The organism is Epibacterium sp. ABZ3_068 (genome assembly GCF_056159265.1).
The window spans coordinates 1605402-1717071 of record NZ_JBSWUV010000001.1 but is presented as its reverse complement, the minus strand read 5'-3'; the positions used below and the strand labels follow the sequence as shown (position 1 = coordinate 1717071).

The following is a 111670-nucleotide window of genomic DNA, read 5'->3' as shown; positions in this document are numbered from 1 at the left end:
CTGGCCTTTATTCCGCTCCGTTCGAACCTGCGCACGCTGCCCCCGCTTTGGACCGATACTGCGCTGCTGTTAAAGGACGAAACCCTCGACATTGCGCTTGTGGCCGACAATCCGGGGGACTGGGCGTTTCACTGCCATGTCATCGAACACCAGAAAACAGGGCTTGCCGGTTATATCCGTGTAACGTGATCTTTTGGGGGCAGACTAATCTGCCACCGCTTCGACTTCGGTCAACAAAAGGCCGGCAGCAGCCTGTTCGGCCTGACGTTTGGATCCCGCCTTTGCCTGAGCCGTCCGGCCATCATCCAGATGCACCGCAATCACAAAGACCGGGGCATGATCAGGGCCGCTGCGCGACACCTCGGTATAGCTGGGCGGTTTCTGGCCTCGGGCCTGCGCCCATTCCTGCAAGGCCGTTTTGGGATCGCGTGCATCTTCTTCGACGGTGAAGACGCGTTTGCCCCACAGGCGCAGGATCAAGTCTTGGGCCGCCTCAAAACCAGCGTCTTTGTAAACGGCCGCGATGACGGCCTCCATCGCGTCCCCCAAAAGCGCCTGCTTCCGGCGTCCACCCGACATCATTTCCGACCGCCCCAGTTTAAGCACTGCACCGAGGTCAATCTCGCGTGCGACTTCGGCACAGGTCTCCTTGCGCACCAAAGCGTTGAACCGCGGAGCAAGCTGGCCTTCGGTGGCTTGCTTGTCGGCTTCCAGTAGCGCTGTGGACATGACCAACCCCAGCACCCGGTCTCCCAGGAATTCAAGCCGCTGGTTGTCCTGCCGGGTTGGCGACGACATGGAGGCATGCGTCACCGCCCGCATCAGCAGGTCCGGGCGGTTGAATTTATGCCCGATGCGTTCTTCAAACGCACGCAGTTCCTTGGACAGCCTCACTTGACCGCCTTGAAGAAACGGTCACTGCGCCAAGTCCAGAAGAACAGCATCGACTTACCCGCAGATGAGAACATGATGCGGTCTGCACGCCCAATCAGGTTCTCATAAGGGACAAATCCTGCACCGCCAGCGGATTGTGTCAAACGGCTGTCCGTAGAGTTATCGCGGTTGTCTCCCATAAAGAAGAAATGACCCTCGGGGACTTGATAAACTCCGGTGTGGTCGGTCGGCTGGTTGCCGATGTTCAGGATCGCATGAGGTTCACCGCCCGGAAAGGTTTCCAGCTGGCGGGATTTGGTGCAGGTCCCGCCACGGCCCACCGGCGCGTTCTCGCAGCGCGGAGCAGAGCGTTGAGGACCTTGTGCATCATAAATCTCGGAGAAAACGCCGTCGTCTTCCAGCTTCACCGCTTCGCCATTGATATGCAGCACACCGTCTTTAACCTGAATGGTGTCACCCGGCAGACCGACAAGGCGCTTAATAAAATCAGCGCCGTGCACAGGGTGACGGAAAACAACCACATCCCCACGCTGCGGCTCTCCACCCATGATTCGGGTGTTGTCCCCGTCGATAAACCCACAGATGTCCTTGGCGTCGATATTGACACCAAACCGCGCCAGACGGATCGACGGGCAAGAGGCATAGGAATACCCATAGGCCATCTTGTTCACGAACAGAAAATCGCCGATCAGAAGCGTCTGCTTCATCGACCCAGACGGAATCCAGAACGGTTGGAAAAAGAGCGTGCGGAACACACCCGCGATCAAAAGAGCATAAACAATGGTCTTGATCGTCTCGATGATTGGATTCTGGGTCTTTGCTTTGGCGGCCATAAGGCTCTCCAAGTTCTAAATAGAAAGTCCGTGGCTTCATGCGCAGCCCGCCGCCCCGAGTCAAGCGCTGCGAGCAAAATCAGTCAGGGTTTAATGGTCGCGCCTCAATCACAACAAAGGCCTGCGCCCAGGGATGGTCATCGGTCAAGGTCACATGAATGGTCGCTTGGTGGCCCTGTGGTGTCATCTTGTCCAACCTGTCTTTGGCCCATCCCGTTACATGCATGACGGGTTGGCCGGTGTCGAGGTTGGAAACCGCCATGTCTTTCCAGGAGATCCCCATTCGCAAACCTGTTCCCAAGGCCTTGGAACAGGCTTCCTTGGCTGCCCAGCGTTTGGCATAGGTTCCCGCAACATCATATCGACGCTCGGCTTTTCTCTGCTCAACCTCGGAAAAGACCCGGTTTTTGAACCTGTCCCCAAACCGGTCCAAAGTGCCCTGGATCCGCTCGATATTGGCCAGATCTGTTCCGATGCCAAGGATCATGTCACCTCTTCTTTGCTGCCGAAGAGGCGTTTTTGTATCCTATACCCAAACAGATCCGATTGGTCACCAACCACAAGACCCCATAAAGCGCCAGAAAGCCCAGGAACCACAGGATCGGCTGCGTCTGCAATTGTCCGCGCATCACACTGGTAAAGACAACAAGACCCAGAATAATATTAAACCCCAGCGCAATGCCGGTCATCCGTGCGCATTCAATCCAGGCCGCTTTGCCTTTGGGAGCGGGCGCGCCTTCGATGGCCTGTTTATTGCCTTCATACATGGCTGCGCACATGGCAGGCAGCAAAGGAATGAACGATGTCGCCAGATCCAGGCCGGCATATCGGCGCAGCGCCGCAATCAGAACTGCGAATACAATCAGCGTCACAACATAGACCGCAGCATAGCGGCGCAGATTGACGGTCATGCGCGGGCCTCATCCATCAGACGGCGCATCTCCTGGATCGCCGGTGCAAGACCGGCAAAAATGGCCTCTCCAATCAGGAAATGCCCGATGTTCAATTCGCGTACCTCGGGAAAGGCCGCGATCGGCTTTACGGTGTCATAGGTCAGACCGTGGCCCGCGTGGACCTCCAGTCCCAGCGAATGGGCAAAAGCAGACATTTCGCGCAGAGCATCCAGCTCTCGGTCACGGGTCACAAAGTCCCCTTCGGCGTGCGCTTCGCAATAGGCACCTGTGTGCAATTCAATGACCTCAGCCCCGATCCGATGCGCCGCTTCGATTTGCTTCTGATCCGCCGCAATAAAGATGGAGACCCGGCACCCTGCATCCCGCAAAGGCGCTATATAATGGGCCAGCTTATTCTCTTCACGCGCAACCTCCAAACCGCCTTCAGTTGTGCGCTCTTCCCGCTTTTCGGGGACGATGCACACCGCATGCGGTTTATGTCGGAGCGCAATTGCCTGCATTTCTTCCGTTGCAGCCATCTCAAAATTCAATGGGATATGCAGCTGCCCCATCAAGGCTTCAATATCGCCATCCATAATGTGACGGCGATCTTCACGTAGGTGCGCGGTAATACCATCTGCGCCTGCCTCTTGCGCCAGAAGAGCCGCACGCACGGGATCTGGCACTGAGCCGCCGCGCGCGTTGCGCACAGTTGCCACGTGGTCGATATTTACACCCAGACGCAGGAGATTTTCCGCCATGACATCAGTCCTTTGGTGACACATTTTGCGCGGAGATTAGCGTTCGTGTGTGCAAGAGCAAGTAGGCGCACGCAAATCGGTACAATATGCCTTGGCCAAACCCGCCGCTCTCGGATCAGTTTGCCTTACGCAAGGGTTTGGCTTTTGCCACGTCCCGTTTCGGTTCAACGCGCGCTTTTACAACATCGTCCAGGTCTGCATCGCGGACATCGGCTGCGCGTTTGATGGCATCAAACTTGGCTTTGATCTTGGAGCGGCGACGCTGCTGATAGGCTTTAATCACCGGAAAGCTGAGCATATAGGCAATCGTACCGGCTATGATACCGGGCAGCAGCCCCCCGATCAGATAGGGATAGAACACCTCATCATAAAACCGGATCAGCCCCGTCCAATCTGCGTGGTTGTCAGTGAACAGCGCAATCAAGTTGTTCTTGAGATCCCCTCCGGCGCCGATGAATTTGGAGACAAGAGACTCGTCCACATCCTCGACAAAGTCATTCCCCAAAATCCAATGGCCCGTTTGCAACGCAATCACGCCGATCGGGACATAGGATAACGGGTTTCCAAAGAACGTACCGCTGAGCGCTGCCAGAAGATTGCCGTTGATGGTCCGCGCAACAATAGCCGCCACGACAAAATGCATCCCGTAAAAAGGGGTAAAGGTGGTAAACACGCCAGCCCCCACACCACGCGCAATGCGCTCGGGCGAGTCAGGCAGCCTGCGAATGCGATGTTTTACATATTGGAAGGCGCGCCCCCAACCGGTACGCGGCCAGAGAAAGTCGGCGATGATCCGAAAAAGCGGCCGCCTGTCCCGGCGCTTGAATACCAACGCGTGTTCCTTCCCAATTCCCGCGTAGAGCGTTATCCCTTCCAGCCCGGTTTCTCGGGTTTCGCCCTATAACGGGCAACGGCAGCGACATCGCTTTCAGCTTCCAAAGTCAACATTACGGAATGCAGTTGCTCTACATCCCGGAACTCCACATTGACCATAAGCTTGTAAAAGTCTGGTTTCCGATCAATGAACTCAAGATCAGAAATATTTGCCTTCTTTTCACCAATCAATGTGCAGATGCGGCCTAAAACGCCCGCATCATTACCAATTGTGAGTTCCAAAGTGGTTGCATAGGCCGCCGGATGTGTTCCGCTGTGCCAGTTCACATCCACCCAACGTTCGGGCTGTTCCTCGAACTCACCTAATGTATCGCAATCTGCAGCGTGAATCACCACACCGCGCCCGCGGTAGGTAATCCCAATAATCCGCTCTCCCGGCAACGGCTGACAGCACGGCGCGCGCTCAAAGCTTTGCCCCGGCTCCAGACCGATAACAGCGCGACGCGGAGAAATCTCATCTCCTTCGCTTGCCGTGAGTTCCGGATAGACCGCCTGCACAACATCATGGGTTGTAATCTCGGCTGCACCAAGCTGCGCCAGAAGCTCTTCTGCGGTACTCACGCGCAAAGCACGGGCTGCAGTTTCCAGAACTTTGTCGGTGGCCTTCTTGTACACATGTTCAAAGGCCGAACGCGCAAGCTCATGACCAAGTTTGACAAAACGCTCCCGATCCGCTTCACGGAGAGACCGGCGAATGGCCGTGCGTGCTTTGCCCGTAGTGGCGATTTCCAGCCAGCTGACCTGCGGCGTCTGCCCTTCGGCCGTGATAACCTCAACCGATTGACCATTGCGCAGCCGCGTCCACAAAGGAACGCGGATTGTGTCAACCTTGGCCCCTACACAGGCATGCCCAATTCGCGTGTGAATCGCATAGGCAAAGTCAATAGGCGTCGCCCCTTTGGGCAGTTTGATCACATCCCCTTTCGGGGTGAAGCAGAAGACCTGATCCGAATACATCTCGAGCTTGACCGCTTCGAGGAATTCATCGTGATCTTCTTCGGCATCAAACTGTTCGGTCAGGGACGCGATCCATTTGGCCGGGTCAACGGCAAACGGGTTCTCGGCTCGGACACCATCGCGATAGGACCAATGCGCGGCCACACCAGATTCGGCCACATCATGCATCTGACGGGTGCGGATCTGGACTTCAACCCGCTTGCCATCGCGCCCCGAAACAGTTGTGTGGATCGAGCGATAGCCATTGGATTTTGGCTGACTGATATAATCCTTGAACCGGCCAGGCACAGCGCGCCAGCGCTGATGGATGGCTCCCAGCGCGCGATAGGCGTCTTCCTCGGATTGGGTAATGACACGAAAGCCGTAGATATCCGACAGGCGGGAGAAGCCCTGATCCTTGGCCTGCATCTTGCGCCAGATAGAATATGGTTTCTTGGCGCGGCCAAAGACTTCGGCCTGAATGTCAGCCTTGTCGAGTTCACCGCGCATGTCACCGGTGATCCGATGAATCACATCTCCGGTTTCCCGCTGCAGCGTAATGAAACGGCGAATGATCGACTGACGCCCTTCGGGGTTCAACACCCGAAACGCCAGATCTTCCAGCTCTTCGCGCATCCATTGCATCCCCATACGACCGGCAAGCGGCGCATAGATATCCATGGTTTCGCGGGCTTTCTGCGCTTGTTTTTCAGGGCGCATCGCCTTGATTGTGCGCATATTGTGCAGACGGTCGGCCAGCTTGACCAGGATCACCCGCAAATCCTTGGACATGGCCATAAACAGCTTACGAAAGTTTTCGGCCTGTTTGGTTTCGCGACTGGACAGCTGCAGATTGGTCAGCTTGGTCACACCATCGACCAGCTTTGCGACCTCATCCCCGAACCGTTCGGCCACTTCTTCGTAAGAGGCTTTGGTATCTTCGATGGTGTCGTGCAGAAGCGCTGTAATAATTGTCGCATCATCCAGACGCTGCTCGGTCAGGATGGCGGCAACAGCCACGGGGTGGGTAAAATAGGGCTCGCCCGAGTGGCGAAATTGCCCCTCGTGCATTTGCTTGCCGAATTCGAAGGCCGCGGCGATCTTCTCGGCGTTCGTCTTGGGGTTATAAGTGCGGACCAGCTCGATCAGACGTTCGGCAGAAATCATATGTGGTCCGCAATCTTCATTAGCTGTGGCGCCCGGATCAGCCCTGACCCTGGGCCTCCATCAATGCACGCAACAATTTCTCTTCGGACATGTCGTCCACCTCAGGCTTGTCGCTGTCAGAGCCCATGAGCAGTGCCATGGAATCTTCTTCCGGCTCGTCCACCTCGATCTGAGTTTGGTTGCTCTCGATCATGCGCTCACGCAGGCTGTCCGCGCTTTGGGTCTCTTCAGCGATCTCACGCAGGGACACAACCGGGTTTTTGTCGTTGTCACGATCCACGGTGAGTTGCGCACCCGCCGAGATTTCGCGCGCACGATGTGCGGCGAGCATCACCAATTCAAAGCGGTTGGGAACTTTATCGACGCAGTCTTCAACCGTCACGCGGGCCATAGGCGACTCTCCAATGCAAATGGATCCAGAGATGATGGATGTAATACCTATGGTTTCTCTTGACAAGCGCAGAAGCAGCCTGTCTGCCGCTAAATCGGAACAATCTCGTTTATTTCCTCTTGCGGTAGCTGCTCCGCCATCTCTGCCACGGTTAATTTCAGCACAGGGTGTACCCAATCTGCCGCGACCTCACGCAGGGGAATCAGCACAAATCCGCGGTCCTGTATTCTGGGATGGGGCAAAATCAGCTGTTCCGGAGCCACAGCTACCTGTTCTTTGACCGGTAGGTTCAACCAGCGCGAAAACGTCTCAAGATTTGGCGTGACCATGTCATCAACTGCGAGCAGGTCAAGATCCAGCGTGCGCATTCCCCAACGCTGTTCCCGTTTGCGTGAAAAATTGGCTTCGATCTGATGCAGCAAATCGAGGATCTCATCGGCGGGTGTATGCGTTTCCACGGCAATCGCCGCATTCACATAATCCGGCCCTGCGCCCTTGGGAAAACACGGAGTCGTGAAGAATCGTGAGATTCTTGCAGGTTTCAAACCAGCCGCGTTCAATGCAGAAATAGCATGAATCAGTATATCCTTTGGGAGAATACCCCCCTTAGGAAGATTACTTCCGAGGGCAATAAGAGCTCTGGGTAGTCTTTTTGTCATTTTTGACCCTACTTCACAAAGATGATACACTTGCGGCAGCTCGCAAAAAATCTAATTTATATGCACCCACCCCGCTAAGTCGAATACCACTCACACTCAAAAATAATGACGACGTGGGCTATACCGGAAGGACAAGTTTAATGTTTTACAAGGACGAACGGCTTGCGCTGTTCATTGACGGGTCGAATTTGTACGCCGCAGCCAAAGCGCTCGGTTTCGATATCGACTACAAACTCCTGCGGCAAGAATTTATGCGCCGCGGAAAACTCTTGCGCGCATTTTATTACACCGCGCTTTTGGAAAACGATGAGTACTCGCCCATACGACCCTTGGTAGACTGGCTGCATTACAACGGTTTTACCATGGTGACAAAACCGGCAAAAGAGTACACCGACAGCATGGGGCGTCGGAAAGTCAAAGGCAACATGGACATCGAACTGACGGTTGATGCAATGGAGCTTGCACCGCGTGTGGATCATATTGTGCTGTTTTCGGGCGATGGGGATTTCCGCCCGCTGATTGCCAGCCTCCAACGCCAAGGTGTGCGGGTATCCGTGGTATCAACGATTCGCAGCCAACCTCCGATGATTTCCGACGAGCTTCGCCGCCAGGCAGATAATTTCATCGAACTGGAAGAGCTCAAAGACGTGATTGGCCGACCGCCGCGCGATGTTCCTGGGGAGGAACGTCCGCTTTCAGTTGCGACAGGTCCGTAACCGGGCATTCTTCATCAACGACAGATCAGGGGGCCAAGCGCTCCCTTTTCTTTTGCCCGTTTCCCACTCTGGACGCAGCCACGTTAAACCCTTACCTCTGCGCCAGTAAGGAGACGCCGCAAATGACCAAGCCAGCCCTCACACTTTATCTTGCTGCTCCACGCGGTTTCTGCGCCGGAGTGGATCGCGCAATCAAGATCGTCGAAATGGCGCTCGAGAAATGGGGGGCTCCGGTCTATGTGCGCCACGAAATCGTGCACAATAAATTTGTTGTCGACGGCCTCAGAGACAAAGGCGCGGTGTTTGTCGAGGAGCTTGACGAATGCCCCGATGATCGACCGGTGATTTTTTCCGCACATGGTGTTCCCAAATCCGTCCCGGCTGCTGCGGAAACCCGCCAGATGGTCTATGTTGATGCCACCTGTCCGCTGGTCTCCAAGGTCCACATAGAGGCAGAGCGCCATGCCGAAAAAGGGCTGCAAATCATCATGATCGGCCACAAAGGCCACCCGGAAACCATCGGCACAATGGGACAGCTTCCAGATGGAGAAGTCTTGCTGGTGGAAACCGTTGACGACGTAGCCGCCGTTGATGTGCGCGACCCTCAAAGTCTGGCCTTTGTGACCCAAACCACCCTGTCTGTCGACGACACCAAGGACATCGTTGCCGCGCTCCAATCTCGTTTTCCTGCCATCATCGGCCCGCACAAGGAAGACATCTGCTATGCCACCACGAACCGCCAGGAAGCGGTGAAGGCAGTCGCGCCCAAGGCTGACGCGCTTCTGGTGGTCGGCGCTCCGAATTCTTCCAACTCCCGCCGCCTTGTAGAAGTTGGAGCCAAGAATGGCTGCAACTATGCTCAACTGGTTCAAAGAGCCGAGAATATCGACTGGCGTGCGCTGGCTGGTATCAAAACCATCGCAATCACCGCCGGGGCGTCCGCGCCTGAATTGCTGGTGAATGAGGTAATCGACGCCTTTCGCGCACGGTATGACGTGACTGTGGAACAAGTCGAGACCGCCGTTGAACGGGTCGAATTCAAAGTGCCCCGTGTCCTGCGCGCACCTGCGTGACGCTCTGACTGGGTGACATCCGCCGTTTGCTTGCCTATCGTCGGCCATACGCAGGCAAACACGGACGGGTCGGTATGATTTCAACTCAGTTTCTGATTACGGTTCTGGTTGTGGTTGTCGCGCCCGGCACAGGCGTGATCTATACGCTGGCTATTGGGCTTGGTCAGGGTGCCCGCGCCGCGCTTTGGGCGGCCTTGGGTTGCACGCTTGGCATTGTACCCCATCTGATGGCTGCGATTTTTGGTCTGGCCGCGATCCTGCACAGTTCGGCGCTGGCCTTTGCAATTGTGAAATGGTTGGGCGTCGCCTATCTTCTCTGGCTCGCCTATCAGGCTGTGAAAGAGGGCGGAACATTATCCCTGCGCGCCGAACGCACCGACAGCAGCGGGTGGCACATTGGACGGCGCGCCGCGTTGATCAATATCCTCAATCCGAAACTTTCGCTGTTCTTTCTGGCCCTCCTGCCCCCTTTCCTCACCGGAGTTCCGGACAAAGCCCCGTATGAGATGCTGACACTGGGAGCCGTCTTTATGCTCGCAACCTTTGTGATCTTCACCCTCTTCGGGGTCTTTGCCGCACAAGCCCGCCGCATGCTGCTCACCAATCAACGCGCCATGGCCTGGCTCAATCGCAGCTTTGCCGGTGTCTTTGCACTCTTGGCAGGCAGGCTAGCTCTGGAACGGGCTTGACCTCTCGCCCGACCGCTGGCACTTCGCCTACATGGCAGACCTTTATGCATACACCGATGGCGCATGTTCCGGAAACCCTGGCCCCGGCGGCTGGGGCGTTCTGCTGCGTGCAATGGACGGCGACACCGTGGTCAAAGAGCGTGAGCTCAAAGGCGGCGACGCCACCACCACCAACAATCAGATGGAGCTGATGGCTGCTATTTCCGCGCTGGAAAGCCTCAGCCGCCCCTCGACCATCACCGTGGTCACCGACTCGGCCTATGTCAAAAACGGCGTCACCGGCTGGATCTTTGGCTGGAAGAAAAACGGCTGGAAAACCTCTGCAAAAAAGCCTGTGAAAAACGTCGAACTCTGGCAGCGCCTTGACGCAGCCCAAGCGCGCCATAAAGTGACTTGGGAATGGGTCAAAGGCCATGCGGGCCACCCTGAGAATGAGCGAGCCGATGAACTGGCCCGCGCGGGTATGGCCCCGTTCAAGAAATCTGCCAAAGGATAACAATGACCCCGCTCACCTTTCTGGACCCCGCGTCGGTTGTGGTTTTTGCACTTACCGGCGCGCTGGTGGCCAGTCGGGCACAGCTGGACATCGTGGGATTTGCCTTTGTTGCTTGCCTCACGGCTGTGGGGGGCGGCACGATACGCGACCTGCTGCTGGATCGCCACCCGGTATTCTGGATCGACAATCCAGCCTATATCCTTTGGGCTGCGGGGGCTGCAGTTGTGATTTTCTTCACCGCCCACCTGCTTGAAAGCCGAATGAGATGGGTGGTCTGGCTTGACAGTTTTGCCCTGGCGGTCGCTGTTCCGGCCGGCGTCGCCGCTGCCGTGGAAACCGGCCAGCATCCGGTCATTGTGGTGCTGATGGGCATGGCCACCGGATCCCTTGGCGGATTGATGCGCGACGTGGTCTGCAACGAGGTACCGCTGGTCCTGAAACAGGGAGAGCTTTATATCTCCTGCGCCATGTTTGGTGCAATCTCTACCCTGACCGCTCTGGAAGGAGGGGCAGAGCTGACAACCGCCTTGTTGTTCTGTGCCGGCGTGACTTGGGTTTTGCGCGCAGGATCCATCGCTTTTGGCTGGCACCTGCCTGTCTACAAAAGCCGCCCGCCACGCCAGTAAACGCTACTTCTTCTGACCATAAGTCTGCCACAGCCAGATCAACGCCATTGCGCCCAGCACCGCGCCAACAAGCCCGGACAACAGGCCCAGCACGCTGAGAAGACCGCGTAAGAGGAACCCGCCAACCAGAGCACCTGCCATACCGATCGCGACAGTGGTGATCAGATCGGTTTCAACTTTCATAAAGCGTGTAGCCAAAAAACCGGCAGCGGCACCAATGATGATCAGAAATACTACAGACATCGCAGATGTCTCCCCTTGAGCATGTTATCGCCTCCGCCAATGAGTCGGCACGACAATTAAGGCACCAATTGAAGAGGCAATTGCGTTCCACCCTGGCGCTGAAAAGCCGATGCCAAACATGATCCGCACGAAATAGAACAGGAACGCACCGCCTACGCAGATGATGATTGACGGGATTACACCATTGTTGGTCCAGCCGGTGCGCTCAGAGGCATAGCCAATGATCCCGGCAATCACGACGGTCCCGAAAAGAGCCAGAAACATATGTGCACCTTCCGCAGATTAAAGCTGCGTGCCCTTTGTGATGGGAAAGCCCCGCAAGAACACATCCCGATCCTGCGCGCCTTTGCCTGCACGTTGCAAGCGCAGAAGTTCCACCGCCCCATCACCACAGGCCACGGTGAGCGTTTCATCCAACACATGACCCGCAGCGCCGCTCCCCTTGGCCAGACGGGACGCCAGGAGTTTCACCCGCTGTCCATCGACCTCACACCAGGCTCCGGGAAAGGGGGACAAGCCACGGATTTTGCGATCCACCTCAATGGCAGGCAAGGACCAGTCAATCTGCGCTTCGCTTTTGTCGATCTTTTGCGCATAGGTCACGCCTGCCTCTGGCTGCGCCTCCGGCGTGAGGGTCGGCAATGTGGCCAGCGCTTCTACAATCAAATCCGCGCCCATTTCGGACAGGCGGTCATGCAATTGGGCGGTGGTTACCGTGTCGCCAATGGGGGTTGCTGCGCGCAGCAACACAGGACCGGTGTCCAGCCCGGCTTCCATCTGCATGATACAGACGCCGGTTTCGGCATCGCCCGCCATAATCGCCCGATGGATCGGCGCAGCCCCGCGCCAACGGGGCAGAAGGCTTGCGTGAATGTTCAAACACCCATGTTTAGGGGCATCCAAAACCACCTGCGGCAGGATCAGCCCATAAGCAACAACAACTGCCACATCCGCATTCAACGCCGCAAATTCTGCCTGCTCCGCCTCACCTTTCAACGACGCGGGATGGCGCACTTCAAATCCCAAGGCCGCGGCGCGGGCGTGGACGGGTGTTGGACGGTCTTTCTTGCCGCGGCCCGCAGGCCGTGGAGGCTGACAGTAAACCGCGGCAATATCGTGCCCCGCCTCCACCAGCGCGTCCAGCACCGGGACCGAGAAATCAGGAGTTCCCATAAAGACGACGCGCATTTCGGAATACCTCAGCCAGTGGTTTTCTTGGATTTCTTGATCAGCATGTCGCGTTTCACCTTGGACAGATGATCAAAATACAGCTTTCCGTCCAGATGATCGATCTGATGCTGAACACTTGTGGCCTCTATTCCAACAAAGTCCCGCTCTACCCAGGTACCCGTCTCATCCATATATCGTACGGTGACAGCCCGGGGGCGTTTGATCTTGGCCGAAACACCCGGCAAGTTCGGGCTGGCCTCTTCGTGTTCGCGCAGCTCGATCGACTTATGCAGGATCTCAGGGTTCGCCATACGCACGGCCTTGCCCCGCTCGGTTGAGCCATCCACCACCGCAAGACGCAACAGCACGCCGATCTGATTGGCTCCCATCCCCACGCCGGGCATGGCTTCCATCGTGTCGATCATATCATCCCAAACGGCACGTATCTCGTCGGTGATTTCGGATACCTCAGCAGCACAGGTGCGCAGACGTTTATCGGGCCACGGCAAGCAAGCACGGATCGCCATGGTTATACGTCCTTCTGACGGGCGCGCTCTTTCTTGAGCTTTTGCATTTTGCGCGTAATCATCTGCCGTTTCATCGGCTTCAGGTAGTCGATAAACAATTTACCTTCGAGGTGATCAATTTCATGCTGTACGCAGGTCGCCCAAAGGTCATCAAAGGTCTCAGTCCGCAGATTGCCGTCCCGGTCGATCCATTCCACGTCCACCACTTTGGGACGGGTTACCTCGGCGTATTGCTCGGGGATCGACAGGCAGCCTTCCTCATAGACGTTTGTCTCGTCAGATGATGCGATCACGCGAGGGTTAAACATCTGCAGGGGGCGCGGCGCTTCGCCCTCTTCCTTGACGCAGTCCAGAACGATCACCCGATCCAGCACACCGATTTGCGGCGCGGCCAGACCAACGCCCGGTGCGTCATACATGGTTTCTAACATATCATCAGCCAGCCTGCGCAGCTCATCCGAGATATCGGCAACCGGTTCGCAGACCTTTTTCAGGCGGGGATCAGGATGGATCAAAATTGGGCGCTTCATACCAAAGCCATTTATTCGATTGTACCAAGGCTCGCAACGCCCCTTGCGCCTGCTGACGCAGACGATAGCTTCGCGAAATAGTTTTTTTAGGGAGCACCTCATGAATTTTGATGAGTTGGTGGATCGTCGCGGCACCTATTGCAACAAATGGGACGCGATGGAGCGGATCTATGGGGTCCCGAATGACGAAGGTCTGGCCATGTGGGTGGCCGACAGTGACTTCAAAATCGCCGACGTCATTTCCAACCGGCTGCGCACCGTCCTGGACGAGGGCATTCTGGGGTACGTCGATGCCGAAGGACCGTATCGCGATGCAATCCAGTGGTGGATGAAGACGCGGCACAATTGGGATCTGGATCGAGATGCGATCTTTACCACGACCGGACTGGTCAACGGTGTTGGCATGTGTCTGGACACATTCACGCAGCCCGGCGACGGCGTGGTTCTGTTCACACCGGTCTATCATGCCTTTGCCAAGGTGATTCGCAATGCCGGGCGCGAGGTGGTGGAATGCCAGATGGTCAACACCGACGGTTTCTATTCGCTGGATTTCGATGCTTATGACGCACAAATGACCGGCAAGGAAAAGATGGTCATCCTTTGCTCTCCGCACAATCCCGGCGGTCGGGTCTGGACCCAGGACGAATTGCGCTCCGTTGCCGATTTTGCGAAACGTCACGACCTGATGCTGATTTCGGATGAGATCCACCAAGATCTGGTCTTTGACGGGCACACCCATATTCCGATGCCGAATGCGGCGCCGGATATCGTGGACCGCCTGTTGATGCTGACCGCGCCCTCCAAGACGTTCAACATCGCCGGCCTCCATACCGGACAGGTCATCATCCCTGACCCTGATCTACGGGCCAAGTTCCAGGCACGGATGTTTGCGCTGTCACTCGCTCCGAACTCGCTGGGTCAATTTGCAACCGCTGCCGCATACTCACCTGAAGGCGCCTCATGGGCGGATGCTCAGCTGGCGTATCTGGATGGCAACCGCCAGATCTTTGACGCCGCAATTGCCGAGATCCCCGGCCTGTCATCGATGAAACTGCAATCCACCTATCTTGCGTGGGTAGATTTTACCGGAACTGGAATGGAGCGCGCGGAATTCACCACACGCGTGGAACAGGGCGCCAAAATCGCAGCCAACCACGGAACCACCTTTGGTACGGGTGGCGAAAACTTCCTGCGGTTCAACCTCGCGACTCAACGCAGTCGGATTGAAGACGCCTGCCAGCGTCTCAAACAGGCCTTTGGCGACCTGCAGTAACAAAAGACCTGGCCCTGCCCATAGGCGGGGCCAAAACGCGATTTAGTCCTTATGCGATTCGATCAGCCCCGTGGGCGCATCTGGTGCCTGATAAAAATCAAGCGGTGCCTTCTCTGACGCAGCTGTGGAGCGCTTGAATTCATAGCGCATTTCGCCTGCGTCCTCTTCAGAGGCAACGATCAGGCACTGCGACAGCTGGCGTGCGCCGTCGAACAGGTCCACCAACCCCCGCAGTTGCGGCACGGTTTCGGTGTCCACTGAAAACCCATCATCCCACAGACGCAGGACCGGGAAATATTCCCCGTCGACCTCGACTCGCAATCGGCTTTTCTTCCGCAAATTGTCGATCCGCGCCGCATCCAGCGCGTCTTGCACTGCTTTAGGAACATAAGTCGTCATTCCGGTGAACCTTCTGGTCTGCGTAAGGGTGTTCTACAATCTTAGTGTTATTCGATAAAAATTGATGAATAAACCGAATCTTAGGTCGCTGCACCTCACCAGTGCTTTCCTGTGCAGGAATACAGAGGATCTGCGCGCCTGGTCGCGTTTTCGCAAGTATCTTCCTCGCCTAAGTATGAGGGAGATAAAAGCGGAGCGACACATGGGACTTTTGGTTGACGGCGTCTGGCACGACACGTGGTATGACACGAAATCCACTGGCGGAGCATTCAAACGCTCGGCAGCGCAATTTCGCAATTGGGTCACGGCTGACGGCAGCGCAGGTCCTTCCGGGCGCGCAGGCTTCGCGGCGGAAAGCGGACGGTATCACCTTTATGTCTCCCTCGCCTGCCCTTGGGCGCACCGCACACTGATTTTTCGTGAACTGAAAGACCTGAGCAGCCACATCACAACATCCGTGGTGCATCCTGACATGCTCGACAAGGGTTGGACATTCGAACCGGACGACAAAGGGGCAACCGGTGACACGTTGATGAGCAAGGAATTCGCCCATCAGATCTATACCGCAGCCGATCCGAACTACAGCGGTCGTGTGACGGTTCCGATCCTTTGGGACAAAGAACAGAACACCATTGTCTCTAACGAAAGTTCCGAGATCATCCGCATGTTCAACTCTGCCTTCGACGGGATAACCGGCAATACGCTGGATTTCTGGCCGGAAGAACTGCGCGAGCCGATCGAAACCGTAAATGCCCGCATCTACAGCACGGTCAACAACGGTGTCTACAAAAGCGGTTTTGCCACCTCGCAAGAGGCTTATGACGCCGCCGTACATCCGCTGTTTGAAAGCCTGGATTGGCTAGAAGATCTGCTGGCCCAGCATCGCTATCTGATGGGCAATCGCGTAACCGAAGCCGACTGGCGCCTGTTCACAACCTTGGTGCGCTTTGATCCCGTCTATCACTTGCATTTCAAATGCAACAAGAAGCGTCTGATTGACTACCCGAACCTCTGGGCCTATACGCGCGAACTGTATCAATGGCCCGGCGTTGCACAGACCGTGAACTTTGACCATATCGTGCGCCACTACCACTTCAGCCATGCCACAATTAACCCGAGCCGTATCCTGCCCATCAATCCAACACTGGATTGGGATCTTCCGCACGGGCGTGATGAGATGGCGTGAATTGCCACAGTCGGCCAAAGTTTCTTGTTTAACCTGACAGCCTCCGGCATACCGCCTGCGCAAAAGGCATTGGTAAAGGACAAGGCTGACCATGGCAGGGCAAGATCCGAATACACCGCGTGATCACGGTGGCAATCTGTCTGCCGCGGTGGCGCGTTTTGGGGGTGAGCGTCGCAACTGGATCGACCTGTCAACAGGCATCAACCCCGATCCTTACCCCATTGGCGACCTGGGCCCTCACGCCTGGAGCGCGCTGCCGGATCAGGCGGAACTAGACGCGTTGCTATCAGCCGCACGGACATTTTGGGCCGTGCCGGATGAGGTGGACATCCTTTCGGCCCCCGGCGCTTCGGCACTGATCGCCATGTTGCCGGCTTTGGCGGTCAAAGGGCGTGTACAAATCACCACCCCCACCTACAACGAACACGCAGCAGCCTTTGCCAATCACGGTTGGGAGGTGACCGATACCGCTGATGCGGAGGCCCGTGTGATTGTGAATCCGAACAATCCCGATGGCCGCTTGTGGACGTCACAGGACATTTCAGCCCCGCTGACAATCATCGACGAGAGCTTTTGCGACGTCTGCCCGGATAGGTCACTGATGGACAAGGCTGCAAAACCGGGCACCATAATTCTGAAGAGCTTCGGAAAATTCTGGGGACTTGCGGGGCTGCGCCTCGGGTTTGCAATCGGGGACCCTGCCCTGATCAGACGTTTATCTGACTGGCAGGGTCCCTGGGCCGTGTCGGGACCGGCCCTGCGGATCGGGGCACGCGCACTGTCAGATATTGACTGGGCAGATAAAACACGCGCCCGCCTAAGGGGCGACTGTATGCGTTTGGACGACCTTGTGCAGAACCGTGGCGCGCGCCTTCTAGGCGGAACAGATCTGTTCAGGCTCTATGAGGTCGACAAAGCGGAGGACTGGCAAACCCACATGGCCCGGCACCATGTATGGAGCCGTATCTTCCCATACTCTGACACATACTTACGATTGGGCCTGCCGCCTGCTGACAAATGGGACATGCTTGAGGCGGCGTTGTGATCACGGCCATTCTGCTGATCCCGGCACTTTTGCTGGATGCGCTGTTGGGAGAGCCCAAATGGCTTTGGTCACGCCTCCCCCACCCGGCGGTATTGATGGGACGGCTAGTCGGGAAGCTGGACAGGGCGTTCAATCATGGGTCTGCAAAACGTTTGAAAGGTGTTTGCGCGGTTGTGGTGCTTTTGATCACGGCCTGCACCCTGGGCTATGGCCTCAATCTTCTGGGACCAATCCCCTCCATCCTGATTGCAGCCATTCTACTGGCGCAGCGATCGCTGGTGGAACATGTCGAGGCCGTTGCCCAAGGACTTGGGATTGACCTGCAAGCCGGCCGCGATGCGGTTGCCATGATTGTCAGCCGCGATACCCGACAGATGACCCAAAGCCAGGTTGCACGGTCGGCCATCGAAAGCGGGGCAGAGAATTTCTCGGACGGGGTGATTGCGCCAGCCTTTTGGTTTCTGATTGCGGGCCTCCCTGGCATCTTGATCTACAAATTCATCAATACGGCCGACAGTATGATCGGCTACCGAAATGACCAGTATCGCGATTTTGGCTGGGCGGCGGCGCGTCTGGATGATGTGCTGAACCTGATCCCTGCGCGGCTCACGGCGCTCTTGATTGCCCTACTTGGACGGCAACTGCGCACCTTCCCCGAAATCGCACAGGACGCAGGCCGTCACCGCTCTCCCAATGCCGGCTGGCCCGAAGCAGCCATGGCGCGGGTTCTCAACATCTCTTTGGCGGGGCCGCGCTCCTACGACGGGGTCATGCAGCAATTTGCATGGGTGCATCCAACGGGCCGCAAAGAGCTGACAGCCGCTGACATAGGCCGTACAACGGCCGTCCTGTGGAAAGTTTGGGCGCTCTTCCTGTTGGTTACGGTTGCTTTGGCTCTGCTCTTCTAGCACAAAGTGGCCCGAGATCTAATCAGGACGACTCGATGCGTTTTTTGCCTCTGACCCTTGCCCTCACCCTGGCTCCGCTGACGGCGGCGGCCCAATGTGGCGGCAGTTTTTCGAACTTTGTGATGAACCTCAAGAACGAGGCGGTCAATGCGGGCTTTGAGCAAAAGACCGTTCACAATTTTTTCCGTGGCGTACAACAAGACCCCAAAGTGCTGAAAGCCGACCGCGCGCAGGGTGTTTTTCAAAAACCCTTTATCGAGTTCTCGCGCCGTCTGATTTCTCAGAACCGGATTGATCGTGGCAAGGCCATGTCATCCAAATTTGACAGCATTTTCCGCCGGATCGAAACGACCTATGGCATTGATCGCGGTGTACTTTTGGCGTTTTGGGCATTTGAAACAGACTACGGTGCGTTTCAGGGGGATTTTAATACCCGTAACGCACTGGTGACGCTGGCCCATGACTGTCGTCGCCCCGAATTGTTTCGCCCGCAGATCTTTGCCGCGCTGGAACTGTACTCACATGGGGATTTTGACCCGGCCAAAACTACCGGTGCCTGGGCTGGTGAAATCGGCATGGTTCAGATGCTGCCGCGTGACATTATCGAAAACGGTGTCGACGCAGATGGTGATGGGCACGTAACGCTGAAAACCTCCGCTCCCGATGCGTTGATGTCAGCGGCAAAGATGCTGTCTGGGCTGGGCTGGACGCCCGATCAACCCTGGCTCCAGGAAGTGCGCATCCCCAAGAACCTGGATCTGACAGAAACAGGCGTCGCGCGCAGCCATTCACTGTCTTATTGGCGCGAGGTCGGCGTGCAGGCGCGCTCTGGAGACTTACCGTTTGAAGATATGCAGGCATCTCTGATCCTGCCCCAAGGCCACAAAGGTCCGGCCTTCCTCGCCTATCCAAATTTCAACGTATATTTCGATTGGAATCAAAGCTTTACTTACGTCCTTACCGCAGCCTATTTTGCCACGCGGCTTGAAGGCGCTCCGGTCTATGACGCAAGGAACCCGGACGTCGGCCTGTCTGGCTCCCAGATGAAAGCGCTACAAAAACGTCTGCAAGCGCGTGGGTATGACGTGGGTGACATTGATGGCATCCTCGGAGCCAAAACCCGCAACGCCGTCCGCGCCGAACAGATGCGGTTGGGCCTTCCTGCTGATGCCTGGCCGACAGCCAGCCTTCTCAACCAGCTCTGAATTTGTCAGCGGACTGGGAAACGTTCACCCTTTTCGGTGATCAGGACAATGCGCGACCCGCTGTGCACATAGATGTCACAACGCGAGGCACCGCCGACAAATTCCACGCAGACGCTACCGTCTGCTGCAATACGGTAGCTGCCCCAAGCCGTGCCGCCTCCGTTTTCGGGTGAATAGGTATAAGAATAGGCCCCATCTAAGCCATAGATCGCCTCACCATCATCAAAAAACACGAAGATTCGCCCCGAAAGCGTGGCCAGCTCATCCGGTGAAAACCGGCGATCAGTAGCGCGTAATGCCCAGTCCCCGGCAACAGCCGGGACGGGCAAGCAGAGCATAAACGGGAGCAGAAGATGTTTCATGGCTGAACCTTACGCGGGAAACCATGAAACAGGGGTCACGTTGATGTGACGCGCTTACCAGTCGATATACTCTTCGAATTCTTTCAGAACACCGGCCCAGGCTCCCATAGCGCCCGCAAAATCATCCGGGTGCATCCCGTGGCGGCCCAAAAACAGGTCGTGTTCCACCCAGACAGCCCCCTCGTCCGAAAGATAGGCCCGGGAATAACGGTTTTCGGTGTTCCAAGTGTTGATCTTGGACAGGCGAATGCCGCCGTTCACATTATAGCCAGAGAAGAACTGAATCGCGTCGCAGTCCACATTGTCGCGGCAGCCGTAGTAGAAGACCGAGAATTCGATCCCATAATAATCAATGGTGAACTTGGGATCCCCGACATCATCTGTTTCCAGCTCATAGCTGATGTCTTCGGCCTGCAGAAACGCAGCAAGGCTGTCGGACGTCAACGCGGTTACATTCGCTTGCTCCGCCTGGGCCGCACCAACAACGCATGTGGCCCCCAATACAACGCCACTGATTACACCAAAAATCTTGTTCATAAAACTATCCTTCCAAATCGACACGACGCCCGCAAAAGAGACGTTATGCTGAATACACTTACGCGACCAGTGCCTCTGCCTTTTTCAAATCGACCGACACAAGCTGGCTCACACCTCGTTCCTGCATGGTCACACCAAACAAACGATCCATCCGCGCCATTGTCACCGCATGGTGCGTAATGATCAAGAAACGCGTATCTGTCTGGCGGCACATCTCGTCCAGCAGGTCACAGAATCGCGTGACGTTTGCATCATCTAAGGGGGCATCGACCTCGTCCAGAACACAGATGGGCGCCGGATTCGACAGGAACACCGCAAAGATCAGTGCAAGCGCGGTCAGTGTCTGCTCCCCACCCGAGAGCAACGACAGGGTCGACAGTTTCTTACCCGGCGGCTGGCACATGATCTCCAGGCCGGCATCCAGCGGATCGTCACTTTCGACCATCACCAGATTGGCCTCACCACCTCCGAACAGATGCTGAAACAACATGGAAAAACTGCTGTTCACTTGCTCAAAAGCGGTCAGCAGACGTTCGCGGCCTTCCCGGTTCAGACTGGAAATCCCCGCGCGCAGAGTTTTGACCGCCTCTTCCAGATCGCTTTTCTCAGCGACCAGCTGATCATGTTCGGCCTGAATCTCACGGGAGTCCTCTTCGGCCCGCAGGTTCACAGCACCAAGCGAATCCCGCTGTCGTTTCAGCTGCGCAACCTGCGCCTCCAGAACATCAATTTCTTCAATATCAGCAGGATCAACTGCCAGACGCTCCAACAAAGCCTGAGGCGTCACCTGCTGATCTTCGATAATCCGACCCGCAGCGGCCTGAACCGCTTCGCGCGCGCTGTCGGTCAAGGCCTCTGCCCGCGCCCGCTCTTCCCGCGCCTCAGAGGCGAGACGTTCCGCCTCCTTCTCGTGCTGGGTCGCTTCACGCAGCGCAGCTTCGGCAGCGATCAACGTTTCGGTTGCCGCGGATTTACGCGCCTCTGCTTCTTCGATCGAGGCATTCAGCTCATCACGTTTCTCTTCGATCTCGGCTGGTCTGGCCATGGCCTCTTCCAGCTCATCCTGGCTCGCATCGCGGCGCTCTGCCAGTTCGGAAATCCGGCGCCCTGCCGTTTCAAGGCGATGGTTCCACCCCGACAGCTCCTTGATCACTTCCTGCTTGCGGCGAATGCGCGCTTCCCCTTCCCGGCGCAGCTCATCATGGGCAGAGCGATGGCTGATCATGGTGATCCGGGCCGCTTCAACGCTGTGCTTGACCTCTTCCACGGCAGAGCGGGCGGCTTCCAGATCGCCCAGCTCCTCCACAGCTTCCTGTGCCTCGGCCAGACGTTCCCCCGCGGCTTCGGCATCTTCCTCGTGGCGCGCCATGGCCACCGCAAGGGTCTCAAGCTTGGCCTCTGCCAGATTGCAATCCGCTTCAGCCTTGCTGAGGGCTCGTGCCGCATCCGCAACCCGCTGATCCGCAGCCTTGCGCGCCTGGCGCGCGGCGTGGTCTGCTTGCGTGACCTCAGCCAGCTTGCGCACCAATGCCTCATGCGCAGACGCCAGACCTTCAGCACGCGCCTCAACGCGGGCGACGTCCTGTTTCAACGCCTCCAGACGGTTCATCTGTTCCAATCGCAGGGCGGCAGCACTTGGTGCGTCTTCGGCCCAGGTGCGATACCCGTCCCAGCGCCACAGATCCCCTTCAAGCGTGACAAGACGTTGCCCCGGGCGCAGACGCGGCTGCATCTGACGTGCAAGATCACCTTCCACCACACCGACCTGTGTCATCCGCCGGGACAAGGCTTCGGGTCCTGATACAAACACAGCCAACGGCTTTACACCCTCTGGAAGGCTGGCTTCGCGGTCATAGGCTGGAAGGGTCACCCAGCCCGACGGCCCATCCACATCCGCCAGCGGCGCACGCAGATCATCGGCCAAAGCCGCCCCCAGTGCTTTTTCATATCCAGGTGCCACGCGCAGATCATCAAGGATCTGACCACCTTCGGCCGTATCGCGTTCCACAAGTTTTGCCAAAGCTGTTGCCTCGGCCCGCAATGCACCCAATTCGCCATCAATCTCGGACCGTTGGGACCGAGCCTCAGCTTCACGCGCCTGCGTATCGGTCCGGGCTTCATCGGCAGCGGCCAGTGCATCCTCGGCTTCTTCGGAGGCTGCGCGTGCTTCTTCTTCGGTTTCGATTGCACAGTCGCGGCGATCCTTGGCCTGCGCCAATGCCTCACGCGCCGCATCCATTGCACCACGTGCTGCTGCGCCATCTGCCAAGGCCCGTTCTGCTGCGCGCCTGCAATCTTCGACCAGACGACGGGCTGACTGGTGGCGGGCCGCAAGACGCGCCACATCTTCGGTGACCTGAGACAGGTGATCTTCGCGCCGCTGCAGAACGGTTGTCGCATTACGCATCAACTCGCCCGCCTCAGACAGCCGGTCATCCTGACCGTCACCCGCTTTTTCCAGCTCCCGCTGTTCCCATTCCAGACGTTCGATCGTCTCACCCGCGTCCCGGTTCAGACCGCTCTCACGGTCGATATCCGCGCCCAACTGGCGAATACGATTGTTCAGCGTCTCAATCGTCTGACGGGCTTGTGCTTCCTGATCCGATAGCGCATCGCGCTGCACGACCAGACGTTGCAGGATCGCTGTTGCAATTGCCTCTTCTTCACGCAAGGGAGGCAGCTTCAGGTCTGCTTGGCCGCGTTTTTCAGCTGCGGCCCGCGCCAGAGCTTCCCCCTTTGCCGCCTGAGTGACCCGAAGGCGCAGCGCGTCTTCGGCCCCCAGCCGCGCCTCATCGGCCTCGCGCCAGCGACGATACAACAGCGCTCCTTCGGCATGGCGCAGGGTTTCTCCAATACTGCGATACCGCTGGGCCTGACGCGCCTGACGCGCAAGCTGACCCAATTGGCCAGCCAATTGTTCAATCACATCGTCGACCCGCAACAGGTTCTGTTCGGTGTTCTTCAGCTTCAGCTCAGCCTCGTGACGGCGCTGATAAAGGCCGGAAATCCCTGCAGCTTCCTCCAGAATTCGGCGACGGGCCTTTGGCTTTGCATTGATCAGTTCAGAGATCTGTCCCTGCCGCACCAAGGATGGCGAATGCGCCCCCGTAGAGGCATCCGCAAACAGCATCTGAACATCCCGCGCGCGGGTGTCCTTGCCATTGGCCTTATAGGCGCTCCCCACATCGCGCGTGATCCGGCGCACGATGTCCAGTTGATCCGCGTCATTAAATCCCGAAGGGGCCAGGCGCTCGCTGTTGTCGATAAGCAAGCTCACTTCCGCAAAGTTGCGCGCAGGGCGGGCGCTTGCACCGGCAAAGATAACATCTTCCATGCCTGCACCACGCATGGCCTTGGCGCGATTTTCGCCCATAACCCAGCGTAGGGCCTCCAGCAAATTGGACTTGCCGCACCCGTTCGGGCCCACAACCCCTGTCAGACCATCAGCAATAATCAGTTCCGTCGGATCGACAAAGCTTTTGAATCCGTTCAACCGAAGCTTGGAAAAGCGCAAATTGACCTCTTTCGACAACACTCAACAGTGATCTCAGCCAATTGATAGGGAGCTGTCAACGTGGCCGCGCCCCATATAAAGCCTGAAATCGGGGTCTACACCCTATATCTTGTGGATAACTCGCATTGAATTGGTGCAATCCAATCAAAAAAAGCCCCACAGGGTGGTTCAGCACAGGCGTCTAGCGTGGATTGAACGGCTCTGCAACGGCAGGCGGCAGCTTCGGTCAGAAAACTGCCAGTTGAAATGCCTAGACCATGAAATGTCTGATCGCCTGCCCCAACCGTCGGATCCCTGTCTTTGTCTGATCCGCCGACGCGCAGGAAAAGCTGAGCCGCAGAGTATTTGCACCGCTGCCATCGGCAAAGAACGCCTGCCCCGGCACAAAGGCCACATTATGTGTATCCAACGTCCACCGCAGCAGCTCGGCGCCGTCGATGTGCTCTGGCAGCGTCAACCAGATAAACATGCCTCCTTCCGGCCTGCTCCATTGCACAGCTTCGGGCATCTCTCGCGCAAGCGCGTCAAGCATCTCATTACGGCGTGCACCATAGCTTTCGACAAGTTTGCCAATATGGGCATCAAAGCCCTGCTGAACCACGTCCGCCACCATCATCTGGTTCAATGTTGAGGAATGCAGGTCCGACGCCTGTTTGATCAGTACCATCTGATCAATCAATGCCCGCGCGCCGACAACCCAGCCAACCCGCAGACCGGGGGACAAGGTCTTGGAGAAGGTCCCGCAGTACAGCGTCCGGCAGCTGTCCATCGCAGCGCCCTTCTCCTGTTCCAATGCCAGGATTGGCGGCACCGGTTCGCCATCATACCGCAAGCCCTGATAGGCCGCGTCCTCGATCACCATCGCGTCCAGCTCTTCGGCGCGTGACAGAATATTCAATCGCTCCTCACGGGTCAGTGTGATCCCGGTTGGGTTGGCAAATTCCGGCGTGACATAGGCAAATTTTACCGTGCTGCCCCGTTCTGCCGCCTCTGCCGAAATATCCCTAGACGTCCTGTTATCCCGCGGGTGAAGGCGGTCAAATCGCGGCTCATACGCGTTGAAGGCCCCCAACGCGCCCAAATAGGTCGGCCATTGAACAAGGGCCGTGTCGCCCTGCGACAGAAACAATTTACCCAGATAATCCAACGCCTGCTGAGAGCCCGACGCGATCAGGACATTGTCGATCTCACAGGCGACACCCAGTCGCGCCATATGTTCGACAATCCATTGACGCAACGGCAGAAAACCTTCGCTGACCGAATACTGGAGCGCAGTTGCAGAGGACGGTCCAGACAATGCCGCTTCGCTCGCCTTTTCAAGCGCTCCGACAGGGAACAGCATGGGATCGGGGATCCCACCCGCAAAGGAAATTACTCCCGGACGGTCCAGCAGCTTCAACAGCTCCCGAATTTCCGATGCTTTCATCTTTTCACTACGGGACGAAAATTTATGTCCGAAATCCATGACTAACCTTTGCGTTGATGTCTCCTTTCTATGAGATTCGCGCCATTAAGTCAATATTTCTGACCTAAAAGCATCCTATGGGCCGATTGCCAGGAACTTGAGCCTTCGGCTCTAATGTGGTCCTATGATTTGACCAATTTTTCAATTTCGGGACCCACATGCCCTTCCAGAAAGTCACAGCCGCAAAACTCTCTGCGTCTGTTGTTCGCCAAATTGAGCTTTTAATCCTGCGCGGGGTTTTGACACCCGGTGACCGCCTTCCCGCGGAACGTGATCTGGCAGAACGCCTGGGAGTTTCCCGCCCCTCTTTGCGTGACGCACTGGCAGAGCTCCAGGATCGCGGGCTTTTGTCGGCCAAAGCCGGATCGGGTGTCTATGTCGCGGATGTTCTCGGCTCTGCATTTTCGCCAGCCCTGGTGGATCTTTTTGCGCGCCATGACGAAGCAGTGTTTGATTACCTGTCATTTCGGCGCGATATCGAAGGACTCGCCGCCGAGCGCGCGGCCAGGATGGGCTCTGACGAAGACCTAAAAGTCATCCAGTCTATCTTTGATCGCATGGCTGCCGCTGGTGACCCCGCGATGTCTGAAGAGGCGGCGAAACTCGATGCACAGTTTCACTCGGCCATCATGGACGCCGGGCATAATGTGGTGATGCTGCATATGATGCGCTCTATGCTGGAGTTGTTGCATCAAGGGGTTTTCTATAACCGCCGCATTATGTTCCAGCGTGATACCAGTCGTGAATCTCTGCTGGATCAGCACAAGGCGATCAATGATGCCCTGCAAGCGCGCAACGCACGCGCCGCACGAGAGGCCGTGGAGGCCCATCTGGACTTTGTTAAACTGTGCCTGATGGAAGACCAGAAAACACAGCGCAATGCCGAAATTGCCCGTCAGAAGCTGCAAAAGGAAGCCGGGCTAAACTAAGGATCAGCATTGGGATTCGACAAAAGCCTTCGTGATCGCATTCTGGGGATTGGTCAAAACCAGCTCAGCCGTATCCAGCTCGAGAAGATGTCCCGCATCAAGATGCGCAATCCGGTCGGCCACCGAGGCCGCAACCTGCAAGGACGGAGTGACCATCAGGACAGGTGCCCGCCGTTTAACCCGGGCCAATAGCCTGTGGAGTCGGTTCAAGTCGAGTCCCCCAAGCCCGGTTGACGGTTCATCCAGCAGCAAAACACGAGGGTTCAGAACAAGCGCACGTGCGATACAGACCAATCGCTGGAGTTCGGGGACCATGCGATGAACAGGGTCCCGTTTCAAACCGTCCTTGACCTGATCCCAGATCCCAACCTCACACAACGCCGCCTCAATCCGGTTCGTCAAATCCGCATTTGACTCCACCAGCCTGTGAAGACGAAGCGCGTACTGCATATTCTCCCAAACCGAAGAGGGAAACGGGTTGGCCTGCTGCGGCACCAAGGCGACCATACGTCGTAGCTGTGGCAAGTCCCAGGTCGGATCCATCACGTCCCGGGCGTCTACCAGGATTTGCCCGCTTTGACTGACGGCCCGCCTCTCTTCTGCGGTACGGTTGATACAGCGCAGCAGCTCCGACTTCCCGGCGTTATGGGTCCCGACACAGGTCAGCACTTCGCCAGCGTGAAGATCAAAGGAGATATTGTGAAGTACCGCCCGGTTGCCAATGTTCAAGCCAAGCTGCCTGATCGAAACCACAAGGTTCGCATGTTTCGACAACGGCCGTAAAGCCGGAGTAGCCGCAAGAGGGTGCGCGTCTAGCATATTCAAGTGATTCATTCGCAGTTTAATCCTCCGGGGGTTTAACATTCCCGAAGGTGCGGCATCGTTAACAAAGCACGTTGTTACAAAAAATTCACAAATCTGCAAAAAAGAAACCCGGCACAAAGGCCGGGTTATCTTAAATCATACTTCAGGACCAAGGGTCAGTGCAGCTTGGCTTCGACGTCCGCGATAGCCGCATCAATCAGCTTGTTTGCTTCACCAGCAGACAGCTGTTTGGAGATAACGTCATCCGCAACGCTTACGGCAACGTCAATTGCCCGGTCACGCACTTCCTTGATCGCAGATGCTTCGGCAGATGCAATCTGATCTTCAGCCGCAGCAAGGCGACGTTCGATCGAGACTTTCAGGTCCGCTTTGGCCTGTTCAGCAGCAGCAGTGGCTTCTTCACGTGCAGTTGCAACGATCCGATCTGCCTGCTCGCTGACTTCCTTCTGCTTGCGCTCGTAAGAGGCCAGAATGGTCTGAGCTTCCTCACGCAGCGCGCGCGCCTCGTCCAGTTCCTTGCGGATACCTTCAGCGCGATCGTCCAGTTGCTTGCCCAAAAGGCTCGGAACTTTGACGTACAAAAGAATGCCGACAAACAGCAGAAACGCCAGCAGAACAACAAAATCGGTGTTGTCCAGCGCCAGGAATTTGCCGCCAGAAGCAGCCAGAGCAGGGCTTGCTGCACCCAGAGTCAGGGCAAGAGCGATAACAGTGCGCATGTCCTTATCCTTTCATCCGGTCAGCAACCGAAGCTGCAATTGCTTTTGCATCCGCCTTGCCACCCAGGACAGAAACCAGCTCAGCTGCGGTGTCAGCTGCAACAGTTTGCACAGCCTCCAAAGCGCCCGCTTTGATTTCGGCGATGGCTTTTTCCGATTCCGCAGCTTTTGCTGCAATTTCGGCGTCTGCCTTTGCAATGGCCGCGTCCAGGTCCTTTTGGATCGCAGCACGGGTTTCGGCAGCAATGCGCTGCGCCTCACCACGGGCCTCTGCCAGAGCTTTGTTATAGGCGTCTTCCGCCTCAACAGCTTTAGCTTTCAGATCCTCGGCCGCAGCCAGGTCATTTGTAATGGTTCCCTGACGCTCAGCAAGAATTGCCGCAATACGGGGCAACGCGATGCGCGACAGGATGAAGTAGATCACGACAAGAGCGACCAGGAGCCAGAAGATCTGGTTACCATAAGTCGAGAAGTCCAGCTGCGGCATACCGCCCGAACCATGCGCAGCATCTGCTGCGTGGTGCGCGGCGTCAGCGGCACCGTGGGCTGCGTCTGCAGCACCGTGACCTGCGTCATGCGAGTTTGATGCCATGTCGTCCTCCTAAGGAACTTGCCGTTACACCGGGCGGTATGGCAAACCATCCCGCCCGGCCGTAAGGAAAAAGGTTCCGAAGGTTCTTAGACGGCGAACATCAGCAGCAGAGCAACCAGGAACGAGAAGATGCCCAGAGCTTCTGCAAATGCGATACCGATGAACAGGGTTGCAGTCTGCGATGCAGCTGCAGAAGGGTTGCGCAGTGCGCCTGCCAGGAAGTTAGCTGCTACGTTGCCAACACCCAGTGCAGCAATACCAGTACCCATGCCAGCCAGACCAGCGCCGATGTGTGCGAGTTCGCCTTCCATTGTGAAATCTCCTTACGATTGGAAGTTGCGGATTTAGAGTTCGGACCTTTGCAAACCGTGGCTTAGTGCGACGGATGCAGCGCGTCTTTCAGGTACACGCAGGTCAGAATGGTGAAAACGTAAGCCTGAATGAAGGCCACGAGAACTTCGAGCGCATAGAAGGCGCTGATGGCGAAGATCGGCAGGAAGGAGAACAGTCCCAGACCTGCGGCAAACCCCGCAAAAACTTTCAGAACAGCGTGGCCCGCCATGATGTTACCAGCCAAACGAATGCAAAGGCTGACGGGGCGCACGAAGTAAGAGATCACCTCGATCAGGGCCAGAACCGGACGCAGCGGCAAGGGCGCGGAGGAGACCCAGAACAGCGACAGGAACTTGGCGCCGTGCAGGACAAAACCGGTGATGGTGACGATCACAAATACCAGGATCGCAAGCACGCCAGTTACCGCGAAATGCGAGGTTGTAGTGAAGGACATCGGGATCAGGCCAAGGAAGTTGGCGGTCACGATGAACATGAACAGGGTCATGATATAGGGGAAGAACTTGACGGCATCTTTACCGGCAACATCTTCGACCATCTTGTAGATAAAGCCATAAGCAAGTTCGGCAATCGACTGAGCACGCGACGGGACAATCGCGCGGCCCGAGGAGCCAAGAACCAGCAGAGCAAAGATCGCAACAACCGCGACAACCATCCACAAGGTCACGTTTGTCGGGGTCATCATACCAACATGATCACCGCCAAACAGCGGAGTCACCAGGAACTGGTCGGTGGGGTGAATTGCCAGACCAGCCTTTTCAGGAGCAAAGAGCAGCCCCGAAAGTACGACCGCGGCGAGCGCCACATAAAAGAAAATCTTGCCCATCGTCCCGTGTCTCCTGTCGCCGGGGGATCAATCCCGGCCTTGCGTCTCTTTTTCGTTGGCCTCTTCGGCCAGTTTCGTGTCCTGGATCTCGTTGGCACTGCGGATCATCACTTTGACACCCGCCACCAGACCCAGCAATGTAAAGGTCACCAGAAAGATCGGGATTGTCCCGAACAGGACGTCCAACCCGTATCCGATGCCAAGGCCGATCACCAAACCGGCCACCAATTCCGTCACCATACGCCAAGCCTGATTGGCCATCGTATAATGTTCCTCCGTGCGCGGCTTGGGCTCCTGGGCCTTACGCGCCTCGCTCAACCGCGCCTCCAGCCGCGCCAAGCGCTGCTTTTGGTCGTCGTCAATCACGGGCACCATCCTCACGCGAATTCTGTCATGGTTGCTAAGGGGTGGCGGTTCAAGAGTCAACGACCCAGATTCACCAAAAAGACGCACGTAAATCTGTTTAAATACAACAACTTAATGCAGGTCTCAAAATCCCAGGAATGACCACCGCAGGTCCACCATCCCCTGTTTGCGCTCAAAACCTATATTCAACCGTTTGGTTGATTTTACCATTCAAAGCCGGACCCCGCCTCGTTTGAACAGCCGCCCGTCAATCAGCAAGAGGCCAAACAGGATTGCCGCCAGTCCGGCACCATGGGCAATGCCCAATGGCTCGCTCAGCGCCCAGCTCCCAAAGAACAGCGCGGAGGCAGGTGCGATCATTGTCGGGAGGGTCATATTGGTTGGCCCCACTTTTGGCAGCACCCAGTAAAACAGGATAAAGGCCGCCGAGGTCAGGATAAACCCAATCACTGCAAAGGCGCCCAATGCCGCAACGCTCAACGTGCCGGGAACGGCATCAAACAGTACCACAAGCGGCAACTGCCACAGGGTCGCTCCGGTCAGGGCCCAGGACACCAGAACCACAGGCGCGATGTCACGGAAACTGCGCGCGACGTTGACGGAAAACGCATAGCAGAGCGGCGCGCCAAGGGTCACCAGAATGGCCCAGACGGCTGAGCTCTGCCCGCCCCACAACAAAGGCCAGGACAGAACCACAATCCCGACAATCCCGGATAAGACGCCAAGCGATTTGAGCCAGGTCGCGCGCTCTTCATTCGGCCAGAAATGCGCCACCAATACTGCAAAGGCCGGGGTTGTCGCGTTCACGATCCCAGCCACACCGCTGGCGATATGCTGCTGCCCCAACGCGTAAAAGGTAAAAGGGGCCGCATAGCTCAGCCCGCCAAATGCCAAAAGCGCCACAAGCCTGCGGATCGGCAGCTGCCAGCGCGCACCGCTTAGCAGCACATAAGCCCAGCAGCCCAAGGCCCCAAGACCAACGCGCCCGGCCGAGACGACAAAAGGCCCAACCTCCCGCAGCAGGATTGCGTTGAACATAAACGACATGCCCCAGCCAATGCCAAGCAGGACAATGATCAGCCAATACCGCAATGCCATGGCAACTCTCCTATTGTACCCCGGTCTTATCCACCTCGTAATCAGGATTGTCGATCCGAAGCTTGCGGTTTAGATGTGAACCTCATGAGCGACACCCTCGATACAGTCTTTGCGGCCTTGGCCGACCCCACCCGCCGGGCGATCCTGACAATGCTGTTAGAGGACGACATGGCCGTCACAGACGTGGCCGAGCCGTTTGAAATGTCGCTGGCTGCGATTTCCAAACATCTGTCGATCCTGACCCGTGCGGGCCTTATCGCGCAGGAGAAGCGCGGGCGGGTCAAATGGTGCAAGCTGCAGCCGGATGCCCTGCGCGCTGCATCAGTCTGGATGCAGGGATTTGGTCAGTTTGAACCGGTAAACCTCGATGACTTCGAACGGTTTCTGGAAAGAGAACTGAACGACGCGCAGCCCGAAGCCGCGTCAGAGGCCTAAGCCCGCGCTGCCAGTTCCTCATACCCGCTGAGCGAAATGCGCATATCCGGGAAATCTCGCACGCCATCTTCTGCCAAATGCAGCGGTAGCCCCATCAATTTGAAGTCCTCAATCCCAAGTTCCGGCACCGTCCAGCCCATCGAATGCGCCATCGGCAGACGCACACCAGGTTTTGGGTTCAGACCGGGTTCGATATCGCGCCGCCCCATCTTCAGGAAATGCGCAATATCCCACTCTTGATACTCTCCGGCATGGCGGGTCACCACCCAGCAATGCCCGTCAACCGCCCAGGTCTTTTTCTCTTCGGGCACAAAAACCCCATAGATATACCCCGCCTCATACCCTGCCGTGCGCAGGGCTGCGATCAGATAGGCGTTGATATCCACACAAGACCCCTCGGCCAGACCGCACAGATGCGGCAGCTGATCCTGACCGTCATAGAAGCGCTGTTCCGGATGGCCATATTCAAACAAGCCCGCCACGTGGTTCACAATCGCCAGAATTCCGGCCTTTCCACCTCCGGCCGCCTCCGCAATCGCCTGAGTTTCCCCCGCCAAAGCCGCCGCACTTCGGGTGTAACGGCTGTTTGTGGGGGCAAACATCTGCTCTGGATAGGCTGGGCCCGTGGCGGCAAACCGAACCTTAACGGCAACCTCGGATGCCACTGATTGCCCCAACGCAAGCATTTGCCCACAGCAGGGAACGCCAACGGCACTGACCGAAGCTCCTTCGATCGCAAACCGAACGGGCGCGGCATGCGGCGTCATCATCCCCATCGGAGCTGTAAACCGTGTGCCTATGGGCGCCGAAAAACGATGGGTCAGCTCTATCATGTTCGTCATCCGATCTTGATCCAACCGAAGTCTTAGGCGCGTTTTGTATCGGCGACATGAACCGGCTCACCACGCAGCAGTAACAAAAGCGCAAAGATCGACAAAGCTGGACCCAAATAGACCAGACCGGTCGGAGGCGCGATCCCGAAGCACAGGTCCCACAGGATTACCCAGCTGGGAACCAGGTAGTTATAGGCCATCACCTTGGCCGAGGGCAGCCGCAGAGTGGCAAATTGCAACAGAACAAAGGTCGCCGCACTGGCAAAAATCGCAAGATAGACAATGGTGACCCAGACCATTGGCCGCAATGCGCTCCAGTCTGTCCTTTGAATATCCCCCCAGCCAAACAGCGTCAGCACCACGGTCCCCGCGACCAACATGCCAAAGGTGAAACTGGTCGCAGGCTCCCCCCTGTTCAGCTTGCGGACAAGCGGTGTGTAAACAGCATGTGCCACGCAACCAAAGAAGAAGATTGTCTCCCCCTTGCCGATCTCAAGGCGCAGAAACGCCTGCCAATCTGCCCGGAAAATCACAATACTCGCGCCCAGCGCTCCAATCACCAAAGCCAAAGCCATTCGTGCGGTGGTGACCTGGCGCAGCAAAAGCCAGCCAAATCCTGCCGTCAGAATGGGGGTCAGCGTATAGACTGCAGAGGTGTTCACAGCGCTTGCATATTTGAGCCCATGAAACATCAACAGAAAATACGAACCAAAGATTGTGCCCATCAGCAGAAACCGCCAGGGCGCGCGAAAATTGTCGGCGCGAAAGCCCGATGTTACCGCCACCAACGCACCCACAATGGCCGCAGCCACCGCAAAGCGCAGCGCATTCAGCGCCGACGGGGCAATCTCATCTGCAACTTGACCACCAAGCGAGAAGGAACCGCTCACCAGAATGGAAAACGCCAGCATTGCCGCATGGCCTTGCCATTCCGCGCGGCTCAAGCCCACGTTTTGGCCTCAGCCTTCAAAAAGGTCAGGAAGCTCTGGACCTTGGAGGTTCGATGCAGATCGACATGGGTCACGATCCACAAGGGGGCCTGCCATTCATCCAAGGGGGCCATGACCTGCACCAGCTCCGGATATTGCTGAGCTTCCCAGCAGGCAATAAAGCCAATGCCAGCCCCCGAACGCACAGCATGCACCATAGAGTTCATATGGCTGACCCGGAAATTCGCAGTCCCCTCTGGCGCATGATTGCGCATCCAGCGGGAAAAAGGCGCTTTGGGAACCGCTTCATCATCCGTGACAAACCGATGGTTTTCCATATCTGCGGGGCTTTCAAACGGGCCGTTCTGCGCAAGATAGTCGCGATGCGCATAAAGCGCGAAGTTCTGATTGCGGAATGGCTGCACCACATTGTCTGGCTGATCCGGGACGGCTCCTGCGCGGATCGCCACATGTGCCTCACCATATTCTAGCCGGAACAGGCGCGCGCCGGTCAAAAAGCGGATGGTCAAGCCGGGATGCTGCTCCTGAAAGCGCGTCAAAACAGGCACCAATTGCGTTGACATGCTTTCAACCGAGGTCACGACCAGCTCACCCGAGACATCATCGCCCTGCCCCTTCAGCCGTCCGACAAGTTGATTGAACTGGTCGTCGGTCGCCTGCGCCACCCGCAAAAGATCCTGCCCGGACTCGGTGGGCGTGTAGCCACGCGCATGGCGTTGAAACAGTTTCACACCCAACCGGGCTTCGATTGCATCAATATGGCGTATGACAGTGGCATGATGCACGCCCAGAACTTCGGCGGCGCCGCTTACGGTTCCCATACGTGCAACCTGATAGGCGGTGCGAACCTCGTCCCAATTATCCATCATACTCTCCGCCACTCGCGCCTAAATATGTATTATACGTGCGCGAATATAAGTGCTTATCCCATATGCGCAACGTCTGGCTGCGTGCTTGTCACCGGTCGCTGCGGATCAGATCCAGTGAACCGTGCATCCAATCCGGTCAAACCATTCCATGAGATCCTGCCGAGCCATGGCAACCGTCCGGTCGTTCACCAGCGGATGCATATAGATCACATCCGCCTCTTGCGCTGCGCGATCCATATAGAAGGTCACCCCATTTGGGACCCCGTTGACCATGGCAAGCGGGCTGACAGCGCCCGGCCGAATGCCCAAATTTTCCAACAGCCTGTCTGCTGAACCAAACGACAGGTTACCCAAACCCAGCTCTGCCGCCAGCGCCTTCAGGTCAATCTCGCGATCCTGTTCCAGCGTCACCAGATGATTGCGCTTCTTCCGGTCCCGCAGATAAAGGTTCTTGATCCGAAAGGCCTTCTCCCCAGGAGTGGTCAGCTCAGCTTCTACTGACTTGGCATCCTCCACCGTGCGCAATGGCACATGCCTGTGCAAAACATAAGCAATCCCAAGCGCATCCAGTTGCGACAAAAGAACATCTGATGTTGTCGGCAAGCTGTCCTGATAAAGAGAAGATGCATCCATACTGTGGGCTCCCGAAATATGCTGTGTCTCGCACTAATCGGCAGCCCCAGTTTTGACAAGCCCAGCACCTGTTGACCCGCGAAATCCACACGCCCAACTGCACCGTTAGAGGCACAAGCGCCCGAACAGAGGCCAACCGGAGGCATGCTCTCCCCCCACCAGCGGCTACATCGTCACAATGCCTCGACCCGTGACTTGACCAGTTCCAGCACCACCTCGTGGAAGTCTTCGATAAAGAAATGGTGCCAATATGTTGCGTAGAACCCCAGACCAGAATGATCCCATGTGCGGGTTGTCAGGGTCAGACGGGTCCGCCCATCCAGGTCCTGCAAGACATAGCCCCCCGACAAGACGTCAAAGTATTCACCGCCAACACGCACATGCGGGTCTTCGATCCGCTCCGATATCCAGCCCTCTGGAAACTCGAACTCCCAGGCAATCTTGCGGTTTTCCACGACCTCAACAATGCGTTCCTGGAAATGAACCTCTGGCCCCCAATGGGAATGCCGCACGACACCCTCCGGACCGCTCACCCAGCGCGCCTCGGTCGGTTTGGGCACACCCAACAGATGCGAGAACCGAGTCTGCACTTCCTCGGGCTTGATATCAGGGATCGACTTCAGCATACCAAACACAACCTCGGGCGGTGCGGCGATTTCGATCTCGTTCGAGATCGAGTGGACCGTGGGCCCCATGCTCTTCAAACCGCCATCCAATGCCACCAGCGCAAGCAGGGGCATTATGACGACAAGATTTGCGCCTTTGCGTTTTGCTTCCTTCTGGCGCAGGTACAGGACATAGATCGCCCCACCCAACAGGGTTCCAAACAGAAGCGGCCCGATTGCCATGGCGACACAGAGCAAGCCTTCGAGGCCGGAAATATTTGTGCCCAAAATGGACAACATCATGGTCCCAAGTAAAAAGGCGATTGCTTTCACCAGCGTGTGTGCCTGCCCCTTTGGGCGTAACTTCAAGATCACAAAGCTCGCCAAAATCGGGAACCCGAGCAGAAAGGCAGAACCGATGGTCGGAATTCCAAGCAGGAGTACAACGTAATAAACGCCAATAAGACCACCCGCCAAGGCAAACGCGGGCCACAGGACTTTGAAGGCAACCCAAATAAATTCCCGAAGTTTTTCCATAGCTAAAGTTATCCAGATCAAAAAATAAATTCAGTGCCGTAAAATGTCAGGTCTCAAAAGAATTCCTGGATTATGACTTCATAGCGTTCCAAAGGCCAATCACAGGATTGTGGATCGGCAAAACGCAGCGGCAAAAGCTTGACTCACGGCCGCAAAACCCGTACGCGACCCCCTACATCCGGAAGAATCTAAATCTTCCGGTCCCCGACCATTGTCAGGGATCGCCCTCCACCAGCGTGTTACGCCCGTGGGGGCGCTTGCGGTTGGCTCGCCCTTACGTTGAGGCGATACACTTCTGGCGATTGCGTATGGATCATCCGCTCCTTACATCTAGGGGCACAACCGATAACCGGCAAAGGAGGCCGCGGGCATGTTTGAAAATCTATCCGAACGCCTATCCGGCGTCTTCGACCGGCTGACCAAACAGGGTGCCCTGTCCGAGGAAGACGTCAAAACCGCCCTGCGCGAGGTGCGCGTCGCCCTTCTGGAAGCTGACGTCTCGCTGCCGGTCGCCCGCGAATTCATTAAAAAGGTGCAGGATCAGGCCACCGGCCAGGCTGTCACCAAATCCGTCACCCCCGGCCAACAGGTCGTCAAGATCGTGCATGATGCGCTGGTCGACACCCTGCGCGGTGACGTTGATCCCGGCGTTCTGAAAATCGACAACCCGCCTGCCCCGATCCTGATGGTCGGTCTGCAGGGCTCTGGTAAGACCACCACCACCGGTAAGCTGGCCAAACGCCTGAAAGAGAAAGAGGGCAAAAAGGTCCTGATGGCCTCCCTCGACATCTATCGCCCGGCGGCGATGGACCAGCTGGCGGTTCTGGGCACCCAGATCGGTGTCGACACGCTGCCGATTGTTCAGGGCCAGAAACCGGTCGATATCGCCAAACGCGCCAAACAACAGGCGATGCTGGGCGGTTATGATGTCTATATGCTCGACACCGCAGGCCGTCTGCACATTGACGAAGTCCTGATGGGCGAGGTCGAAGAGGTCCGCAACGCGGTTCAACCGCGCGAGACCCTGCTGGTGGTCGACGGTCTGACCGGTCAGGTCGCCGTTGAGGTTGCCGAAGAGTTCGACGCCAAGGTTGGCATCTCTGGCGTAGTCCTGACCCGGATGGACGGTGACGGTCGCGGCGGTGCGGCGCTTTCGATGCGCGCGGTCACCGGCAAGCCGATCCGCTTTGTCGGCCTCGGCGAGAAGATGGACGCCATCGAGACCTTTGAACCCGACCGGATCGCTGGTCGGATCTTGGGCATGGGCGACATTGTTGCGCTGGTTGAAAAGGCCCAGGAAACCATCGAGGCTGAAAAAGCCGAAAAGATGATGAAGCGCATGATGAAGGGTCAGTTCAATATGAACGACCTGAAGATGCAGCTTGAACAGATGCAGCAGATGGGCGGCATGCAGGGCATGATGCAAATGATGCCGGGCATGGGTAAAATGGCCAAACAGGTCGAAGAAAGCGGCATGGATGACAAGGTCCTGAACCGCCAGATCGCTCTGATCCAATCCATGACCAAAAAAGAGCGCGCCAACCCCGCGCTGCTGCAGGCCAGCCGCAAAAAGCGCATCGCGGCCGGTGCAGGTCTGGAAGTGTCCGAGCTGAACAAATTGCTGAAGATGCACCGCCAGATGTCGGACGTCATGAAGAAGATGTCCAAAATGGGCAAAGGCAAAATGCTGAAGCAGGCCATGAAAGGCATGCTGGGCGGCAAAGGTGGCATGCCCGATATGGGCGGCATGGACCCCAGCCAGCTGGATCCCAAAGCACTGGAAGCCGCAGCCAAAGCCATGGGTGGCAAAGGCGGCATGCCCGGTGGTCTGCCGGGTCTCGGCGGCGGCATGGGCCTGCCCGGCGGCCTGTCTGGATTTGGGAAAAAGAAATAAGTGACCCAAGCGCCCACCATAGCAACCCAGCGCCTGATAATGCGCCCGCATCGGATCGAGGATTTCGAGGCTTATGCCGAAATCTTTGCCTCTGACCGCGCGCAATACATGAACGGCCCGCTCTCGCGGCGCGCGGCCTGGGATTATTTTGCGTCTGATGTGGCGCAATGGGCACTGTTTGGATTTGGCTCTTGGGCCGTCACTACCCCGTCGGATGACCGCATGCTGGGTCAGGTGGTGCTGCAAAAACCCGATCATTACCCCGAGGTTGAATTGGGCTGGATGGTCCTGCCCGCGGGCGAGGGCAAAGGCTACATGTACGAAGCCGCCTGCGCCGCGCGCGACTTTGCCTTTGAAACCTGTGGCCTGGAAACTCTGGTCTCTTACATCGACCACGCCAATACGCGATCGGTTGCGCTGGCAACGCGGATGGGAGCGACCCGTGACGAAACCGCCCCCCTCGCTTTAGGGGATTTGCCAGAGGTCACAGGTGTCTATCGCCACCCGGCCCCGGATGTCGACGGATCGGTGGAGGCCTACGCGTGAGCCTCTCCCAGCTTTCATATCCGGTGATCGAAACCGACACGCTGCTGCTGCGCGCACCCGAGGCCAGTGATTTCGACGCCTACGCCGATTTTATGAACAGTGACCGCAGCCATATGACCGGTGGCCCGCTGGATCGCGCAGCCGCTTGGCGCAGCTTTGCATGTGAGACCGGGCATTGGGTGCTGCACGGCTATGGCCTGTTCACTGTGGTCGACAAGGCAAGCGGGCTCATCGCAGGTCAATCGGGGTTCTGGAACCCGGAAGGCTGGCTGCAGGTCGAGCTGGGCTGGCGTGCCTTTGCAGGATTTGAGGGCAAGGGCATTGCATTCAAAGCCGCAAGTGCCGCACGCGGCTATGCCTATGACACCCTTGGTTGGGATCCGCTTATCAGCGTGATCGCACCGCAAAACACACGGTCTATCCGGTTGGCCGAACGCCTTGGTGCGACGCTTGAGCAGGACGACTGGTCCACACCTTCTGGCAAACCCGCCTTGATCTATCGCCACCCGAGCCGGGACAGTTTGATCGCAGGAGGTGCCGCATGAGCGCGTTTTTCACCCTGCCGATCCCGGAACTGGAAACTCAACGTCTGGTTCTGCGCGCCCCGCGTAAAAAGGATTTTGACGCGCATGCGGAGTTCATGGCGTCCGACCGTGCGAAATATGTCGGTGGCCCTCAAGACCGCCCAAACGCATGGCGCGGCTATTGTTCCGGGATCGGCCATTGGGTCCTGCGTGGCTATGGCATGTGGATGATCGCCGACAAAAAGGACGATACACCACTCGGACGTGTTGGCTTTATCTATCACGAAGGCTGGGACGAACCCGAACTGGGCTGGCAGCTTTATGCCGGGGCCGAAGGCAAAGGATATGCTTTTGAGGCCGCCCGCGCCGCACGTGCCTTTGGTGCACAAGAGTACAAGCTGGACGGGGTGATTTCATACATCGACCCAGACAATGCCAGATCTGCGGCCTTGGTCTCTCGTCTTGGCGCGACCCATGAACGCGATCGCGAATTTTTTGGCAAACCCTGCCAGATCTGGCGTCACCCATTGGAAAACACCAATGAGGGGAACGCGGCATGACCACCATGATCCCGATACTCGAAACCCAGCGCTTGATCCTGCGTGGCCCCACCGCCGAGGCCTATCCGAATTTTGAGGCGACATTCGCCTCCTACCGGTCGCGTTTTATGGGCGGGCCGCTCAACGCTTACGAAAGCTGGATGTTGTTCGCGGCTGAGATCGGTCATTGGCAGGTGCGCGGCTTTGGCATGTGGATGATCCACGACAAGATCAGCGACGAGACCTTCGGCATGGCCGGCGGCTGGCGGCCCGCAGGCTGGCCCGAGGCCGAGATCGCCTGGATCATCTGGCCGGGTGCTGCCGGCAAAGGATACGCGCTGGAAGCAACCCATGCGGCACGGAATTATTTTTACAAAACCCTAGGTTGGGAAACAGCGGTCAGCTACATTGACCCCAAAAACCTGGATTCGATCCGCCTTGCGGAACGTCTGGGTGCAACCAAGGACAAAGAGGCCGCAACCGTTGACGGCAACGATGCCGTATATCGACACCCAGCACCTGCTGATCTGCTCGACAGCCAGCTTGCGCATGGTATCGAAATGGAAATCAGCCACTATGCTGACCCCCTGTTCAAACCAAAAGGATGGGCCATTGACTGACACTGCACCCGATGACGCAATGCGCGCCGCAGACATCCTCAAGGGTCACCGCGAAAGCATCGACCGTTTGGATGCAATCCTAGTCTACACGCTGGGAGAACGGTTCAAACACACACAGGCTGTGGGTCGGCTCAAAGCTGAACACGACCTGCCGCCCTCTGACCCCTCTCGCGAGGAGCAACAGATCGCGCGTCTTGAAGATCTGGCGAAACGGGCCGACCTGGACCCCGAGTTCGCCAAGAAGTTTCTGAACTTCATTATCGCTGAAGTCATTCAGCACCATAAAAAACACCAGGAATAACAGGGACCACTTCCCTGACACCGCCATCAAAGGAGACTTGAACAATGGCAATGAAAATCCGTCTGGCCCGTGGTGGCTCGAAAAAACGCCCCTTCTACCGCGTTGTTGCAGCTGACAGCCGCATGCCGCGTGACGGCCGCTTCATCGAGAAACTGGGCACCTACAACCCGCTCCTGCCGAAAGACAGCGAAGAGCGCGTAAAGCTGGACATGGAGCGCGTCCAGTACTGGCTGGGTCAAGGCGCACAGCCGACCGACCGCGTATCCCGCTTCCTGGAAGCCGCGGGCGTTGTTGCCAAGAAAGAGCGCAACAACCCTGAAAAAGCCGTTCCGGGCAAGAAAGCACAGGAACGTGCCGAAGAAAAAGCAGCCAAAGCCGCAGAAGCAGCTGAAGCGACTGAAGAAGCAACAGCGGAGTAAGCACATGGATCTGCGGAAGGGAACTGGATTTACGGACGACTTCCGCAGCCAGCTGGAGTTGCTTATGCAGCTCCGGCGTGATGTGCGGCGCTTCAAGCGAGATGCAATTGACGAGGCAGCGTTTATGCGCTGCCTCGATCTGTTTCAGCTGGCCCCCTCTGTTGGCCTCAGCGAACCCTGGCGCATCATCCGGGTCCAAAGCGACGCCGCCCGCGCCGCCGCCCTGAAGAATTTCGAAGCCGCCAACGCAGACGCGCTGGCCGGCTATAGCGGCGACAAGGCCGCAACCTATGCCGGTCTCAAACTCTCGGGCATGCGCGACGCCCCCGAGCAGATCGCGGTCTACTGTGATGACGGCACCGAACAGGGCAGCGGCCTTGGTGCGGCAACCATGCCGGAAATGCGCCGCTATTCGGTTGTTACAGCCATCATGCTGTTCTGGCTGGGCCTGCGGGCGGAAGGGCTCGGCCTGGGCTGGGTCTCGATCCTGGACCCCGAACAGATGAACCGTGATCTTGATGTGCCTGCAGAATGGACATTGATCGGCTATTTCTGTGTCGGCCACCCGGAAAAGCACTCAGACACGCCGGAACTGCAACAAGTCGGCTGGGAAAACCGTAAAGGCACCGTGCCTGTCGAAACACGATGATCATCTTCCGCCTGATCCGGTTGGTGATCCTGCTTGGTGCAACCTTTGTTGCAGGGATCCTGTTTGAACGTTATCACCAACGCGAGTTATGCGCCCAGAACGGCGGCCAATGGGGCCAGTCGGGCTATTGCGTTGGAAAGTGAACCGATGAGTGATCTGATCTGTGTGGGAGCCGTGGCAGGCTCTTATGGCATCCGGGGCGAAATTCGCCTCAAGAGCTTCTGTGCCGTTCCCGAAGAGATCGAAGACTACTCGCCGCTGACCAATGAAGACGGCAGCAAAAGCTATTCGCTGACGCTGACCCGCGCGATCAAGGGCGGCTATGCGGCGCACCTCAGCGGGGTGGAGACCAAGGAGCAAGCCGACGCCGTGAAAGGCCTGCGCCTGTTTATCCCCCGCGACCGCATGCCAAGCCTGCCCGACGATGAATTCTACCACGCCGATCTTATGGGGCTTGAGGTCTATGATACCGGCGGCGCGCTGCTGGGGACTGTCAAAACCGTACTGAACCACGGTGCAAGCGATCTGTTGGAAATTCAGGGTGCAGGTCTAAAGACCACGGTGCTGCTGCCCTTCACCCTTGCGGCGGTGCCCACGGTCGACCTGGAAAAAGGCCGCATCATCGCCGACCCGCCTGAAGGTCTGTTCTGATCACCCAGGCTCATGCGCCAACAACCAGTTGAAAATACGCAAATAGCCCGCCTCTCGCGCCATCTCCTGCGCATCCGCCTCAACCTCTGGCGACGGCAGCCTTTGCCACAATTGCACCAACCTGCAGGCAAACAAGAACTGAAAGATGGGGTCTGATTGGAAATCAAACCCATACCCCCGCTCAAAAGCCGTCCAATCGTCTTGTGAGATCCCTCCAAATCCTTCGACCTCCCCCGCCTCCGCAAGGAACGCAGGACAATTTGCCAGCCACAAGTTGACCACGTCATTATGGCCTATGCTTGAATGGAAATTGGAAAAGTCGATGAACGACACCTCTGTCTCTGAGACCAGAATATTGCGGCGATGCAAATCGCCGTGGGCTAGATAACCCTCAAACTCCAGCCCCCGCGCGCGGCGAGCAGCACGATGCGCATAGGCACACAGCCCCAGAAATTTTGACTTTCTACGCATAGAAACCTCGCCTGAACGAAGCTTTTCCGCCCGGTCTGAGATGCCCTTGAGATGCGCTTTGGGCCACAGTTTGCGCGGACTCGTGGCAGAGCAGGCATGAAGCGCACGAACCGCAGCACCAACCCGCTCCAGCACCCGAGCGCGATCACCAAACCCCAGATCACAATACTCCAGCTCATGTATCAGCGGGGTCCCGGAACACAGTTCCATTAAAACATGCGGGGCCTCCGGGTGACGCCACAACACATTTGGCACCGCAACTCCGGGCACCTCTGCCAGAGCTGTTGCTGCCTGTTGCTGACGATCCACGACCCCCTGAAAACGCTCCAGTCGGGTGTCTTGATACTCAGCTCGCAACACGAATTGCCCACGCCCAGGCACATCCACCTTTAGGACGCAGCGCCGACCCTCGAACCGGGAGCTAACACTCATCCGGGTGAAACTGACACCTTCAACGGGAAACCTCAGGGCTTCCGCCACCTGCGGCCACAGCGCTTCGGTGCGCTGTTTGACGTCTTCCCACGGCCACAACGGCGCAACCGCATTATCGCTGGTCTCATCTGTCAATCTCAAATCACAGCTTTCTATTGCGCGCGCGGGCGATTGAATTAAACACCTCCTCATGACAGCACCAAATAAATCCCACGGTCGCAAGGCCATTCGCCCCACTTTGAAACCGCGTGAGCTGATGACGCCGACGCCGGATCTTGTTGGCGTGTGGAAGGCCAAGGTGATGACCCTGTTCCCCACAGCTTTCCCCGGTGTTTTGGGCGAAAGTTTGACGGGCAAAGCCCTACAACAAGGTTTATGGCAGTTGGAAACCACCGACCTGCGGGAATTTGGCGTTGGAAAGCACCGCAACGTGGATGACACGCCCGCAGGCGGCGGTGCTGGTATGGTGCTGCGCCCGGACGTGCTGGGCAATGCGATTGAACATACAATGGCAGGCACAACAGGCAGCTGGCCACTGATTTACCTCTCTCCGCGCGGCCGTCGTATGGACCAGCAGATGATGCAGACTCTGGCGCGCTGTGATGGCGTTACCCTTCTGTGTGGCCGTTTCGAAGGTGTCGATGAACGGGTCCTTGAACACTATGGCATTATGGAAGTCTCACTGGGCGATTTTGTCATGACCGGCGGCGAGCTGGCGGCGCAGGCACTGATCGACGCCACCGTGCGCCTGTTGCCCGGTGTCCTGGGCAATCAGGCCTCTACAGAGGAAGAGAGCTTTTCCTCGGGCCTTCTGGAACATCCCCAATACACCCGCCCTGCCGAATGGAACGGGCGGACGATCCCCGATGTACTGATGTCCGGCCATCACGGCAACGTCGAAAAATGGCGCCGCGAGATGAGCGAGAAAATCACCCAGGACCGCCGCCCCGACCTTTGGGACGCGTATAAAGCGCGCGACTGAACGATTGGCTCTGGCTGTGTTTCCCGTTTCGAAACCGTCGTGAGGCAGACAAATTGGGCGGAAGGAAAGGGGCTGGATTAACAGCTCAGATCCACGCGCCAGCGTTGGAAGCTCTCCATCTGTTCCTGGGTGGGACGCAGGTTTGTCTCCCGTGTGAACCCGTCCAAACGGTCCAGAAACCCGCCTTGGAACACTGCGGAACAGCCCGTTTCAGACGCAACCGCGGCCTCCAGATCAGCCGCTGAATAGGCAAAACCTTCTCCACCCGGCGCTATCTGAGCAAAGTCGCGATCTGCGGAAACCGCCAAAACATAGGGTTTCCCGCCCGAGGTGATCGGCCCGCGCGTTGCCCATGTTGCGTCGTTGACAGCTTGTGACGCCACGACATCATCCGGATAAGGGCCACCGAACTCACAACCGCTCAGTGAGAGAGCAACAGCCGCAACAACAACGGCTGCCCGTTTTTCACTGACTTTCTTGCGGATTTTCACAATAGAAACCATGTATTTACTCCTAAAGACGCAGGCCAGACACTGACACCCCCGAACGGGTGCGTCAACGTTGACCTGTCAGGAGCTGCACCAAGTCGCGCACTGGTGGTGCGCCATGGGCTTACGTTAACCTGTCTTGCCAAAGTCCAACCCTACCGCGCGGGGTGCAGGCAACCGTTTCGCTGCGAAACCGGGGGAACTACACTCCGGTCCCACGCGGGTCTCCGGTTAACCCGGCTTCTGAGAGTAGATTGTAAACAGCTCAACCGGTTCTGACACGCCACGCAACAGATAGCGTCCAAGCGACACCAGATCATGATGGGTGGCGGCCGCAACGCGCTGAACGTCTTCAGACACGATAATGTTGCGCCCGACAGAGACATGCATGTCCGAAATCCGAGCCGCCAGATTCACCGCCGGGCCAATGACCGTAAAATCAAGCCGGTTTTCCGCCCCTATATTGCCATACAGCAGCGGTCCCGCATGCAGCGCGAGGGTGAAGTCGGTGATTGGCAACCCCTGGGACGCGCGCTCCAGATTGCGGGCGCTGACCGCAGTTTCCAATGCCTTGGCCGCATCAAGTGCCGCAAGCGCGCCCTCTTGCAGATTGGCCAGATCAAAGATCGCCAGGATCCCATCGCCCATAAATTTGAGGATATTGCCGCCCTGTGCCTGGATCGCGCCAACGGCAACGCCAAAATAGTCGTTCAGCATCTCAATCAGCTCGGCACCGGGGATCTGCTCAGCAAGGCTGGTGAAGCCGCGCAGGTCGAACAGACAGATCACCGCGTTGATCTCACGTGACGATCCGCGCTGAATCTCACCCGACAAGACCCGGCGCCCGGCGTCCCGCCCCAAATAGACCTTCAGCAAATCGCTTGCCATACGCCGGTTGGCAGAGGATTTGAGAGCAAGCCCAAGATGCGGCAGGGTCGCCCGGATGACCCGCAGATCACTTTCGCAGAACCCGTCCTCGTGGTTGGTTGCCCAGCTGAGCAGTACTCCTTCAGAGCCTGTGTTGGTTTCAAAAGTGACCGCATCTTCGGTAAAGATCAGCCCCGCACTGACATAAGCCGTAGCGCCACGTTCCTTCAGACCAACAAGAAGCGGAAACGCCTGATACTCGGTGCTGTTCACCAGATCAAAACACAACTCGTTTAACCCTTGCTGCATCATGGCAAAGAGCGGGCTTTGCAACCAATCCTCGGACGGGGTCTCACGGTATTCAAAAACCTGCGAGGTGACACCCTCATCGGCCATCCAGTTGAAACCGATGTTGCCGAATTTCGGATGAAACGCCCGCTGCGCAAGAAAGAAGCGCCAAAGCGGCACCCCAAGGGCGACCATCTGGTCGCAATATCCCTGCAGGATCTCTTTCTGACTGGCCCCTTTCAGGCCGCGATCAACCACCCAGGCAATCAGGGACTGCACCCGTTCAAATGGTTCTGAGCCTTGTCCCTCGATCGCTGCCATCGCTAACCTCATCTCGCTCATCCAAGCGTCCGCTCGCTTACCTTACTCACGCAAAGTGGATCTCTTGTCACATTCTCGGTTAGGTCACAATGTATGGTCGGAAATGTTCACGCGCTCGTTAACAGGAGGATTTGAGCCCCTTTTTGCAAGCAACAGGTCGGCTAGGGGGGCGGAAAATGTTCACTTGAACATATCTTCCATCACAAGTGAGCAGCGCAGGGAAGAACGGTCTTTACAGTGGATTTACGACGACCATCGGACCCGCCACCATAGGCGAGACTGTGGCTTACATCATAAAGCTCAAACCTAACACTTCTGTTCACTAAAGATCATCTTTTCACGACACGCCATTTCACAGCTGTGCGCACCCCAAAAAGACCGAATCATGGGCCAACTTCGCTATTTTGATCGTCACTTATGATGCAGGCGCAGCGAATCTTTCAGGACGAAAAAAACAGAATTTTCTTGCCTCCTGGCGGGTTCAGGGCTGCTTTCTGTTCAATTCAGCATTTTTGTCCGCTCCTAAATTCAAGGAAGGACGCAACGTCGGAACCCGCATAACAAGACAATAAGTATATGTTTTAATTTAAATAAAAAGTCAAAACAGACGATCCGTTCGATCATCCCGGCCAAAAATGTCCAAGTGAACCCCAAATAGCTTCACATGAGCGTTACATTGACCACATACTGCCCGAGCCAGGGGTGGTTCCGCCCACCTGAACAACTGTCACAGGGGACCGCTGCGGCATGGCGCCCAGCTTGGTCGAAGGAGATAGAAATGAATCTGAAGTCCGTATTGACGGCCTCCGTCTTTGCTTTCGCTGGTACCGCAGCGTTTGCTGACAAAACCGAAATCGAATTCTGGCACGCCATGGGTGGTCGCCTGGGTGAGGTTGTGAACGAAATCGCAACCGATTTTAACGCCTCTCAGGACGACTACACCTTGGTGCCTGTTTACAAAGGCAACTATGAAGAAACCCTGACCGCAGGTATCGCAGCCTTCCGCGCAGGCGAGCAGCCCGACATCATTCAGGTGTTTGACGCAGGCGCAGCAACCATCATCGGCGCAAAAGGCGCAGTTGTTCCGGCGCAAGATCTGCTGACCGACAATGGCATCGCGTTTGATGCAAACGATTATATCTCGGGCGTGCGCTACTTCTATGCAGACGCTGCGGGCAAAATGGTCGGCATGCCGTTCAACTCGTCCACCCCGATCCTGTACTTCAACGAAGACGCCATGAAGAAAGCCGGCGTTTCCGCTCCGAAGACATGGGAAGAATTCCAGACTGTGACCGCGCCCGCTCTGAAAGAGGCCGGTTACGTGCCAATGGCGCAGTCGCACCTGCCCTGGATCTTCACCGAAAACTTCATGTCCCGCCACAACCTGCCGTTCGCATCCAACGACAATGGCTATGGCGACGGTGAGACCAAGATCCTGGTCAACAACGACGCAATCAAAGCCCATTTCACCGCGCTGAAGGGCTGGGTTGATGATGGTATGTTCGGTTACTATGGCGCCGGCTGGGCCGACAACCAGAAGCCCTTCGAGCAAGGCGAAGTTGCCATGTGGCTGGGCTCTTCCGGTTCGTTTGGCGGTCTGTCCAAAACTGTTGAGTTCCCGTTCTCTGCAACCTACCTGCCCTATTGGGAAGGCGTAAACGCAGAGCCGACCAACACCTTTATCGGTGGCGCCGCTCTGTTTGCGATGTCCGGCAAATCTGCTGAAGAAAACAAGGCAACTGCCGAATTCTTCCGCTTCCTGACCTCGCCTGAGACCCAGTACTACTGGCACAAAGAAACCGGTTATGTTCCGATCACCAACGCCGCTTACGAGCTGGCCAAGAAAGACGGCCACTATGACCGCGCGCCTGCCGCCGAAGTTGGCATCAAGCAGCTGACCCTGCCTGCTGGTGAGAACACCAAAGGTTACCGCATGGGCTTTTACGTTCAGATCCGCGACGTAATGAACCGTGAATACGGCAAGATCCTGTCTGGCGAAGCCTCTGTAGAAGACGCGTTCCAGACCATCGAAGACGAATCCAACAAACTGCTGGCTCGTTTCGCAAAAACCCAGGGCTAATCCAAGCCCCACCCCCACGCGGCGGGCCAGCAATGGTCCGCCGTCTTTTTTCGAAATGCTTTGCTGGGAGCCGAGAATGAAAAGAGTCCAATTCTCCCGACCGCTGTTTCCCTACCTTTTGTTGGTGCCACAGCTGTCAATCATCCTGTTGTTCTTTTACTGGCCGGCGGGCGAGGCGATCCGGTCCTCGTTCTATCTGGAAGACCCGTTTGGATTTGGCTCCACTTTTGTGGGGTTCGACAATTACAGCGATGCGGTGACAGGTTCTGAATATGCCTCCATCGCGCAGTTTACGTTGGTTTTCACCTTATTGGTGGCCTTCTTCTCGCTTTCTCTGGCGCTGCTGTTGGCCGTGAAGGCCGATGCGATTATTCGCGGGGCCAAATCCTATCGGATCTTTTTGATGTGGGTCTATGCCATCGCGCCACCCGTAGCGGGGCTTATGGGTATTTTACTGTTTGATCAAAGCCTTGGACCGTTGACTCATCTGGCCGGTTTCTTCGGCTGGGAGTTGCGCCTTGGTGTGAACTATTGGGATACTGCCACAGCGATCATCGTGATTTCGGTGTGGAAGCAGATCCCGATCAATTTCATCTTTTTCCTCGCCGGTCTGCAATCCATCCCGCGCAGCATTCGCGAAGCTGCGGTCATTGATGACCCCTCTGCAACCAGCCGGTTCTTTTCGATCACCTTCCCGCTGTTGGCACCAACCGGGTTTTTCCTGCTGATCATCAATATCACTTATGCGCTGTTTGATACCTTTGGGGTGATCGACATCGTGTTGAAAGGTGAGCCGGGCAACAACCCAATCACCCTTGTTTACAAGGTCTTCCTGGACGGGTTCCGCGGCAATGATCTGGGCGGGTCTTCGGCACAATCAGTGATCTTGATGGTGCTTGTACTGGTCCTGACCGTCTTCCAGTTCCGCTTCATGGAACGCCGCGTTCATTATAATTGAGGAGAGCTGAGATGACTGATGTACAGACCGCCGCGGCCCCTCGGACTGGGCAACGCAAGAAGACGATAAAATGGCGTTTGGTGGGCGACCACGCCATCCTGATTGCAGGGTCGCTGTTGATGCTACTGCCGGTGTTGATGGTGCTGACCACCTCAACCTTTGACAATGTCACCATCCACAAAGAGGGCATCCAATTCTATTTTGGCGACAAATTCGTCGAGAACTACCAGAAAGCGCTGTTTGAAAAGGGCGGGTTCACCAAAACCGTCGATGGCGCGCGGATGCTGATGAACTCGATGATCCTGGGCATTGGCTTTGCCGTGGGCAAGATCGTCATTTCCATGATGGCCGCCTATGCGATTGTCTATTTCCGCTTCCGTTTTGGCACGATTGCATTCTGGGTGATCTTCACCACGCTTCTGTTGCCGCTTGAGGTGCGTATCCTGCCCTCCTATGAGGTGGTGCAATCTCTGGGGATGTTGAACAGCTACCCCGGTCTGATCATCCCCTTGATCGCCTCGGCCACGGGCACTTTCTATTTCCGCCAGTTTTTCAAATCCGTTCCCGAGGAACTGCTGGAAGCGGCGCGGATCGATGGGGCCGGGCCATTCAAGTTCTTTGTCGATATCCTGGTGCCGCTGAGCCAGACAATGATCGCGGCGATGTTCATCATCATGTTTGTCTTTGGCTGGAACCAATATCTGTGGCCGACGCTGATGACGACAGATGAAGGCATGTTCACCCTGGTGCGCGGCATCAAACAGATCATGCAGGTCTGGATCGGCGCCAATATCCCGGATTATGGCCTGGCTATGGCGCTGGCGATCATCGCCATGACGCCGCCGGTGGCCATCGTAGTTTTCTTCCAGAGCTGGTTCGTCAAGGGCCTGACGGAATCTGATAAATAAGGACCCCAAGCAAATGGCAAATGTCACACTCGACACCGTTCGCAAAACCTACCCCAATGGCTATAAGGCTGTGCACGGGGCCGATTTTCAGATCCGCGATGGGGAGTTCATCGTGCTGGTGGGCCCCTCGGGATGCGGAAAATCGACCCTGTTGCGGATGATTGCAGGGTTGGAAGATGTCACCGAAGGCGACATTCTGATTGACGATGCGGTTGTGAACGACGTCGACCCGGCCCGTCGCGATATTGCGATGGTGTTCCAGAACTATGCGCTCTATCCGCATATGACCGTGCGCCAGAACATGGCCTATGGGTTGAAGAACCAGCGCATGAACAAGGCTGAAATCGCCTCCCGCATCGAAGAAGCCGCGCGCACCCTACGTCTGGAAGAGTTCCTGGAGCGCAAACCGGGCCAGCTGTCCGGTGGCCAGCGCCAGCGTGTGGCCATGGGGCGCGCAATTGTGCGCCACCCCAAGGTTTTCCTGTTTGACGAACCCCTGTCCAACCTGGACGCGAAACTGCGCACCCAGCTCCGGGCCGAGCTGAAGGCGCTGCACAAACGTCTGGGCGCAACCTTTGTCTATGTGACTCACGATCAGGTCGAGGCCATGAGCCTGGCAGACCGGATTATCATCATGAGCGCCGGACAGGTTGAACAGATCGGCACGCCGATGGATCTGTATCTGCGTCCCGCGTCGCGGTTTGTGGCGGATTTCATCGGCAGCCCCGCCATGAACATCGTCCACGGCACACTGGCGGCGGATCAGGCCTCTGTGACGCTGGCGGATGGCTCTGCGCTGCCTCTACCGGTGAGACTGGAAACCCCGGCCGGGACCAAGGTGGATGTGGGCGTGCGCCCGGAACACCTGGAAGCGGTTTCCGCAGATGTGGCACAATTTCAACTCACCGTTGATTTCGTGGAACAACTGGGTGCGGATACCGTGATTCATGGCTACCAGAAAGGCGTTGAAAACCCGTTGGCCCTGCGTCTGACAGGCATTCACGCTCCGGAGGCCGGCGAGGTCCTGTCACTGGGGGCAAGTGCCGATCATTTACATGTTTTTGAAAGCGCGACAGGGCGGCGCATAAATTGATAGTCACATGTCAAAACCTTTGATCTTTGGGCACCGCGGCGCTCCTGCGGTTCTTCCTGAAAACACACTGAACGGGTTTCAGCACGCGATTGACGCGGGCGCGGACGGTATTGAACTGGACGTGCTTTTGACCCGTGACGGCGTGCCCGTGGTGACCCATAATCCGAACCTGCTTTCGGATACGACAAAGGGCCCTGATGGTGCGTGGCTTACCGAAGTTGGTCCGGCTGTTGCCGAGCTGACATTGGCAGAGCTGCAGGCGTTTGATGTGGGAAGCTGCCACCCTAATGGACCCCACGCACAAAAGCATCCGAACCAGACTGCGCTAGGTTTTACTTCTATACCCACATTGGATGCGGTGCTTGCATTGGTGGCCGATGCAGACCGCCAGCTGCAGGTCATGGTAGAGTTGAAACACGCACCGGACACCGATTGGTCTCCGGCACCGGAACGCTTTGTCGAGATCGTGGCAGATGTTGTGACACGGCATGGGGTCATGGAGCACAGCTATGTCCATGCCTTCAACTGGCAGATCCTCAGCGCGGCGTCACGAATTACCCCGGATTGGGCACGATCCTATCTGAGCTGTAGCCGGGCGTTTTACCCGGACGGCTCGCTTTTTGAAGGATCGCCCTGGCTGGACGGTCTGTCCCATGATCCGGCACAGATGCTGCCGCAACTGGCAGAGATTGGCGCGCGCAATTGGAGCCCGTTTTTCAAGGATCTTACCCCGGAGGCTCTGGAACAGGCGCAATCGCTGGGGCTGACTGTGATGACATGGACGGTAAACGGTGAGACTGCCACAAAGGCAGAACTGGCGCGCGGCGTTGACGGGGTTATTACCGACGATCCAAGGGCGGCACTCGCCCTGCGGGACAAGGAACGTTAGGTGATGACTGCGTTGATGACACCGGCACAAGCCTTTGCCCGATATGAGACAATCCGCCCCCGCCTGCCCGCCGTCGGGCTGCGCGGGAGAGCGCAAAAAATTGCCAACCTCGGTGAGGTCACGGATCACTTTGATGCCTTTGTCTTTGACGCGTATGGAGTTCTGAATGTGGGTGACAGCCCTGTGGCCGGAGCTCGCCACCGCATTGATGCCTTGCGTGCTGCAGGGAAACAGGTGCTGGTCCTGACCAATGCCGCCAGCTTCACCCGCGCGCAGACGGTGGAAAAATTCGACCGGTTAGGATTCGACTTTTCCGCCAATGAGATCGTATCAAGTCGCGAAGTCTGTGAAAAACAGCTTGCGACACAGGGCTTGTGGGGTGTCATGGCCCCCGCAGAATTTCAACCAGAGGAACTGCCGGTCCGGGCGATTGCATTGGGGGACGATGCCTCCGACTACGAACGGGTTGCCGGGTTTCTGTTGCTGTCGAGTGCGGACTGGACAGCACATCGCCATGCCATGCTGACCGCCAGCCTTGTTCAGGAGCCACGGCCCGTTGTTGTGGCCAACCCGGATCTGGTGGCTCCACGCGAAACAGGTCTTTCGCTGGAACCCGGTTTTTATGCGCAAGACCTGCAGGACAAATTGAACCTTACTGTGGAATTTCACGGCAAACCCTTCCCCTCGGTTTATCATGAGGTTGAACAACGCCTGGGCAAAATAGATCCGAAACGGATCGCGATGGTGGGGGACACTTTGCATACGGATGTTCTGGGCGCACAATCACGTGGCTGGACAAGTGTTCTGATCACGGACCACGGGCTGTTTGCCGGTCTGGATGTTGCTCCCTTTATCGCCGAAAGCGGCATCATTCCGGATTGGATCGCACCAACGATCTAGCGGCACGCACCCCTTTGGCATAGAAGGCACCGCATGACCGAATTGAATGACAGGCAACGGGACATCGTCGAACGGTTGCGCGAAGCCGGCCAGCAATCCATCAATGCTTTGGCCGAATTCTATGGCGTTGCCACACAGACCATTCGCCGCGACATCAACGAGATGTGTGATCAGGGCCTGGCCCGACGTGTCCATGGTGGGGTCGCGCCACCTGCCAATCCGGTCAATCTCAACTTTCGCGCCCGATCCATTCTGAACGAAGCGCCAAAACGTGCCATCGCCGCCGCTGCGGCCGCGATGATTCCACCGGGGTCAACAGTCTTGCTGGGGATTGGCACCACCGTGCAATACACCGCAGAGGCGTTGATGCGGACCCCCGACATCACATTGGTGACCAACAATCTGGAAGTTGCCAGCCTCATGTGTGGTGTCGACCATTGCGAGGTTCATGTGGTGGGCGGACAGCTGCGCACCGAAGATCGCGATCTGGTAGGGCCCGGAACGCTGGAAGGCTATCGCCGATTTGTCGCGGATTTTGGCATTGTCAGCTGTGGTGCGTTGGATCCTGCCCATGGTGTTCTGGATTACAAGCAGTTTGATGCAGATGTCAGCAATACCATCCACCGCTCGGCACGCCAAAGCCTGTTGCTGGCCGATGCCAGCAAATGGCAAAGCAGAGCCAGCCACCGGGTGTGTGACTTCCATACACCCGACCATTTCCTGACAGATCACCTGCCGGATGACCTCGATTGGGACGGCTGTCCGGTTACCTGCATCTGAGAACCCTTCCTGTTTTTGTCCGACGCGGATGAAACACCCTGACAGATCATGGCCGCCTGCTTTCAGGCCGACGCGTGCGTAGTTTGCGAGGAACGCGCCCCCGTTCAGATGCGGCATTCAACCTTGCGACACAGACTAAAGAGAAGCCCCTGCAGACGATCCAATCAGATTTTTCCCTGCTTTTCTGCCTGACACAGAGAACGTTGCGACATAGAATACCGTGACACGACAATATGGTTTCTTTTCCATGGCAACCGGCCCCGCCAGTGCAGGCGACATCCGGCTGGGAGGTATGGAGACACAGAAGCACAGCCGACAGGGACGCAGATGAAAGATCTACAGGAACGCGCATTGCAGCTTTTTCAGACCGGCGTTGATCGTGCCGATCCAGCACGCGCTCTGCGCAAGCAGCTGTTGATGGAACCTCTGCCCGAACTGGCAGATGGGGGACGCTATTACCTGGTTGCCCTGGGCAAGGCCGCAATCCCAATGATGCGTGAGGCACTGGCGCATGTTACCCAGGACTTCACGGCCTTGGTGGTGACAAACAGCGAGAATGCCGAAAACGTCGACGGGGCCACTGTCATGTTTGGCAGCCACCCTGTCCCCGATGAGAAGAGCGCAGCCGCAGGGCAAGCAATCCTGGAGTTTGTCGCAGAGGCTGGCGCCCGTGACCGCGTGATTGCCCTGATCTCGGGCGGGGGGTCGGCGCTGGCGATTGCCCCCAGTGCCGGTATCAGCATGGCGGACAAAGCCAAGGTCAATGCGCTGCTGCTTGGGGCTGGTCTGGACATCAACCAAATGAATCTGGTGCGCCAGCAATTGTCCAACCTCAAAGGGGGGGGCCTGCTGCGTCAAGCAGCGCCTGCGCCGGTTTCATCGTTTATTCTGTCTGATGTGATTGGCGATGACTTACGTGCCATCGCTTCGGGCCCGACGGTTGCCGCCATCGCAGATCGCGCGGCGGCGCGTGAGTTGCTGGAAAAGAATGCCCTTTGGACCGAAGTGCCCCAGTCAGTGCGAGATCACCTGTCACAAGAAAACGGCAGTTCGCGGCGCCCGAGTGCAAAGAATACGCTGATCGGATCAAACCGGTTCAGTCTGGACGCGGTTGCCGCAGCTGCGCAGCAGGACTGGGACACCACCGTCGTCTCTGACGCGCTGGTCGGGGATGTTCGCGATGCTGCACGACAGGTTATCCAGGCTGCGCAAGCCGCGCCGAAACGGCGTCCTGTTGCGCTGTTGTGGGGCGGTGAGACCACGGTACAGCTTCATGGTGACGGACGTGGCGGGCGCAATCAGGAACTGGCCCTGCGGGTGGCACAGATGGGGGCTGATATGCTGACCGGCAATTGGCTGTTTCTTTCTGCAGGCACCGATGGACGCGATGGCCCGACGGATGCAGCCGGCGGTATTGTAAACGGGCAGACGTGGCAGGCGATCAGTGACTTTGGCTATGATCCGCAGGCCTTGCTGGACAACAACGATAGCTATGCCGCGCTGTCCGTCGCCAAATCACTGGTGATTACCGGTGGCACCGGAACCAATGTCGCAGATCTTCAGATTTTCCTGAGATTGCCCGACTGATGCCAGCCGCCTAATCCTGTTTCACGGGATCTTCAGCCCGGTGAAGATCCTGCAGTAAATCCAGCAACAGATCATAGCGATCAGGCCCGAGCTTGCTGCGGGCCTCTTCGGATAGCGCAAGCGCCGCGTCGATATTGGCAGCGATCAGTGATCGCCCCTCGTCGGTGATCGAAATCAGCTGGCGCCTGCGATCTTCGGTGTCGCGCGCCCGCGCAATCAGTGCCTTTTCTTCCAGCTTCTGCAGGATACGTGTCAGGCTTGGAAGAAGCAGGCAGGTCTCTTCCGCGATCTGGGTGGGATCAATGGCACCGCTCTCCTCGACCACACGCAGGACGCGCCACTGTTGCTCTGTCACACCACTTTCATTGAGAAGTGCACGGACAGGCCCCATGACGTGTTCACGGGCACGCAAAAGCGCGATGGGCAACGAGCGGGAGGTACTGGGCAAACGGCGCGGCATGTCGAAGTATCACAATCTTGCGTGGCAAACGCAAACAATTAGCAATCAAAAGTCGGAATCACTGTTATAAAGCGGCTGTTTGGCACGCGATCAAGCCATGTACAACATTCAGAACAAAAAAGATCCTGTGTCATTTGACCCGCAGACATTTGTGATTGTGCAAAGGCTGAATCAGGTCGTGGTGGCCTCCGGGAACAGCCCCTCCCTTTTCCGATACGTATTTACGCGGAATTGACCGGGAAATAACGAGACAATTAGCCTTGATTGTGCAGGGGTATGAATATTCAACTGATAGTTTTGAATATTCTAGGGAGGGAGCCATGAAGAACGCAGTTCTCGCTGGCGGATTAGCACTGTTTGCGCTGACCACTACCGCGACAGCGGACATTACGATTGCCCATATCTATGGCAAGACAGGGCCTTTTGAAGCCTATGCCAAACAGTCTCATGATGGGTTGATGCTGGGCCTGGAATACGCAACCGGCGGTACCATGCAGGTATTGGGCGAGCCCATTGTGGTAATCGAGAAAGACACCCAGCTGAAACCCGAAAACGGCCGTGCGCTGCTGGAGGAAGCCTATGGGGATGATGAGGTGGATCTGGCCATTGGCCCGGTCAGTTCAGGTGTTGCATTGGCCATGCTTCCCGTTGCCGAAGAATATGAGAAAATCCTGATTGTTGAACCGGCTGTTGCAGACTCCATAACCGGTTCCAACTGGAATCGCTATGTGTTCCGAACCTCCCGCAATTCGTCTCAGGACGCAATTGCAAGCGCAATCGCCCTGGCCGGAGACAACGTGCATATCGCGACGCTGGCGCAGGATTATGCCTTTGGCCGCGATGGGATTTCAGCCTTTCGGGAAGCTTTGGAAAGCCAGGGGCACGGGATCGTACACGAGGAATACGTACCAACGGATACTGCTGATTTCACCCCGGCTGCAGAACGCATTTTCAACGCGATGAAAGATCTGGATGGAGAGAAGAAGCTGTTCATCCTGTGGGCGGGCAGCGGCAATCCCTGGTCCAAGATCAACGCCATGAACCCGCAGCGGTTCGGTATCGAATTTGCCGGCGTCGGCAATATCCTTGCGGCCCTCAAAGGGTTTCGCGACTTCGAAGGTATGGAGGGCGGCACTTATTACTACTACGAACTTCCCGATAATCCAGTGAATGATTGGTTGGTCAAAACGCATTTCGAACGTTTTGACAGCCCACCGGATTTCTTTACGGCAGGAGGGATGGCAGCGGGCATTGCCGCAGTTGAAGCGATCAGGAAAGCTGGGTCCACCGACAGCGAAGACCTGATTGATGCAATGGAAGGTATGGAATGGCAAAGCCCAAAGGGCACAATGAAGTTCCGCGCCCAGGACCACCAAGCCATGCAATCGATGTATCACTTCAAACTTGATGTCAAAGATGATGTCGAATGGGCCATTCCCACATTGGTTCGTGAAATTACCATCGACGAGCTTCCTGTCCCTGTGCGCAACGAGTAACGACGCGGCGCACAAAATCCGGGCCCGGCAACCAACTGTTTCCGGGCCCGTGGTTTTTATGGTTGATTTTTAACGCGCACCCCTTCGCTGGTCTATGCTCGGGAGATATGGATGCCATGTCATCAGCATTGTTACGTACAGAAGATCTGACCGCGCGCTTTGGCGGACATGTTGCAGTCAATGCGGTCAGCTGCGCCTTTGAAGCAGGATCTCTGACCGCCATCATCGGCCCCAATGGAGCCGGAAAGACCACTTATTTTGATCTGATATCGGGTCAGGTGAATGCCAACTCGGGTCGCGTTTTCCTAGATGGACGCGACATCACCCGATTGACCGTTGCGTCACGGACGCGCGCTGGGATCGGGCGCGCGTTCCAGCTGACCAATCTCTTTCCAGACCTGACGGTGATGGAGAACCTACGGCTTGTGGCGCAGTCAAAATCCAAACGGCAAGCCTGCGTCTGGTCCATGGCCAGCCGCCATCGCGACTTGATCGAAGCCGCAGAAAAGGCCCTGGTGCAGGTACAGTTGACAGAACAGCGTTTCCAGAAAGTGTCAGAGCTGTCCCATGGCGATCAGCGCAAGCTTGAGGTGGCGATGCTGATCACGCTTGATCCGCTGGTCTACATGTTTGACGAGCCGACCGCCGGGATGAGCATGGATGAGGCGCCGGTTGTTCTGGATCTGATCGAACATCTTAAAAAGAGACAAGACCGCGCCATTTTGCTGGTTGAGCACAAGATGGAGGTTATTCGGGCTCTGGCTGACCGAATTATTGTCCTGCACAATGGTACCTTGGCGGCCGATGGCGCCCCGACGGATGTAATGCACTCCGACATTGTCCAAGAGGCCTATATCGGGCGTGGATTGGAAGGCGCATTGCATGACCTCTAATGCGCTTCTGGAACTTGACGATGTTTATACGGATATTGGTCGTTACCACATCCTGCGCGGCGTCAGCCTGAATGTCCCACCAAGCACGGTAACCATGCTGCTGGGGCGAAACGGCGCAGGAAAAACAACGACCCTTCGTTCAATCATCGGTCATTGGCGTGCCCGTGAGGGTAAAATCTTCTTTGACGGCATGGATATAACCAAAATGCCAACCCCTGATATCGCGCGCGCAGGCATTGGGTATGTCCCTGAACAAATGGAAGTATTCTCTGACCTCACCATCGAAGAAAACATGCGCCTTGCCGCTTTCTCCGGTCCCATGGACGCGGCGCGGCTGGACTGGATTTTTTCCGTCTTTCCGGCACTCAAAACCTTTTGGCGCGCGCAGGCCGGAACCCTATCGGGGGGGCAGAAACAAATGTTGTCGATCGCACGGGCGATGATCGAGGAACGCAAGCTCTACCTGATTGATGAACCGACCAAAGGGCTTGCTCCGGCGATCGTCACCACAATGGCCCGCGCTCTGGCAGATCTGAAGCGACAGGGCGCTGCCATCTTGTTGGTGGAACAGAATTTTGCCGTGGCAAAGGCGCTCGGCGATTATGCGGATGTGATGGATGATGGGCGCGTGATCTGGTCCGGTTCCATGGAGCGGCTCTCCAAAGACGCAGAGCTTCAGCAACGCTTGATGGGACTGAGCCTTGCAAACACCTGAACGTCCTTCCGCATTCCAATCAAAGGCCGCAATCTATGGCAGCAGCTCCAGAGCATACACCCGTTTTTGAACAACAGTCCTGGTCCGAGCGGATTGGCTCTTACGCGCCTTTGGCCCTTGTCGCGCTGCTGATTTGCGCCGGATACTTGGCAATTGGTGCAACCTCAAGCTGGTTGACACTTACGCTGTCGGGACTGGCCATTGGCATGATGTATTTCATTATGGCAACCGGACTGACGCTGGTGTTTGGGCTGATGGACGTCATCAACTTTGGCCATGGAGCCTTTGTTTCGCTTGGGGCATTTGTTGGTGTTTCGGTGCTGTTGCATTTTGGTGCCCTCTCCCAGAGCACTGTTTTGTGGATGAATATTGCTGCGGTTCTGCTTGCTGTTGGCGCGGCAATGGCTGCCTGCGCTGTGGCAGGTTGGGCATTCGAACGCGTTGTCGTGCGGCCGGTCTACGGTAATCACTTGAACCAGATTCTTGTCACGATGGGAGGGCTTATCGTGGCCGAGCAGCTGATTATCGTTCTCTGGGGCCCGGAAGAGATCTATTTCACCCGTCCGGAAATGCTGAAAGGCTCCATCATTGTTGCAGGGGCCACAATAGAGAAGTTCCGACTGTTGGTTGTCTCCTTGGGGCTCGCAATCTTTGTGATGATGCGCTGGATCCTGCGACGGACCAAAATTGGACTGATCGTCCGCGCCGGTGTCGAGAACCGCGAAATGGTAATGGCGCTTGGATACCGGTTGCGGCTGGTGTTTATAGGCGTCTTTGTGGCCGGCAGTGCATTGGCCGGATTTGGCGGCGCGATCTGGGGCATGTACCAAGAGGTGATCACCGCCCATATGGGCAATCAGGCTCTGATCCTGGTCTTTATCGTCGTGATCATCGGTGGCCTCGGCTCTGTCGAAGGCTGTTTCTTAGGCGCCCTCCTTGTGGGGTTGATGCAGAACTACGTCGCCTTTCTGGCACCTAAATTCGCCCTTTTGTCCAACATCGGATTGATGGTTGCGATCCTGATGTGGCGCCCGATGGGCATGATCCCGGTGGTAAAGGCAAAATGATCCGAACGCTGCTTTCTGACGATCTGCCCCGCTCCCGATCCCTGTCGGCGCTATTGATCGTGATCGTCTTATGCCTCGCGCTGGCACCCTTTCTGTTTCCCGGGGTGCGTACCGTTGATACCGCCGCCCGCATCTGCATCTTTGTGGTTCTGGTCGCCAGTTATGACCTCCTGATCGGCTATACGGGCATAGTGAGCTTTGCGCATACAATGTTCTTTGGTCTTGGCGCCTATGGCGTCGCCTTTGGCCTGATTCACATAGACCGAAGTTACCTTGCCCTGGGTCTGGGCACCTTGGGCGGCGTTTGCTCTGCCGCGGTTGTGGCTTTGGCGGTCGGTCTGTTCTCCTTGCGCGTGCGGGCAATTTTCTTTGCGATGATCACTCTGGCGGTGGCCTCTGCCGTGGCAGTGCTGTTCAGCCAGTTATCGTCACTCACCGGAGGAGAAGACGGGCTTACATTCAAACTGCCCCGCTCTCTTGGACCTGCATTCAAGTTCGGAACCGAGACTTTGGACGGGCGCCTGTTTGGCGTGAAGCTGAATGGCAAACTTCTGGCCTATTATCTGGTCTTTTTCTGCGCAGCTTTTCTGTTCCTGGCTCTGCTGCGCCTCGTCAACTCCCCCTTTGGACGGGTCCTGAAGGCCATTCGCGAGAATGAGTTCCGCGCCGAGGCAATTGGCTTTCCGGTGATTTACTACCGTGTTTCGGCATCCTGCATTTCCGCGGCCGCTGCGGCCTGTGCAGGGGCCCTTTATGCAATCTGGCTGCGGTATGTCGGCCCGGAAACCACGCTCTCGATGGAGATCATGGTCAATGTGCTCTTGATGGTGGTTATCGGCGGAATGGGGACGCTTTATGGGGCGATTGTCGGCGCAACCGTTTTTGTTCTGGCGCAGAATTACCTTCAAAACATTATGGGTTCGGCAGCTGGCCTGGTGCCGGACATGCCGCTGTTGCCCAATCTCCTCAACGCGGATCGCTGGCTGTTGTGGCTGGGCCTGCTTTTCATCCTCAGCGTTTATTTCTTCCCACAAGGGGTTGTGGGACGTCTGCGGCGCAGAGGAAGCGATCCACGATAGCGAACCCGCAGCGTGCCGGAACGGCACGCTGCCACGCCCAACGGGTTTGATGGCGGCTTTGCCGCAAACAAACCGGGCGGGAGCCGCGCGAAACAGGGAACAAGCTGCCCTGTCGTGTGCATGTGACCTGCCTCGTGCCCGCGAACAACTACCTTAGCAAATCAACCAGGCACTCCTGTCCACGCGCTCCAGGGGCGCTCCAAATGCCTGTTCTAACCGGGTCAATGGAAAGCCCAGAAACCCGCTGGAACAGATGTCGACGCGACTGATACTGTCCAGCAAACGCAGCCGTCCCTGATCCAGCCGGAGACTGAACCCCTTGTTGCGGAGGGCGCGCCGGAGGTCCCCCCAGCTCTCCGCCTGCTCGAATTCTGGTCTCAGAAGAATGCGTAACTGAATGGCCAATTCCGAGTCCAGACGCTTACAGACACGTGCGCTGGCCCAGGCCGATTGACCCAGATCCGCATGATCTTTGGCGTTCACTCTAAAATTTTCATGTCTGATGAACATCACCATTCTCCCCAAAACCCAAAAACATCTCTGCCTTCGATTTTAAGAAAAACAAACGCTTCACACAGAGCCGCAAAAGAAGAAAAGGCGCCTCTTTCGAAGCGCCCCCTATTCTTTTGATGGTATTTCGCTTACTTTCAAAGCAGCTATCAGCCCTTTTTCAGGACCTCACGGCCCAGAAGCTCAGCAATCTGCACAGCGTTCAGCGCTGCGCCCTTGCGCAGGTTGTCACTGACACACCACAGATTCAGACCGTTTTCAACGGTCGGGTCCTGACGCAGACGGCTGATAAAGGTTGCAAAGTCGCCAACACATTCTTTGGGTGTGACGTAGCCGCCGTCCTCACGCTTGTCGATCACCATCAGACCGGGCGATTCACGCAGGATGTCACGGGCTTCATCTTCGTCGAGGAAATCCTCAGTCTCGATGTTCACCGCCTCAGAGTGGCCAACGAACACGGGCACACGCACACAGGTCGCGGTGACCTTGATCGAGGTGTCGATGATCTTCTTGGTCTCGGCGACCATCTTCCACTCTTCCTTGGTGGAGCCATCATCCAGGAACACGTCGATATGCGGGATCACGTTGAACGCGATCTCCTTGGTGAACTTGTTCGGCGGAACGTCTTTGGTTGGGTTGTAAACTGCTTTGGTCTGTTCCCACAGCTCTTCCATCGCCTCCTTGCCGCCACCGGACACCGATTGGTAGGTGGAGACGACAACCCGTTTGATCTTGGCACGATCATGGATCGGCTTCAGCGCCACAACCATTTGCGCGGTTGAGCAGTTCGGGTTGGCAATGATATTCTTGTTCTTATAGTCGTGGATCGCCTCAGGGTTCACTTCCGGAACGATCAGCGGGATTGCGGGATCATAGCGGTACAGCGAAGAGTTATCGATGACCACACAACCCGCCGCGGCCGCCTTGGGCGCGTAATCCTTGGTTGCAGCAGAACCGACGGCAAACAGCGCCATGTCCCAGCCCGCGAAATCAAAAGTCGCCAGATCCTGGGTCTTCAGTGTCGTCTCGCCAAAGCTCACTTCAGTGCCCAAAGACTTGCGGCTCGCCAGAACTGCAATCTCCTCCACCGGAAACTGGCGTTCTGCCAGAATGTTCAGCATTTCGCGGCCCACGTTCCCCGTGGCGCCAACGACTACGACGCGATAACCCATTTTGTTTCTCCAGATATATGTGGCCCCATGGCCAGCGTCGCCGTGATAAAGGTAAAACAAGAACAATTAAAGAGCGGCAACCTCTCTGCTCCGGCAAAGACGACACAATATTGTATCGTTTTTTGAAAATCGTACCAAGCAATATGGCAAAAGCAGCCCCCTTACCGCTCTGCACAATCGTGATGCGATTCTGGTCTCTCTGAGTTTCGGCCCAAGGTTACAAAAGCAGCCATTGGCGCAGCCCCCAGGCAGCGCTAAATTCAGGCAAGTCATTTTGATAGGTTCCCCAGTACCATGGCGCAGACAGAAACCGAATTTTATGAAAACCTACCGACCGTGGACGAGTTTTCCAGCCTCGCGCGATCAGAGAGTTTCACGCCCCTGCCCGAAAACTGGCTGATTTGTTGTACCGATATTGTCGACAGCCGCGGATTGATTGCCAAAGGACAATATCGCACCGTCAATATGATCAGCGCTGCGGTGATTACCGCGATGCTCAATGCATTGTCGCATCGCCCTTTCCCTTATGTGTTTGCAGGAGATGGCGCATCCTTTGCAGTGCCGCGGGAGTGGGAACATCTGGCGCGTAAAACGCTGGCGCGCCTACGCGCCTGGGTCGACCGGGAGTTCGCCATCACCCTCAGAGCGGCCATGACACCGGTGAATTGGATTCGCGACGAAGGATATGATGTTGCCGTTGCCCGCTATGCCGTAGGGCCCGAGGCCGACTATGCCATGTTTAGCGGCGGCGGACTGGCCTGGGTCGAACAGCAAATGAAGCTGGGCGCCTTTGAAATCCCGGCATCCAGTGACGCCATCCCCCCGGATCTGAGCGGGCTGACCTGCCGATGGAGCAACATAAAATCAAAGAACGGCACCATCCTGTCACTTTTGGTTCTGCCGAGCGATCACACCAGGCATCAGGAATTTGCCCAGGTTGCAGACGACGTTCTTTCTCTGGCAGGGGAACTTTCGAGACATGGGCATCCTGTGCCGGAAATGGGCCCGGGTGCTGGCCCTTCGACACAGAGTTTGCAAAGCGAAGCGCGGTTGATGCGGCAACGGGCCCCGACACTGCTGGCCTCTTTGGCATTGCTCGTGCGAACGATGCTGGCGCGGCTGATCTTTACCTTCAAGATAAAAGTCCAAGGATTTGACCCGGTGCACTACCGGCGCATCCTGGCACGCAACGCCGATTTTCGAAAGTTTGACGATGGGCTCAAGATGACAATCGACTGTAGTCCGGATGTGCGTGACCGGCTGCTGGAGCGATTAAACGCCGCAAAAACGGCAGGCCTGATCAGGTTCGGCTGGCACGAACAGGATGAAGCCATCCTGACATGTATTGTGCCCTCTGCGTTTAATGACAATCATATTCACTTTGTTGACGGCGCCGCAGGTGGCTATACCCAAGCGGCGCAATCCTTGGCGTGAAGCCCCTATTTAGACCGGACTAAAGCCGCCGGCCTTCGGATCATAGCTTTCCAGGCCACCTTCGCCGATGTCGGTCCACAACCCGTGAATGCTCAGCTCGCCCGCTTTGACCGCATTTTCCACAAAGGGGAACGTCATCAGGTTTTCCAGCGACGCAACCACGGCCTGACGCTCAAATTGGCGCGCCTGCTCTGCTTCGTCCGAAATATCTGCAACACCTTCAAACTTGGGCTTGAGAATGTCCATCCAACGCCCGACAAAGCTGGTTTTTTCTTCCAGCTGCGGGGCGTTGCCCTTGCACATATCGATACAGCCTTGCACCCCACCACATTGAGAATGACCAAGCACGATCAAATGGGAAACCTTCAGCGCGGTGACCGCATATTCAACCGCAGCCGAGGTCCCGTGGTGATCCCCATCCGGCGCAAAAGGCGGAACCAAGTTTGCAATGTTACGGTGAATGAAAAATTCACCCTGATCTGCACCAAAAATAGACGTCACATGCACACGGCTGTCACAGCAGGAAATCACCATGGCCCGCGGACGCTGCCCTTCAGTGGCGAGACGGCGGTACCAACCTTGGTTTTCACTATATGTTGTGGCTTTCCAGCCATGGTAACGAGTGACCAGATAGCTCGGGAGAGGCTTGGCAAATTGCATGTTCACGGTCCCTGAGTTGACTTCTGACGAGCGTGATAGCCTGATTTGTTAGTAAATTCGAGATATTTCGGACGGCCGTGGAAACCTTTTGAAAACTGTTCAGGCGCAGATTGTGCTGTGTGCCGTGGGGGCACATAAATATTGGGGTGAAAGTGGTGGCTAATATTCTCACTGTTGTGCACACAGAAACCGTGCGCCTGGATCCCGACAAATTGTCGGACCTCTATGAAGAACTTGGTGAACGCGGAGCGGAGGACGTTGTTTGTCGAGCAATCGAAGAACTGGCGGTACGCCTGACACATTGTGAACGCCTGTGGCGTCACAAAGACATGGTGAACTTAAGGAAAAGTGCGCGCTCTCTCATAGCGATCGCGGAACAGATCGGCATGGCCGCAATGTCCAACATTGCGCGTGATGTCACATTGGCGATCGACGCCGAAGACCACCCAGCGGTGGCCTCTACTTTGTTTCGCCTTATCCGGGTGGGCGAGCGTTCTTTGACTGCAATTTGGGATCAACACGACATGAGCATTTGACTATTTGAATTCCGGCAGCGTCTTAGACTTTGCCGATAAATGCATTTTGTCACGACTGAGGCTTGCAGCGCGCAATGGTAAAGGTACTCTGACGCGAGGAAATTCGCCCAGACCGGAGCCTTCATATGAAACTCGCCTTTGCCGAGGATACCCCTTCTGCAATCCCAACCTACATTATCACACAGGAAAATTGTGACAGTTGGCTGGAGACACAGTCCGCCCCGGTACAGAACTGGGCGCGGGCAAATGGGTTTTCCGGAGGGCTGGGACAGTCCCTTGTTGTGGCAGATACCACAGGCGCGCCCATGGGCGCGCTGCTAGGGTATGGAACGGCAGCCGCGCGCAGTCGCGCGCGGTTTCCTTTGGCCAGTGGCGCAGCCAAGCTGCCCAAAGGCGTTTACCGCATCGTCGACGGCCTTCCAAAAGAGGCCGCAGCAACCGAAGCCCTGGGCTGGCTGCTGACCGGCTATGTGTTTGACAGGTATAAATCCACATCTGGTAACATGGCGCGACTGGTTGCTCCGGAAGGGCTCGATGCGGCAAAAATAGAAAACCTGGCCGCGGCAGAAACACTCACACGTGATCTGATCAACACACCGGCAGCGGATATGGGGCCGGATGCGCTGGAAGACACCGCACGTACATTGGCTGATGAGCACGGGGCAGAGATTGCAGTCATTGCCGGTGAGGATCTGCTGGCCCAGAATTTCCCTATGATCCATGCAGTCGGACGCGCAGCCACAAACACGCCGCGCCTGATCGAATTGCGCAAGGGATCCTGCGGACCCAAGTTAACTCTGGTCGGCAAAGGTGTATGTTTTGATACCGGCGGCCTGAATCTAAAACCCGGCAACAGCATGGGGCTGATGAAAAAGGACATGGGCGGCGCGGCAAATGTGCTTGGCCTGACACAGCTCATTCTGGCTTCGGGCCTTGACGTTCAGCTGCGCGTTCTGATCCCTGCTGTGGAAAATGCCGTCGCCGGATCCTCTTTCCGCCCGGGCGACGTTCTCACTGCGCGCAACGGCCAAACGGTCGAGGTCAATAATACCGATGCCGAAGGTCGGCTGGTGCTGGCTGATGCCCTCGCTTGGGCATTGGAAGACGCGCCGGATCTCCTGATTTCCATGGCGACACTTACGGGCGCGGCGCGGGTAGCCGTTGGCCCGGATCTCGCTCCGTTTTACACAGACCACGATGCGGATGCCGCGGCACTGGCCGAGGTTGCACCGGCTCAGGCAGATCCGGTCTGGCGCATGCCATTTCATAGCCCTTATGAGGCAATGATCGAACCCCAGATCGCCGATCTGGACAACGCGCCTTCGGGTGGTTTTGCAGGCTCTATTACAGCTGCTCTGTTCCTGCGCCGGTTCGCCGGCGACGCTCGGTATATGCATTTTGACATCTACGGCTGGTCGCCGAGTGCCGAACCGGGCCTGGGCAAGGGCGGGATCACCCAAGGTGTACGCGCCCTGTTTGCCAGCCTTCCCAAAATGCTGTCCCTGTGACGATGCCGCTCTTGGATCCCAGACGTAGCCCGATCAACACCCGTGTTGCGGCGACGGATCTAGCTGATCGTGCAGAAGGCCAGAAACTGGTCACCGGGACCTCTGCACATGTGTCTGTTCCCGTTGCTGATTTGTTGCGCAGTCCAGAAGGTCCACGCGATCGGCAGCTGCTTTTGGGAGAGGCCGTGACAGTTTTTGAAGACCACAAAGGCTGGTGTTTTGTGCAGGCCGAAAAAGACGGTTATGTCGGCTATGTGCCAACATCACAGGTGTCAAAGGGCATGGGCCAACCAACGCACTGGATCTGCGCACCCGCCACTCATGCTTATGAGACGGCTGATTTCAAATCGCAGGATCGCCTGTCGCTCAGCTTTGGCAGCAAAGTCCAGGTTCTTTCACAAGGCCCGCGGTTCGCAGAAACACCTTTTGGCTTTTTGCCTATCCAGCATCTGCGGCCGGTTGGTACGGCAGCACCGAATTTGATCAAAACGGCTGAGCTGTTTCTTGGCACGCCCTATCTTTGGGGGGGGAACAGCCGCTGGGGTATTGATTGCTCGGGAGTGATCCAGGCATCCTGTCTTGCCTGCAATATTCCCTGCCCCGGTGACAGCGATCAACAGGAAGCGGAACTGGGAAAGGTTCTGGATCGCGATGCGACCTATGAGGCGGGCGATTTGCTATTCTGGAAAGGCCATGTCGCTCTTGTCGTTTCCCAGGACCGTCTGCTCCACGCAAATGTCCACCATATGGCGGTTGCCTTTGAAGGCATTGCCCAGGCTATTGAACGTATCGCGTATCAAGGGGATGGCCCCGTGACCGCGCATAAACGCCTTTCTCTGTAATATCCGACAGATCAAGAGAGCGGTCGGATCGCAAGGCGATCCGATCCGGGCGCCGGGCGCGGGTCCAAAGGACCCGCGCCACCGGCGCCATCCCCCTTTACATAGCGTTGAACACACTCTTGACCTTGTAGAGGCGCCTCATTCCACCGACCGGATCAGTTTGCGTTCCAGAACGCGCAAAACCGTGCGCAGATCGTGTCCGCGTTTCAACACCTGCCCGTCGACGCCAACAACAGAGTACTGACCCTGCCGGTTTCGTAGTTTGGGGCGTTTTTCGATCCGATAAAGCGGGTTTTCAGCTGTTCGACGAAACACTGAAAAAACAGCAAGATCTCTCAGGTTGGATATGCCGTAGTCCCGCCATTCTCCAGCGGCTACCATCCGGCCATACAGCGACAGGATAGTCTGCAATTCACGCTTGTCAAAAGCCACCTGCGTGTCGTGGGGGCGCATCATCGGCCCAAGTTGCTGAAAGCTCATACCAACAGCCTGCGTGTATTTTGAAGTCTAATCAAGCCTGTTTCCTCTGCGAGAAACAGGCTGCACAGGTCTTTTACCCAAATTGTTTATTTCTCTGACGCAGTTTCATGCGCAAAATTGCAAACGCTTATCCAAAGACTCCCTGGCAGAACCAGCCATGCGACTTGGCTGCCCCATGCGCAAAATAGAGCCACAAACGTTGGCCGCAGGCCGTGACAACAACCCAGTAGTCGCGCACCCCGCTGCGCCAGTTCGGATCATCCAGCCACCACTCCGGTGCGAGACGCTCTGGCCCCTCGCACATCACCCAACGCCATTCACGGCCACGCCAACGGAAACAGGGCGACAGCTCGGGCACCTCCGGCGCCATAACGACCTCGGGCTGCGACAGCAGAAGCGGACGGGGACGCCCTGGCGTGGGCCAGCCCGGCGCAGGGTCAGACCAAACAGCGGCCTGCGCTTGTGCGGTTTTTTCAGGCACATGGGTGTCGACAGGATGGTAGCGGGTCAATGCCTCCATTCCAATGCGTGCGCCCAGCCGCCCCATCAGATCCTCCAAACGGTGATCTTCTTCTTGCGTTCTCGTGCTTGCTTCCAAATGCCCAACCTGACGTCGGGGATGCAACGGTTCAGCCAGCATCACCTCAAGCCGCAACATATCAATCCCAAAGCCCGCATCGATACTGTCCAGCTTCATCTCCAACAAGGGCCGCAACCGGTCGGGCAAGCGACTTGGGCGGGCCAATGTCACCTCGACCACTTCGGCCGCCTGATCGGTACGATGCGCCTCCAGCCGCAAAACCCGCGCGCCTTTCCCCCCTGTTTCCAGGCGGGCACACAGCCGGGGCAGCATGCGGTCCAGCGCGGCCATTAAATCCCCCTTCAGACCAATGGGATCCGGCAGGGTCATGCGCACTGCGAATTGCTCTACGGCGCCCGCCGGAGAGACCGGCTCTGGCGCGCTGCCTATGGCCTGATCCACGCGCAGCACCAACCCCTGCCCGAAGCGGCGCGCCAAAGCGGCGCGGGGCTGCCCCAACAGATCACCAATCCGGCGCAGTCCCAACCGGTTCAACTGCGCGACCATGGCAGGTTCGAGCCGAAGGGCCGCAATGGGCAAAGGCGCAAGCGCACCATAAGTCTGTCCAGGCTGGGCCACCTGTATTGCCGCCCCAACCGAACCCAGATCCTGAGGAACCGCACCGCCGCGGATCCAGTGGCGCCGCTTGGCAGACGCCTTAGGATGCGCCTTCCCCGAACCGATTGGCTGGGCTCGGGCGCGGGTTGCGCGCGCTTCCTGCTGGATGGCATCGCCTGACCGATCACTGCTCACATCCACATTGGCAAAACGTGCAAGCGCCCAGGCCGCGCCACGGCTGTCAGCCAGGCCAAGCGCGACACTCACCCCCATCTGCGCGCACTCATCCTCAATCCGGGGCAGCAGCGCTTCTTCACCTCCAAAAAGATGGGCACATCCGCTCAGATCCATGACCAGTGCATCCTGCCCCTCCTGTGCGATCCAGGGGCTGAATTGCCCAGCCCATCGTTGGAGAGCATTTAAAAAGCTTCGCTCCGCCACCGGGTTTCGGCTGCGGGTCACCAGATGGGCACACAGCGCATGCGCATCCCTGAGGCTTTGCCCCGCCGAAAGCCCTGCATTTTCTGCCGCCCGGTTTAACGACGAAATAACCTGTGTGTTAGACACTTCCTCTGTGACCGCGAACGGACCGGTAATGCTGCCGCGTTCTTGGCGCAGGATACGTTCGACGCCGAGTCTGGGAAACCAAAGCGACAGAATACGGCGGTTGGACGTGGACACTAACATGGGCACGGTCGGTCTTTTTGATCGGGTTTTGATAGTCAATTATTGGCAACAGCAGGGGCAAATCCGCACATGTTCTACTTTTGTTCACACTTTGCGATTCGGTCAATACGGCGTTTCTGGCCCAGTGTCTTTGCCGCTGCGGCTGTGCTGGCAATGGCGCTCGCCGGGAGCCTTGGCGCCAGCCACGGGGTTTCAAACCCCAAGGTTCAAGCCAGGGTGGATCTCATGACCACCCAAAAGGCGGCTCTTGCGGTTCTGATTGAAATGGCTTCAACGCGCCGCCCCTTTGATCGAGCGCAAGCAAAGGCAGCACGCAAGACGCTCAAGGCCACAACCGACGCAATCCCGAAACGTTTCAAACGCCCGCATCGCGACCCCCATAGTCTGGCAAAGGCAAGCATCTGGTCTAACTGGGATGACTTCAAGACCCATGCCGCAAACGCAAATCAAGCCGCAAACGGGATAAACCCCCGCACGCTAAACACGCTCCGCGGCAGCCTGCCCGCGCTGATCCAAGCCTGCCACGCCTGCCACCAAGTCTACAAGGAACCCGGCCACGAGTTCACAACACATTAGATCTGATCAATGTCCAGCCAACCGCCAAATCGCCACGCGTCAGCACGGACAGCCCCAAAAGGGTTCTGAGCCGCAGGCCTTCGAAAAAAACGCTCTCGGCAGACGACGTCCCGAGAGCGCTATAAAGCTCCTTAACCGCTGTCTCCATTGGTTGCCCGGATTTGCCGAAATGGTCTCAGTTTTAGCGGAGAAAAACTTCACATCGGAGCTGATCGACTCTCGTCAGGACCGTGGGCGCGTTTTCTGCGGGTCGTAATGCGGGAATTCAACGATCCGGGCGGCATATCGTTTGATATGGCCGTCAAGCTGTCCAACTTCGACCTCGGTGCCGATTTCAGCATGGGCGACGTCGACCCGTGCCAAGGCAATCCATTGGCCCGTGCGCGGGCTGCGCATAGCCGAGCAGATCTCGCCGATCTGCGCCCGCCCCAACCGGATGCAATCTCCGTGGGCAACGCCATTCTGTCCCTCGACCTCAATCCCCACAAATTTACGGCACGGGTGCGCCTTGCGCCGCAACAGCGCCTCGCGCCCGACAAAATCAGCGGTTTTCGATTTCAAAGGCACCGTAAAGCCGATACCGGCCTCAAACGGATCGGTCTGATCCGAAAAATCATATCCGGCGAAGATCAGGCCTGCTTCGATCCGGACCAGATCGAGACCGCTCAGTCCCATGGGTTTCATACCCCGCGGCTGTCCTGTCTGCCAAAGGGCATCGAACACCTCAGACCCGTCTTTCGGGGCACAAAACACCTCATAGCCCAATTCGCCGGTGTAACCGGTGCGCGAAATCACAACCGGAGGCCCCTCGGCCCCGCCAAGGCGCGCGGGGGCAAAGCGGAACCAGTCCAACTCCGCAAGGGGTGTCACATGCGGCGCGGTCCAGAACAGATCGCAGATCAGATCCCGCGACTTTGGCCCCTGAACCGCAAGATTGTGCATCTGGTCCGTCGATGACCGGATCATGACGTTCAGGCCCAGTCGCGCCGCCTCTTCGCGCATCCAGACGCCGCCTTCGTCCGAGCCGCCGATCCAGCGGAAATTATGCTCACCCAGCCGGAACAGGGTACCGTCATCCATCATCCCGCCGTGAGGATAGCACATAGCCGAATAGACCACCTGACCGATGGCCAGTTTTTCGACATTGCGGGTCAGGACCCAATTCAACAGCGCCTCGGCGTCGGGACCGGTGACTTCGAACTTGCGTAGCGCGGACAAGTCAACCAGCACCATGTCAGTGCGGCAGGCCCAATAGCTCTCAACCGGATCGCATTGCGGGAAACTGTTTGGCAACCAAAAGCCGTTGTAATCGGCAAAGTCACTGGTCAGAGCCGCGAATTTGTCATGAAAGGCGGTTTCGCGTGTCATTACGGGGTCCTCGTCTGGCATCGGGCGCCATGCGGTGGCGCGCGAAAAACGCTCGGTGGCGTCATAGGTGCGAATGTTGATGTCAGTCAGATGCCAGCCGTTGGCCGCCGAAGTGTCATCCGGACAGGAGGACGACACGCAGATCAGATCGGTCAGCGCGCGCAGCAAAACGTAATCGCCCGGGCGCGACCATGGCTCATCGGCATAGATCACACCGTGATCGTCGATACCTGTGTTGAAAAAGAAATTTGCAGCCATCCAGCCGGGGCGCGCCTCAATGCCATAAGGGGCAATTGCGGCGTTGAAGTTGTCGGAACAGTTCGCATGACCCGGATACCCGATATCATCGTAGTATTTCGCATTACACGCCAGTCCGAAAGTGTCGTGACGCCCACAGGTATCCTGGATGACCTCAACCAGCGGGGTCAGGTCATGGTCGAAGTATTTCCCGTGCAGGCCCGGCAACGGATAGGCATGTCCCTGGATCGTGCGGGTGGTGGTAACGTCCAGCGGGTGGAAAATGCCACGATCAACCTTGCGCGCATCAAAGCACTGGAAATCGGTACATTGGCGACCGTCCACATCCATGATCTGGATGAACTCGCCCTTGCGCACAAGGTAAGCCCGTGCTGTAGCGGCGGAAATGCGCAGGTCCTGCATCGGGTCGGCCAAAGGATCAGGAAGGGCAAAACGGCCAACCTGTCTTGGCTGCGCACGCAAGACCGAAACCCGCAGAGGCGTCGCGGTTGTCTGTTGTTCGAAATCCGGGGGCGGAGACGGGGCCGCAATAATGGTCCACCCATCGGATTGGGCGGTGAACTCTGCCGTCTCGCCCGCCGGACTGCTGTCAGAAAACAAGCCGATCGTCCGGCTGTCGGTCACGTCGATACCACGCTTGGCAAGGCCAAGACGCAAGCGCGCAAGACTGGAATGGTCCTGTGCCAGAACCGACCGAAGTCCGGCACCGTCTGTGTTTGCACATTGGCCCAGAAGGCCCGCATCCACGCAGCCGCCACCATGAGCGGCCAGTATTTCGCAATGCTGACCACCTTCGACATTTGTGACTGTAATCCGGTCACCTGAACGCAGCTCAATCAGGGCGGCGCCACCGCCGGACACGGTGTATCGTTCCTCATTCCGTGCAAAGGAAAAGGCTGCCGCCCGCCGGGGCCACGAGCCCGTTGGAGGACCAGCGCGAAAGGGTTGGCCAAGACGATCAAGCAAAACAGATCTCCGTTCGTGAAAAAACCGGGGGCGCACAAAGTCCCCCGGATCAGTTGGGGAAGCAGGAGGATGTCGTCAGTTCTGAAGGTAGGCTTCCATGCTGTCGTCGAGCGCATCTTTCCACGGGGTATGGTGCACCGGTGCCATTGTTCCGGTTATGACCGATCTGTAGGAATTGTTGCGGAAGGCCATGATGTCCTTTGCCTTATGCTTTTTCCATTCAAAGAACGCCTCACAGGCCCCGTCGACATCAAAGGACGGGTAGTCGGTGTCAGCGATCAGTTCCTTGATGTAATCGGCCTGGTAATTGATGGCGTATTTCACGTCATCACTGGCGTCTTCGCGCTCTTCACGCTCTGCCACATCGGCCAGCAGGACCATCTTGTCGGCGGGCACCTCAATCCGGTCGAGAATAATGTCGCGCACATACCAAGCCTGCGCGTCGAACATGTTGAATGTGAACCACTGGTCCTGCATCCCAAGATAAAACAGCTTGGGGTTATGGGCATAAACAACGCCCTTATACAGGTCCGCAGTTGCCAGGCGGTTGGCTGTTTTCAGACGCAGATCGTCGGGCAGGAACGGGAAATAATGCCTGTAGCCGGTGCACAGGATGATCGCGTCCACGTCTTTGGTGGAGCCATCCTTGAAGTAGGCGGTTTTGCCTTCGACTTTCTCAAGCGCTGGTTTTTCCTGCCAGTTTTCCGGCCAATTGAACCCCATGGGTGCAGACCGGTACGAAGTGGTGACAGATTTCGCACCGTATTTCCAGCACTGCGAACCGATATCTTCGGCCGAATAAGACGCGCCAACCAATAGCACATCCTTACCCTCAAACTCCCGCGCATCGCGGAAATCATGCGCGTGAACAATACGTCCGTTGAATTGGTCAAAGCCCGGATACTCCGGCACATTGGGAGAGGAAAAATGCCCCGAGGCCACGATCACATTGTCGAATTTCTCCTTGTAGACACGGTCCTCGGTCATGTCGTGTACGGTTATCTCGAACTCTTGTGTCTCGGGCAGGTATTCAACCCAGCGGATCACCGACGAGAACCGGATCCACTTGCGCACGTCAGCCTTGGTAACGCGGCCTTCGATATAATCAAACAATACCGCGCGTGGCGGGTAGGATGCGATCTGTTTGCCGAAATGTTCCTCAAAGGAATAGTCGGCGAATTCCAATCCCTCCTTAGGGCCATTTGACCAAAGATAGCGGTACATCGAGCAATGCACGGGTTCACCGTTTTCATCGACGCCCGTGCGCCAAGTGTAATTCCACAGCCCGCCCCAGTTGGATTGCTTTTCAAAGCAGACGATCTCAGGAATTTCACCCCCCTTTGCAGCAGCCGATTGAAAGGCACGCAGCTGTGCCAAACCCGAAGGACCTGCACCGATGATGGCGACGCGTTTTGTCATGTGATGTCTCCTGTTGCTCATCTTCGGTATGGACCAAAAATGATTATTGGTTCTATTGGTTGATACCGGTATGGTCCAAAAATTTTCCTGTGGTCAACGAATTTTCTTTGTAGGAATATAAATATCGCCGGGCTCAGCCTCGCAGATGGATGTTTTTTGAGCGCGAGGATGATGATGGGTACAGGTTCTCTGGCGCAGAGGTTGATGGTGGCGGGCACCGTGCCACGCCTGACCGTGCAAGAGCGTGCGCCGATTCGTATTGGTGCCTTGGTGCCCCTCACTGGCGATGAAGAATTCTGGGGGCGGCCAGGTCTGGACGGGTGCCGCATTTGGACCGACTGGATCAATGCCCACGGCGGCATGATGGTTGGCGGGCGGCGCCATCTGGTGGAACTGGTGGTTGCCGATAGTGCACAAGGTGAACGCGCCGCTCTGGATGCCGCGCGCCGGATGGTAGAGACCGAAAAGATACGGCTGATGCTGACCTTGGGCGGGCGAGACATGCGTTTGGCGCTTGCCTATTTGATGGAACGCCGGGTGTTGACCGCAACCCTTCTTCCGTCGGATCTATCCCCAGATCATCCAACCCTGATCGCGCCAGCCGAGGTGCACCCGTTCTTTAATGTGACCGGAGTTGACTGGTTGGCGCGCACTCAACCCCAGGCGCGCCGCGTGGCGCTGTGCTCACAAACCGATGCAATGGGCTTGCCGTCGTTGGCCACATACCGCGCGGCCTTTCGTGTTGCACAACGTGAAATTGTCAGCGAAGTGCAATATGATCCTGCAACTGCGGATGCCCATGAGATCGTCCGCTCAATGATGTCCGAAAACCCGGATATACTCTGTTGGTGTTCGTCTGCCCCGCCCATGATCGAGGCACTGAGCGTGGCAGCCCATGATGCAGGGTTTCAGGGACAAATTCTGGCCTGCACCTGTGATGAGTATCAAAAGCTCCTTGCGCAGACATCAGCCACCTTTATGGAACGTTTCACCTTCCAGTTTCCCGATTTTGACGATCCCCACCTGGAACAGGCCGAGTTCTTCTTTCGTCGCCCCAAAGCCTTTTTCGACACTTATAACGCTCGTTTTCCTGATGGCTGGACAGCAGTCAGCTGGGAGTACGCCGCGATATTGGACCTTTGGCACAGCGCTGTGGAAACGGCTGACAGCCTCGCCACAGCTGGTGTTCTTGCTGCATTGAAGCGCGGTCGGACCATGCCACATGCCTTTGGAATGGCACGCTGGTGGGGGACTGAGGTCTATGGAATCGACAATGCCCTTGTCGGAGATTGGCCGGTTGTCGCCATTCGCAGTGGGAAGGCGCAGATACAGGAATTTGGATCTGTTCTGGACTGGCTGGAAGCGCATGGTGCTACCCTCATCGAAGAACTGGGCGCAGTTGGTCAACTTTGGCATCAGCGGGTAAAACCCGACTTAGCGAGCGCTTTGACCCTTGGCCATGTTGAATAACCTATGCCTTAGATGCATTGGAATTTTCGCTGTTCCATCGGGCAGCGACTGATCGCCTCGCTTGCGCCACATGGTTCCCCTTGCAGCGCCAGATCCAGTCTTATGAAGATTTGCGCAGGCCCGATGGGGCGTGCCCATAGTGACGGCGAAACGCATCGGAAAAATGGGACTGTGTGGCAAAACCGGTCAACAGCGCGATCTCGGACAGAGACAGTCGGGTTGAAACGATCAATTCCTTGCCCGTCTCCAAACGTATTCGGCGATATTCCTGAATAACAGATCGACCGAGCCCCTGTTGAAACTGGCGCTGAAGCTGGCGGACGGAAATACCCGACAAATCAGCCAGTTGTTCCTGGTTCAACGGGTCTGCAACATGGCTTTCCATCAACTCGATCGCTGCCTCTACGGAACGCGGCAAGGCCCCGTAACGGGATTGTATCGACGCTTGCTGGGGTGCTTCCGTGCCTCGGACTTCGGTCTGGATAAACCAGTCCGAGATACGTTGAGCAAAGCGAGTTCCGTGATCGCGCGCGATGATCGCATGCATCATATCCAGAGGAGCCGAGCCCCCCGCACAGGTGTAACGATCGCGGTCGATCACGAACAATCGCCGCTCTAGCAGCCAGTTTCCGCGCAGAGTCTGAAAATCATCATAATGATGCCAATGAACAGTAAACCGGCGCCCCTCTAACAGCTCTGCTCGTGCGAGGATCACGGCTCCGCCGGAAATCCCCCCAAGTGCCGCGCCATTTCGATCCGCTTGCCGCAGCCATGCAAACAGCGCAGGATCCGAAACACGGGCCGGATCGCCCCCTGCAACCACAAATATAAGATCAAACAGCGGTACAACATCACGGAAAGGACGGGTCTCGAAAAGAGCCCCGACCGACGATTTCGCCTCAGTTCCTGAGGTGGACAGCAGCGTGATGTCATAAGCCAGGCTTGGTGAAAACTGGTTGGCCGCACGCAACGGCTCCAACGCCGAAGCCGTCGACAAAAGCGCATAGCCATCCACCAGTAAAAACGCGATTCGACGCATGTGCACTTTCTTCCTGGGTCTCTTTTGGATGTCATTTATTCGACATAATATGACCCAAAACAAGAAAAAAATAGGCAAAAATGCCGTTACAACGGTTGGCATTCAAGGAGCGAACCGCATGAAATTCTCAGGTTTCAAAGTCGTAAAAGAGGCCCTGACGGGCCACAAGGGATGGGGCCCGCTATGGCGCAACCCTGCCCCAAAGCCGTCCTATGACGTGGTGATCGTCGGCGGCGGCGGACACGGGCTTGCAACGGCCTATTACCTGGCCAAGGAATTCGGCATCACAAATGTGGCCGTTCTGGAAAAGGGCTGGATCGGGTCCGGAAACGTCGGTCGCAACACGACGATTATCCGCTCGAATTACCTGCTTGAAGGCAACCAGCCGTTTTACGAATGCTCAATGAAACTTTGGGAAAACCTCGAGCAGGACACGAATTTCAACTCGATGGTCAGCCAACGCGGGATCATCAACCTGATCCACAGCGACGCGCAGCGGGACGCCTATCGCAGACGCGGCAATGCGATGATGCTAAGCGGGGCGGGCGCACGCCTGTTGGACAGTGATGAGCTGCGCAAGATGGTGCCGTTCCTGAACTTTGACAACGCGCGTTTTCCAATCAAGGGCGGACTGCTGCAGGATCGCGCAGGCAGCGCGCGTCACGATGGTGTGGCTTGGGGCTATGCGCGCGGCGCGGATACACGCGGCGTCGACATCATCCAGAACTGTGAGGTCACGGGATTTCGCATCGAAAACGGTCAGGTTCTGGGGGTCGAGACCACACGCGGCTATATCGGCGCAGGCAAGGTCGGTGTCGCGGTGGCGGGATCGTCCAGCCGCGTGATGGCACAGGCGGGCATGCGCCTTCCCATTGAAAGCCATGCTCTTCAGGCCTTTGTCTCAGAGGGGCTGAAACCGGTCATTCCCGGCGTGATAACCTTTGGTGCAGGGCATTTCTATGTCAGCCAATCCGACAAAGGTGGACTGGTCTTTGGCGGCGACCTGGACGGGTATAATTCCTATGCCCAGCGGGGCGGGATGCCGGTTGTCGAAGACGTGCTGGAGGGCGGGATGGCCCTGATGCCGATGATCGGTCGGGCGCGCCTCTTGCGCAATTGGGGTGGGCTTGTGGACATGTCCATGGACGGCTCTCCGATCATCGACCGGACGGATATTGACGGGCTCTATTTCAACGGCGCGTGGAACTATGGCGGGTTCAAGGCCACGCCGGCCTCGGGCTTTGCCTTTGCGCATCTGCTGTCGCAGGACGTACCGCATGAAACCGCAACCGCGTTCCGGTTCGACCGGTTCAACCGCGGTCTTGTCATCGACGAAAAGGGCGTTGGCGCCCAGCCCAACCTACACTGAGGTCCCGACATGTTGATCCCTCATCCCTTGCTTGGCCTGCGTGACGCACAAGAGTTCACCTACCTAGGCGATGCCTCCCTGTTAAACCGGCCTGATCCGGACGGGCCGGACGCGCTGGCAGCCTTCTGTGACTATGTCTATCTGCGCGACAACCCGGCGGGAATTCACCGCGAGCTGTGGTTCCACGAACAGGGCGACCGGTCCTGGTTGGTGGTGACGCGCAATACCGTGACCCATGAAATTCTCGGGGCGGAACTGGCCTCGGATGTGAAACGCGCAGGTGTGAAATGACCCGTTTGTCTGGTGGTCTGATTGACCGTTCGAAACCGCTGAACTTTGCCTTCAATGGCACGCCCTATCAGGGGTTTGAAGGCGACACACTGGCCTCGGCCCTATTGGCAAACGGCGTGCAACTGATTGGGCGCAGCTTCAAATACCATCGTCCGCGTGGCGTCTTTTCGGCCGGGTCAGAAGAGCCCAACGCCCTTGTCGAACTACGTGATGGTGCCCACCAGGAACCGAACACCCGCGCCACAGTGGCCGAGTTGTACAATGGACTGAGCGCGCGTTCACAAAACCATATCGGCCCTCTGCACCGCGATCTGTTGGCGGTGAACGATATGTGTGCTCCGTTCTTTGCGGCGGGGTTCTATTACAAGACATTCATGTGGCCCAAGGCGTTCTGGGAAAAACTGTATGAACCGCTGATCCGCAATGCCGCCGGTTTGGGACGGTTGTCGATGCAGCCCGACCCGGATCAATATGACAAAGGGTTCCTGCATTGCGACCTGTTGGTTATCGGAGCCGGTGCAGCAGGCTTGATGGCAGCGCTGACCGCAGGGCGCACAGGAGCAAATGTGATCCTCGCGGATGAGGATTTCCGCCTGGGCGGGCGCCTGCTGATGGAAAGCGATCTTTTGAACGGGGTCCAGCCCGCGATCTGGGTCGAGCAACTGCGCGCAGAGCTGGATAGCCTGCCGAATGTACGCATCATGACTCGAACCACTGTCTTTGGCGTGTACGATCACGGCGTGTTTGGTGCGGTCGAACGGGTCACAGACCACCTGCCAACCCCGGGCGATCAGGTACGCCAGACCCTGTGGCGGATCACGGCCAAACGCGCGGTTCTGGCTGCCGGCGCAACCGAGCGGCACATTCCTTTTGCCGACAACGACCGTCCAGGGATCATGCTGTCGGGCGCTATGCGTGCCTATGCGAACCGCTGGGCGGTCGCGCCAGTCAAGCGCGACGGGGATGCGATTGCAATCTTTACCAACGGGGACGACGGACATCGTACAGCACGCGATCTGCTGGCGCGCGGGGCCAAGGTTCTGGGGGTTATCGACACGCGTCCGGATGTGCAGGCAACAGGCGACTACCGGGTTTTTGCGGGTGGAACAGTAACGGGCACCAAGGGACGACTGGGCCTGACACAAATCGAGATCACGCAGAACGGACGCGCCGAATGGCATCCGGTTGGCGCGCTGGGAGTGGCAGGTGGCTGGAACCCGAATGTGCACCTGTCCTCGCATCACCGCGGGCGTCCTGTCTGGGACGAAACCCTTCTGGCCTTTGTGCCTGGTGCAGATGGTCCGGCGGGTTTGATCCCGGCGGGCGCGGCCGCAGGCAAAGGCGGAACCGCACAGGCCCTGCAGGACGGGATGCAAGCCGCAATTACCGCCCTGGCCGAACTGGACATGACGGCGACGGCAGTGGAGCTCCCCCAGGCCGAAGATGCGAGCGCGGCCCAAGAGGCCTTTTGGCATGTTCCAGGCAAGCGCCGCGCCTGGGTCGACTTTCAAAACGATGTCACGGTCAAGGATATCAAGCTGGCCCATCAGGAAAACATGCGCCCGGTTGAACACCTGAAGCGCTGGACCACACTGGGCATGGCCACGGATCAGGGCAAGACCTCGAATATCTCTGCTTTGGCGGTGATGGCTGAATTGACGGGCAAGGACATCCCTCAGACCGGCACAACGATCTTTCGGCCGCCCTATACCGGTGTGTCGCTGTCCGTGTTGGGCGGTGGGGATACCGGCCCGCATTTCCGCCCTCAGCGTTTGACACCGACACATCATTGGGCAAAAGATCAAAATGCGGTGTTTGTTGAAGTCGGGCAATGGATGCGCGCGCAATACTTCCCGCAGGACGGCGAAACCCATTGGCGCCAAACCGTTGATCGCGAAGTTCTGGCCGTACGCGCCGGTGTCGGCCTGTGTGATGTCACAACCCTCGGGAAAATCGACGTTCAAGGCGCGGATGCAGGGGAATTCCTGAACCGCATCTATGCGAACATGATGGGCACGCTCAAAGTCGGCATGGTGCGGTACGGGATCATGCTGCGCGAGGATGGGCAGATCTATGACGATGGCACCTGTGCGCGGCTGGGAGAGGACCATTATGTGGTCACAACAACCACCGCGAACGCCGGAACAGTCTATTCCCGCATGGAATTCGCACGACAATGCTTGTGGCCCGAACTGGATGTGCAGCTGATTTCCACCACGGATGCCTGGGCTCAGATTGCCGTGGCCGGCCCCAAGTCGCGAGAACTGCTGTCGCGGATCGTCGATGGCTTCGACCTGTCAAACGAGGCCTTCCCGTTTATGGCCTGCGCCGAGTTAAACATCTGTAACGGGCTGCGGGCGCGGCTGTTCCGGATCTCGTTCTCGGGCGAACTGGCCTATGAAATTGCGGTTCCCGCCCGCTATGGTCAGGCCTTGATGGAACGGTTGATGACACAAGGCGCAGACCTTGGTGTAACCCCCTATGGAACCGAGGCCCTGGGCGTTCTGCGCATTGAAAAGGGCCATGCCGCCGGAAATGAGCTGAACGGTCAGACAACGGCACAGATGCTGGGGCTCGGCAAAATGGTATCGGCAAAAAAGGACAGCATTGGCGCGGTTATGTCCCGTCGCGATGGCCTCCTTCAGGACAGCCGCCGTCTCGTCGGTCTGAAGTCGGTAGAAGCCGAAGAGCAGGTTCTTGCCGGGTCCCATCTGTTTGCCGAAGGACAGGACCAGACCATGCAAACCGATCAGGGCTGGGTCACATCGTCCTGCTATTCCCCCCATGTCGGCGGATACATCGCGCTGGCCTATCTGAAAGATGGGGCCAATCGCATTGGCGAAGTGCTCACTGCGGCCAATCCTCTGGAAGGCCAACAGGTCAAAGCCGAAGTTGTCTCAGCCCATTTTATCGACCCCGACGGAGGACGCTTGCGTGACTGATCTTACTCCCACCACCGCTCTGGGCGCAGCGGCAGCGCGCGTTCAGACGTTTGGCGCTCTGACCATCCGCGAGAACGCGCGCTTGGCCCTTGCGTCTTTGGCGCTGCGCAAAGGTCAGAGCGCACCCACGCTTTTCGACATGACTCTGCCAGAGATCGGACAGACCGCCGGGACAGAAAGCTATGGGGCGTTTTGGACTGGCCGTGATCAGTGGATGATCGAGGGCAAGGATCTGGGCGAGACAGACTTTGCCGCTCAGGTCCGCGCTGCCGCACCCGAGGCCATTGTCAGCGAACAAACCGACGGCTTCGCCGCGTTCGACATCACATCGGCCATCGGGGAAGAACCGATAGAAAATCTCATGAGCAAACTGGTCAACGTCGACCCCAAGGCATTGGGCACCGGCGCGGTGATGCGCACGGGGCTTGAGCATATGACCGTGTTCCTGATCCGTCGCAGCCCGGAACATCTGACCGTAATCGGGATGCGGACGCTTGCGGGTGCCCTGTGGCATGCGCTGAGCGTCGCGGCCCGCCGATTGGAGGACTGAGACGTGACAACGGATATTATCGACGGCAAAGCCTTTGCCGAAACAGTTCGGGACAAGGTCGCCGCACATGTTGCCCGCCTCAAAGACGAAAACGGCATTACCCCCGGCCTGGCCGTCGTATTGGTTGGCGAAGATCCCGCCAGTCAGGTCTATGTGCGCTCAAAGGGTAAACAAACGATCCAAGTGGGTATGAACTCGTTCGAGCATCGTTTGCCTGCAGAGACACCCGAAGCTGACCTCCTGAAGCTAATCAGCGACCTGAACAATGATCCGGCGGTTCACGGCATTCTGGTGCAATTGCCCCTGCCAGCCCATCTGAACGAGGATCAGGTAATCAATGCAATTGATCCGGCCAAGGACGTCGACGGGTTCCATGTTTCAAACGTCGGCCTGTTGGGCACCGGTCAGAAGGCCATGGTCCCCTGCACCCCATTGGGGTGTCTGATGCTGTTGCGTGACTATCATGGAAACCTGTCAGGTATGAACGCGGTCGTGATCGGGCGCAGTAACATCGTCGGCAAACCAATGGCACAATTGCTGCTTGGCGACAGCTGCACCGTGACAATCGCCCATAGCCGCACCAAGGATCTGCCCGCCGTCGTGCGCAGCGCAGATATTGTCGTGGCCGCCGTGGGGAGACCGCAAATGGTGCCTTCGGACTGGATCAAACCGGGCGCCACCGTGATTGACGTGGGCATCAACCGGATCGATGCACCAGAAAAAGGTACGGGCAAAACCCGACTTGTGGGAGACGTGGATTTTGACAGCGTGACACACGTCGCCGGTGCCATCACCCCTGTGCCCGGAGGCGTGGGGCCCATGACCATTGCCTGCCTTTTGGCCAATACCGTCACAGCCTGCTGTCGCGCCAACGGTCTAAGCGAACCCGAAGGTCTGACAGCCTGAATAGCATCGCCCCATAACATAAGTCCGGCGCCCGGATGCAGCGCGCCTTTCCAACGGAGACCATCATGAAATTCTGCCTGACTGTAGCCTGCGCAACCACACGCGGGATTGTAGCCTCTATTGCCAATTTCCTGACCGAAAACGGCTGCAACATTACCGATAGTACGCAATACGACGACATGGACACCGGTCAGTTTTTCATGCGCATCAGCTTTGTTTCGCAAAACGGAGTTGACCTGTCGACGCTGAGACAGAGCTTTGTTCAGACGGCGTCGGAATTCGATATGCAATTTGCCTTTCACGACGAAAACCAAAAGATGAAAGTTGTCATCATGGTCAGCCGTTTTGGCCACTGCCTGAACGATTTGCTGTACCGTGTGCGGATTGGAGCCCTGCCCGTTGATATCGTCGCGGTGATTTCGAACCACATGGATTATCAAAAGGTCGTCGTGAACAATGACATCCCGTTTCACTGCATTCGCGTGTCCAAGGAAAACAAGCCCGAGGCAGAAGCAGCGATCATGAAAGTGGTCGAGGAAACCAAAGCCGAACTAATCGTTCTGGCGCGCTATATGCAAATCCTGTCCGACGAGATGTGCACCAAGATGTCTGGCCGGATCATCAATATTCACCATTCCTTCCTGCCTTCGTTCAAAGGCGCGAACCCCTACAAACAAGCCTATGCGCGCGGGGTAAAGCTGATCGGGGCAACGTCGCACTATGTCACCGCTGATCTGGACGAGGGGCCAATTATTGAACAGGATGTGGTGCGCATCACCCATGCCCAATCGCCTGATGATTTCGTGTCCCTCGGCCGCGATGTCGAAAGTCAGGTACTGGCGCGCGCCATCCACGCCCATGCAAACCACCGTGTCTTTTTGAACGGCAACAAAACCGTGGTCTTCCCCGCATCACCCGGCAGCTACAGTTCAGAAAAGATGGGCTGATAGCCTCATTCAGGCGGCAGTTTACACGGAAAAGGGGTGCGTGTTTCGCACCTCTTTTTCGTTGGCAACGGGACAGCACTGGACCCATTGGCGGAAATTGGTCTAATAGGCTCGATTGCCAAAGGACCACAGCTTGCCCAATACTTCCGCCGTCACTTCCGGGTCATATCTTCCGGGTTCGACCGTAAAAAATGTGATCGATACGCTGTCAACGCGGATCGTAACACAGGAATATGCCAGCGAAGAGCGTCTGCCCTCTGAGCGGCAGCTGGCCCAGGATCTGGGCGTGGCGCGCAACACAGTGCGTGAGGCGCTGGACCAGCTGGAGTCCCGCGGTATGATCCGTCGCAGACCCGGTTCCGGATCCTTTGTAACCTATGATCCCGCGGGTGAATCCAAGGCCACCTCTCCCGTCGCTGCCGAAACCGGACCGCTGCACCTTCAGGTGATGCGCAGCATACTGGAACCCGAAATGGTGCGGCTGGCCATCGTCAATATGTCGCCCAAACAGATCGAAGCGCTTTCCGTCGTACTGTCCAAAATGGAGGGCGTTCAAGCAGACGCCACCGCTTTTGTCCGGCTGGAAGAGGAATTTCACCGCCTGATCGCCGAGGGCACCGGCAACCCGTTGTTGGTGGCCTGCTACAATCTGGTTCTGGACGCGCGCCGTCAGGGCTTTCGCGCAGCAATGTACCGCCGCCATCTGACGCCGGCCCGGATCGCCATCTATCAACGTGGCTATAACGGGCTTTTCAACGCGATCTCCGCGCGTGACATTGAGGAAGCCAGTGAATTCATGAAACTCTCGTTGATCGAAGATCAGCGTCTACTGCTTCAAGAAGACTGATTGGACCAACCAATTACAAGTTAGCGGTTCTCTCTCTAAGGTTCGCGAATCCGCTCCGAATCTCCACCGCAGCCGGACCTCCGAGCTGTGCACGCGCCCTTATGAATAAGACAAATAGTTGTTCAGATCGCTTGATTCGCGCGCTAAAACGCCCACTATTTCATCTTTTATTAAGATTTCCTCACTGTATTCACCTCTCATAAAATTCCTTTCAGGAAAAAAGTTTGACCCAAGGTGATTTTCCACGCTCACATAGGCTCACCGATTGATCCAGTTTTGACAATTGGTCCAAACCAAAAATGAACCGGACCAGACTGGATTGTGTTGAAGTCAACCTCGGAACAGGGAGAACGACTTGGAGCAGGAAATTGCATCCTTGGCTGCTGCGGTCGCAGAGCTAAAGAGCAACGTTGCCGCAACCAACGGTACGTTTGCCGAAACCTTTTACTATCTGACGATCCCGCTCATGGTACTGATCCATGTCGGGTTCCTCGCTTATGAAATGGGCGCATCGCGATCCAAGAACGCGCTGGCCTCAGGCATCAAGAACATCCTCGCCTTCGCGATGATCGTTCCTTTTTTCTACTTTATCGGCTGGTGGATCTACTGGGCCTTTCCGACAGGTCTTTCCCTGTCAGAAGGTGCAATGGGCATCTCTGGCCTGGCTTACGCAAATGACGTCGCCCTCCCCTGGAGCCAATACATGGGCCCCAACCTTGATGACCGCGCTTCGGGCGTGTTCTGGGGGGCGTTTGTTTTGTTTGCCGCCACCACCGCGTCGATCCTGTCGGGCGGGGTCATCGAGCGGATCAGGCTGACCGGGTTTGTCGTTCTGGCCATCGTTCTGGGCGCATTCGTCTGGATTTTGGCAGGCGCATGGGGGTGGCACGCAGACGGCTGGCTGGTCACAAAATACGGGTATCACGACTTTGGCGCCGCCGGTGTTGTACATATGATCGCCGGTTTCTTTACCCTGGGCGTTCTGATCAACCTCGGGCCGCGGATCGGTAAATTCAACGCCGATGGCACCGCAAACCACATCGCGGGCCACTCGATGCCAATGACTTTGATCGGACTGATGTTGATCATTGCCGGCTTCTGGGGCTTTTTGATGGGCTGTGTCATCGTACCGGGCGAAGCCTGGTCGTGGAGCTCATCCATTGAAGCCACGATCTACGGCACGCCGATGACCATCTCTGGCATGACATTTAACACGCTGATGGGCTTTGCCGGTGGGATCATCGGAGCATGGATGGTGACCCGCGATCCATTCTGGATGATGTCGGGCGCACTCGGCGGGATCATCTCCTGCGCGGCGGGCCTCGACCTCTGGTATCCGCCGATGGCCTTTGTGATCGGCTTTGTCGGCGCCTGCGCCATGCCATTCGTCGCCTCGTTCATCGAAAAACGCGGCATTGACGATGCGGTGGGCGCCTTTGCGGTGCACGGTTTCCTTGGCATGTGGGGCCTGATCGCCGTTGGCATCGCTGCACAGGGTTATCCGGCCATGTTTGGCGAAGACGTCATCCAGACCTCTTTCACCGGGCAACTCGTCGGGGCGATCGTGATGGGGTTGTTGGGCTTTGTTCCAGGCTATGTCGTGTCTCTGATCCTCAAGATCACAGGTCAGCTGCGCGTTCCGGAAGACGCCGAGATCCTTGGCCTCGACGCGGTGAAAGTGCCCGCCTCCGCCTATCCCGAAGCGCTCCATCCGTCGGTTAGCCCGGCTGAGTAATCCAACACAGGAAAGGACGAACCAATGGAAGCCCCTTTTAGTGCAAATACTTGGGACGGGATCACCGGCGCAATCTATGCCGGATACGGGTCGGTCGAAGGACTGTGGCTGATGATCTGCCTGGCTGCAATCGTGATCGCCATCATCTTTGGATGGCGCCACGAAGAGCACGCCTACAACGCAAGCAAGACAAAATAGGGCCCAGCGCCTGAAACGGGACCGGCAGTAATGTGTCCGCCGGTCCCGACAAAATCAAACTTACGTACGACCCAAAGGACAAATTTCATGATCGCATCCTGGAGATTTTCCGCCCTTGCGGACCGCCACCGCGCGATGGGCTCACAGTTGGAAGACTGGAGCGGGATGGGCACCGCATGGTCCTATGACAAGGATCAGACCGAGGAATACCTAGCCATTCGCACCAAAGCCGGGGTAATGGATGTATCGGGCCTGAAAAAGGTCCATGTCGTGGGGCCTCACGCCCAATATGTTATCGACAAGGCCACGACCCGCAATATCGAAAAGCTTAAGCCGGGGCGTTCGACCTATGCCTCGATGCTGAACGATGCAGGCAAGTTCATAGACGATTGCGTGATCTATCGGCTTGGACCGCAGAATTTCATGGTTGTTCACGGTGCGGGCGCAGGTCACGAACAACTGACAATGTTTGCAGCAGGACGCAATGTCGCGGTGCTGTTTGACGATGACTTGCACGACATTTCCCTGCAGGGACCGCTGGCTGTGGACTATCTGGAAAAGCACGTGCCCGGCATCCGGGATGTGGTCTATTTCAGTCACATCCAGACCACGCTGTTTGGCAAACCCGTCATGATTTCGCGCACCGGCTATACCGGCGAGCGCGGGTATGAGATTTTCTGCCGCCGCCAGGACGCGTGCGAAATTTGGGACATGATCGTCGCCGAAGGTGGCGAGATGGGGATTATTCCGACACGCTTTACCACGCTGGATTGGCTGCGCAGCGAAAGCCACCTGTTGTTCTTTCCCTACGACAACTCGGAAATGTACCCGTTTGACGATGAAGGCCCGGGGGACACGCTTTGGGAACTGGGGCTCGATTTCACCGTCTCTCCCGGCAAAACCGGCTTCCGCGGCGCCGAAGAGCATTATCGCCTGCAGGGCAAGGAACGGTTCAAAATCTATGGCGTCAAGCTTGAGGGCACGATCCCCGCAGTGGAAGGCGCGCCGCTGCTGAAAGATGGCAAACAGGTCGGAGTTGTGACCATCGGCATGTATTCGCCCCTGAACGCGCACAACGTCGGGATTGCGCGGATGCCGGTGGAGTGTGCTGTCGAAGGTACGGAATTGACCGTCCGAAATCCCGACGGTGACATCACAGCCATCGCACATTCGATGCCGTTCTACGACGTTGAGAAAAAGCGCCGCACCGCAAAGGGCTGAGCCAAGAAAGCGGGGTTGGGGCCACCGGTGCCCTGCCCCTCTCCAACAGGAATACCGAGAGATCACCACCATGACCCAAACGGAATTTTCCCCATCGATTCCCAGCCGTCCGACCTATGCGCCGCTTGTGTCGCAAGGCGCGACACAAGCGATCATGGTCGCGGATGCAGCAGGTGCTGATGCCCTGTGTGCGCTGGCGGCTTCGGACAGCGCGGTGATGGACCACGCGCATATCGTTTTTGTCGGCGATATGCCGAACGCCTTGGGCGCGCTCTCGGCTGTCGCGCTGCATTGTTTGCCCAATCTGGAAACCGCCACGCCCCATGTGAACCTGCTTTTGTCGAAGGCGCGGATGGGCACGGCTTTGTATTTGGCGGGGTCCGAGGGGCTGATCGGACATGTCACGTCGCTTGCTCTCGGGCAAGGGATGCCTCTTGACGCTATTCAGGCCGAACATCGCGGCACAATCGCCCGCCGTATGCAATGCGTGCATTGTAAAGGCATCACCGACGATGTGACCACCGATCCGTTCACCTGTTCCCATTGCGGTCTGTCTCTGTTCGTACGGGACCACTTTTCGCGGCGGCTGGGTGTGTTTCAGGGCGTCTGCGTCGATGCCGAAACCCCCGGCTTTGTGCCTGAAACGGTGGAGATCCAACCATGAGCAAACTGACTCTTCAGGTCACTGAAATCGAACAGCTGTCCGCCTTGGTCAAACGGTTCCGTTTCGAAGACCCTACCGGTGCCTCCTTGCCTGTCTTTTCCGGTGGCGCCCATATCAGCGTAGAAATGCCCGAAGGGGATGTGATCCGCCGAAACGCCTATTCCCTGATTTCCGATCCTTATGACGGCTCAGGTTATGAAATCGCCGTCCGCCGCGAGGATCAGGGCCGTGGCGGCTCGCTCTACATGCACACTCAGGTCGATGAGGGTGATCTGTTGACCGTATCGCCACCCGCGAACCTGTTCCAACTGGACCTTAGGGCGCGCAAACACGTTCTGATCGGCGGCGGCATCGGTATTACCCCGTTCCTGTCTCAGCTGAAACAGCTGCAGGCCGAACAAAAGCCGTTTGAATTGCATTATGCGTCACGGTCCCGCGATGAGGCCGCCGCCCTGCGTCTGTTGCCGCAAGTGGACCATGTACACCTGCATATCTCGGCCGAGGGCAGCCGTATGAACCTTGAGGCCATTCTGAACGACCAACCATTGGGAGCACATGTATATACCTGCGGCCCTGAAGGGCTGATTCAGGCGGTAAGCGATCAGGCCGCCGCTCTGGGCTGGCCTGCTTCGGCGGTCCACTCTGAGGCGTTCAGCGCGCCGCCACCCGGAGAACCGTTTGATGTCTTTGTAAAATCACGCGCAACAACCGTCCACGTCAAATCAGACCAAAGCCTGCTTGAGGCGCTTGAGGCCGCAGAAATCAAAGTGAACTATTCCTGCCGTGGCGGGGCCTGCGGACGCTGCGAAACCGGCGTCACCATCTGCGACGGACAGATAGAGCATAACGATCACTGGCTGAGCCCGGATGAGCGTGCCGCGCAGACAAAAATCATGCCTTGCATGTCGCGTTTCAAAGGCGCGCGGCTGGAACTCGACCTCTGAGGAGATCCCAAGATGACAATGCAGTTTAACGATGAGACCTTTCGGGGCGACTATTCTTATCACAATTCGCCAGAAGCCGTGCGCCGCTTTCCCTTCCCATTCGATCAGGACAGCTACATGTATTCTGTCAATATCGAGCAGCACCCCGGCGGCCCCAAAGGCAGCCCGTTCGAATTCGCCTTTGACGTGGACGAACACTATGTCGCCGAAATGCAGGATCGCGCGTTAACGCTGGCCGAAGATCCGATGCGCTGTCAGTCGCTCCCGCATATGGAGCTGGCGGGTTGGGACTTGCTTGAATTGATAATGGTGTCCAAGGCGCGCGATTATCCCGATCTGTTTACGCTGACCCGTAACGGCACGGCGTGGCACTGGATCAACACGCCTTTGGGCATCGACCAGAGGTTCACGTTCCTGGACGCCTCAACGCTGCCCTGTGGACCGATGGAATACATCACCCGCCAGGCCCAGGGGGATTTCGCCCTGCTGCATGAACGTGATGGCAACCTGTGGCTGGACGCAGGTATGATCACCAGTCAGGCGGACTGGTCCCTGGATTTCAACGTCGGCATGAACTTTTTTGAGTGGCATGCCCCTGTGCCCAAAGCGGGGCAAATGGGGGTGTTTGACAAGGCGCTCAAATTCCTGCTGGCGGTCACCCAAGAGCAAAGCTATCGCCGCCTGAACTGGACCATGACGGTAAATCCACGTTTGGACACCAGCCCCGAAAACTACCACAAATGGGGGCCCGAGAAACGTACCGTGACCTCAGAGAATGTCGGCCAGAAACAGTTCCTGCGTGTCGAATTGCAATCCTTCTGGCGGTTACCGCGATCAAACGCGCTTGCCTTTCCGATCCGGTGCTATCTGTGCAACCTTGAAGACCTTGTGACACAACCGAAATGGGGACGTAGGCTGCATCGGGTCTTGCGCGACATTGATCCTGAATTGGCAGACTACAAGGGGTTTGCCGTGAACAGACAGACGATCGTCAACTACTTGTCACGCTTTGACGACGGGGCCGAAACATCGGCTGGGATTTTTCCTTGAAGGGCCGCCCGAACCTGATCAGCCCGACCTGAAGGCTCCACCTTGATTGTTACTGAAACGCTGGATTGGGCCCCACTGGGTCGAGGTTTCCAGAGCCACTGGTCTCTTTGGCATCCATGACATTCGCCAGTGGTTTTCATGAGCTTCGTGTCTTGGCGGAACTGTGCCGCCATGACAGATTTGCCAATCGTGACCCGGGCAAAGGCCCTGTTTCGCTAAACGTTTTTGCGAAGTCTTCCTTCTAAATACCTAGCTGCTTTAAGCTGCAACATGCTAGCAATGGCAGTAAATGTTTTGGAGTATTGACATGACCCATGTTTTGATAGTCGATGATGAGCCCCTTCTGAGGGAGGAACTACAGGAGGCGCTGGAGCTTGAGGATCTGGATGTATCTGTCGCAGGTTCTGTACCCGAAGCCCTTGCAAAATGCGCTGAGACATCCTTTGACGCCGTTGTCACTGACCTGAAAATGCCCGACATCGGCGGGCTGGAATTGCTGCGCCAGCTCAAGGAGACTGGCTTCAAGGGCGCCATGTTTGTTGTCAGCGGCCACGGGGCGGAAACCTCGCGAGAGGAGGCCTTGTCTTTAGGAGCCGTGGCCTGTTTCGCCAAGCCTATCGATCCCGATGATCTGATTGAGGCCATCGTCGCCGCCGTCTAGGGACTGCCTAGGGGCTGTCCTTCGTATCGCGCCTCATCCATTTGCCCAGGTCGGCCTAACCTTCCGGATATAGATAGTAAATTCATAGGGATATAAGAGCGACAATTCCATTGTGTGCAGTTGCATACTTAACTCAAGGTGAAACGGAGACGTTCACATGGATGGAGTTAAAGATGACTTTTGATACACAAAACGAAGCCACCCCAACACTCACTGTTCTTGTTGTGGATGATGATAAGGATGCCCTCGAAGAACTGCAGGACATTGTGGATCTGGAGGGCTGGAACGCCATCATCGCCGATAGCGTCGATATGGCCCTCGAAGTGCTGGAATGGTACCCCCACATTTCCGTCGTGGTGACGGATGTTCACTTTGTCGACCCTTCGGGCGACACGTCCAACGGCTTCCAGCTGATGTCGCGGGCAAAGGCCCGGTTCCCGGAACGCGAGCTGAGCTTTGTGGTTCTGAGCGGCGATCCTTCGGCGCAAAAGTCTACTCAGCAGACGGGTGCAGTCGACTTTCTATCCAAACCTCTTGATCCCGACCAGCTGATTGCAGCGGTACGCGTCGGGGCAGAAAGGACCGGCACCGCAGCTGCGCCCCCAGCCATGGCCGAAACAGGTGAAGACCTGCTCAAGAAAGTTCAGCGTATCACCAAGGAAGTCCACACTTCCAACCTTCAGTCAAACGGAGATGCGGCATGAGAAAGCTACTGGCATCGATTACAGCCATTTGCGTGACGTTGACCACACCGGCCCTGGCAGAAACGCCACCCGCCGGGGCGCAATTGACATTTGGCATCGTACCGCAGCAATCCGCGAGTCGCCTTGCCCGCATGTGGACCCCGTTTCTGGACGAACTGAGCCGCCAGACCGGCACCACCTTCCGCTTTCGCACAACCAAGGACATTCCGACTTTTGAAGCCTGCCTGGCTGCTGGCGCCTTTGACTTTGCCTATATGAACCCAATGCACTACGCGATCTTCTCAAGCGAAGCCGCCTATCGCGCGATCGCTCATCAGGAGGGAAAGCGGCTGAAAGGCGTAATGGTGGCGCGCGTAGATTCGGACTTCACGGAGATCTCAAGTCTGGATGGTCAGAACATCGCCTTTCCGTCACCCGGCGCCTTTGGGGCAAGCATTCTCAACCGGGCGTCTTTGCAGCAGGGCAACATCTCCTTTACGCCCTCATACGTTAAATCCCACGACAGCGTTTACCGGGCCGTCGCGGCAGGGCTGATGGCAGCGGGCGGCGGGGTTACACGCACCTGGAATGCGCTGGATCCAGAGTTGCGGGCGCAACTGCGCATCATATACGAAACCGATGATTTCACGCCCCATGCTATAGCCGTTCACGGCAGTGTTGAGGCCGACCTGGTGCAAACGATCCAGGCCGCGCTCATGAGCATGGCCTCCTCCCACCCGGATCTGGTTCAGGGTATCGGTATGAAGGGGTTTGTTTCAGCCCAAGATTCTGACTGGGATGATGTCCGCGCGCTTGGGATGGAAAGAGACGAGACGGGTATCAAACATGAAGGAGAGATCGCATGTCCTTCCGGCTGAAAACCGTCCTCGGAATTGCCTTGATCGAACTCACGGTCATGGCGGTTCTCATTGCCATCAACCAATTTGCACTTGGCGGATCAGCCGCAACGCAACTGTACCAACGGGCCGAGGCCACCACACGTGTGTTTGCCAATACTATTGCCGATGCGGTGATCGCAACCGACCTTGCAACCCTGGATGCAACGATCAGCACAGCGGTCTCCAGCGAAGAGCTGACCTATCTGCGGGTCATCAGCCCTACGGGTATGGTGCTTTCACAAGGCGGTGCTGAATCAGCACTTGAAGCGCCTTTTGTCCGCGACATGAGCTTTGACGATGCGCGCAGCGATCATGTGATTGACATTGATCTGCCCATTCAGGTGGAAGGTGTCGATTTTGGTACCATCCAACTTGGCCTCTCGACACTGGCAGTGGAAAAAGAACTGGCACAGGCTCTGTATTGGAATATCCTGATCGCGATCATCGGCATGTCTTTGGTTGCGGTGTTCGGCTTTGGACTGGGTACGGTTTTGACAAAGCAACTGTTGTGGCTGCGCGAAGGTGCGCTTGATATTGCGCGCGGCAATCTGAATAGCCAAATCGAGGTCAAAGGTCGCGATGAATTGGCCGATACCGCAAAGTGTTTCAACCACATGGCCCGGACCCTGGCCCGTGACCGCCGCATTCTGCAGGATCAACAAGACGAGCTTTTGGCCAAACGCGCCCGTGTCGAGGTGCTCGTCGGCTGCCTGCGCGATATCTCGCAACAACGGGAGACAATCGAAGTGCCGGACACCGACCGCCCGGATGAAATCGGCGATATGGCCCGGGCCACCGTGGTCTTCCAGAATGCCATGCAAGCCATCGAACTGGCCCGTCAGGAACAGCAGCAATTGATCTCGGCTTTTGATCAGGTTGAAGAACAGGTCGCCATTTTTGGAGAAGAGGGCCAGGTTCTGTTCCTGAATGCAGCCTTCCGCGATTTCAACAAAGACATCCTGGCCGCCTTGCCTGATGATTTCACCTTGCGCCATTTCCTGGAAACGGGACTTGATCAGTCCGCCTTTCCGGCCGTTGACGATCCTGCCACGTGGTTGGAACAACAAATTCGCCGCGCCCATGGTGTTCCGCGCGAAATCCGCCGCGCTCCCGATCGCATCCACCTGACCGTTCAATCTTATGTTGAGGGCATTGGGACTGTTCTGTCAGCCAAGGACATCACCGACTTGCGACATTCAGAACATCAATTGATCCATGCCTCGAAGCTGGCAACCCTGGGTGAAATGGCCACGGGAGTTGCCCACGAACTGAACCAGCCCCTGGGCGTGATCCGCATGGCCTCCACGACGTGCGTTAAACGCATAGATAAAGACAAGGCGGACCTTGAGTATCTTCGCGGCAAACTGATCCGGATCGGCGAACAGACCGAACGGGCCTCGCAGATCATCAATCACATGCGGATCTTCGGCCGAAAAGCTGAAGGCGTGAGCCAGCCGTTTGATCTGCGCGACAGCTTGCAAGAGATGTCGGCTCTGGCACGCACCCAGCTGCACACCTTGGATATTTCTCTAAAACTGAACCTCCCCGAAACATCCGCAATTGTTCTGGGGGAAAAAGTCATATTCGAGCAGGTTCTTCTTAACCTGATCAGCAATGCCCGAGATGCCATAGAGGCAAGTGAGGTCGGCAAGGGAGAGATTTCGATTACAGCTGACTTTGCCACCGATCAGGGCCATGTGATCGAAGTCCGTGACACCGGCGGCGGCATTCCCGAAGATGTGTTGGACAAGCTTTTTGAACCGTTTTTCACCACGAAAGGGCCTGGAAAAGGCACTGGTCTGGGGCTCTCAATCAGCTTCGGCACGATCCGTGATATGTCCGGCACGATCTCGGCCACCAACGAAGACGGAGGTGCCTGTTTCCGGATCAGCCTCCCGGACGCGGCGCATGATTTGGAGGATGTGAACCTGCCGGCAGCCTGAGTTGCAGAAAGACGGCAGGTTGCAACTCAGATGTTTTGCAGCCCTACCGACATAAGGAGCGCTCATTTGGGGGCGGTTTCGGGTGCGCGACACATGCGTTCGAAACCGCCCCTTGGTCTTTCCGGCACCCTTAGGTCTTGGCTTGAACACCCAGTTAAACCTATGCGAGGGCTGGTATCCAGACACCCGTATGCATTGAAGCAAACTGGAGGGGTCAGCTGTCCTCGCATCCAAAACGCGCCAGAAACAGCTCGACCGCAGCTGACGCGATACGGTGAAAATCCTCCTCGGGAAAATCACGTTCGTTCAGGAAAACTGCACGCAGCAATAGATTTGCTTTGCACAGTTCCACAAACTGATCCGCAGCCGTATCAAAATCCTCCACGTTGAGAAGGCCCGCTTTGGTTGCTGACGTCAGATACCCGCGCACTTCATTGCGAATCGACATTGGGCCACTGTGATAAAAGAGCTCCCCCAGCTCTGGAAACCGGCTGGCCTCGGAGACACAAACGCGAAACATCTGCTGTGAAATCTCTGACGTGTAGGAGGCAATGACCTGCCGCGCGATGGAATACAGCACCTTGCTCGGTGGGTACCCCGGCGGCAAAGGCGCACCAGCAATATCACTCTGGCGCTGACATTCCGTCCGCACGACCTCGCTGAACAGCAGTCTTTTGTCCGGGAAATAGCTGTAAAGTGTCGCTTTGGAAACCGAGGCTTCACGCGCGATATCGTCCACACTGGTTCGCTCGAACCCGTTGGACATAAACAGCTTTCGCGCGCCCTCCAGAACCTGGTCGAATTTGCGCCCTGTTCGCTGAATCGTCGCGGTCTGTTTTTCCAACTGCGGCTGGCCGTTGTCAGCGGTCATCGCCTCTCCCATCTTCATCTGTGCCTGCTTAATCTAAGTCATCGGGTGGGGTCTGAACAACCGAGTTCAATTTTTCTTGTAAATGCCTTCTCAATTGTTAGTTTAGAATTATTCTAAAAAGAGAGGCGTAAGATGCATTATTGGCGGCAACGAAAACCCTTTTCGTCTCTGACCGAACAGGAAATCCTGGCGCTCGCCATTTCCTCAGAGGAAGACGACGCACGCGTCTACCGCAGCTTTGCGGCCGAAACGGCGGCGGATTATCCCGCAACGGCCAATATGTTTCGCGCGATGGCCGAAGAGGAAGATGAACATAGACGTCGGTTGATTGCGCTGCACCAAAAGCGATTTGGCGACGCCATCCCACTGCTTCGGCGAGAGCACGTCAGGGGTTTTTATGACCGCTCCCCAGTGTGGCTGAACAAAGCACTGAGCCCCGGTCAAATGCGCGACCAGATGCACAAAATGGAACAGGGTGCAGAACGTTTCTACAACGTGGCCGCGCAACGCAGCCAAGACGCCGAGACACGGCGTTTACTGGGAGACCTGGCCGCGGCAGAAGCGGATCACAGTCACCGCGGCACAGACCTTGAGCGGACACATCTTTCACAGGAAGCGCGTGAAGACGAGGATGCGACCAATCACAGGCAATTCATCCTGACCTGGGTCCAACCAGGGCTTGCAGGATTAATGGACGGGTCTGTTTCGACGCTTGCCCCAATATTTGCCACGGCCTTTGCGACACAGGATACATGGACCACATTTCTGGTTGGGATTGCCGCCTCGGTTGGGGCAGGCATTTCCATGGGGTTCACCGAAGCTGCCTCGGACGACGGGCAACTGTCTGGACGCGGTTCCCCCTTTAAACGTGGCCTTGCATCAGGCGTGATGACAACCGTCGGCGGCCTTGGACATGCGCTGCCCTATTTGATTCCCGACTTCTGGACCGCAACCATTCTGGCATTTTTGGTGGTGTTTGTGGAGCTTTGGGCGATTGCATGGATTCAGAATCGCTATATGGAAACGCCGTTTTGGCGGGCAACGCTTCAGGTGGTGCTTGGTGGGGCATTGGTTCTGGGCGCCGGTGCGTTGATCGGCAGCGGTTGAGCCTGAAGCGCCGCAATATAGCGGACACACAGGCACTCCCGCCAGCTTCGGTTCAGTCAAAGCCTGACCCTGCTCTGTTGGGCCAAGCGCCGCGCCTTTGGCGCGGCGCGGTTGCGATGGGTGCAACGTAAAGACAGAACGCAACCGCCCTGCGCCTTTCAAAGGCGCAGGGCAACGCCCAACGGGAGCAGATCACACGGGTGATCTGGCGACGGGCGGGAGCATTTGGCTATCAAATCCGCAACACTGGTAAAACTTCCTGACCAGTTTCAAATCTTCCTTTGCTGCGTCAATATTCCTCGTTACGACTACGGCAAATGATTGAAATTTTCTTCAGAACCCTGCCTTTCTTTGCCATCATCGGACTCGGCTTTGGAGCCGGGCGGACCGGTTTTTTATCTCCTTCAGCAACCGCAGCCCTGACGCGCTTTGTATTTTTCTTTCCCCTGTCGGCAATGATCTTTCGCTTTGCCGCAAATCTGACGTTGGGAGAAATTTTCAATCCTGATCTCTTCTGGGCTTATCTTCTTGGATCTGCCGCTGCCTATGTCCTTGCCATGGCTGTTGCGCGCTGGCGTCGACAAGATGGGCCAACTACGGCGGTTGAGGCGCAATGTATGGTAATCGGCAACACCGGGTTTCTGGGATTGCCGATGATGGCAATTCTCTTTGGCGAAGCCTCCGTCGGCCCCATGATGTTGATCTTGGCGATCGATCTGGTGATATTCTCCTCCCTGATTGTCATCTTGATCAACCTTGGCCGCGGCCACGGCCTGCGTCCGGCAGCGCTCTGGTTGGCCGTCAAAGGGTTGATTGCCAACCCTATGATCCTCTCCATTACAGCTGGCCTTCTGTGGTCCGCTTGGGAAATCCCGGTGCCCGCACCGATGAATGAGTTTCTGACAATCCTGTCGGGTGCCGCCACACCAGGTGCTCTTTTTGCCATTGGCGCCTCGCTGGCTATCAAATCCGCCGAACGGTTCCAGGTCGCCGCCTGGCTCAGCTTTGGTAAATTGGTGATCCACCCGGCCTGCGTTGCGTTCTGTGCGTTGTGGCTTTTTCCGGTGGCAACCTACCCCGCACAGATTGCTATCGCTTCTTCTGCGCTGCCGGTGGCAGGCAATGTCTATATGCTGGCCCAGCACTACGGCGTAGCGCCGCAGCGTGCATCAGCTGCCATCTTCCTCTCGACCGTGGCGTCAATCCTGAGCTTACCTGCGGTGATCGCCTGGGTTTCCACGTTTTAACGCCAAAGTTTCAGATAAAAGAAAGCAATTGGCGCGAAAACAGCTTTGGCTGGCGTCCACGCGCTGGACGGGTCGGCTCTGGCCCGATAGCGGTATGACACCAAGGTAGGAGACGATTCATGGAAACCCTTTCTGAAAACAAGTGTTTTGGCGGCACCCAAGGCGTCTATCGTCACAAGAGCACGGCAACCGAGGGCAACATGACCTTTGGCCTTTTCCTGCCCGAAGAAGCCGCCGATGGCCCTGTGCCGATCCTGTGGTATCTGTCGGGCCTCACCTGCACCCATGAAAACGCCATGACCAAATCCGGTGCCCAAGCCTGGTGCGCGGAACAGGGCATTGCAATTGTCTTCCCCGACACCTCCCCACGTGGTGAGAGCGTCGCCGATGACGAGGCTTATGATCTGGGCCAAGGGGCTGGGTTCTATGTCAACGCCACGCAGGAACCCTGGGCGCCGCATTTCCAGATGTGGACCTATATTGCCGAAGAACTGCCTGCCCTTCTGGGGGAGAAATTTGCAATTGACCTCAATCGTCAGGCCATCACCGGCCATTCGATGGGCGGCCATGGTGCGCTGACCCTGGCGATGGGCTTGCCGGGCCGGTTCAAATCGGTTTCGGCCTTTGCGCCGATTTCCAATCCCAGCGCCAGCGATTGGGGCAAAAAGCAGCTCAGTGCCTATCTGGGCGAGGACAAAGCAGCCTGGGCCAAACATGACGCTACATTGATGATGCGCGAAGGTGGTTTCAACGGTCCCATCCTGATCGATACCGGGACCGAGGATCAGTTCCTGGATCTGCTGAAACCTGAAGCGCTGGCAGAAGCGGTGAATTCACGCCGCCAACAGGCCACTCTGCGTTTGCAGCCCGGTTATGACCACAGTTATTTCTTTGTCTCCACCTTCATCGAAGAGCACGTCGCCTTCCATGCCGACGCGCTTTACAACAGCTAACCAGGAGCCCTGAAACATGAGTGACTTTGACTATGATCTGATTGTCATTGGTTCCGGCCCCTCGGGCCGAACAGCGGCGATCCAGGCTGCCAAGCTGAAACGCCGGGTGCTGGTGATCGACCGCAAGGACCGGTTGGGGGGCGTCTCTGTCCATACCGGCACCATTCCGTCAAAGACCCTGCGGGAAACGGTTTTGAATCTGACCGGCTGGCGGGAGCGCAGTTTCTATGGCCGCTCCTACCGGGTCAAAGATCAGATCAAAGCCGATGATCTGAAAGCGCGCCTGCATATGACCCTGGACTACGAAGTTGACGTGCTGGAGCACCAGTTCAACCGAAACCACGTGGAAACCCTGGCGGGCATGGCGCATTTTATCGGCCCGAACGAGGTCGAGGTCGAGATCGAGGCCGGCGACACCACCCGCGTGACGGGTGAGAAGTTCCTGATCGCCACCGGAACCCGCACCTATCGCCCCGAGTATGTGCCCTTTAACGGCAAGACTGTTCTGGACGGCGATGAATTCCTTGAGATGGAAGAAATCCCGCGTTCATTGATCGTGGTAGGCGCCGGGGTGATCGGCGTGGAATATGCCACCATGTTCTCGGCGCTGGATGTGCGCGTCACGCTGATCGAACCCCGCGATACCTTCCTTGATTTCATCGACCGCACCCTGATCCAGGAATTCACCCATCAGATCCGCGAAAACGGCGTCGATCTGCGCCTGGGGTCTGCCATCGAAAAGATCGAAGACGAAGGCAGCCATATCGAAGTCACGCTGGAAAACGGTCGCCACATCCGGGGCGAGATGCTGTTGTTTGCGGCTGGTCGGATGGGCAATACCGACCGTCTGAACCTCGGCGCCGTGGGGCTAGAAACCGACCACCGCGGTCGTCTGGCGGTAGAGCGCAAGACTTACCAGACTAAAGTGGGCCATATCTATGCCACCGGCGATGTGATCGGGCACCCGTCGCTCGCCTCTACCTCCTTGCAACAGGGCCGGGTTGCCGCCTGCCACGCGTTGGAAACGCCAACCGTTCCCGAAAGCCCCTGGTACCCCTATGGCATCTATTCCGTTCCGGAAATGTCCACCTGTGGCATGTCAGAGGAAGAGCTGAAAGAGCGCGGCGTGCCCTATGAAGTCGGTATCGCCCGCTTCCGCGAGACCTCACGCGGGCATATCATGGGCCTGGAACACGGCATGCTGAAAATGCTGTTCTCCCTCAAAACCCGCCGGGTGCTGGGCGTCCAGATCGTCGGCGAGGGCGCAACTGAGCTGATCCATATCGCCCAGGCGGTTTTGAACCTGCAGGGCACCGTGGATTACTTTGTGCAGAACACGTTCAATTATCCCACCTTGGCCGAAGCCTATAAGATTGCAGGTCTTGATGCATTCAACCGGATGCCAATCCCGGAAGAGTACAAAGTGCCATCGGCGGGAAAGCCCAAGAAAGCGGCCAAGAAGCCCCCTGAAAAGCCGACGAACCGCGACACCGATACCCCAAAGGCCGCCGAGTGAGCGCGCTCTACATTGATGCGGACGCCTGCCCGGTCAAGGCCGAGGCAGAGCGTGTCGCCACACGCCACAAAATGCGTATGTTCGTTGTTTCCAACGGCGGTCTGCGCCCCTCGCAAAATCCTCTGGTGGAAAATGTTATCGTCTCGGAAGGCGCGGATGAGGCGGATAAATGGATCGCTGAACGCTGCGGAACAGGCGATGTGGTGGTCACCGGTGACATCCCGCTGGCGGCCAAATGTATCGAAGCAGGTGCACGGGTTCTGCGCCACAATGGTGAACGGTTTACGCAGGCCAATATCGGTCAGCAGCTGGCCATGCGCGACCTGATGGCCGATCTGCGGGCTGCAAATCCCCTGGGCATGCAGGGCGGTGGCAAAGGGTTTACCAAAGCAGATCGCTCTCGCTTTCTGGACGCACTGGAACGTGAGCTGCGCGCCGCTCAGCCTTGATCTGCCAATAGGCTCTCCAGATCCCCATCCAGGACCGGGCGCAGAAACTGACGGTCATAGCGCCGGATGATCTTGTGCCCCGTGGCATAGGCAAAAGCCGCCTGACAATCCGCATCCTCCTGGCTTGCCTTCCGATAGGCCTCATAGGCTGCAAGCGAGGGGAAGTTGAACAAGGCCACTGCCAGATCACTGGCGCTTTCATGTGGCAGGAAATACCCCAAATGCGTGCCACCAAACCGCGCGACCAGCGGGATCCAGGCTTTGGCATAGACCTCGAATTCGGCGAGTTTTTCCGGGTCAATCTCATAGGTGATGTAACAGGTGATCATCGCTGGCCTTTCCCAAACGGAGACTGCCACCCCAAGCTAAATCGGCATTTCGCAATTGGAAAATGACAATCTGTGCAAACACCCTTCGCTTTCTGTGATCCGGGTGCCTGCATTGGATACGCGGCCCAAGGCGGGAAAATTGTATCGACGATTTATTAGGTTTGCCTCTCTCCCCGGCTTGCGCCACAAGCGAGAGAGGAGAGCGCTAATGCAGAGCATGACCAATAGAGCCAAGATCAGTGGCATTTCCGCAGCCATCGGCGGTGCGGCCTGTTTCTCGGTCATTGATGTGGTGTTCAAATTCCTGTCATCAGATTATCCACTTTATGAGGTTGTCTTTATCCGCACGGCCGTCGCCTTGGCGCTTTTGCTGTGTGTGCTGACACCGTTGATGGGAGGGTATCGCAATCTGGGAACCGCGCAGCCCGGATTGCAGATTTTGCGCAGCTGCATGGTCTTGTTTGCCAATATCACGTTCTTTTCGGGCCTGGCGCTGCTGCCGTTGGCAGAAGCTGTGGCCATCGGATTTTCCACGCCCCTGATTGTTACGATCTTGTCGGTGGTGTTTTTACGGGAACATGTTGGCGCCTGGCGTTGGGGGGCCGTAGGCATCGGCTTCTTGGGTGTTCTGATCATCATGCGCCCTGGCGGAGACAGTTTTCAATGGGCTGCTGTTTTGCCGCTGGTCGGGGCCTGTGGTTATGCCGGGATGCACGTTCTGTCTCGCAGGATCGGGCGCACAGATGCAACCGTCGCCCTGTCCTTTTACCCTATGTGTGGGTTCCTTCTGGTGAGCACACTGGCAGGCCTATGGTTCGGGGACGGTCGTTGGGCAAGCGGCGATGCACCGATTGCTGATTTCCTCTTGCGCGCCTGGTCCTGGCCCACGGACACGGAATGGCCCTTGTTCATTATCGCGGGGCTTGCGGGCTCGGTTGGCGGGTTTCTGATCAGCCACGCCTATAAAACGGCAGAGGCCGGGCTGGTCGCCCCGTTTGAATACATAGCCCTGCCCCTGGCAACGCTTTGGGGCGTTCTGGTGTTCCAGGAATGGCCCGATCTTCCGGTCTGGATCGGTTCCGGCTTGATCATCGGGGCTGGCCTTGTTTCGGTCTGGCGAGAAACCCGCAAGAACATTCCTCCCAGCCGACCAAGACCCCGCGCCACCTGACACATTTACAAAGGATTTTATCGTGACTTCCGAGACTTCCGAAACTTCCGAAACTTCTATCAAAGCTGTTGTATTTGACCTTGGCCGTGTGTTGATCAATTGGGAACCCGAAGCATTCTATGACGCAAAAATCGGTGTCGACCGCCGTACCGCGTTGTTCGATGAGGTACCGCTACACGCGGCCAATCTGGACGTCGACCGCGGCTACCCCTTCAGGGAAACGATCTATGCCCTTGCCGAGAAGCACCCCAATTGGCAGGATGAGATCCGCTGGTGGCATGATCACTGGCTGGACATGGCCTCGCCCCGGATCCCGCATTCGGAACGGCTGTTGCGCGCGCTCAAAGCAAAGGGAGTGCCAGTTCTGGCCCTGACCAACTTTGGTGTGGAAACCTTTGAGATCGCTTCGCGTGAATATGAGTTCCTCGCGTTGTTTGATCAGACTTATGTCTCGGGAAATCTGAAATGTATCAAACCGGATGCCCAGATCTATCAGCATCTGGAGGAGGGCAGCGGCTACACAGGCACCGAGCTTATCTTTGCCGATGACCGCCCCGAAAACATCGAAGCCGCCTCAGCCAGGGGGTGGCACACCCATCTGTTTACAACACCACAGGGTTGGGCAGACCGTCTGGTGGCGGAAGGGCTTTTGACACGCGAGGACGCAGTATGACATTGCCAAGCATCGGATATGAAGAAGGCGAACGCCTGTTGGACTGGAAAGTCTTCGCTGAGGCCCTGGCAGCAGGGCACAAACATCCGAAGGCAGAGATTGGCGATACCTTCCTTTACCGGGGAAATGACACGATGCTGAGCCGGGCCGCCTGGATTGACGGGCTGGGTATGGCGGTCAAAACGGCCAATATCTTCCCGGGCAACCCGGACCGGGGCCAGCCGATGATCAACGGTGCGGTCATGCTCTATGCGGATCAGACAGGAATGCCGGAGGCGCTGGTGGATTTCCATCTGGTGACCAAGTGGAAGACCGCAGGTGACAGCCTGTTGGGCGCGCTGCGCCTTGCAGATCCAGACGCGCGTGAAATCCTGATTGTGGGCGCCGGAACAGTCGCCGCATCACTGGTTGAGGCGTTTTCCAGCTGTTACCCGGCCGCGCAGATCCGCATCTGGAATCGCACAATTTTAAAGGCTGAGGCCCTGTGCAGGGAATACCCTGAAACACATGTTGCGCCGGATCTGGAAACGGCAGTACGTGCTGCAGACATTATATTGACCTGCACCATGTCTTCAAATCCGGTGATCAAAGGCGAATGGCTGCGCCCCGGCCAGCATCTGAATATGATCGGGGCCTATCGTTCTGACATGCGCGAGGCAGACGACACTGCCCTGACGCGTGCACAGATCTTTACTGACAGTTTTGACACCACTTTGGATCATATTGGCGAGTTTATGATCCCATTGGCAAGCGGTGCCATCCAACGTGAAGACGTGCTGGCGGATTTCTACGGATTGGAGATTTTTCCTCGGTTTGATCCAGATGTGATCACCTTGTTCAAAAACGGAGGCGGTGCCCATCTGGATCTGATGACCGCGCGCCATGTTCTGGACCTTTGGAACCATCAGGGAGACAAAGCCCAAACGTGACAACGAAGGCGAAGCTCTCCCGCCCGTCTCGGGGCAATCCACGGATTGTCCCGCTCCCGTTGGGCCAAGCGCCGCTGACGCGGCGCAGGCGCCCAAAGGTCAGGCGGGGACGACTTGTCGCAAAGGGCGCTCTTTGACCGGTAGGTGCACGATGGCGCTAAAGGCCCCAACCGCCACGCCAATCCACCAGACAAAGGTGTAGTCGCCATAGGTGTCATACATCCGCCCGCCCAGCCAAACGCCCAAGAACCCTCCCAGCTGGTGACTGAAAAAGACAATCCCATAAAGGGTTCCCATATAGCGCAGCCCGTAGATATGCGCGATCAAACCCGAAGTCAGCGGCACTGTCGCCAGCCAAAGCGCGCCCATAAGGACTGAAAACACAATCACGGACAGGGGGGTAATAGGCATCAAAATAAAGCCCCCGGCCACTATGGTTCGCGCAAGGTAGATACCCGCCAGCAGGTATTTCTTGGTGAATCTCTTCCCGGCCCAGCCCGCCATCAGCGTGCCGCCCACATTGGCTGCTCCGATCAGCGCAATCGACACCGCCCCAAGGGCAGAGGTTGAGGTGACACCCAGACCATGCAGCAAGCTCCCTGGTACAATCGGGCCGCACATCTCAGTCACAAACGCTGGAAAATGCGCGGTGATAAAGGCCAGCTGGTAACCGCAGCTGAAAAACCCAAGGAAGATCAGCGTGTAGCTTGGATCCTTCATTGCCTTGCGCAAGATCGTTCCCATGCTCTCTTCCAGCTCTGCCTTGCTGGCCATTGCGGGGGCACGCATCAATGGCAATGTCAGGATCAAAGCCAGAACCGTGCCCGCAAAGATCACAAAGACCATCTGCCAGCTGAGAAACGACAACAGCCACTCTGCCGTCGGAGCGCCGACGATCTGCCCTGCGGAGCCTGCAGCTGTCACAATCGCCAGCGACATGGAGCGGTTTTCGTCCGAGCTGGCCCGCCCAACCACCGCAAGTACCACACCAAAACCCGTACCGGCCACACCAAAGCCGACCAGCCACTCATAAGCTTGCATTTCGCCCGGCGTTGTCGCGCCGGCGCTCAGCACCAGGCCAATGGCATAGACGATTGCCCCAATAATGATCGCCTTGCGGTCGCCAATCCGTTCGGCCAACGCGCCAAAGATCGGCTGACCAATCCCCCAGGCCAGATTCTGAAACGCAATGGCCAAAGAGAATTCGGCCCGCGCCCAACCGAATTCCTCCGCAATCGGGATCTGAAACACGCCAAAGGAAGCCCGGACCGCAAAGCTCACCATAATGATAACACAGCCCACCATCAGAACAGGCGTGAACAGGGGCATCGTGGGCGACCGGGCAAGCTGCTGGGACATTAAAAATCCTTTCTGGAGGGCACGCGAAGCGTAACGGGCCTTGGCCGTGGGTCAAATCATGAAAAATGCACAACATGTTCACTTTTTTTGATGCAACATTAAATAACCTGGTCTCGCAGCGCTTTTCACTGCGCATTTCAGACGTTAAGGCTTCTGCCCATGACCACGCTACACGCTCTTTATCAGGCAAAGATCGACGCAGATGAAATCCGCGCCGATTCCGCGCAAACCGCTGTAATCCCGGAATTCGACCGCATTGGTGAAGGCCTGCGGGCCGAACCGGTCAAACGGGGTCTGTTTCGCAAACCTCAAGTCCAGGCGGTTAAAGGCCTGTACCTGTGGGGCGGTGTTGGACGTGGCAAATCCATGTTGATGGATCTATTTGTCGGAAGCCTGGGTGGTATTCCGTGCCGCCGGGTGCATTTCCATGCGTTTATGCAGGAAATACACGCCAAGATGCACGATGCCCGCCAAAAGAACACCGCAGATGCGCTGGCACCTGTGGCACGTGAGGTTGCGCAATCCGTGCGGCTCCTGGCCTTTGATGAGATGCAGATCACCGACATTACCGATGCGATGATCGTAGGCCGTCTGTTTGAGGCTCTGTTTGAGGCGGGCGTGACCGTGGTAACAACGTCAAACCGGGTGCCCGACGACCTCTACAAGGACGGTCTGAACCGCCAGCTGTTCCTGCCCTTTATCGACCTGATCAAGGACAAGATGGAAGTCTGGGAAATGGTCTCACCGACGGACTACCGCCAGGACCGTCTGACCGGTTCCCAGGTCTATTTCTCACCTGTTGATGCCAATGCTCGAGCGCAGATCCAGTCAATCTGGGAGGATCTGGCAGGTGGGCCTGCCGGACCGCTGGAGCTGGAAGTCAAGGGCCGGATTGTCGAGCTTCCGGCCTTCCGCAACGGGGTGGCACGGGCGCGGTTCTTTGACCTTTGCGGCAAAATGCTTGGGCCAGGGGATTACCTCGAAATCGCCAAAGAGGTAAAGGTACTGATCCTTGAAGACATCCCGAGCCTCAGCCGCAGCAACTTTAACGAAGCCAAACGGTTCGTGACATTGATTGACGCTTTGTACGAGGCACAGGTTCGGCTCATTTGTTCTGCTGCGGCAGAGCCGGAGTTTCTATATCTGGAAGGGGAAGGTGTGTTTGAATTTGAACGCACCGCCAGCCGCTTGCGAGAGATGCAGGACAAGGACTGGGGCAAAGTTTAAGACGCAGGGGCTCTGCCCCTCTTGGCCTCGCGGCCAATTCACCCCGAAGTATTTCCCAAAGGTGAAAGACCAACAGCCAAGCGCGCCTGCGCCGCGTCAGCGGCGCTTGGCCCAACGGGATGAGATCTTCAGATCGAAGACGGGCGGGAGATCTTGCGGCGCCGGATCAGCTTATCCGTTTTCCCGCAGGATATGACCCGCAAGGTAAAGCGATCCACAGATCAACACGCGTGCATCAGGCTCAGCTGCAACAATGCGGTCCAGCGCCTCTTGTACGGATGCGGCTGTTGTTGCCTGCAGGCCTACACTCTCTGCTGCCGCTTTTGTTTCTTCTGCACTCAGCGTGTTGATCTCATCCGGGATCGAAACAGCCGTGAGCGTTGTCGACTGCTTTGCCAAGGGGCGCATATAGCCGCTCACATCCTTGGTGTTGAGCATGCCGCAAATCAGATGGGTGGGACGTTTGGGCAGACCAGCCAGCACCTCAGCCAGCGCCAGCCCTGCCGCCGCGTTATGCCCGCCATCCAACCAGAGCTCGGCCCGGCCCGCCGCGGCGATCAGCGGGCCCTCTTTCAACCGTTGCATCCGTGCAGGCCAAACCGCATCCCGCAGCGCTGCCTCACAGGCTGCTTCATCCGCCCCCAAGTGGCGCAGCACCGCCAGCGCCGCCCCTGCGTTCTGAATCTGATGCGCACCCAACAGTGCGGGCAGCGGCAGATCCAACAAACCGCATTCATCCTGGAAGATCAGACGTCCGCGCTCTTCCCAGACATGCCAGTGCTGACCATAGGCGATCACTGGCGCGCCAAGTCGCATCGCCACATCTTCGATCACCTCCAGCGCGTCTTCCGCCTGTGGGCCAACCACAACCGGCACGCCACGTTTTATGATCCCCGCCTTTTCCGCGGCAATTTTTGCCAGCGTATCCCCCAGAAACTGCTCGTGATCTATGGAAACCGGAGTGATCACCGAAACCTCGGGCCTCACCACATTGGTCGCGTCAAGCCGACCACCCAGACCAACCTCCAGCAGCGTGTAATCCGCCTGGGTCCGGGCAAAGGCCAAAAGCCCGGCCACGGTTGTAATCTCGAAATAGGTAATGTTTTCGCCGCCATTTCTGGCATAGCACTCGTCCAGGATCTCAATCAGCTGCGTTTCAGAGATCAAATCGCCCGCCAGCCGGATACGTTCGTGAAACCGCGCCAGATGCGGTGACGTATAGGCGTGTACCGATTTCCCCCAACCTTCCAGGCCAGCGCGCAGCATTGCTTGGGTGGAGCCCTTACCGTTGGTGCCAGCAATATGGATCACTGGCGGCAACTTATCCTGTGGATTGTCCAAAGCCTTCAGCAGACGCCAGACACGATCCAGCGTCAGATCAATGATCTTGGGATGCAGCGCCATCATCTGGGCCAGAATGTCATCAGAGGTCTTGGTCATCGGGATCGCTCTCTTATGAAAAAGCCCGCCGGAAAAACAGGCGGGCCCTTAAGGACGGTATCTTAAAAGCCTCAGGCGTTTTCCGCTGTCTCATCTGCGGCAGGTTCAACGACGGTTCCGTCCTCTGCCTCAGCTGGCGTTTCGGCAACCGGTGCGGGCAGATCCCCCACAACCTGCGGAGGCTGGTTCATCAACATACGGGTGATGGTGATCAGCTCTTCCCGCAGCTCCGTGCGCGGCGTCACCCGGTCCAGCATTCCGTGATCCAGCAGATATTCGGCGCGCTGGAAGCCTTCGGGTAGTTTTTCCCGAATGGTCTGTTCAATCACCCGCGGACCCGCAAAACAGATCAGCGCATTGGGTTCCGAAATATGGACATCGCCCAGCATCGCATATGACGCGGTCACACCACCGGTGGTCGGGTGGGTGAGCACAACGATATAGGGCAGCCCGGCCTCTTTCAGCATCTGAACGGCCACTGTGGTGCGCGGCATCTGCATCAGGGACAGGATCCCCTCCTGCATACGCGCGCCACCTGCGGCCGAGAACAACACCAACGGGCGGCCCAGCTTTACGGCTTCCTCAGCGGCGGCAATGATTGCGTTGCCCACAAACATCCCCATGGATCCACCCATAAAAGAGAAATCCTGTGCTGCCGCCACAATCGGTGTACGGCCGATTTCGCCGCAGGCCACCAGCATCGCTTCAGCTTCGGCGGTTTTCTTCTGCGCGGCCTTCATGCGATCAGGGTATTTCTTCTGGTCGCGGAACTTGAGCGGATCCGCAACCGGCTCTGGCACATCAACCTCTGTGAAGATACCACCATCAAACAGCGCCTCGAACCGGGCGCGCGGGGTGATATGCATATGGTGTCCGCAATGGGTGCAGACATTCTGATTGTCGCTCAGCTCGCGGTGAAACAGCATCGTGCCGCATTCACTACATTTCTGCCAAAGGTTCTCAGGGACTTCGCGGCGCGAAAAGATCGAGTTGATCCGCGGCCGGACGTAGTTGGTGATCCAGTTCATATCATGCCTTCAGATGGGGCTGTTTGGCCTTCAAATAAGGCCAGTCGACCGCAATTGCAATCAAGCCCTGATCGCCAATCGCGCGACAAGCCAGGAAACGAGCATCATTGCAAAATCCACCCACAGCCAGGGGCGGATCTGTGCGCCATCGCTCAACTCGTAAGGTAAAAGATAAAGCGCAAGCCCGTTCAAACTGCCGGGAGTGCCGATAATGAGTAAAGCGACTACATTATTGACCATGTGAACGGCGATTGCCGGGGCAAGCGTCCCGGCCCGCGCGGTCAGATCAGCCATCAACACTCCAAACAATCCTGCCCAAACCGCAATAAGCCACGCGTTCTCGCCGGCTGTGGCAGGCAGGTAGTGCCCCAAAGCAAACAAGGCCGATGGGATTCCCATCCAGACCCACCCCGATGCAAAGCGCGCCGCCAGCGCTTGTTGTATATATCCGCGAAACAACAGTTCCTCTGCCTCCACCTGCACCAGAACCCCAAGAAGCGCGAGAGGCAGTAACCGTAACCATTGTCCCAGAGGCAGGTTCGGTTCCAACGGGGCTTCCATCCCGTAGGGCGGTAGGACGGTCACCACCAACCACAACAGAATAAGCCCGGCCAGGACACGTCGAAACTGCATGAAAAACTGTGGCAGCGGACCAAAAAGGCTTAGCGCGTCGCGATGATGCAGAACCCGCGCTGCCAGAACCACGCCAATGCTGGCAAACACAAAGCTGAACAACAAAACCAGCATTGCACCGGACGTCTCGCCCTCGCCGGGATACTGCAAGGCGGGGACAAAAGCAGCAGCAACAGTGAACAGCAATTCAGTCCCCACAAGGCTGACCGCGATGATCAGCACAACCCCCAGGAAAAAGCGCCACAGGGCCGGATAGGCGCGCGCCGGGTCCACCAGATTGCCGTGTGCCCCGTATCGAGGGGCCAGAATGTCCAATATCTGCTTCATCAAATCTCTGTCCGAAAATCACTGTCCGAAAATCTGTCCCAAAAACTCTGTCCGAAAACCCGCGCCTTTAAATACAGCCTGTAACTACAACTGTGTCGCCCCTGCATCCCCCGGCTCAGGGTTAGACCAGAGCGAACGCCTGTGCTTGATCCCTCGCGACCGCCCGTCTATCCCATTTGGGACTCCTTACGCCCAAATGAAAGGACGCGGATCGTGACGACGCCAAATTCTTCTGGTCGCCGCCTTGTGGCCTTTGTCCTGATGGCCGCCGCTCTGGCCGGGTGCAGCGACACTGGCGCGTTTTCTTTTGCGTCCCGGTCGGCTGAAATCGGGCGCACCCTGCCGCGTGGACTGACAGAGATCCGAATGGGTGAAGATCCGGTTGTCATAGCGGCGCCCGAAGGCTTCTGCTTTGACCAACAAACATTGGAACGCGGCCCCGGTGGCGGGTTTGCCTTGCTGGCGCGCTGCGAGAACATACGGTCCCTGACCCGCCACCGGCTGTCGTTTGGGAAAAACACTGAAGATCCCGCTGTGATCTCTGCCACGATCTCAGGCACCATCGAAAACGCACAAACACCTGAAGTGGCGGCTCTGATTGCCGCTTCGTCACCTGTGAAAGTGCTGGCCGAACATCCAGATGACCTGATGCCCATGATCCGAATGGAAGCCGCCGTTCCCGGCATTGCCGGCTCCAGCACCACGCAGTGGCGCGGGGCCATGGCCGTTGGCAACCGTCTGATTGCTTTGACCCTGTTTGCGCCGGAAGGCAGCGAGTTTCTGGGGCCCGCCGGCGCGCAGCTTCTGCGCGAGATGGCGCGGCGTTCGGACATCCGGTCACGGGATGCGCTACCACTGGACAGCGCACCGCTGTCCACCCAGCGGCCTGCCGCCCGCCCGACACAGGCCACCGCCGTCCCTGAGAGCGAAGCCGCCCCCCTGACCGGTCCCTTACGTCCCCGCGCCCGCCCCGGCACACCACAGCCCATAACCGTTGCCGAAGCTCCGCGCCCGAAAAATCTTTCGCGCCGTTGGCGCATTGGAGATTTGTTTAACTGATCCGGTTTGAGTAGGTTGCACCCCAAAGCGGCGGCACAAGCCACGTGAAGATACAGGCAAATCGAGGGTCATATGGGTCAGTTGCTCGACCGGATTCGGCACCGTCAGACGTGGCGCTTCTGGCGCAAGGCCGCGCGAAACGCGCCAAAGACACCGCTGGGAACATTGCGCAGGCAGCTCGATCAGGCCCGAGGCCTGCGTGAACATCTCGACCGGGTTGTGCATATCGCCGAAGGGCGTTTGGCCCTGCCGCAAATCGGCTCTTCTGCCTTCCCTAAACCCCATGGCACAGACTGGTCCTGGCGACCGGAGTTGTGGCGCGGCCCGCTGGCGAGCCCAGGGCTGGCGTCGGTCCAGAACAAAGCGCGCCTGGGCTCGGAGGTGCAGATGTTCCATGACTGCACCTCCTCCGAGATCACCCTGCGGCAGCTGCGAAACACCCGTGAAAGCGATCTGGCACCCTTTGGCTTGCAGATGGATGTCTTCCAGTTCGACGGCTCTTTCCTCAGCCTCGTGGTCGAACTCCCTGCCTCAGCCGCGCAGGGGCTGAACAAACAGCACTTGATCCGCGTGACCGGCCTG

General features: G+C 57.2%; 120 protein-coding genes (2 of these 120 only partly in view). 71 read left to right on the top strand and 49 right to left on the bottom strand.

Going from position 1 to position 111670, the window contains the following annotated elements; all coding sequences use genetic code 11:
• A protein-coding gene (locus ACXAEW_RS08125; protein ID WP_474940847.1) for a multicopper oxidase family protein crosses the window boundary here: on the top strand, positions 1-189 show its 3' end. The gene continues 1209 nt to the left of window position 1, outside the view; the window shows 189 of its 1398 coding nt (coding positions 1210-1398); its start codon lies beyond the left edge, outside the window; its stop codon occupies positions 187-189.
• Positions 190-204: 15 nt separating this feature from the next.
• Here the strand turns inward: ACXAEW_RS08125 and rnc are convergent, their stop codons facing one another.
• From rnc to folK, 9 genes are all read right to left on the bottom strand, one after another.
• On the bottom strand, positions 205-894 hold the full coding sequence (gene rnc / locus ACXAEW_RS08120; protein ID WP_474940846.1) for a ribonuclease III: 690 nt from the start codon (positions 892-894) through the stop codon (positions 205-207).
• On the bottom strand, positions 891-1727 hold the full coding sequence (gene lepB, locus ACXAEW_RS08115; RefSeq protein ID WP_474940845.1) for a signal peptidase I: 837 nt from the start codon (positions 1725-1727) through the stop codon (positions 891-893). Before lepB ends, rnc begins: the two co-directional genes overlap by 4 nt.
• A 79-nt stretch (positions 1728-1806) precedes the next feature.
• Positions 1807-2214 (bottom strand): holo-ACP synthase, encoded by a 408-nt coding sequence (gene acpS / locus ACXAEW_RS08110; protein WP_474940844.1) that lies wholly within the window; start codon positions 2212-2214, stop codon positions 1807-1809.
• Between the two features lies 1 nt (position 2215).
• Positions 2216-2638, bottom strand: a complete 423-nt coding sequence (locus tag ACXAEW_RS08105; RefSeq protein WP_474940843.1) for an ABZJ_00895 family protein — start codon at positions 2636-2638, stop codon at positions 2216-2218.
• Complete coding sequence (locus ACXAEW_RS08100) at positions 2635-3381, bottom strand: pyridoxine 5'-phosphate synthase (RefSeq protein ID WP_474940842.1); 747 nt, start codon at positions 3379-3381, stop codon at positions 2635-2637. Before ACXAEW_RS08100 ends, ACXAEW_RS08105 begins: the two co-directional genes overlap by 4 nt.
• A gap of 115 nt (positions 3382-3496) precedes the next feature.
• The gene (locus ACXAEW_RS08095) at positions 3497-4213 is read right to left on the bottom strand and encodes a DUF2062 domain-containing protein (protein WP_474940841.1); all 717 of its coding nucleotides are present in this window, start codon (positions 4211-4213) and stop codon (positions 3497-3499) included.
• 32 nt (positions 4214-4245) lie between these two features.
• Positions 4246-6378: a RelA/SpoT family protein gene (locus ACXAEW_RS08090; RefSeq protein ID WP_474940840.1), complete on the bottom strand. Its 2133-nt coding sequence runs from the start codon at positions 6376-6378 to the stop codon at positions 4246-4248.
• Positions 6379-6415: 37 nt separating this feature from the next.
• Positions 6416-6769 carry a DNA-directed RNA polymerase subunit omega gene (gene rpoZ / locus ACXAEW_RS08085; RefSeq protein WP_474940839.1) on the bottom strand — a complete coding sequence of 118 codons (354 nt, stop codon included), beginning with the start codon at positions 6767-6769 and terminating at the stop codon, positions 6416-6418.
• Positions 6770-6858: 89 nt separating this feature from the next.
• On the bottom strand, positions 6859-7428 hold the full coding sequence (gene folK / locus ACXAEW_RS08080) for a 2-amino-4-hydroxy-6-hydroxymethyldihydropteridine diphosphokinase (protein ID WP_474943009.1): 570 nt from the start codon (positions 7426-7428) through the stop codon (positions 6859-6861).
• 140 nt (positions 7429-7568) lie between these two features.
• Between folK and ACXAEW_RS08075 the strand changes: the two genes are divergently transcribed.
• The 5 genes from ACXAEW_RS08075 to ACXAEW_RS08055 all read left to right on the top strand — a co-directional run bounded on the left by ACXAEW_RS08075 (position 7569) and on the right by ACXAEW_RS08055 (position 11028).
• Positions 7569-8144: a LabA-like NYN domain-containing protein gene (locus ACXAEW_RS08075; RefSeq protein ID WP_474940838.1), complete on the top strand. Its 576-nt coding sequence runs from the start codon at positions 7569-7571 to the stop codon at positions 8142-8144.
• Between the two features lie 122 nt (positions 8145-8266).
• On the top strand, positions 8267-9217 hold the full coding sequence (ispH, locus tag ACXAEW_RS08070; RefSeq protein ID WP_474940837.1) for a 4-hydroxy-3-methylbut-2-enyl diphosphate reductase: 951 nt from the start codon (positions 8267-8269) through the stop codon (positions 9215-9217).
• Positions 9218-9291: 74 nt separating this feature from the next.
• Positions 9292-9906 carry a LysE family translocator gene (locus ACXAEW_RS08065; protein WP_474940836.1) on the top strand — a complete coding sequence of 205 codons (615 nt, stop codon included), beginning with the start codon at positions 9292-9294 and terminating at the stop codon, positions 9904-9906.
• A gap of 31 nt (positions 9907-9937) precedes the next feature.
• Positions 9938-10402 (top strand): ribonuclease HI, encoded by a 465-nt coding sequence (rnhA, locus tag ACXAEW_RS08060; RefSeq protein WP_474940835.1) that lies wholly within the window; start codon positions 9938-9940, stop codon positions 10400-10402.
• Between the two features lie 2 nt (positions 10403-10404).
• Complete coding sequence (locus tag ACXAEW_RS08055) at positions 10405-11028, top strand: trimeric intracellular cation channel family protein (RefSeq protein ID WP_474940834.1); 624 nt, start codon at positions 10405-10407, stop codon at positions 11026-11028.
• 3 nt (positions 11029-11031) lie between these two features.
• Here ACXAEW_RS08055 and ACXAEW_RS08050 read toward each other — a convergent pair whose 3' ends face one another.
• From ACXAEW_RS08050 to def (ACXAEW_RS08030), 5 genes are read right to left on the bottom strand one after another with little or no spacing between them, the layout of a single operon-like run.
• Positions 11032-11271, bottom strand: a complete 240-nt coding sequence (locus ACXAEW_RS08050) for a GlsB/YeaQ/YmgE family stress response membrane protein (RefSeq protein ID WP_474940833.1) — start codon at positions 11269-11271, stop codon at positions 11032-11034.
• 24 nt (positions 11272-11295) lie between these two features.
• On the bottom strand, positions 11296-11535 hold the full coding sequence (locus ACXAEW_RS08045; protein WP_474940832.1) for a hypothetical protein: 240 nt from the start codon (positions 11533-11535) through the stop codon (positions 11296-11298).
• 18 nt (positions 11536-11553) lie between these two features.
• Entirely contained in the window at positions 11554-12459 is a 906-nt protein-coding gene (gene fmt / locus ACXAEW_RS08040; protein WP_474940831.1) for a methionyl-tRNA formyltransferase, read from the bottom strand.
• Between the two features lie 11 nt (positions 12460-12470).
• Positions 12471-12968, bottom strand: coding sequence for a peptide deformylase (def, locus tag ACXAEW_RS08035; RefSeq protein WP_474940830.1), 498 nt, complete (start codon positions 12966-12968; stop codon positions 12471-12473).
• A 2-nt stretch (positions 12969-12970) separates the two neighbouring features.
• A complete protein-coding gene (gene def / locus ACXAEW_RS08030; protein WP_474940829.1) occupies positions 12971-13498 on the bottom strand; it encodes a peptide deformylase in 528 nt (175 codons plus the stop codon).
• Between the two features lie 100 nt (positions 13499-13598).
• Between def (ACXAEW_RS08030) and ACXAEW_RS08025 the strand changes: the two genes are divergently transcribed.
• Entirely contained in the window at positions 13599-14771 is a 1173-nt protein-coding gene (locus tag ACXAEW_RS08025) for a MalY/PatB family protein (RefSeq protein WP_474940828.1), read from the top strand.
• A 42-nt stretch (positions 14772-14813) separates the two neighbouring features.
• Here ACXAEW_RS08025 and ACXAEW_RS08020 read toward each other — a convergent pair whose 3' ends face one another.
• Positions 14814-15170, bottom strand: a complete 357-nt coding sequence (locus ACXAEW_RS08020) for a hypothetical protein (RefSeq protein WP_474940827.1) — start codon at positions 15168-15170, stop codon at positions 14814-14816.
• A gap of 202 nt (positions 15171-15372) precedes the next feature.
• Between ACXAEW_RS08020 and ACXAEW_RS08015 the strand changes: the two genes are divergently transcribed.
• From ACXAEW_RS08015 to ACXAEW_RS08000, 4 genes are all read left to right on the top strand, one after another.
• Entirely contained in the window at positions 15373-16356 is a 984-nt protein-coding gene (locus ACXAEW_RS08015; protein ID WP_474940826.1) for a glutathione S-transferase family protein, read from the top strand.
• A 91-nt stretch (positions 16357-16447) separates the two neighbouring features.
• Entirely contained in the window at positions 16448-17401 is a 954-nt protein-coding gene (locus ACXAEW_RS08010; RefSeq protein ID WP_474940825.1) for a threonine-phosphate decarboxylase, read from the top strand.
• Positions 17398-18309 carry an adenosylcobinamide-phosphate synthase CbiB gene (cbiB, locus tag ACXAEW_RS08005; protein ID WP_474940824.1) on the top strand — a complete coding sequence of 304 codons (912 nt, stop codon included), beginning with the start codon at positions 17398-17400 and terminating at the stop codon, positions 18307-18309. Before ACXAEW_RS08010 ends, cbiB begins: the two co-directional genes overlap by 4 nt.
• A gap of 35 nt (positions 18310-18344) precedes the next feature.
• Positions 18345-19514, top strand: a complete 1170-nt coding sequence (locus ACXAEW_RS08000; RefSeq protein WP_474940823.1) for a lytic murein transglycosylase — start codon at positions 18345-18347, stop codon at positions 19512-19514.
• A 5-nt stretch (positions 19515-19519) separates the two neighbouring features.
• Here the strand turns inward: ACXAEW_RS08000 and ACXAEW_RS07995 are convergent, their stop codons facing one another.
• From ACXAEW_RS07995 to ACXAEW_RS07980, 4 genes are all read right to left on the bottom strand, one after another.
• Positions 19520-19876, bottom strand: a complete 357-nt coding sequence (locus ACXAEW_RS07995; protein WP_474940822.1) for a hypothetical protein — start codon at positions 19874-19876, stop codon at positions 19520-19522.
• A gap of 54 nt (positions 19877-19930) precedes the next feature.
• A complete protein-coding gene (locus ACXAEW_RS07990; protein WP_474940821.1) occupies positions 19931-20413 on the bottom strand; it encodes a YbjN domain-containing protein in 483 nt (160 codons plus the stop codon).
• Between the two features lie 58 nt (positions 20414-20471).
• Entirely contained in the window at positions 20472-23927 is a 3456-nt protein-coding gene (locus ACXAEW_RS07985) for a chromosome segregation SMC family protein (protein ID WP_474940820.1), read from the bottom strand.
• A 250-nt stretch (positions 23928-24177) separates the two neighbouring features.
• A complete protein-coding gene (locus tag ACXAEW_RS07980; RefSeq protein WP_474940819.1) occupies positions 24178-25392 on the bottom strand; it encodes an aminotransferase-like domain-containing protein in 1215 nt (404 codons plus the stop codon).
• Between the two features lie 158 nt (positions 25393-25550).
• On the opposite strand from ACXAEW_RS07980, the gene ACXAEW_RS07975 reads away from it, so the two are divergent.
• Entirely contained in the window at positions 25551-26321 is a 771-nt protein-coding gene (locus ACXAEW_RS07975; protein WP_474940818.1) for a FadR/GntR family transcriptional regulator, read from the top strand.
• Positions 26322-26324: 3 nt separating this feature from the next.
• Here ACXAEW_RS07975 and ACXAEW_RS07970 read toward each other — a convergent pair whose 3' ends face one another.
• The 7 genes from ACXAEW_RS07970 to ACXAEW_RS07940 form a co-directional block, all read right to left on the bottom strand.
• The gene (locus tag ACXAEW_RS07970) at positions 26325-27155 is read right to left on the bottom strand and encodes a phosphate ABC transporter ATP-binding protein (RefSeq protein ID WP_474940817.1); all 831 of its coding nucleotides are present in this window, start codon (positions 27153-27155) and stop codon (positions 26325-26327) included.
• A gap of 146 nt (positions 27156-27301) precedes the next feature.
• Positions 27302-27865, bottom strand: coding sequence for a F0F1 ATP synthase subunit B (locus ACXAEW_RS07965; RefSeq protein WP_474940816.1), 564 nt, complete (start codon positions 27863-27865; stop codon positions 27302-27304).
• Between the two features lie 4 nt (positions 27866-27869).
• A complete protein-coding gene (locus ACXAEW_RS07960; RefSeq protein WP_474940815.1) occupies positions 27870-28457 on the bottom strand; it encodes a F0F1 ATP synthase subunit B' in 588 nt (195 codons plus the stop codon).
• Between the two features lie 86 nt (positions 28458-28543).
• Positions 28544-28768: a F0F1 ATP synthase subunit C gene (locus ACXAEW_RS07955; protein WP_008562443.1), complete on the bottom strand. Its 225-nt coding sequence runs from the start codon at positions 28766-28768 to the stop codon at positions 28544-28546.
• 62 nt (positions 28769-28830) lie between these two features.
• Entirely contained in the window at positions 28831-29634 is an 804-nt protein-coding gene (locus ACXAEW_RS07950) for a F0F1 ATP synthase subunit A (RefSeq protein ID WP_474940814.1), read from the bottom strand.
• A 27-nt stretch (positions 29635-29661) separates the two neighbouring features.
• The gene (locus ACXAEW_RS07945) at positions 29662-30000 is read right to left on the bottom strand and encodes an AtpZ/AtpI family protein (RefSeq protein ID WP_474940813.1); all 339 of its coding nucleotides are present in this window, start codon (positions 29998-30000) and stop codon (positions 29662-29664) included.
• 210 nt (positions 30001-30210) lie between these two features.
• Entirely contained in the window at positions 30211-31098 is an 888-nt protein-coding gene (locus ACXAEW_RS07940; RefSeq protein WP_474940812.1) for a DMT family transporter, read from the bottom strand.
• Positions 31099-31182: 84 nt separating this feature from the next.
• On the opposite strand from ACXAEW_RS07940, the gene ACXAEW_RS07935 reads away from it, so the two are divergent.
• Positions 31183-31533, top strand: a complete 351-nt coding sequence (locus tag ACXAEW_RS07935) for an ArsR/SmtB family transcription factor (RefSeq protein ID WP_474940811.1) — start codon at positions 31183-31185, stop codon at positions 31531-31533.
• Here the strand turns inward: ACXAEW_RS07935 and ACXAEW_RS07930 are convergent.
• The 5 genes from ACXAEW_RS07930 to ACXAEW_RS07910 form a co-directional block, all read right to left on the bottom strand.
• Positions 31530-32375, bottom strand: coding sequence for a transglutaminase domain-containing protein (locus ACXAEW_RS07930; RefSeq protein ID WP_474940810.1), 846 nt, complete (start codon positions 32373-32375; stop codon positions 31530-31532). The genes ACXAEW_RS07935 and ACXAEW_RS07930 overlap by 4 nt on opposite strands.
• 23 nt (positions 32376-32398) lie before the next feature.
• The gene (locus ACXAEW_RS07925; protein WP_474943008.1) at positions 32399-33277 is read right to left on the bottom strand and encodes a DMT family transporter; all 879 of its coding nucleotides are present in this window, start codon (positions 33275-33277) and stop codon (positions 32399-32401) included.
• Between the two features lie 29 nt (positions 33278-33306).
• The gene (locus ACXAEW_RS07920; RefSeq protein ID WP_474940809.1) at positions 33307-34182 is read right to left on the bottom strand and encodes a LysR family transcriptional regulator; all 876 of its coding nucleotides are present in this window, start codon (positions 34180-34182) and stop codon (positions 33307-33309) included.
• 108 nt (positions 34183-34290) lie between these two features.
• Positions 34291-34818, bottom strand: a complete 528-nt coding sequence (locus tag ACXAEW_RS07915) for a prolyl-tRNA synthetase associated domain-containing protein (RefSeq protein WP_474940808.1) — start codon at positions 34816-34818, stop codon at positions 34291-34293.
• Between the two features lie 173 nt (positions 34819-34991).
• A complete protein-coding gene (locus ACXAEW_RS07910; RefSeq protein ID WP_474940807.1) occupies positions 34992-35960 on the bottom strand; it encodes a polyketide cyclase/dehydrase in 969 nt (322 codons plus the stop codon).
• Between the two features lie 370 nt (positions 35961-36330).
• Here ACXAEW_RS07910 and ffh point away from each other — a divergent pair, with 370 nt between their 5' ends.
• From ffh to rimM, 10 genes are read left to right on the top strand one after another with little or no spacing between them, the layout of a single operon-like run.
• A complete protein-coding gene (gene ffh / locus ACXAEW_RS07905) occupies positions 36331-37854 on the top strand; it encodes a signal recognition particle protein (RefSeq protein WP_474940806.1) in 1524 nt (507 codons plus the stop codon).
• Positions 37855-38400 carry a GNAT family N-acetyltransferase gene (locus tag ACXAEW_RS07900; protein WP_474940805.1) on the top strand — a complete coding sequence of 182 codons (546 nt, stop codon included), beginning with the start codon at positions 37855-37857 and terminating at the stop codon, positions 38398-38400.
• Positions 38397-38945, top strand: coding sequence for a GNAT family N-acetyltransferase (locus tag ACXAEW_RS07895; RefSeq protein WP_474940804.1), 549 nt, complete (start codon positions 38397-38399; stop codon positions 38943-38945). The genes ACXAEW_RS07900 and ACXAEW_RS07895 overlap by 4 nt, the downstream gene beginning before the upstream one ends.
• Complete coding sequence (locus tag ACXAEW_RS07890; protein WP_474940803.1) at positions 38942-39484, top strand: GNAT family N-acetyltransferase; 543 nt, start codon at positions 38942-38944, stop codon at positions 39482-39484. The genes ACXAEW_RS07895 and ACXAEW_RS07890 overlap by 4 nt, the downstream gene beginning before the upstream one ends.
• Positions 39481-40083 (top strand): GNAT family N-acetyltransferase, encoded by a 603-nt coding sequence (locus tag ACXAEW_RS07885; protein ID WP_474940802.1) that lies wholly within the window; start codon positions 39481-39483, stop codon positions 40081-40083. Before ACXAEW_RS07890 ends, ACXAEW_RS07885 begins: the two co-directional genes overlap by 4 nt.
• A gap of 19 nt (positions 40084-40102) precedes the next feature.
• On the top strand, positions 40103-40384 hold the full coding sequence (locus ACXAEW_RS07880) for a chorismate mutase (protein WP_474943007.1): 282 nt from the start codon (positions 40103-40105) through the stop codon (positions 40382-40384).
• Positions 40385-40428: 44 nt separating this feature from the next.
• A complete protein-coding gene (gene rpsP / locus ACXAEW_RS07875) occupies positions 40429-40803 on the top strand; it encodes a 30S ribosomal protein S16 (RefSeq protein WP_474940801.1) in 375 nt (124 codons plus the stop codon).
• A gap of 4 nt (positions 40804-40807) precedes the next feature.
• Positions 40808-41452: a 5,6-dimethylbenzimidazole synthase gene (gene bluB, locus ACXAEW_RS07870; RefSeq protein WP_474940800.1), complete on the top strand. Its 645-nt coding sequence runs from the start codon at positions 40808-40810 to the stop codon at positions 41450-41452.
• Positions 41449-41595 carry a hypothetical protein gene (locus ACXAEW_RS07865; RefSeq protein WP_474940799.1) on the top strand — a complete coding sequence of 49 codons (147 nt, stop codon included), beginning with the start codon at positions 41449-41451 and terminating at the stop codon, positions 41593-41595. Before bluB ends, ACXAEW_RS07865 begins: the two co-directional genes overlap by 4 nt.
• A gap of 4 nt (positions 41596-41599) precedes the next feature.
• The gene (gene rimM, locus ACXAEW_RS07860; RefSeq protein WP_474940798.1) at positions 41600-42103 is read left to right on the top strand and encodes a ribosome maturation factor RimM; all 504 of its coding nucleotides are present in this window, start codon (positions 41600-41602) and stop codon (positions 42101-42103) included.
• On the opposite strand, the gene ACXAEW_RS07855 is transcribed toward rimM, so the two are convergent.
• A complete protein-coding gene (locus tag ACXAEW_RS07855; protein ID WP_474940797.1) occupies positions 42104-43141 on the bottom strand; it encodes a phosphotransferase in 1038 nt (345 codons plus the stop codon).
• A 55-nt stretch (positions 43142-43196) separates the two neighbouring features.
• On the opposite strand from ACXAEW_RS07855, the gene trmD reads away from it, so the two are divergent.
• Entirely contained in the window at positions 43197-43988 is a 792-nt protein-coding gene (gene trmD, locus ACXAEW_RS07850) for a tRNA (guanosine(37)-N1)-methyltransferase TrmD (RefSeq protein WP_474940796.1), read from the top strand.
• Positions 43989-44065: 77 nt separating this feature from the next.
• Here trmD and ACXAEW_RS07845 read toward each other — a convergent pair whose 3' ends face one another.
• Together ACXAEW_RS07845 and ACXAEW_RS07840 are read right to left on the bottom strand one after the other, a co-directional pair.
• Positions 44066-44491, bottom strand: coding sequence for a hypothetical protein (locus ACXAEW_RS07845; RefSeq protein ID WP_474940795.1), 426 nt, complete (start codon positions 44489-44491; stop codon positions 44066-44068).
• A gap of 216 nt (positions 44492-44707) precedes the next feature.
• A complete protein-coding gene (locus tag ACXAEW_RS07840; RefSeq protein ID WP_474940794.1) occupies positions 44708-45952 on the bottom strand; it encodes an adenylate/guanylate cyclase domain-containing protein in 1245 nt (414 codons plus the stop codon).
• A 778-nt stretch (positions 45953-46730) separates the two neighbouring features.
• Here ACXAEW_RS07840 and ACXAEW_RS07835 point away from each other — a divergent pair.
• The 8 genes from ACXAEW_RS07835 (at position 46731) to ACXAEW_RS07800 (ending at position 55147) form a co-directional block, all read left to right on the top strand.
• Positions 46731-48032: an extracellular solute-binding protein gene (locus tag ACXAEW_RS07835; RefSeq protein ID WP_474940793.1), complete on the top strand. Its 1302-nt coding sequence runs from the start codon at positions 46731-46733 to the stop codon at positions 48030-48032.
• Positions 48033-48108: 76 nt separating this feature from the next.
• Positions 48109-48990: an ABC transporter permease subunit gene (locus ACXAEW_RS07830; RefSeq protein ID WP_474940792.1), complete on the top strand. Its 882-nt coding sequence runs from the start codon at positions 48109-48111 to the stop codon at positions 48988-48990.
• 11 nt (positions 48991-49001) lie between these two features.
• Entirely contained in the window at positions 49002-49898 is an 897-nt protein-coding gene (locus ACXAEW_RS07825) for an ABC transporter permease subunit (protein ID WP_474940791.1), read from the top strand.
• 13 nt (positions 49899-49911) lie between these two features.
• The gene (locus ACXAEW_RS07820) at positions 49912-50991 is read left to right on the top strand and encodes a sn-glycerol-3-phosphate import ATP-binding protein UgpC (RefSeq protein ID WP_474940790.1); all 1080 of its coding nucleotides are present in this window, start codon (positions 49912-49914) and stop codon (positions 50989-50991) included.
• Positions 50992-50998: 7 nt separating this feature from the next.
• Positions 50999-51880, top strand: coding sequence for a glycerophosphodiester phosphodiesterase family protein (locus tag ACXAEW_RS07815; RefSeq protein WP_474940789.1), 882 nt, complete (start codon positions 50999-51001; stop codon positions 51878-51880).
• Positions 51881-51883: 3 nt separating this feature from the next.
• A complete protein-coding gene (locus tag ACXAEW_RS07810) occupies positions 51884-52780 on the top strand; it encodes an HAD-IIA family hydrolase (RefSeq protein ID WP_474940788.1) in 897 nt (298 codons plus the stop codon).
• A 33-nt stretch (positions 52781-52813) separates the two neighbouring features.
• Positions 52814-53560 (top strand): DeoR/GlpR family DNA-binding transcription regulator, encoded by a 747-nt coding sequence (locus ACXAEW_RS07805; protein WP_474940787.1) that lies wholly within the window; start codon positions 52814-52816, stop codon positions 53558-53560.
• 327 nt (positions 53561-53887) lie between these two features.
• Positions 53888-55147 (top strand): glycerate kinase type-2 family protein, encoded by a 1260-nt coding sequence (locus ACXAEW_RS07800; protein WP_474940786.1) that lies wholly within the window; start codon positions 53888-53890, stop codon positions 55145-55147.
• A 10-nt stretch (positions 55148-55157) separates the two neighbouring features.
• On the opposite strand, the gene hpaR is transcribed toward ACXAEW_RS07800, so the two are convergent.
• Positions 55158-55607, bottom strand: coding sequence for a homoprotocatechuate degradation operon regulator HpaR (gene hpaR / locus ACXAEW_RS07795; protein WP_474940785.1), 450 nt, complete (start codon positions 55605-55607; stop codon positions 55158-55160).
• A gap of 320 nt (positions 55608-55927) precedes the next feature.
• Between hpaR and ACXAEW_RS07790 the strand changes: the two genes are divergently transcribed.
• From ACXAEW_RS07790 to ACXAEW_RS07770, 5 genes are all read left to right on the top strand, one after another.
• The gene (locus ACXAEW_RS07790; RefSeq protein ID WP_474940784.1) at positions 55928-57103 is read left to right on the top strand and encodes a substrate-binding domain-containing protein; all 1176 of its coding nucleotides are present in this window, start codon (positions 55928-55930) and stop codon (positions 57101-57103) included.
• 116 nt (positions 57104-57219) lie between these two features.
• On the top strand, positions 57220-57996 hold the full coding sequence (locus tag ACXAEW_RS07785) for an ABC transporter ATP-binding protein (RefSeq protein ID WP_474940783.1): 777 nt from the start codon (positions 57220-57222) through the stop codon (positions 57994-57996).
• Positions 57986-58711: an ABC transporter ATP-binding protein gene (locus ACXAEW_RS07780; RefSeq protein ID WP_474940782.1), complete on the top strand. Its 726-nt coding sequence runs from the start codon at positions 57986-57988 to the stop codon at positions 58709-58711. The genes ACXAEW_RS07785 and ACXAEW_RS07780 overlap by 11 nt, the downstream gene beginning before the upstream one ends.
• A gap of 35 nt (positions 58712-58746) precedes the next feature.
• Positions 58747-59778, top strand: coding sequence for a branched-chain amino acid ABC transporter permease (locus tag ACXAEW_RS07775; protein WP_474940781.1), 1032 nt, complete (start codon positions 58747-58749; stop codon positions 59776-59778).
• Positions 59775-60857, top strand: a complete 1083-nt coding sequence (locus tag ACXAEW_RS07770) for a branched-chain amino acid ABC transporter permease (protein ID WP_474940780.1) — start codon at positions 59775-59777, stop codon at positions 60855-60857. The genes ACXAEW_RS07775 and ACXAEW_RS07770 overlap by 4 nt, the downstream gene beginning before the upstream one ends.
• A gap of 153 nt (positions 60858-61010) precedes the next feature.
• Here ACXAEW_RS07770 and ACXAEW_RS07765 read toward each other — a convergent pair whose 3' ends face one another.
• Both ACXAEW_RS07765 and ACXAEW_RS07760 read right to left on the bottom strand, forming a co-directional pair.
• Positions 61011-61367, bottom strand: coding sequence for a hypothetical protein (locus ACXAEW_RS07765; RefSeq protein WP_474940779.1), 357 nt, complete (start codon positions 61365-61367; stop codon positions 61011-61013).
• 149 nt (positions 61368-61516) lie between these two features.
• Positions 61517-62539 carry an aspartate-semialdehyde dehydrogenase gene (locus ACXAEW_RS07760; protein ID WP_474940778.1) on the bottom strand — a complete coding sequence of 341 codons (1023 nt, stop codon included), beginning with the start codon at positions 62537-62539 and terminating at the stop codon, positions 61517-61519.
• Between the two features lie 294 nt (positions 62540-62833).
• Here ACXAEW_RS07760 and ACXAEW_RS07755 point away from each other — a divergent pair, with 294 nt between their 5' ends.
• On the top strand, positions 62834-63973 hold the full coding sequence (locus tag ACXAEW_RS07755) for a DUF3095 domain-containing protein (protein WP_474940777.1): 1140 nt from the start codon (positions 62834-62836) through the stop codon (positions 63971-63973).
• A 9-nt stretch (positions 63974-63982) separates the two neighbouring features.
• Here ACXAEW_RS07755 and ACXAEW_RS07750 read toward each other — a convergent pair whose 3' ends face one another.
• Positions 63983-64633: a carbonic anhydrase gene (locus ACXAEW_RS07750; protein ID WP_474940776.1), complete on the bottom strand. Its 651-nt coding sequence runs from the start codon at positions 64631-64633 to the stop codon at positions 63983-63985.
• A gap of 155 nt (positions 64634-64788) precedes the next feature.
• On the opposite strand from ACXAEW_RS07750, the gene ACXAEW_RS07745 reads away from it, so the two are divergent.
• From ACXAEW_RS07745 to ACXAEW_RS07735, 3 genes are all read left to right on the top strand, one after another.
• Positions 64789-65169: a hypothetical protein gene (locus tag ACXAEW_RS07745; RefSeq protein ID WP_474940775.1), complete on the top strand. Its 381-nt coding sequence runs from the start codon at positions 64789-64791 to the stop codon at positions 65167-65169.
• A 125-nt stretch (positions 65170-65294) separates the two neighbouring features.
• Positions 65295-66677: a leucyl aminopeptidase family protein gene (locus tag ACXAEW_RS07740; protein WP_474940774.1), complete on the top strand. Its 1383-nt coding sequence runs from the start codon at positions 65295-65297 to the stop codon at positions 66675-66677.
• Between the two features lie 2 nt (positions 66678-66679).
• Positions 66680-67519, top strand: a complete 840-nt coding sequence (locus ACXAEW_RS07735) for a C40 family peptidase (RefSeq protein ID WP_474943006.1) — start codon at positions 66680-66682, stop codon at positions 67517-67519.
• A 138-nt stretch (positions 67520-67657) separates the two neighbouring features.
• On the opposite strand, the gene ACXAEW_RS07730 is transcribed toward ACXAEW_RS07735, so the two are convergent.
• Together ACXAEW_RS07730 and ACXAEW_RS07725 are read right to left on the bottom strand one after the other, a co-directional pair.
• Positions 67658-67999 (bottom strand): DUF2794 domain-containing protein, encoded by a 342-nt coding sequence (locus ACXAEW_RS07730; RefSeq protein ID WP_474940773.1) that lies wholly within the window; start codon positions 67997-67999, stop codon positions 67658-67660.
• A gap of 127 nt (positions 68000-68126) precedes the next feature.
• Positions 68127-69824: a Y-family DNA polymerase gene (locus tag ACXAEW_RS07725; RefSeq protein ID WP_474943005.1), complete on the bottom strand. Its 1698-nt coding sequence runs from the start codon at positions 69822-69824 to the stop codon at positions 68127-68129.
• 69 nt (positions 69825-69893) lie between these two features.
• Between ACXAEW_RS07725 and ACXAEW_RS07720 the strand changes: the two genes are divergently transcribed.
• Complete coding sequence (locus ACXAEW_RS07720; protein WP_474940772.1) at positions 69894-70400, top strand: c-type cytochrome; 507 nt, start codon at positions 69894-69896, stop codon at positions 70398-70400.
• A 222-nt stretch (positions 70401-70622) separates the two neighbouring features.
• On the opposite strand, the gene ACXAEW_RS07715 is transcribed toward ACXAEW_RS07720, so the two are convergent.
• Positions 70623-72992 carry a DUF1989 domain-containing protein gene (locus tag ACXAEW_RS07715; protein WP_474940771.1) on the bottom strand — a complete coding sequence of 790 codons (2370 nt, stop codon included), beginning with the start codon at positions 72990-72992 and terminating at the stop codon, positions 70623-70625.
• 75 nt (positions 72993-73067) lie between these two features.
• Positions 73068-74411, bottom strand: coding sequence for an NAD(P)-binding domain-containing protein (locus ACXAEW_RS07710; protein WP_474940770.1), 1344 nt, complete (start codon positions 74409-74411; stop codon positions 73068-73070).
• Between the two features lie 174 nt (positions 74412-74585).
• Between ACXAEW_RS07710 and ACXAEW_RS07705 the strand changes: the two genes are divergently transcribed.
• Entirely contained in the window at positions 74586-75881 is a 1296-nt protein-coding gene (locus ACXAEW_RS07705) for an ABC transporter substrate-binding protein (RefSeq protein WP_474943004.1), read from the top strand.
• A 100-nt stretch (positions 75882-75981) separates the two neighbouring features.
• Here ACXAEW_RS07705 and ACXAEW_RS07700 read toward each other — a convergent pair whose 3' ends face one another.
• Positions 75982-76920, bottom strand: coding sequence for a GlxA family transcriptional regulator (locus ACXAEW_RS07700; RefSeq protein WP_474940769.1), 939 nt, complete (start codon positions 76918-76920; stop codon positions 75982-75984).
• Positions 76921-77038: 118 nt separating this feature from the next.
• Between ACXAEW_RS07700 and ACXAEW_RS07695 the strand changes: the two genes are divergently transcribed.
• The 17 genes from ACXAEW_RS07695 to ACXAEW_RS07615 all read left to right on the top strand — a co-directional run bounded on the left by ACXAEW_RS07695 (position 77039) and on the right by ACXAEW_RS07615 (position 94770).
• Positions 77039-78289, top strand: coding sequence for a sarcosine oxidase subunit beta family protein (locus ACXAEW_RS07695; RefSeq protein WP_474940768.1), 1251 nt, complete (start codon positions 77039-77041; stop codon positions 78287-78289).
• Between the two features lie 9 nt (positions 78290-78298).
• A complete protein-coding gene (locus ACXAEW_RS07690) occupies positions 78299-78580 on the top strand; it encodes a sarcosine oxidase subunit delta (RefSeq protein ID WP_474940767.1) in 282 nt (93 codons plus the stop codon).
• On the top strand, positions 78577-81522 hold the full coding sequence (locus ACXAEW_RS07685) for a sarcosine oxidase subunit alpha family protein (RefSeq protein WP_474940766.1): 2946 nt from the start codon (positions 78577-78579) through the stop codon (positions 81520-81522). The genes ACXAEW_RS07690 and ACXAEW_RS07685 overlap by 4 nt, the downstream gene beginning before the upstream one ends.
• On the top strand, positions 81515-82072 hold the full coding sequence (locus tag ACXAEW_RS07680; protein WP_474940765.1) for a sarcosine oxidase subunit gamma: 558 nt from the start codon (positions 81515-81517) through the stop codon (positions 82070-82072). Before ACXAEW_RS07685 ends, ACXAEW_RS07680 begins: the two co-directional genes overlap by 8 nt.
• 3 nt (positions 82073-82075) lie before the next feature.
• The gene (gene folD, locus ACXAEW_RS07675; protein ID WP_474940764.1) at positions 82076-82978 is read left to right on the top strand and encodes a bifunctional methylenetetrahydrofolate dehydrogenase/methenyltetrahydrofolate cyclohydrolase FolD; all 903 of its coding nucleotides are present in this window, start codon (positions 82076-82078) and stop codon (positions 82976-82978) included.
• 62 nt (positions 82979-83040) lie between these two features.
• Positions 83041-83925, top strand: coding sequence for a formyltetrahydrofolate deformylase (gene purU / locus ACXAEW_RS07670; RefSeq protein ID WP_474943003.1), 885 nt, complete (start codon positions 83041-83043; stop codon positions 83923-83925).
• Positions 83926-84058: 133 nt separating this feature from the next.
• The gene (locus ACXAEW_RS07665) at positions 84059-84772 is read left to right on the top strand and encodes a FadR/GntR family transcriptional regulator (RefSeq protein ID WP_474940763.1); all 714 of its coding nucleotides are present in this window, start codon (positions 84059-84061) and stop codon (positions 84770-84772) included.
• Between the two features lie 355 nt (positions 84773-85127).
• Positions 85128-86507, top strand: a complete 1380-nt coding sequence (locus ACXAEW_RS07660; protein WP_474940762.1) for an ammonium transporter — start codon at positions 85128-85130, stop codon at positions 86505-86507.
• A gap of 24 nt (positions 86508-86531) precedes the next feature.
• Complete coding sequence (locus ACXAEW_RS07655; RefSeq protein WP_474940761.1) at positions 86532-86705, top strand: hypothetical protein; 174 nt, start codon at positions 86532-86534, stop codon at positions 86703-86705.
• Between the two features lie 87 nt (positions 86706-86792).
• Positions 86793-87926 carry an aminomethyl transferase family protein gene (locus ACXAEW_RS07650; protein WP_474940760.1) on the top strand — a complete coding sequence of 378 codons (1134 nt, stop codon included), beginning with the start codon at positions 86793-86795 and terminating at the stop codon, positions 87924-87926.
• Positions 87927-87996: 70 nt separating this feature from the next.
• A complete protein-coding gene (locus tag ACXAEW_RS07645) occupies positions 87997-88590 on the top strand; it encodes a dimethylamine monooxygenase subunit DmmA family protein (RefSeq protein WP_474940759.1) in 594 nt (197 codons plus the stop codon).
• Positions 88587-89534, top strand: a complete 948-nt coding sequence (locus ACXAEW_RS07640; RefSeq protein ID WP_474940758.1) for a PDR/VanB family oxidoreductase — start codon at positions 88587-88589, stop codon at positions 89532-89534. Before ACXAEW_RS07645 ends, ACXAEW_RS07640 begins: the two co-directional genes overlap by 4 nt.
• 12 nt (positions 89535-89546) lie before the next feature.
• The gene (locus tag ACXAEW_RS07635) at positions 89547-90584 is read left to right on the top strand and encodes a heme-dependent oxidative N-demethylase family protein (RefSeq protein WP_474940757.1); all 1038 of its coding nucleotides are present in this window, start codon (positions 89547-89549) and stop codon (positions 90582-90584) included.
• 307 nt (positions 90585-90891) lie between these two features.
• Positions 90892-91245, top strand: coding sequence for a response regulator (locus ACXAEW_RS07630; RefSeq protein WP_474940756.1), 354 nt, complete (start codon positions 90892-90894; stop codon positions 91243-91245).
• A gap of 173 nt (positions 91246-91418) precedes the next feature.
• Entirely contained in the window at positions 91419-91949 is a 531-nt protein-coding gene (locus ACXAEW_RS07625) for a response regulator (RefSeq protein ID WP_474940755.1), read from the top strand.
• Complete coding sequence (locus ACXAEW_RS07620; protein WP_474940754.1) at positions 91946-92806, top strand: phosphate/phosphite/phosphonate ABC transporter substrate-binding protein; 861 nt, start codon at positions 91946-91948, stop codon at positions 92804-92806. Before ACXAEW_RS07625 ends, ACXAEW_RS07620 begins: the two co-directional genes overlap by 4 nt.
• On the top strand, positions 92791-94770 hold the full coding sequence (locus ACXAEW_RS07615; RefSeq protein WP_474940753.1) for a HAMP domain-containing sensor histidine kinase: 1980 nt from the start codon (positions 92791-92793) through the stop codon (positions 94768-94770). The genes ACXAEW_RS07620 and ACXAEW_RS07615 overlap by 16 nt, the downstream gene beginning before the upstream one ends.
• A 214-nt stretch (positions 94771-94984) precedes the next feature.
• On the opposite strand, the gene ACXAEW_RS07610 is transcribed toward ACXAEW_RS07615, so the two are convergent.
• Positions 94985-95641 carry a TetR/AcrR family transcriptional regulator gene (locus tag ACXAEW_RS07610; protein ID WP_474940752.1) on the bottom strand — a complete coding sequence of 219 codons (657 nt, stop codon included), beginning with the start codon at positions 95639-95641 and terminating at the stop codon, positions 94985-94987.
• Between the two features lie 132 nt (positions 95642-95773).
• Here ACXAEW_RS07610 and mbfA point away from each other — a divergent pair, with 132 nt between their 5' ends.
• From mbfA to ACXAEW_RS07585, 5 genes are all read left to right on the top strand, one after another.
• On the top strand, positions 95774-96748 hold the full coding sequence (mbfA, locus tag ACXAEW_RS07605; RefSeq protein WP_474940751.1) for an iron exporter MbfA: 975 nt from the start codon (positions 95774-95776) through the stop codon (positions 96746-96748).
• A gap of 317 nt (positions 96749-97065) precedes the next feature.
• Positions 97066-97995, top strand: a complete 930-nt coding sequence (locus tag ACXAEW_RS07600) for an AEC family transporter (RefSeq protein ID WP_474940750.1) — start codon at positions 97066-97068, stop codon at positions 97993-97995.
• Between the two features lie 119 nt (positions 97996-98114).
• Positions 98115-98948, top strand: a complete 834-nt coding sequence (gene fghA, locus ACXAEW_RS07595; protein WP_474940749.1) for an S-formylglutathione hydrolase — start codon at positions 98115-98117, stop codon at positions 98946-98948.
• A 16-nt stretch (positions 98949-98964) separates the two neighbouring features.
• Positions 98965-100464 carry a Si-specific NAD(P)(+) transhydrogenase gene (sthA, locus tag ACXAEW_RS07590; protein ID WP_474940748.1) on the top strand — a complete coding sequence of 500 codons (1500 nt, stop codon included), beginning with the start codon at positions 98965-98967 and terminating at the stop codon, positions 100462-100464.
• Positions 100461-100913, top strand: a complete 453-nt coding sequence (locus ACXAEW_RS07585; RefSeq protein WP_474940747.1) for a YaiI/YqxD family protein — start codon at positions 100461-100463, stop codon at positions 100911-100913. Before sthA ends, ACXAEW_RS07585 begins: the two co-directional genes overlap by 4 nt.
• Here the strand turns inward: ACXAEW_RS07585 and ACXAEW_RS07580 are convergent.
• Complete coding sequence (locus ACXAEW_RS07580) at positions 100904-101242, bottom strand: NIPSNAP family protein (protein WP_474940746.1); 339 nt, start codon at positions 101240-101242, stop codon at positions 100904-100906. The two genes, ACXAEW_RS07585 and ACXAEW_RS07580, sit on opposite strands and share 10 nt — an antisense overlap.
• Before the next feature lie 217 nt (positions 101243-101459).
• On the opposite strand from ACXAEW_RS07580, the gene ACXAEW_RS07575 reads away from it, so the two are divergent.
• Genes ACXAEW_RS07575 through ACXAEW_RS07565 form a run of 3 tightly spaced genes read left to right on the top strand, consistent with a single transcriptional unit; the run spans position 101460 to position 104015 of the window.
• Complete coding sequence (locus tag ACXAEW_RS07575; protein WP_474943002.1) at positions 101460-102413, top strand: DMT family transporter; 954 nt, start codon at positions 101460-101462, stop codon at positions 102411-102413.
• A gap of 22 nt (positions 102414-102435) precedes the next feature.
• Positions 102436-103086, top strand: a complete 651-nt coding sequence (locus ACXAEW_RS07570) for an HAD family hydrolase (RefSeq protein WP_474940745.1) — start codon at positions 102436-102438, stop codon at positions 103084-103086.
• Positions 103083-104015 carry an ornithine cyclodeaminase family protein gene (locus ACXAEW_RS07565; protein ID WP_474940744.1) on the top strand — a complete coding sequence of 311 codons (933 nt, stop codon included), beginning with the start codon at positions 103083-103085 and terminating at the stop codon, positions 104013-104015. The genes ACXAEW_RS07570 and ACXAEW_RS07565 overlap by 4 nt, the downstream gene beginning before the upstream one ends.
• 99 nt (positions 104016-104114) lie before the next feature.
• Here the strand turns inward: ACXAEW_RS07565 and ACXAEW_RS07560 are convergent, their stop codons facing one another.
• A complete protein-coding gene (locus ACXAEW_RS07560; RefSeq protein ID WP_474940743.1) occupies positions 104115-105374 on the bottom strand; it encodes an MFS transporter in 1260 nt (419 codons plus the stop codon).
• 159 nt (positions 105375-105533) lie between these two features.
• Between ACXAEW_RS07560 and zapE the strand changes: the two genes are divergently transcribed.
• Positions 105534-106601 carry a cell division protein ZapE gene (zapE, locus tag ACXAEW_RS07555; protein ID WP_474940742.1) on the top strand — a complete coding sequence of 356 codons (1068 nt, stop codon included), beginning with the start codon at positions 105534-105536 and terminating at the stop codon, positions 106599-106601.
• A 171-nt stretch (positions 106602-106772) separates the two neighbouring features.
• Here the strand turns inward: zapE and ACXAEW_RS07550 are convergent, their stop codons facing one another.
• From ACXAEW_RS07550 to ACXAEW_RS07540, 3 genes are all read right to left on the bottom strand, one after another.
• The gene (locus ACXAEW_RS07550) at positions 106773-108041 is read right to left on the bottom strand and encodes a bifunctional folylpolyglutamate synthase/dihydrofolate synthase (protein WP_474940741.1); all 1269 of its coding nucleotides are present in this window, start codon (positions 108039-108041) and stop codon (positions 106773-106775) included.
• Positions 108042-108112: 71 nt separating this feature from the next.
• Complete coding sequence (gene accD, locus ACXAEW_RS07545) at positions 108113-109069, bottom strand: acetyl-CoA carboxylase, carboxyltransferase subunit beta (protein ID WP_474940740.1); 957 nt, start codon at positions 109067-109069, stop codon at positions 108113-108115.
• A gap of 60 nt (positions 109070-109129) precedes the next feature.
• The gene (locus ACXAEW_RS07540; protein ID WP_474940739.1) at positions 109130-110029 is read right to left on the bottom strand and encodes a lysostaphin resistance A-like protein; all 900 of its coding nucleotides are present in this window, start codon (positions 110027-110029) and stop codon (positions 109130-109132) included.
• A gap of 213 nt (positions 110030-110242) precedes the next feature.
• On the opposite strand from ACXAEW_RS07540, the gene ACXAEW_RS07535 reads away from it, so the two are divergent.
• Positions 110243-111088: a hypothetical protein gene (locus ACXAEW_RS07535; RefSeq protein WP_474940738.1), complete on the top strand. Its 846-nt coding sequence runs from the start codon at positions 110243-110245 to the stop codon at positions 111086-111088.
• Between the two features lie 72 nt (positions 111089-111160).
• On the top strand, positions 111161-111670 hold the 5' portion of the coding sequence (locus ACXAEW_RS07530; RefSeq protein ID WP_474940737.1) for a DUF6478 family protein. The gene runs 252 nt beyond the window's last position; only the first 510 of its 762 coding nucleotides appear in the window; it begins with the start codon at positions 111161-111163; its stop codon lies beyond the right edge, outside the window.

Excerpts from the sequence above, each read along its gene's own strand:
- hpaR (WP_474940785.1), bottom strand. The coding sequence starts at position 55,607 with ATGCCGCGCCGTTTGCCCAGTACCTCCCGCTCGTTGCCCATCGCGCTT.
- def (WP_474940830.1), bottom strand. The coding sequence starts at position 12,968 with ATGGCGATCCGTGCTTGCTTGCCGTGGCCCGATAAACGTCTGCGCACC.
- ACXAEW_RS07880 (WP_474943007.1), top strand. The coding sequence starts at position 40,103 with ATGCGCGCCGCAGACATCCTCAAGGGTCACCGCGAAAGCATCGACCGT.
- trmD (WP_474940796.1), top strand. The coding sequence starts at position 43,197 with ATGACAGCACCAAATAAATCCCACGGTCGCAAGGCCATTCGCCCCACT.
- ACXAEW_RS07820 (WP_474940790.1), top strand. The coding sequence starts at position 49,912 with ATGGCAAATGTCACACTCGACACCGTTCGCAAAACCTACCCCAATGGC.
- ACXAEW_RS07800 (WP_474940786.1), top strand. The coding sequence starts at position 53,888 with ATGAAAGATCTACAGGAACGCGCATTGCAGCTTTTTCAGACCGGCGTT.
- ACXAEW_RS08055 (WP_474940834.1), top strand. The coding sequence starts at position 10,405 with ATGACCCCGCTCACCTTTCTGGACCCCGCGTCGGTTGTGGTTTTTGCA.
- ACXAEW_RS07845 (WP_474940795.1), bottom strand. The coding sequence starts at position 44,491 with ATGGTTTCTATTGTGAAAATCCGCAAGAAAGTCAGTGAAAAACGGGCA.
- ACXAEW_RS07980 (WP_474940819.1), bottom strand. The coding sequence starts at position 25,392 with ATGGATTTCGGACATAAATTTTCGTCCCGTAGTGAAAAGATGAAAGCA.
- ACXAEW_RS07810 (WP_474940788.1), top strand. The coding sequence starts at position 51,884 with ATGACTGCGTTGATGACACCGGCACAAGCCTTTGCCCGATATGAGACA.
- ACXAEW_RS07655 (WP_474940761.1), top strand. The coding sequence starts at position 86,532 with ATGGAAGCCCCTTTTAGTGCAAATACTTGGGACGGGATCACCGGCGCA.
- folK (WP_474943009.1), bottom strand. The coding sequence starts at position 7,428 with ATGACAAAAAGACTACCCAGAGCTCTTATTGCCCTCGGAAGTAATCTT.
- ACXAEW_RS08025 (WP_474940828.1), top strand. The coding sequence starts at position 13,599 with ATGAATTTTGATGAGTTGGTGGATCGTCGCGGCACCTATTGCAACAAA.
- ffh (WP_474940806.1), top strand. The coding sequence starts at position 36,331 with ATGTTTGAAAATCTATCCGAACGCCTATCCGGCGTCTTCGACCGGCTG.
- ACXAEW_RS07705 (WP_474943004.1), top strand. The coding sequence starts at position 74,586 with ATGGGTACAGGTTCTCTGGCGCAGAGGTTGATGGTGGCGGGCACCGTG.
- ACXAEW_RS07965 (WP_474940816.1), bottom strand. The coding sequence starts at position 27,865 with ATGCGCACTGTTATCGCTCTTGCCCTGACTCTGGGTGCAGCAAGCCCT.
- ACXAEW_RS08050 (WP_474940833.1), bottom strand. The coding sequence starts at position 11,271 with ATGTCTGTAGTATTTCTGATCATCATTGGTGCCGCTGCCGGTTTTTTG.
- ACXAEW_RS08010 (WP_474940825.1), top strand. The coding sequence starts at position 16,448 with ATGGCAGGGCAAGATCCGAATACACCGCGTGATCACGGTGGCAATCTG.
- ACXAEW_RS08065 (WP_474940836.1), top strand. The coding sequence starts at position 9,292 with ATGATTTCAACTCAGTTTCTGATTACGGTTCTGGTTGTGGTTGTCGCG.
- ACXAEW_RS07755 (WP_474940777.1), top strand. The coding sequence starts at position 62,834 with ATGGCGCAGACAGAAACCGAATTTTATGAAAACCTACCGACCGTGGAC.
- ACXAEW_RS07620 (WP_474940754.1), top strand. The coding sequence starts at position 91,946 with ATGAGAAAGCTACTGGCATCGATTACAGCCATTTGCGTGACGTTGACC.
- ACXAEW_RS07825 (WP_474940791.1), top strand. The coding sequence starts at position 49,002 with ATGACTGATGTACAGACCGCCGCGGCCCCTCGGACTGGGCAACGCAAG.
- ACXAEW_RS07615 (WP_474940753.1), top strand. The coding sequence starts at position 92,791 with ATGTCCTTCCGGCTGAAAACCGTCCTCGGAATTGCCTTGATCGAACTC.
- ACXAEW_RS07950 (WP_474940814.1), bottom strand. The coding sequence starts at position 29,634 with ATGGGCAAGATTTTCTTTTATGTGGCGCTCGCCGCGGTCGTACTTTCG.
- fghA (WP_474940749.1), top strand. The coding sequence starts at position 98,115 with ATGGAAACCCTTTCTGAAAACAAGTGTTTTGGCGGCACCCAAGGCGTC.
- ACXAEW_RS07720 (WP_474940772.1), top strand. The coding sequence starts at position 69,894 with ATGTTCTACTTTTGTTCACACTTTGCGATTCGGTCAATACGGCGTTTC.
- ACXAEW_RS07930 (WP_474940810.1), bottom strand. The coding sequence starts at position 32,375 with ATGACGAACATGATAGAGCTGACCCATCGTTTTTCGGCGCCCATAGGC.
- ACXAEW_RS07935 (WP_474940811.1), top strand. The coding sequence starts at position 31,183 with ATGAGCGACACCCTCGATACAGTCTTTGCGGCCTTGGCCGACCCCACC.
- ACXAEW_RS07840 (WP_474940794.1), bottom strand. The coding sequence starts at position 45,952 with ATGGCAGCGATCGAGGGACAAGGCTCAGAACCATTTGAACGGGTGCAG.
- acpS (WP_474940844.1), bottom strand. The coding sequence starts at position 2,214 with ATGATCCTTGGCATCGGAACAGATCTGGCCAATATCGAGCGGATCCAG.
- ACXAEW_RS07835 (WP_474940793.1), top strand. The coding sequence starts at position 46,731 with ATGAATCTGAAGTCCGTATTGACGGCCTCCGTCTTTGCTTTCGCTGGT.
- ACXAEW_RS08105 (WP_474940843.1), bottom strand. The coding sequence starts at position 2,638 with ATGACCGTCAATCTGCGCCGCTATGCTGCGGTCTATGTTGTGACGCTG.
- ACXAEW_RS07695 (WP_474940768.1), top strand. The coding sequence starts at position 77,039 with ATGAAATTCTCAGGTTTCAAAGTCGTAAAAGAGGCCCTGACGGGCCAC.
- ACXAEW_RS07995 (WP_474940822.1), bottom strand. The coding sequence starts at position 19,876 with ATGAAACATCTTCTGCTCCCGTTTATGCTCTGCTTGCCCGTCCCGGCT.
- ACXAEW_RS07540 (WP_474940739.1), bottom strand. The coding sequence starts at position 110,029 with ATGAAGCAGATATTGGACATTCTGGCCCCTCGATACGGGGCACACGGC.
- ACXAEW_RS08000 (WP_474940823.1), top strand. The coding sequence starts at position 18,345 with ATGCGTTTTTTGCCTCTGACCCTTGCCCTCACCCTGGCTCCGCTGACG.
- ACXAEW_RS07690 (WP_474940767.1), top strand. The coding sequence starts at position 78,299 with ATGTTGATCCCTCATCCCTTGCTTGGCCTGCGTGACGCACAAGAGTTC.
- ACXAEW_RS07885 (WP_474940802.1), top strand. The coding sequence starts at position 39,481 with ATGACCACCATGATCCCGATACTCGAAACCCAGCGCTTGATCCTGCGT.
- ACXAEW_RS07685 (WP_474940766.1), top strand. The coding sequence starts at position 78,577 with ATGACCCGTTTGTCTGGTGGTCTGATTGACCGTTCGAAACCGCTGAAC.
- ACXAEW_RS08090 (WP_474940840.1), bottom strand. The coding sequence starts at position 6,378 with ATGATTTCTGCCGAACGTCTGATCGAGCTGGTCCGCACTTATAACCCC.
- ACXAEW_RS07815 (WP_474940789.1), top strand. The coding sequence starts at position 50,999 with ATGTCAAAACCTTTGATCTTTGGGCACCGCGGCGCTCCTGCGGTTCTT.
- ACXAEW_RS08020 (WP_474940827.1), bottom strand. The coding sequence starts at position 15,170 with ATGACGACTTATGTTCCTAAAGCAGTGCAAGACGCGCTGGATGCGGCG.
- ACXAEW_RS07865 (WP_474940799.1), top strand. The coding sequence starts at position 41,449 with ATGATCATCTTCCGCCTGATCCGGTTGGTGATCCTGCTTGGTGCAACC.
- ACXAEW_RS07890 (WP_474940803.1), top strand. The coding sequence starts at position 38,942 with ATGAGCGCGTTTTTCACCCTGCCGATCCCGGAACTGGAAACTCAACGT.
- ACXAEW_RS07790 (WP_474940784.1), top strand. The coding sequence starts at position 55,928 with ATGAAGAACGCAGTTCTCGCTGGCGGATTAGCACTGTTTGCGCTGACC.
- bluB (WP_474940800.1), top strand. The coding sequence starts at position 40,808 with ATGGATCTGCGGAAGGGAACTGGATTTACGGACGACTTCCGCAGCCAG.
- ACXAEW_RS07630 (WP_474940756.1), top strand. The coding sequence starts at position 90,892 with ATGACCCATGTTTTGATAGTCGATGATGAGCCCCTTCTGAGGGAGGAA.
- ACXAEW_RS07960 (WP_474940815.1), bottom strand. The coding sequence starts at position 28,457 with ATGGCATCAAACTCGCATGACGCAGGTCACGGTGCTGCAGACGCAGCC.
- ACXAEW_RS07765 (WP_474940779.1), bottom strand. The coding sequence starts at position 61,367 with ATGTTCATCAGACATGAAAATTTTAGAGTGAACGCCAAAGATCATGCG.
- rnhA (WP_474940835.1), top strand. The coding sequence starts at position 9,938 with ATGGCAGACCTTTATGCATACACCGATGGCGCATGTTCCGGAAACCCT.
- ACXAEW_RS07990 (WP_474940821.1), bottom strand. The coding sequence starts at position 20,413 with ATGAACAAGATTTTTGGTGTAATCAGTGGCGTTGTATTGGGGGCCACA.
- ACXAEW_RS07565 (WP_474940744.1), top strand. The coding sequence starts at position 103,083 with ATGACATTGCCAAGCATCGGATATGAAGAAGGCGAACGCCTGTTGGAC.
- ACXAEW_RS07600 (WP_474940750.1), top strand. The coding sequence starts at position 97,066 with ATGATTGAAATTTTCTTCAGAACCCTGCCTTTCTTTGCCATCATCGGA.
- ACXAEW_RS07710 (WP_474940770.1), bottom strand. The coding sequence starts at position 74,411 with ATGACAAAACGCGTCGCCATCATCGGTGCAGGTCCTTCGGGTTTGGCA.
- ACXAEW_RS07785 (WP_474940783.1), top strand. The coding sequence starts at position 57,220 with ATGTCATCAGCATTGTTACGTACAGAAGATCTGACCGCGCGCTTTGGC.
- fmt (WP_474940831.1), bottom strand. The coding sequence starts at position 12,459 with ATGCGCGTCGTCTTTATGGGAACTCCTGATTTCTCGGTCCCGGTGCTG.
- ACXAEW_RS07575 (WP_474943002.1), top strand. The coding sequence starts at position 101,460 with ATGACCAATAGAGCCAAGATCAGTGGCATTTCCGCAGCCATCGGCGGT.
- ACXAEW_RS07925 (WP_474943008.1), bottom strand. The coding sequence starts at position 33,277 with ATGCTGGCGTTTTCCATTCTGGTGAGCGGTTCCTTCTCGCTTGGTGGT.
- ACXAEW_RS07580 (WP_474940746.1), bottom strand. The coding sequence starts at position 101,242 with ATGATCACCTGTTACATCACCTATGAGATTGACCCGGAAAAACTCGCC.
- ACXAEW_RS07775 (WP_474940781.1), top strand. The coding sequence starts at position 58,747 with ATGGCAGCAGCTCCAGAGCATACACCCGTTTTTGAACAACAGTCCTGG.
- zapE (WP_474940742.1), top strand. The coding sequence starts at position 105,534 with ATGACCACGCTACACGCTCTTTATCAGGCAAAGATCGACGCAGATGAA.
- accD (WP_474940740.1), bottom strand. The coding sequence starts at position 109,069 with ATGAACTGGATCACCAACTACGTCCGGCCGCGGATCAACTCGATCTTT.
- ACXAEW_RS07625 (WP_474940755.1), top strand. The coding sequence starts at position 91,419 with ATGACTTTTGATACACAAAACGAAGCCACCCCAACACTCACTGTTCTT.
- ACXAEW_RS07700 (WP_474940769.1), bottom strand. The coding sequence starts at position 76,920 with ATGCGTCGAATCGCGTTTTTACTGGTGGATGGCTATGCGCTTTTGTCG.
- ACXAEW_RS08100 (WP_474940842.1), bottom strand. The coding sequence starts at position 3,381 with ATGGCGGAAAATCTCCTGCGTCTGGGTGTAAATATCGACCACGTGGCA.
- sthA (WP_474940748.1), top strand. The coding sequence starts at position 98,965 with ATGAGTGACTTTGACTATGATCTGATTGTCATTGGTTCCGGCCCCTCG.
- ACXAEW_RS07725 (WP_474943005.1), bottom strand. The coding sequence starts at position 69,824 with ATGTTAGTGTCCACGTCCAACCGCCGTATTCTGTCGCTTTGGTTTCCC.
- ACXAEW_RS07975 (WP_474940818.1), top strand. The coding sequence starts at position 25,551 with ATGCCCTTCCAGAAAGTCACAGCCGCAAAACTCTCTGCGTCTGTTGTT.
- ACXAEW_RS08075 (WP_474940838.1), top strand. The coding sequence starts at position 7,569 with ATGTTTTACAAGGACGAACGGCTTGCGCTGTTCATTGACGGGTCGAAT.
- ACXAEW_RS07635 (WP_474940757.1), top strand. The coding sequence starts at position 89,547 with ATGACAATGCAGTTTAACGATGAGACCTTTCGGGGCGACTATTCTTAT.
- ACXAEW_RS07805 (WP_474940787.1), top strand. The coding sequence starts at position 52,814 with ATGACCGAATTGAATGACAGGCAACGGGACATCGTCGAACGGTTGCGC.
- ACXAEW_RS07830 (WP_474940792.1), top strand. The coding sequence starts at position 48,109 with ATGAAAAGAGTCCAATTCTCCCGACCGCTGTTTCCCTACCTTTTGTTG.
- ACXAEW_RS07955 (WP_008562443.1), bottom strand. The coding sequence starts at position 28,768 with ATGGAAGGCGAACTCGCACACATCGGCGCTGGTCTGGCTGGCATGGGT.
- ACXAEW_RS07735 (WP_474943006.1), top strand. The coding sequence starts at position 66,680 with ATGCCGCTCTTGGATCCCAGACGTAGCCCGATCAACACCCGTGTTGCG.
- ACXAEW_RS07550 (WP_474940741.1), bottom strand. The coding sequence starts at position 108,041 with ATGACCAAGACCTCTGATGACATTCTGGCCCAGATGATGGCGCTGCAT.
- ACXAEW_RS07640 (WP_474940758.1), top strand. The coding sequence starts at position 88,587 with ATGAGCAAACTGACTCTTCAGGTCACTGAAATCGAACAGCTGTCCGCC.
- ACXAEW_RS07750 (WP_474940776.1), bottom strand. The coding sequence starts at position 64,633 with ATGCAATTTGCCAAGCCTCTCCCGAGCTATCTGGTCACTCGTTACCAT.
- ACXAEW_RS07610 (WP_474940752.1), bottom strand. The coding sequence starts at position 95,641 with ATGACCGCTGACAACGGCCAGCCGCAGTTGGAAAAACAGACCGCGACG.
- ispH (WP_474940837.1), top strand. The coding sequence starts at position 8,267 with ATGACCAAGCCAGCCCTCACACTTTATCTTGCTGCTCCACGCGGTTTC.
- ACXAEW_RS07650 (WP_474940760.1), top strand. The coding sequence starts at position 86,793 with ATGATCGCATCCTGGAGATTTTCCGCCCTTGCGGACCGCCACCGCGCG.
- ACXAEW_RS08045 (WP_474940832.1), bottom strand. The coding sequence starts at position 11,535 with ATGTTTCTGGCTCTTTTCGGGACCGTCGTGATTGCCGGGATCATTGGC.
- ACXAEW_RS07940 (WP_474940812.1), bottom strand. The coding sequence starts at position 31,098 with ATGGCATTGCGGTATTGGCTGATCATTGTCCTGCTTGGCATTGGCTGG.
- def (WP_474940829.1), bottom strand. The coding sequence starts at position 13,498 with ATGAAGCGCCCAATTTTGATCCATCCTGATCCCCGCCTGAAAAAGGTC.
- ACXAEW_RS07760 (WP_474940778.1), bottom strand. The coding sequence starts at position 62,539 with ATGGGTTATCGCGTCGTAGTCGTTGGCGCCACGGGGAACGTGGGCCGC.
- ACXAEW_RS07560 (WP_474940743.1), bottom strand. The coding sequence starts at position 105,374 with ATGTCCCAGCAGCTTGCCCGGTCGCCCACGATGCCCCTGTTCACGCCT.
- ACXAEW_RS08015 (WP_474940826.1), top strand. The coding sequence starts at position 15,373 with ATGGGACTTTTGGTTGACGGCGTCTGGCACGACACGTGGTATGACACG.
- ACXAEW_RS07780 (WP_474940782.1), top strand. The coding sequence starts at position 57,986 with ATGACCTCTAATGCGCTTCTGGAACTTGACGATGTTTATACGGATATT.
- mbfA (WP_474940751.1), top strand. The coding sequence starts at position 95,774 with ATGCATTATTGGCGGCAACGAAAACCCTTTTCGTCTCTGACCGAACAG.
- ACXAEW_RS07920 (WP_474940809.1), bottom strand. The coding sequence starts at position 34,182 with ATGGATAATTGGGACGAGGTTCGCACCGCCTATCAGGTTGCACGTATG.
- ACXAEW_RS07740 (WP_474940774.1), top strand. The coding sequence starts at position 65,295 with ATGAAACTCGCCTTTGCCGAGGATACCCCTTCTGCAATCCCAACCTAC.
- ACXAEW_RS07910 (WP_474940807.1), bottom strand. The coding sequence starts at position 35,960 with ATGGAAAAACTTCGGGAATTTATTTGGGTTGCCTTCAAAGTCCTGTGG.
- ACXAEW_RS07645 (WP_474940759.1), top strand. The coding sequence starts at position 87,997 with ATGACCCAAACGGAATTTTCCCCATCGATTCCCAGCCGTCCGACCTAT.
- lepB (WP_474940845.1), bottom strand. The coding sequence starts at position 1,727 with ATGGCCGCCAAAGCAAAGACCCAGAATCCAATCATCGAGACGATCAAG.
- ACXAEW_RS07915 (WP_474940808.1), bottom strand. The coding sequence starts at position 34,818 with ATGGATGCATCTTCTCTTTATCAGGACAGCTTGCCGACAACATCAGAT.
- ACXAEW_RS07730 (WP_474940773.1), bottom strand. The coding sequence starts at position 67,999 with ATGAGCTTTCAGCAACTTGGGCCGATGATGCGCCCCCACGACACGCAG.
- rpsP (WP_474940801.1), top strand. The coding sequence starts at position 40,429 with ATGGCAATGAAAATCCGTCTGGCCCGTGGTGGCTCGAAAAAACGCCCC.
- rimM (WP_474940798.1), top strand. The coding sequence starts at position 41,600 with ATGAGTGATCTGATCTGTGTGGGAGCCGTGGCAGGCTCTTATGGCATC.
- ACXAEW_RS07970 (WP_474940817.1), bottom strand. The coding sequence starts at position 27,155 with ATGAATCACTTGAATATGCTAGACGCGCACCCTCTTGCGGCTACTCCG.
- ACXAEW_RS07770 (WP_474940780.1), top strand. The coding sequence starts at position 59,775 with ATGATCCGAACGCTGCTTTCTGACGATCTGCCCCGCTCCCGATCCCTG.
- rpoZ (WP_474940839.1), bottom strand. The coding sequence starts at position 6,769 with ATGGCCCGCGTGACGGTTGAAGACTGCGTCGATAAAGTTCCCAACCGC.